Annotated in this window: 99 protein-coding genes, 1 tRNA gene and 1 pseudogene (1 of these 101 running past the window's edge); 69 read left to right on the plus strand and 32 right to left on the minus strand. The window is 70.1% G+C overall.

What is annotated here, in order from left to right:
• Positions 1 to 135: 135 nt before the first annotated feature.
• Positions 136 to 513: a cupin domain-containing protein gene (locus tag ABZU76_RS37415; protein ID WP_354878548.1), complete on the minus strand. Its 378-nt coding sequence runs from the start codon at positions 511 to 513 to the stop codon at positions 136 to 138.
• 816 nt (positions 514 to 1,329) lie between these two features.
• On the opposite strand from ABZU76_RS37415, the gene ABZU76_RS37420 reads away from it, so the two are divergent.
• The 7 genes from ABZU76_RS37420 (at position 1,330) to ABZU76_RS37450 (ending at position 8,364) form a co-directional block, all read left to right on the plus strand.
• A tRNA-Ala gene (locus tag ABZU76_RS37420) sits at positions 1,330 to 1,402 on the plus strand.
• A gap of 393 nt (positions 1,403 to 1,795) precedes the next feature.
• Positions 1,796 to 4,039, plus strand: a complete 2,244-nt coding sequence (locus ABZU76_RS37425; RefSeq protein WP_354878551.1) for an RICIN domain-containing protein — start codon at positions 1,796 to 1,798, stop codon at positions 4,037 to 4,039.
• 316 nt (positions 4,040 to 4,355) lie between these two features.
• Entirely contained in the window at positions 4,356 to 5,072 is a 717-nt protein-coding gene (locus ABZU76_RS37430; protein WP_354878554.1) for an ABC transporter substrate-binding protein, read from the plus strand.
• Between the two features lie 98 nt (positions 5,073 to 5,170).
• A complete protein-coding gene (locus tag ABZU76_RS37435; RefSeq protein WP_354878557.1) occupies positions 5,171 to 5,587 on the plus strand; it encodes an ABC transporter substrate-binding protein in 417 nt (138 codons plus the stop codon).
• Position 5,588: 1 nt separating this feature from the next.
• On the plus strand, positions 5,589 to 6,524 hold the full coding sequence (locus ABZU76_RS37440; RefSeq protein ID WP_255638718.1) for an ABC transporter permease subunit: 936 nt from the start codon (positions 5,589 to 5,591) through the stop codon (positions 6,522 to 6,524).
• On the plus strand, positions 6,521 to 7,291 hold the full coding sequence (locus tag ABZU76_RS37445) for an ABC transporter permease subunit (RefSeq protein ID WP_354878561.1): 771 nt from the start codon (positions 6,521 to 6,523) through the stop codon (positions 7,289 to 7,291). Before ABZU76_RS37440 ends, ABZU76_RS37445 begins: the two co-directional genes overlap by 4 nt.
• Positions 7,288 to 8,364, plus strand: coding sequence for an ABC transporter ATP-binding protein (locus ABZU76_RS37450; protein ID WP_354878564.1), 1,077 nt, complete (start codon positions 7,288 to 7,290; stop codon positions 8,362 to 8,364). The genes ABZU76_RS37445 and ABZU76_RS37450 overlap by 4 nt, the downstream gene beginning before the upstream one ends.
• 49 nt (positions 8,365 to 8,413) lie before the next feature.
• On the opposite strand, the gene ABZU76_RS37455 is transcribed toward ABZU76_RS37450, so the two are convergent.
• Entirely contained in the window at positions 8,414 to 8,809 is a 396-nt protein-coding gene (locus ABZU76_RS37455; protein WP_354878567.1) for an ester cyclase, read from the minus strand.
• 78 nt (positions 8,810 to 8,887) lie between these two features.
• Between ABZU76_RS37455 and ABZU76_RS37460 the strand changes: the two genes are divergently transcribed.
• The 9 genes from ABZU76_RS37460 to ABZU76_RS37500 all read left to right on the plus strand — a co-directional run bounded on the left by ABZU76_RS37460 (position 8,888) and on the right by ABZU76_RS37500 (position 19,870).
• Positions 8,888 to 9,769: a sigma factor gene (locus tag ABZU76_RS37460; RefSeq protein ID WP_354878570.1), complete on the plus strand. Its 882-nt coding sequence runs from the start codon at positions 8,888 to 8,890 to the stop codon at positions 9,767 to 9,769.
• Positions 9,770 to 10,066: 297 nt separating this feature from the next.
• Entirely contained in the window at positions 10,067 to 11,719 is a 1,653-nt protein-coding gene (locus ABZU76_RS37465) for an FAD-dependent oxidoreductase (RefSeq protein WP_354878573.1), read from the plus strand.
• Entirely contained in the window at positions 11,716 to 13,143 is a 1,428-nt protein-coding gene (locus tag ABZU76_RS37470; protein ID WP_354878576.1) for an ATP-binding protein, read from the plus strand. Before ABZU76_RS37465 ends, ABZU76_RS37470 begins: the two co-directional genes overlap by 4 nt.
• Positions 13,144 to 13,375: 232 nt before the next feature.
• Positions 13,376 to 14,470, plus strand: a complete 1,095-nt coding sequence (locus ABZU76_RS37475; protein WP_354878579.1) for a hypothetical protein — start codon at positions 13,376 to 13,378, stop codon at positions 14,468 to 14,470.
• The gene (locus tag ABZU76_RS37480; protein WP_354878582.1) at positions 14,470 to 15,621 is read left to right on the plus strand and encodes a toxic anion resistance protein; all 1,152 of its coding nucleotides are present in this window, start codon (positions 14,470 to 14,472) and stop codon (positions 15,619 to 15,621) included. Before ABZU76_RS37475 ends, ABZU76_RS37480 begins: the two co-directional genes overlap by 1 nt.
• Positions 15,618 to 17,240: a substrate-binding domain-containing protein gene (locus ABZU76_RS37485; RefSeq protein WP_354878585.1), complete on the plus strand. Its 1,623-nt coding sequence runs from the start codon at positions 15,618 to 15,620 to the stop codon at positions 17,238 to 17,240. Before ABZU76_RS37480 ends, ABZU76_RS37485 begins: the two co-directional genes overlap by 4 nt.
• Positions 17,237 to 17,824: a hypothetical protein gene (locus tag ABZU76_RS37490; protein WP_354878587.1), complete on the plus strand. Its 588-nt coding sequence runs from the start codon at positions 17,237 to 17,239 to the stop codon at positions 17,822 to 17,824. Before ABZU76_RS37485 ends, ABZU76_RS37490 begins: the two co-directional genes overlap by 4 nt.
• Before the next feature lie 91 nt (positions 17,825 to 17,915).
• Entirely contained in the window at positions 17,916 to 18,596 is a 681-nt protein-coding gene (locus ABZU76_RS37495) for a TetR/AcrR family transcriptional regulator (protein ID WP_354878590.1), read from the plus strand.
• Positions 18,596 to 19,870 (plus strand): cytochrome P450, encoded by a 1,275-nt coding sequence (locus tag ABZU76_RS37500; protein ID WP_354878593.1) that lies wholly within the window; start codon positions 18,596 to 18,598, stop codon positions 19,868 to 19,870. Before ABZU76_RS37495 ends, ABZU76_RS37500 begins: the two co-directional genes overlap by 1 nt.
• Here the strand turns inward: ABZU76_RS37500 and ABZU76_RS37505 are convergent.
• Positions 19,842 to 20,636 carry a hypothetical protein gene (locus ABZU76_RS37505; RefSeq protein ID WP_354878596.1) on the minus strand — a complete coding sequence of 265 codons (795 nt, stop codon included), beginning with the start codon at positions 20,634 to 20,636 and terminating at the stop codon, positions 19,842 to 19,844. The genes ABZU76_RS37500 and ABZU76_RS37505 overlap by 29 nt on opposite strands.
• 106 nt (positions 20,637 to 20,742) lie before the next feature.
• Positions 20,743 to 21,036 carry a hypothetical protein gene (locus ABZU76_RS37510; protein WP_354878599.1) on the minus strand — a complete coding sequence of 98 codons (294 nt, stop codon included), beginning with the start codon at positions 21,034 to 21,036 and terminating at the stop codon, positions 20,743 to 20,745.
• A gap of 252 nt (positions 21,037 to 21,288) precedes the next feature.
• On the opposite strand from ABZU76_RS37510, the gene ABZU76_RS37515 reads away from it, so the two are divergent.
• From ABZU76_RS37515 to ABZU76_RS37530, 4 genes are all read left to right on the plus strand, one after another.
• Complete coding sequence (locus ABZU76_RS37515) at positions 21,289 to 21,702, plus strand: hypothetical protein (RefSeq protein ID WP_354878602.1); 414 nt, start codon at positions 21,289 to 21,291, stop codon at positions 21,700 to 21,702.
• A gap of 143 nt (positions 21,703 to 21,845) precedes the next feature.
• On the plus strand, positions 21,846 to 22,454 hold the full coding sequence (locus tag ABZU76_RS37520) for a pentapeptide repeat-containing protein (protein WP_354878604.1): 609 nt from the start codon (positions 21,846 to 21,848) through the stop codon (positions 22,452 to 22,454).
• A 40-nt stretch (positions 22,455 to 22,494) separates the two neighbouring features.
• Positions 22,495 to 23,094, plus strand: a complete 600-nt coding sequence (locus tag ABZU76_RS37525) for a sulfite oxidase-like oxidoreductase (RefSeq protein ID WP_354878606.1) — start codon at positions 22,495 to 22,497, stop codon at positions 23,092 to 23,094.
• Positions 23,064 to 23,807, plus strand: coding sequence for a ferredoxin reductase (locus ABZU76_RS37530; protein ID WP_354878609.1), 744 nt, complete (start codon positions 23,064 to 23,066; stop codon positions 23,805 to 23,807). The genes ABZU76_RS37525 and ABZU76_RS37530 overlap by 31 nt, the downstream gene beginning before the upstream one ends.
• Before the next feature lie 101 nt (positions 23,808 to 23,908).
• Here the strand turns inward: ABZU76_RS37530 and ABZU76_RS37535 are convergent, their stop codons facing one another.
• Together ABZU76_RS37535 and ABZU76_RS37540 are read right to left on the minus strand one after the other, a co-directional pair.
• Entirely contained in the window at positions 23,909 to 26,464 is a 2,556-nt protein-coding gene (locus ABZU76_RS37535) for a helix-turn-helix transcriptional regulator (RefSeq protein ID WP_354878612.1), read from the minus strand.
• The gene (locus ABZU76_RS37540) at positions 26,461 to 27,603 is read right to left on the minus strand and encodes a molecular chaperone DnaK (protein WP_354878615.1); all 1,143 of its coding nucleotides are present in this window, start codon (positions 27,601 to 27,603) and stop codon (positions 26,461 to 26,463) included. Before ABZU76_RS37540 ends, ABZU76_RS37535 begins: the two co-directional genes overlap by 4 nt.
• Before the next feature lie 522 nt (positions 27,604 to 28,125).
• Between ABZU76_RS37540 and ABZU76_RS37545 the strand changes: the two genes are divergently transcribed.
• The 5 genes from ABZU76_RS37545 (at position 28,126) to ABZU76_RS37565 (ending at position 34,410) form a co-directional block, all read left to right on the plus strand.
• Positions 28,126 to 29,154 carry an IniB N-terminal domain-containing protein gene (locus tag ABZU76_RS37545; protein WP_354878618.1) on the plus strand — a complete coding sequence of 343 codons (1,029 nt, stop codon included), beginning with the start codon at positions 28,126 to 28,128 and terminating at the stop codon, positions 29,152 to 29,154.
• A gap of 99 nt (positions 29,155 to 29,253) precedes the next feature.
• Positions 29,254 to 31,026, plus strand: a complete 1,773-nt coding sequence (locus ABZU76_RS37550) for an isoniazid inducible protein IniA (protein WP_354878621.1) — start codon at positions 29,254 to 29,256, stop codon at positions 31,024 to 31,026.
• Positions 31,023 to 32,216: a GTPase gene (locus ABZU76_RS37555; protein WP_220246808.1), complete on the plus strand. Its 1,194-nt coding sequence runs from the start codon at positions 31,023 to 31,025 to the stop codon at positions 32,214 to 32,216. Before ABZU76_RS37550 ends, ABZU76_RS37555 begins: the two co-directional genes overlap by 4 nt.
• 95 nt (positions 32,217 to 32,311) lie before the next feature.
• Positions 32,312 to 33,871 carry a long-chain-fatty-acid--CoA ligase gene (locus tag ABZU76_RS37560; RefSeq protein WP_354878624.1) on the plus strand — a complete coding sequence of 520 codons (1,560 nt, stop codon included), beginning with the start codon at positions 32,312 to 32,314 and terminating at the stop codon, positions 33,869 to 33,871.
• Positions 33,871 to 34,410 (plus strand): TetR/AcrR family transcriptional regulator, encoded by a 540-nt coding sequence (locus ABZU76_RS37565; RefSeq protein WP_354878627.1) that lies wholly within the window; start codon positions 33,871 to 33,873, stop codon positions 34,408 to 34,410. Before ABZU76_RS37560 ends, ABZU76_RS37565 begins: the two co-directional genes overlap by 1 nt.
• Here the strand turns inward: ABZU76_RS37565 and ABZU76_RS37570 are convergent.
• Entirely contained in the window at positions 34,407 to 34,808 is a 402-nt protein-coding gene (locus ABZU76_RS37570) for a pyridoxamine 5'-phosphate oxidase family protein (protein WP_354878869.1), read from the minus strand. The genes ABZU76_RS37565 and ABZU76_RS37570 overlap by 4 nt on opposite strands.
• A 131-nt stretch (positions 34,809 to 34,939) precedes the next feature.
• Here ABZU76_RS37570 and ABZU76_RS37575 point away from each other — a divergent pair, with 131 nt between their 5' ends.
• Entirely contained in the window at positions 34,940 to 35,263 is a 324-nt protein-coding gene (locus ABZU76_RS37575; protein ID WP_354878629.1) for a hypothetical protein, read from the plus strand.
• A gap of 477 nt (positions 35,264 to 35,740) precedes the next feature.
• The gene (locus ABZU76_RS37580; protein ID WP_354878631.1) at positions 35,741 to 36,322 is read left to right on the plus strand and encodes an NADAR family protein; all 582 of its coding nucleotides are present in this window, start codon (positions 35,741 to 35,743) and stop codon (positions 36,320 to 36,322) included.
• On the opposite strand, the gene ABZU76_RS37585 is transcribed toward ABZU76_RS37580, so the two are convergent.
• On the minus strand, positions 36,280 to 37,260 hold the full coding sequence (locus ABZU76_RS37585) for a Gfo/Idh/MocA family oxidoreductase (RefSeq protein ID WP_354878634.1): 981 nt from the start codon (positions 37,258 to 37,260) through the stop codon (positions 36,280 to 36,282). The two genes, ABZU76_RS37580 and ABZU76_RS37585, sit on opposite strands and share 43 nt — an antisense overlap.
• 98 nt (positions 37,261 to 37,358) lie before the next feature.
• On the opposite strand from ABZU76_RS37585, the gene ABZU76_RS37590 reads away from it, so the two are divergent.
• The 4 genes from ABZU76_RS37590 to ABZU76_RS37605 are packed head-to-tail and all read left to right on the plus strand — an operon-like array spanning position 37,359 to position 41,751.
• A complete protein-coding gene (locus ABZU76_RS37590) occupies positions 37,359 to 38,321 on the plus strand; it encodes an ABC transporter substrate-binding protein (protein WP_354878637.1) in 963 nt (320 codons plus the stop codon).
• Positions 38,308 to 39,201, plus strand: a complete 894-nt coding sequence (locus ABZU76_RS37595; protein ID WP_354878640.1) for an amino acid ABC transporter permease — start codon at positions 38,308 to 38,310, stop codon at positions 39,199 to 39,201. Before ABZU76_RS37590 ends, ABZU76_RS37595 begins: the two co-directional genes overlap by 14 nt.
• Positions 39,194 to 40,030, plus strand: a complete 837-nt coding sequence (locus ABZU76_RS37600) for an amino acid ABC transporter ATP-binding protein (protein ID WP_354878643.1) — start codon at positions 39,194 to 39,196, stop codon at positions 40,028 to 40,030. The genes ABZU76_RS37595 and ABZU76_RS37600 overlap by 8 nt, the downstream gene beginning before the upstream one ends.
• Entirely contained in the window at positions 40,027 to 41,751 is a 1,725-nt protein-coding gene (locus tag ABZU76_RS37605; RefSeq protein ID WP_354878646.1) for an aminotransferase class V-fold PLP-dependent enzyme, read from the plus strand. The genes ABZU76_RS37600 and ABZU76_RS37605 overlap by 4 nt, the downstream gene beginning before the upstream one ends.
• A 32-nt stretch (positions 41,752 to 41,783) precedes the next feature.
• On the opposite strand, the gene ABZU76_RS37610 is transcribed toward ABZU76_RS37605, so the two are convergent.
• On the minus strand, positions 41,784 to 42,953 hold the full coding sequence (locus tag ABZU76_RS37610) for a macrolide family glycosyltransferase (RefSeq protein ID WP_354878649.1): 1,170 nt from the start codon (positions 42,951 to 42,953) through the stop codon (positions 41,784 to 41,786).
• Between the two features lie 282 nt (positions 42,954 to 43,235).
• Here ABZU76_RS37610 and ABZU76_RS37615 point away from each other — a divergent pair, with 282 nt between their 5' ends.
• The 6 genes from ABZU76_RS37615 to ABZU76_RS37640 all read left to right on the plus strand — a co-directional run bounded on the left by ABZU76_RS37615 (position 43,236) and on the right by ABZU76_RS37640 (position 48,986).
• Positions 43,236 to 44,804, plus strand: a complete 1,569-nt coding sequence (locus ABZU76_RS37615) for an alpha/beta hydrolase (protein ID WP_354878652.1) — start codon at positions 43,236 to 43,238, stop codon at positions 44,802 to 44,804.
• A gap of 184 nt (positions 44,805 to 44,988) precedes the next feature.
• On the plus strand, positions 44,989 to 45,903 hold the full coding sequence (locus tag ABZU76_RS37620) for an ABC transporter ATP-binding protein (RefSeq protein WP_354878655.1): 915 nt from the start codon (positions 44,989 to 44,991) through the stop codon (positions 45,901 to 45,903).
• Positions 45,900 to 46,634, plus strand: a complete 735-nt coding sequence (locus ABZU76_RS37625; protein WP_354878658.1) for an ABC transporter permease — start codon at positions 45,900 to 45,902, stop codon at positions 46,632 to 46,634. Before ABZU76_RS37620 ends, ABZU76_RS37625 begins: the two co-directional genes overlap by 4 nt.
• An 81-nt stretch (positions 46,635 to 46,715) precedes the next feature.
• Positions 46,716 to 47,348, plus strand: coding sequence for a hypothetical protein (locus ABZU76_RS37630; protein WP_354878872.1), 633 nt, complete (start codon positions 46,716 to 46,718; stop codon positions 47,346 to 47,348).
• Entirely contained in the window at positions 47,345 to 47,662 is a 318-nt protein-coding gene (locus ABZU76_RS37635; RefSeq protein ID WP_220246822.1) for a transcriptional regulator, read from the plus strand. The genes ABZU76_RS37630 and ABZU76_RS37635 overlap by 4 nt, the downstream gene beginning before the upstream one ends.
• A gap of 1 nt (position 47,663) precedes the next feature.
• On the plus strand, positions 47,664 to 48,986 hold the full coding sequence (locus ABZU76_RS37640; RefSeq protein ID WP_354878661.1) for a DNA polymerase IV: 1,323 nt from the start codon (positions 47,664 to 47,666) through the stop codon (positions 48,984 to 48,986).
• 93 nt (positions 48,987 to 49,079) lie between these two features.
• On the opposite strand, the gene ABZU76_RS37645 is transcribed toward ABZU76_RS37640, so the two are convergent.
• The 5 genes from ABZU76_RS37645 to ABZU76_RS37665 form a co-directional block, all read right to left on the minus strand.
• Positions 49,080 to 50,171 carry a glycoside hydrolase family 88 protein gene (locus tag ABZU76_RS37645; RefSeq protein WP_354878664.1) on the minus strand — a complete coding sequence of 364 codons (1,092 nt, stop codon included), beginning with the start codon at positions 50,169 to 50,171 and terminating at the stop codon, positions 49,080 to 49,082.
• Between the two features lie 90 nt (positions 50,172 to 50,261).
• Positions 50,262 to 50,951, minus strand: coding sequence for an FCD domain-containing protein (locus ABZU76_RS37650; RefSeq protein WP_354878667.1), 690 nt, complete (start codon positions 50,949 to 50,951; stop codon positions 50,262 to 50,264).
• Between the two features lies 1 nt (position 50,952).
• Positions 50,953 to 51,996, minus strand: coding sequence for an ABC transporter permease (locus tag ABZU76_RS37655; protein WP_255638722.1), 1,044 nt, complete (start codon positions 51,994 to 51,996; stop codon positions 50,953 to 50,955).
• Positions 51,993 to 53,528 carry a sugar ABC transporter ATP-binding protein gene (locus ABZU76_RS37660; RefSeq protein ID WP_354878671.1) on the minus strand — a complete coding sequence of 512 codons (1,536 nt, stop codon included), beginning with the start codon at positions 53,526 to 53,528 and terminating at the stop codon, positions 51,993 to 51,995. Before ABZU76_RS37660 ends, ABZU76_RS37655 begins: the two co-directional genes overlap by 4 nt.
• A 75-nt stretch (positions 53,529 to 53,603) precedes the next feature.
• Complete coding sequence (locus tag ABZU76_RS37665; protein WP_354878674.1) at positions 53,604 to 54,563, minus strand: substrate-binding domain-containing protein; 960 nt, start codon at positions 54,561 to 54,563, stop codon at positions 53,604 to 53,606.
• Between the two features lie 411 nt (positions 54,564 to 54,974).
• Between ABZU76_RS37665 and ABZU76_RS37670 the strand changes: the two genes are divergently transcribed.
• On the plus strand, positions 54,975 to 56,102 hold the full coding sequence (locus ABZU76_RS37670; protein ID WP_354878677.1) for a CapA family protein: 1,128 nt from the start codon (positions 54,975 to 54,977) through the stop codon (positions 56,100 to 56,102).
• Positions 56,103 to 56,237: 135 nt separating this feature from the next.
• Here ABZU76_RS37670 and ABZU76_RS37675 read toward each other — a convergent pair whose 3' ends face one another.
• The 4 genes from ABZU76_RS37675 to ABZU76_RS37690 form a co-directional block, all read right to left on the minus strand.
• Complete coding sequence (locus ABZU76_RS37675) at positions 56,238 to 56,576, minus strand: SDR family NAD(P)-dependent oxidoreductase (protein ID WP_354878875.1); 339 nt, start codon at positions 56,574 to 56,576, stop codon at positions 56,238 to 56,240.
• Between the two features lie 92 nt (positions 56,577 to 56,668).
• Entirely contained in the window at positions 56,669 to 57,691 is a 1,023-nt protein-coding gene (locus tag ABZU76_RS37680) for a family 2 encapsulin nanocompartment cargo protein polyprenyl transferase (RefSeq protein WP_354878680.1), read from the minus strand.
• A 22-nt stretch (positions 57,692 to 57,713) separates the two neighbouring features.
• Complete coding sequence (locus ABZU76_RS37685) at positions 57,714 to 59,093, minus strand: family 2B encapsulin nanocompartment shell protein (RefSeq protein ID WP_354878683.1); 1,380 nt, start codon at positions 59,091 to 59,093, stop codon at positions 57,714 to 57,716.
• Between the two features lie 181 nt (positions 59,094 to 59,274).
• Positions 59,275 to 60,687 (minus strand): family 2B encapsulin nanocompartment shell protein, encoded by a 1,413-nt coding sequence (locus ABZU76_RS37690; protein WP_354878686.1) that lies wholly within the window; start codon positions 60,685 to 60,687, stop codon positions 59,275 to 59,277.
• Between the two features lie 516 nt (positions 60,688 to 61,203).
• On the opposite strand from ABZU76_RS37690, the gene ABZU76_RS37695 reads away from it, so the two are divergent.
• From ABZU76_RS37695 to ABZU76_RS37705, 3 genes are all read left to right on the plus strand, one after another.
• A complete protein-coding gene (locus ABZU76_RS37695) occupies positions 61,204 to 61,965 on the plus strand; it encodes a DUF4239 domain-containing protein (protein ID WP_220246834.1) in 762 nt (253 codons plus the stop codon).
• Between the two features lie 5 nt (positions 61,966 to 61,970).
• Positions 61,971 to 63,188, plus strand: a complete 1,218-nt coding sequence (locus tag ABZU76_RS37700; protein WP_354878689.1) for a hypothetical protein — start codon at positions 61,971 to 61,973, stop codon at positions 63,186 to 63,188.
• A gap of 91 nt (positions 63,189 to 63,279) precedes the next feature.
• Positions 63,280 to 64,896: an esterase-like activity of phytase family protein gene (locus ABZU76_RS37705; protein WP_354878692.1), complete on the plus strand. Its 1,617-nt coding sequence runs from the start codon at positions 63,280 to 63,282 to the stop codon at positions 64,894 to 64,896.
• 93 nt (positions 64,897 to 64,989) lie between these two features.
• Here the strand turns inward: ABZU76_RS37705 and ABZU76_RS37710 are convergent, their stop codons facing one another.
• Complete coding sequence (locus ABZU76_RS37710; protein WP_354878695.1) at positions 64,990 to 66,015, minus strand: autoinducer 2 ABC transporter substrate-binding protein; 1,026 nt, start codon at positions 66,013 to 66,015, stop codon at positions 64,990 to 64,992.
• A gap of 173 nt (positions 66,016 to 66,188) precedes the next feature.
• On the opposite strand from ABZU76_RS37710, the gene ABZU76_RS37715 reads away from it, so the two are divergent.
• The 4 genes from ABZU76_RS37715 (at position 66,189) to ABZU76_RS37730 (ending at position 69,312) form a co-directional block, all read left to right on the plus strand.
• The gene (locus ABZU76_RS37715; protein WP_354878698.1) at positions 66,189 to 66,644 is read left to right on the plus strand and encodes a hypothetical protein; all 456 of its coding nucleotides are present in this window, start codon (positions 66,189 to 66,191) and stop codon (positions 66,642 to 66,644) included.
• Between the two features lie 59 nt (positions 66,645 to 66,703).
• Complete coding sequence (locus ABZU76_RS37720) at positions 66,704 to 67,243, plus strand: DUF305 domain-containing protein (protein WP_354878701.1); 540 nt, start codon at positions 66,704 to 66,706, stop codon at positions 67,241 to 67,243.
• 56 nt (positions 67,244 to 67,299) lie between these two features.
• Entirely contained in the window at positions 67,300 to 67,758 is a 459-nt protein-coding gene (locus ABZU76_RS37725) for a DUF4396 domain-containing protein (protein WP_354878704.1), read from the plus strand.
• Positions 67,759 to 68,061: 303 nt separating this feature from the next.
• Positions 68,062 to 69,312, plus strand: coding sequence for a glycoside hydrolase family 88 protein (locus ABZU76_RS37730; protein WP_354878707.1), 1,251 nt, complete (start codon positions 68,062 to 68,064; stop codon positions 69,310 to 69,312).
• Between the two features lie 72 nt (positions 69,313 to 69,384).
• Here ABZU76_RS37730 and ABZU76_RS37735 read toward each other — a convergent pair whose 3' ends face one another.
• The 3 genes from ABZU76_RS37735 to ABZU76_RS37745 form a co-directional block, all read right to left on the minus strand.
• Positions 69,385 to 70,788, minus strand: coding sequence for an FAD-binding oxidoreductase (locus tag ABZU76_RS37735; protein ID WP_354878710.1), 1,404 nt, complete (start codon positions 70,786 to 70,788; stop codon positions 69,385 to 69,387).
• A gap of 54 nt (positions 70,789 to 70,842) precedes the next feature.
• Positions 70,843 to 72,039 (minus strand): hypothetical protein, encoded by a 1,197-nt coding sequence (locus ABZU76_RS37740; RefSeq protein ID WP_354878713.1) that lies wholly within the window; start codon positions 72,037 to 72,039, stop codon positions 70,843 to 70,845.
• Between the two features lie 91 nt (positions 72,040 to 72,130).
• The gene (locus ABZU76_RS37745; protein ID WP_354878716.1) at positions 72,131 to 75,133 is read right to left on the minus strand and encodes a BTAD domain-containing putative transcriptional regulator; all 3,003 of its coding nucleotides are present in this window, start codon (positions 75,131 to 75,133) and stop codon (positions 72,131 to 72,133) included.
• Positions 75,134 to 75,235: 102 nt separating this feature from the next.
• Between ABZU76_RS37745 and ABZU76_RS37750 the strand changes: the two genes are divergently transcribed.
• From ABZU76_RS37750 to ABZU76_RS37790, 9 genes are all read left to right on the plus strand, one after another.
• Positions 75,236 to 75,889: a hypothetical protein gene (locus ABZU76_RS37750; protein ID WP_354878718.1), complete on the plus strand. Its 654-nt coding sequence runs from the start codon at positions 75,236 to 75,238 to the stop codon at positions 75,887 to 75,889.
• 31 nt (positions 75,890 to 75,920) lie between these two features.
• On the plus strand, positions 75,921 to 77,474 hold the full coding sequence (locus ABZU76_RS37755) for an alkaline phosphatase D family protein (protein ID WP_354878721.1): 1,554 nt from the start codon (positions 75,921 to 75,923) through the stop codon (positions 77,472 to 77,474).
• A 277-nt stretch (positions 77,475 to 77,751) separates the two neighbouring features.
• A complete protein-coding gene (locus ABZU76_RS37760; protein ID WP_354878724.1) occupies positions 77,752 to 79,731 on the plus strand; it encodes a S53 family peptidase in 1,980 nt (659 codons plus the stop codon).
• 308 nt (positions 79,732 to 80,039) lie between these two features.
• Positions 80,040 to 81,047, plus strand: a complete 1,008-nt coding sequence (locus tag ABZU76_RS37765; RefSeq protein ID WP_354878727.1) for a sigma-70 family RNA polymerase sigma factor — start codon at positions 80,040 to 80,042, stop codon at positions 81,045 to 81,047.
• Positions 81,044 to 81,631 carry a TIGR03086 family metal-binding protein gene (locus ABZU76_RS37770; RefSeq protein ID WP_354878730.1) on the plus strand — a complete coding sequence of 196 codons (588 nt, stop codon included), beginning with the start codon at positions 81,044 to 81,046 and terminating at the stop codon, positions 81,629 to 81,631. Before ABZU76_RS37765 ends, ABZU76_RS37770 begins: the two co-directional genes overlap by 4 nt.
• Complete coding sequence (locus ABZU76_RS37775; RefSeq protein WP_354878733.1) at positions 81,628 to 82,434, plus strand: SDR family NAD(P)-dependent oxidoreductase; 807 nt, start codon at positions 81,628 to 81,630, stop codon at positions 82,432 to 82,434. Before ABZU76_RS37770 ends, ABZU76_RS37775 begins: the two co-directional genes overlap by 4 nt.
• Before the next feature lie 37 nt (positions 82,435 to 82,471).
• Positions 82,472 to 83,254 (plus strand): SDR family oxidoreductase, encoded by a 783-nt coding sequence (locus tag ABZU76_RS37780; protein WP_354878736.1) that lies wholly within the window; start codon positions 82,472 to 82,474, stop codon positions 83,252 to 83,254.
• A 51-nt stretch (positions 83,255 to 83,305) separates the two neighbouring features.
• Positions 83,306 to 84,067 (plus strand): isocitrate lyase/phosphoenolpyruvate mutase family protein, encoded by a 762-nt coding sequence (locus ABZU76_RS37785; protein ID WP_354878738.1) that lies wholly within the window; start codon positions 83,306 to 83,308, stop codon positions 84,065 to 84,067.
• A 2-nt stretch (positions 84,068 to 84,069) separates the two neighbouring features.
• On the plus strand, positions 84,070 to 84,861 hold the full coding sequence (locus tag ABZU76_RS37790; RefSeq protein ID WP_354878741.1) for an SDR family oxidoreductase: 792 nt from the start codon (positions 84,070 to 84,072) through the stop codon (positions 84,859 to 84,861).
• A 38-nt stretch (positions 84,862 to 84,899) separates the two neighbouring features.
• Here ABZU76_RS37790 and ABZU76_RS37795 read toward each other — a convergent pair whose 3' ends face one another.
• Complete coding sequence (locus ABZU76_RS37795) at positions 84,900 to 86,126, minus strand: MFS transporter (protein WP_354878744.1); 1,227 nt, start codon at positions 86,124 to 86,126, stop codon at positions 84,900 to 84,902.
• A 312-nt stretch (positions 86,127 to 86,438) separates the two neighbouring features.
• Here ABZU76_RS37795 and ABZU76_RS37800 point away from each other — a divergent pair, with 312 nt between their 5' ends.
• The 7 genes from ABZU76_RS37800 (at position 86,439) to ABZU76_RS37830 (ending at position 93,500) form a co-directional block, all read left to right on the plus strand.
• The gene (locus ABZU76_RS37800; protein WP_354878747.1) at positions 86,439 to 87,812 is read left to right on the plus strand and encodes a cytosine permease; all 1,374 of its coding nucleotides are present in this window, start codon (positions 86,439 to 86,441) and stop codon (positions 87,810 to 87,812) included.
• 43 nt (positions 87,813 to 87,855) lie between these two features.
• Positions 87,856 to 88,536, plus strand: coding sequence for an SDR family NAD(P)-dependent oxidoreductase (locus ABZU76_RS37805; protein WP_354878750.1), 681 nt, complete (start codon positions 87,856 to 87,858; stop codon positions 88,534 to 88,536).
• Positions 88,533 to 89,570 carry an S-adenosylmethionine:tRNA ribosyltransferase-isomerase gene (locus ABZU76_RS37810; protein ID WP_354878753.1) on the plus strand — a complete coding sequence of 346 codons (1,038 nt, stop codon included), beginning with the start codon at positions 88,533 to 88,535 and terminating at the stop codon, positions 89,568 to 89,570. The genes ABZU76_RS37805 and ABZU76_RS37810 overlap by 4 nt, the downstream gene beginning before the upstream one ends.
• 115 nt (positions 89,571 to 89,685) lie before the next feature.
• The gene (locus ABZU76_RS37815; protein WP_354878756.1) at positions 89,686 to 90,744 is read left to right on the plus strand and encodes an ABC transporter substrate-binding protein; all 1,059 of its coding nucleotides are present in this window, start codon (positions 89,686 to 89,688) and stop codon (positions 90,742 to 90,744) included.
• 49 nt (positions 90,745 to 90,793) lie between these two features.
• Entirely contained in the window at positions 90,794 to 91,585 is a 792-nt protein-coding gene (locus ABZU76_RS37820) for an ABC transporter ATP-binding protein (protein WP_354878759.1), read from the plus strand.
• On the plus strand, positions 91,572 to 92,453 hold the full coding sequence (locus ABZU76_RS37825) for an ABC transporter permease (protein WP_220246860.1): 882 nt from the start codon (positions 91,572 to 91,574) through the stop codon (positions 92,451 to 92,453). Before ABZU76_RS37820 ends, ABZU76_RS37825 begins: the two co-directional genes overlap by 14 nt.
• Positions 92,454 to 92,501: 48 nt before the next feature.
• Positions 92,502 to 93,500, plus strand: a complete 999-nt coding sequence (locus tag ABZU76_RS37830) for a YdcF family protein (RefSeq protein ID WP_354878762.1) — start codon at positions 92,502 to 92,504, stop codon at positions 93,498 to 93,500.
• Positions 93,501 to 93,645: 145 nt separating this feature from the next.
• On the opposite strand, the gene ABZU76_RS37835 is transcribed toward ABZU76_RS37830, so the two are convergent.
• Positions 93,646 to 95,409, minus strand: a complete 1,764-nt coding sequence (locus tag ABZU76_RS37835) for a DEAD/DEAH box helicase (RefSeq protein ID WP_354878765.1) — start codon at positions 95,407 to 95,409, stop codon at positions 93,646 to 93,648.
• 234 nt (positions 95,410 to 95,643) lie between these two features.
• Here ABZU76_RS37835 and ABZU76_RS37840 point away from each other — a divergent pair, with 234 nt between their 5' ends.
• The 4 genes from ABZU76_RS37840 to ABZU76_RS37855 all read left to right on the plus strand — a co-directional run bounded on the left by ABZU76_RS37840 (position 95,644) and on the right by ABZU76_RS37855 (position 100,037).
• Positions 95,644 to 97,356: an acyl-CoA dehydrogenase gene (locus tag ABZU76_RS37840; protein WP_354878768.1), complete on the plus strand. Its 1,713-nt coding sequence runs from the start codon at positions 95,644 to 95,646 to the stop codon at positions 97,354 to 97,356.
• Positions 97,357 to 97,514: 158 nt separating this feature from the next.
• Positions 97,515 to 98,231: an alpha/beta hydrolase gene (locus ABZU76_RS37845; protein WP_354878771.1), complete on the plus strand. Its 717-nt coding sequence runs from the start codon at positions 97,515 to 97,517 to the stop codon at positions 98,229 to 98,231.
• 26 nt (positions 98,232 to 98,257) lie between these two features.
• A complete protein-coding gene (locus tag ABZU76_RS37850; RefSeq protein WP_354878774.1) occupies positions 98,258 to 99,463 on the plus strand; it encodes a helix-turn-helix domain-containing protein in 1,206 nt (401 codons plus the stop codon).
• 67 nt (positions 99,464 to 99,530) lie between these two features.
• Entirely contained in the window at positions 99,531 to 100,037 is a 507-nt protein-coding gene (locus ABZU76_RS37855) for a GNAT family N-acetyltransferase (RefSeq protein ID WP_354878777.1), read from the plus strand.
• 7 nt (positions 100,038 to 100,044) lie between these two features.
• Here the strand turns inward: ABZU76_RS37855 and ABZU76_RS37860 are convergent, their stop codons facing one another.
• Entirely contained in the window at positions 100,045 to 102,480 is a 2,436-nt protein-coding gene (locus ABZU76_RS37860; RefSeq protein ID WP_354878780.1) for a Tex family protein, read from the minus strand.
• 244 nt (positions 102,481 to 102,724) lie between these two features.
• On the opposite strand from ABZU76_RS37860, the gene ABZU76_RS37865 reads away from it, so the two are divergent.
• Positions 102,725 to 104,158 carry a glycosyl hydrolase family 18 protein gene (locus tag ABZU76_RS37865; RefSeq protein ID WP_354878783.1) on the plus strand — a complete coding sequence of 478 codons (1,434 nt, stop codon included), beginning with the start codon at positions 102,725 to 102,727 and terminating at the stop codon, positions 104,156 to 104,158.
• A gap of 177 nt (positions 104,159 to 104,335) precedes the next feature.
• Here ABZU76_RS37865 and ABZU76_RS37870 read toward each other — a convergent pair.
• The 3 genes and pseudogenes from ABZU76_RS37870 to ABZU76_RS37880 form a co-directional block, all read right to left on the minus strand.
• Positions 104,336 to 106,047: pseudogene (locus ABZU76_RS37870) on the minus strand (GMC family oxidoreductase).
• A 2-nt stretch (positions 106,048 to 106,049) separates the two neighbouring features.
• Complete coding sequence (locus ABZU76_RS37875) at positions 106,050 to 107,507, minus strand: NAD(P)/FAD-dependent oxidoreductase (protein ID WP_354878786.1); 1,458 nt, start codon at positions 107,505 to 107,507, stop codon at positions 106,050 to 106,052.
• 80 nt (positions 107,508 to 107,587) lie between these two features.
• Entirely contained in the window at positions 107,588 to 108,676 is a 1,089-nt protein-coding gene (locus tag ABZU76_RS37880; protein WP_354878789.1) for a winged helix DNA-binding domain-containing protein, read from the minus strand.
• A gap of 81 nt (positions 108,677 to 108,757) precedes the next feature.
• Here ABZU76_RS37880 and ABZU76_RS37885 point away from each other — a divergent pair, with 81 nt between their 5' ends.
• Positions 108,758 to 109,807: an AraC family transcriptional regulator gene (locus tag ABZU76_RS37885; protein ID WP_354878792.1), complete on the plus strand. Its 1,050-nt coding sequence runs from the start codon at positions 108,758 to 108,760 to the stop codon at positions 109,805 to 109,807.
• Here the strand turns inward: ABZU76_RS37885 and ABZU76_RS37890 are convergent.
• Positions 109,734 to 110,399, minus strand: a complete 666-nt coding sequence (locus tag ABZU76_RS37890; RefSeq protein ID WP_220246871.1) for a TetR/AcrR family transcriptional regulator — start codon at positions 110,397 to 110,399, stop codon at positions 109,734 to 109,736. The two genes, ABZU76_RS37885 and ABZU76_RS37890, sit on opposite strands and share 74 nt — an antisense overlap.
• 197 nt (positions 110,400 to 110,596) lie before the next feature.
• Here ABZU76_RS37890 and ABZU76_RS37895 point away from each other — a divergent pair, with 197 nt between their 5' ends.
• On the plus strand, positions 110,597 to 110,902 hold the full coding sequence (locus tag ABZU76_RS37895) for a hypothetical protein (protein WP_354878796.1): 306 nt from the start codon (positions 110,597 to 110,599) through the stop codon (positions 110,900 to 110,902).
• Between the two features lie 56 nt (positions 110,903 to 110,958).
• Here the strand turns inward: ABZU76_RS37895 and ABZU76_RS37900 are convergent, their stop codons facing one another.
• The 3 genes from ABZU76_RS37900 to paaI are packed head-to-tail and all read right to left on the minus strand — an operon-like array spanning position 110,959 to position 113,224.
• On the minus strand, positions 110,959 to 111,552 hold the full coding sequence (locus ABZU76_RS37900) for a TetR/AcrR family transcriptional regulator (RefSeq protein ID WP_354878799.1): 594 nt from the start codon (positions 111,550 to 111,552) through the stop codon (positions 110,959 to 110,961).
• Positions 111,549 to 112,832: a phenylacetate--CoA ligase PaaK gene (gene paaK, locus ABZU76_RS37905; protein WP_354878802.1), complete on the minus strand. Its 1,284-nt coding sequence runs from the start codon at positions 112,830 to 112,832 to the stop codon at positions 111,549 to 111,551. The genes ABZU76_RS37900 and paaK overlap by 4 nt, the downstream gene beginning before the upstream one ends.
• A complete protein-coding gene (paaI, locus tag ABZU76_RS37910; protein ID WP_220247428.1) occupies positions 112,829 to 113,224 on the minus strand; it encodes a hydroxyphenylacetyl-CoA thioesterase PaaI in 396 nt (131 codons plus the stop codon). Before paaI ends, paaK begins: the two co-directional genes overlap by 4 nt.
• A gap of 228 nt (positions 113,225 to 113,452) precedes the next feature.
• Here paaI and paaZ point away from each other — a divergent pair, with 228 nt between their 5' ends.
• Positions 113,453 to 115,343, plus strand: the 5' portion of a protein-coding gene (gene paaZ / locus ABZU76_RS37915) for a phenylacetic acid degradation bifunctional protein PaaZ (RefSeq protein ID WP_354878805.1). The gene runs 137 nt beyond the window's last position; the window shows 1,891 of its 2,028 coding nt (coding positions 1-1,891); it begins with the start codon at positions 113,453 to 113,455; the stop codon falls past the right edge of the window.

Raw genomic sequence — 115,343 nt, forward strand, 5'->3', positions numbered from 1 at the left:
ATCAACGCCCACTGCTCATCCGAAAGCAACTGAAACCGCGACACACCCAGCAGCATCCCAGCCACCAGCCGCAACCTTTGTCAGACACGCCCTAGGGGCACACCAACATGACCCTCCGGCATCCGCAGCCCTCGGTCACCGGTAGCCACAGCCAGGATCCGGCGCGGCTTCGGTGAACGGTGCGCCGTGTGGCAGAACCGCGAGTCCGACGACGACGGTGGGTGTGGAGCCGAGGTTGCGTCCGATGTGGACCTCGTCAGCGTGGTCGACGAAGGGCTCGCCCTGGCGGATCACCTCGGTGTGGCAGCCGGTCAGACCGTGGGTGAGGGCGCCGCTGTGGACGACCGAATAGATGGCGCCCGGGTGGGTGTGCCAGCCGGTGCTGGCCCCGGGTGCCAGCGTCATCACGTTGAAGATGTAGTCGACGCCGTCGATGGTCCTCTTCGAGATGGCCTCGTCGGTGATCCCCGAATCGGGCGCCGGGTGCGGGGCCGGGGGAACGGAATCGGACATGGGTACTGCCTTTCCTCAGGTTCGGGCCGCCCGCCCCGACACCAGGCAGGTGGCAGTGACGCGGCCGTCGAGCCACGGCTTTCGCCGGCTCGATGTCCTCTTCGTTCAGCGGGGCTCCAAGACCTCGGAGCCGGGCGCGCGGTCCTCGGCGCAACCGCGGGCGCTCCTTTACGTACCTCCTATGGCTTCGGCTCATGATTGCAGTGCCGCCTCCCGGAGACCACTGTGCGTTGGGGCACAACGGGTTCTCCTGACAGGACATCATAGTCACTTTCACTGACTGTCAGTAACAGTTTTCACCTTACCTGGTCCGATTGGCGTGGATTACCTGAGGAAGAATGGGTCTGTGCTGATCTCCGTTGTGGAATGTGCCGAGTATGCGTCGATCGTTGAGATGGCTCGCTACTTTTGGACTCGGGATGCTGAGCGGTTTCGGTCGAGTCTCTGGCGTGTGAAGGTCTAGCGCTCCGGCGACGGGGTGCCTCGGTAGCGGGGACGCGCGGACTTGGCGGAGCGGCGCTGGTGCCCGAGTTTGCCTCGCCGGCAGTTGGGCGCCGGGTGGCTATGGTGTCACATACCGTGGCGATCCGGTGAGGTGTCGTGACGCAGTTGGTTGTGTCGTGCCGGAGTCGAGGGCTGGAGCCGGGGCCGCTTCCTCGCCGGCCTTCGTCAGCCGGGTGGATCTGCGGCGGGTCGCGATGGGCGGTCTGACCTGGGGTTTTGGGGGCTTCGGGCCTTGGCGGACCCCCCGGTTAAGGAGCGCCATGGCGGGGTGTAGTCTTTATTCACACGAGATGCGGAGTTCACCTTCGCTTCGGGGCTATGGCGCAGCTGGTAGCGCACCTCACTGGCAGTGAGGGGGTCAGGGGTTCGAATCCCCTTAGCTCCACTCTCTCCCAAAGAACCCCTTCGATTTCAGCTTCGCGGCTGATCGGAGGGGTTTTCTGCATCGGTGGGTCGATGCACCACCTGCGCCGGCCCTGGTTCGACGGAATCAGCTGCTCATCATCACCTGTGCGGAGATCATCGCGGAGGGGCCCGCGCTGTCGTTGGCGCAAGAGCTGCCTGATGGAGTCCAGGACCCCGCCCCGAGGACGCCCAGCTCAAGAACCTCTTCATGACTTATTTTTAGCTCTGTATTGACTCCCCGTGTGGGCGCCGTTACATTTTCACCCGGTTGTGACGCCGAGGTCCCCGCCCGCTACGCCGCGTCTTCATGTCTGGGCATGAGCCTTGCCGTTTCCTGCTCGTCGAACGCCGCGGTGCGGTGGAGGAGGTTCCGATGGGATTGCGGAGAGTGGGCACGGTGGTGCTGTCCGCGTTAGCGCTGGTGAGTGGGTATGCGGGGGTGTCGCAGGCGGAGCCGGCAGCCCAAGCCCAGCCCCAAGCCCAGGCCCAAAGCCAGGCCCAAGCCCAAGCCATCGCCCCCGATCAGTGGTTCACGGTGCAGTCCGTGAACAGCGGCAAGTGCGTGGACGCCAAATCCGCCGCCAGCGCCAACGGCACCGTGGTCCAGCAGTACAGCTGCAACCAAACCGCCTCCCAAGCCTGGCAGTTCCAGCCCACCACCGACGGCTACGTACGCGTGAACACGCAGCTCAACGCGGCCCAGTCCTGGGACATCACGGACGTTTCGAAGGCCGACGGTGGACTGGTGCAGCTCTGGTCCTACTCGAACGGCGTCAACCAGCAGTGGCAGCCGGTGCAGGAAGCGAGTGGTGCGTACCACTTCGTGAACCGCAACAGTGGCAAGTGCCTCGACGTGCCGAGCGCCTCTATCGCAGACAGCGTTCAGCTTCAGCAGTACACCTGTAATAACACCAGTGCGCAATCGTTCACAATGACTCCCGTGGGTGGCACTACGACTCCTCCGAGCGAGGACCCGGACCTCGGCCCGAACGTTGTGATCTTCGATCCGTCGATGTCCGCCGCGAGCATCCAGAGCAGGCTGAACAGCATCTTCAGCCAGCAGGAGAAGAACCAGTTCGGCAGCCAGCGCTACGCCGTGATGTTCAAGCCGGGCACGTACTCCAACGACGTGAACGTCGGCTTCTACACGCAGGTCCTCGGCCTCGGGCTCAGCCCCGACGCCGTGACGATCAACGGCGCCGTGCACGTGGAAGCCGACTGGTTCCCGCCGCAGAACGCGACGCAGAACTTCTGGCGCGGCGCCGAGAACCTGTCGGTGAACCCGACCGGCGGGGCCGATCGGTGGGCGGTAAGCCAGGCGGCGCCCTACCGGCGCATGCACGTGCGCGGCGATCTGCAGCTCGACGACGGCGGCTGGGCCAGCGGCGGCTGGATCTCCGACACCAAGATCGACGGGCAGGTCCGCTCGGGCTCGCAACAGCAGTGGATCTCGCGCGACTCGCAGTTCGGCAGCTGGAACGGCTCCAACTGGAACATGGTCTTCGTCGGCGTGAACGGCGCGCCGCAGAACACCTTCCCGAGCCCGCCCTACACCACGGTCGGCCAGGCGCCGGTGGTCCGCGAGAAGCCGTTCCTCTACATCGACAGCGCCGGCAAGTACCAGGTCTTCGTGCCGGCCCTGCGCACCAACACCTCCGGCACCAGCTGGGCGAACGGCACCGCGCCGGGCTCCTCGCTGCCGATCGACCAGTTCTACATCGCCAAGCCGGGCGCCTCGGCGGCCGACATGAACGCCGCGCTCGCGGCGGGCAAGAACCTGCTGATCACGCCGGGCGTCTACCACCTCAACCAGACCCTGCACGTGACCCGCCCCGACACCGTGGTCCTCGGCCTCGGCATCGCGACCCTGGTGCCCGACAACGGTGTCACCGCGATGAACGTGGACGACGTCAACGGCGTGAAGGTCGCCGGCCTGCTCATCGACGCCGGCACGACGAACTCGAACACGCTCATGCAGGTCGGCGCGCCCGGCTCGACCGCCGACCACTCGGCTGACCCGACCTCGCTGCACGACGTGTTCTTCCGCATCGGCGGCCCGGCCGTCGGCAAGGCGACCAACAGCCTGGTGGTGAACAGCAACAACGTGATCGGCGACCACATGTGGATCTGGCGCGCCGACCACGCGGCGAACAACAGCTTCGTCGGCTGGAACACCAACACCGCCGACAACGGGCTGACCGTCAACGGCAACAACGTGACGATGTACGGCCTGTTCGTCGAGCACTACCAGAAAACGCAGGTCGTCTGGAACGGCAACGGCGGGCGCACGTACTTCTTGCAGAACGAGATGCCCTACGACGTGCCCAACCAGGCATCGTGGATGAACGGTTCCTCGCAGGGCTATTCCGCTTACAAGGTGGGCCCGAACGTCACCAGTCACGAAGCGTGGGGCCTGGGCAGCTACTGCTTCTTCAACACCAACCCGTCGGTGGCCAGCGCCCACGCGTACGAGGCGCCGAACACCCCGGGCGTGCGGTTCCACGACATGGTCACCGTGTCGCTGAACCACGCGGGCACGATCACCCATGTCATCAACACGACGGGCGCGACCACGCCCGACGGGACGAAGCCCGTGAACCTGGTGAGCTACCCGTAGCCCAGGCGCTCCAGACAACCGGTGCGCGCCGTGGTGGCGGCCTCGGCGCGCACCGGTTCCCAGTCCACATGAGAACGCGCAAACGATCGACAAGAGTCGCCCGGTTCCCGGAACTTCCGGAAACCGGGCGACTTTTTCGTGACCACAACGTGCTCAAAGATCACCAACCGCAGCGGCGCCGTCGCCCTGCGCCGAAGCAAGATCAGCGTGCATGAGCAGGGCACTGGCCATTCACGTCCGGTTCACGACCCGTCTGTGTCCTTCGTGGACTGTTCGCTCGGCATTCCCACACCCCGGGTATCAAAGGACTGGACAAGTGAAAAGACGTTTCGCCGCCCTGGCCGCGGTCGCAGCCGCCGGCACGCTCCTGCTCACCGCCTGCGGGGGTGGCGCGTCGGGCTCGGAGCAGAGCTCGGGTGCCGCCACCGCCAAGTCCGCCGCCGACCTCGGTGGTATGGACAAGCTCGTCGAGGCGGCCAAGAAGGAGGGCGAGCTCAACGTGATCGCCCTGCCGCACGACTGGGCCAACTACGGCGAGATCCTCGACGCCTTCAAGAAGAAGTACGGCCTGAAGGTCACCGAGGCCAACCCCGAGGGCTCGAGCCAGGACGAGATCAACGCCGTCAAGCAGCTCAAGGGCCAGGACCGCGCGCCCGACGTGGTCGATCTCGGCAGCGCGTTCGCCCTCTCGGCCGCGTCCGACGGCCTGCTGGCGCCCTACAAGGTCACCACGTTCGACGACATCCCGGCGGGCCAGAAGGCCGACGACGGCTCCTGGTTCTTCGACTACGGCGGCTTCATCTCCATCGGCTACGACGCCTCGAAGGTCACCGACCCGCCGAAGACGCTGGCCGACCTCAAGAAGCCCGAGTACAAGGGCAAGGTCGCGCTGAACGGCGACCCGACGAAGGCGGGCGCGGCGTTCGCCGGCGTCTACGCCGCGGCCCTGGCCAACGGCGGTTCGTTCGCCGACATCAAGCCGGGCGTGCAGTTCTTCGCCGACCTCAAGAAGTCCGGCCAGTTGTCAATCTGACCAAAAGCAGGCGGGAACCCAGCTGGACGTCAAAACGATGGGCAACTGTTCCCGCCGTGACTGTGGTCGGATTGACAACAGACAAACACAGTATCCCGGTGCAGTCGAGTGCGGCCACCATCGAGAGCGGCCAGACGCCGATCACGCTCGACTGGGACTACCTGCAGGCCGGTTACGCCGCGAAGCTCAAGGGCAAGGTCGACTGGAAGGTCACCGTCCCGAGCGACGGCATCTACTCCAACTTCTACGCCCAGGGCGTCAGCAAGACCGCCCCGCACCCGGCCGCCGCGCGGCTGTGGGAGGAGTTCCTCTACTCCGACGAGGGCCAGAACCTGTTCCTGAAGGGCCTTTCGCGCCCGGCGCGCCTGCCGAAGATGGAAGCGGCCGGCACCGCCGACAAGACCGCACTGGCCGCCCTGCCGAAGGTGGAGGGCGACGTCAAGTTCCCCACCGACGCGCAGGTCAACGACGCCAAGAAGATCCTGGCCGACGAGTGGGCCAAGGCGCTCGGCTGACGTGACCGCCGAAACCGTCACCGCGGCGGCGGGAGTGGCCCCGGCCGCTCCCGCCGCCGCGCCCGTGCGCCCCGGGTCCGCGCGGCGCGTGCTCTCGTGGGTGGCGGGCCACCTCGGCCTGCTGCCGTTCCTGCTCTACACCGGTGTGTTCCTCGGCGCGCCGGTGGTGATGGTGGCCGTCGGAGCGTTCCAGGACAACGACGGCGCCTTCACCACCGACAACCTCACCGCGGCGTTCGCCGACCAGTTCGGGCGCTCGTTCGCCACGAGCATCGAGCTCTCGGCGCTCACGGCCGCGGCCGGGGCGATCCTCGGCGCGATCCTGGCCAACGCCGTGCTCGGCTCGAAGCCCGACGGTCTGCTGCGCAAGGTCGTCTCCAGCGCCGCCGGCGTGCTCGCCAACTTCGGCGGCGTGCCACTGGCGTTCGCGTTCATCGCGACGCTCGGCAGCATCGGCATCGTCACGAAGGCGCTGGCGGGCCTCGGCTTCGACATCTACGCCGGCGGCTTCAACCTCTTCACGTTCACGGGCCTCGCGATCGTCTACGTGTACTTCCAGATCCCGCTGATGGTGATCGTCTTCACTCCGGCGCTGGAAGGCATGCGTGAGCAGTGGCGTGAAGCCGCGGCGAACCTCGGGGCCACGCGGGCGCAGTACTTCCGGCTGATCGCGGTGCCGGTGCTGCTGCCGCCGTTCCTCGCCTCGACGCTGCTGCTGTTCGCCAACGCGTTTTCCGCCTACGCCACGGCCTACGCGCTGACCACCGGCGTCGTTCCGCTCGTGCCGATCCAGATCGGCTCGCTGGTGAGCGGCAACGTCGTGGCCGACCAGCAGAACCTCGGCAAGGCGCTGGGGCTCGGCATGGTCGTGGTGGTCGCGCTGGTGATGGCGATCTACGCGTACCTGCAGAAGCGCGCTTCGAGGTGGCTGTCGTGAAGAACAAAGCCTTGCGCTGGACGGTGCTCACGCTGTTCGGCCTGTACTTCCTCGTGCCGATGGGCGCGTCGGTGGAGTTCAGCCTCCGCGACGTGAACAACACGCACAGCTTCGCCTCGTGGGGCAAGATCCTCGACGAGCCGGATCTGCTGCCCACGCTCGGCACGTCGCTGTGGGTCGCGGCCGGCACGGTGGCGCTCACGCTGCTGCTGATGGTGCCGACCGTGAGCTGGGTGCACCTGCGCAAGCCGAAGCTGCGCCGCCTCATCGAGGGTGTGAGCCTGCTGCCGCTGGTGATCCCGCCGATCGTGCTGGTCAACGGCGTGCTCGTGGTGTTCCGCGACGCGCCGGAGGTGATCAACGGGACGCCCGTGATCCTCGTGCTGGAGTACGTGATCCTCGCGCTGCCCTTCACCTACCGCACGCTCGACGCGGGCCTGGCGGCGATCTCCCTGCCGACGCTGGTGGAGGCCGCGCGCAGCCTCGGCGCGTCGTGGCCGACGGTGCTGCTGCGCGTGATCGTGCCCAACATCCGCTCGGCCGTGTTCGGCGCCGCGTTCCTCAACCTGGCGCTGGTGCTGGGCGAGTACACGCTGGCGAGCATTCTGCTGATGGACACTTTTCCCGTGTGGACGGTCAGCACCGGGCAGTCGGAGGCGGGCGTGTCCGTCGCCGTTTCCCTGATGTCACTGCTGGTCGCGTTCCTGCTCCTGTTCGTCCTGTCCCTTGTGGCCGGTCGCCGCAAGGCTTCGCGAGGTGTGGCGTGAAAACTGTGCTGGAGACTCCGCAGACGAAGACCGGTGCGTCGGTCGAGTTCCGCGGCCTGCGCCGCGAGTTCGGCGAGGTCCGGGCGCTCGACGGGCTGGACCTGACGATCTCGCCGGGCGAGCTCGTCGCGCTGCTCGGCCCTTCGGGCTGCGGCAAGACGACGGCGTTGCGCGTGCTCGCGGGCCTGGAGGCGGTGGACGCCGGCGAGGTGCTGGTGGACGGCACCGACGTGGTCGGCGTGCCGGCCAACAAACGCGACATGGGCATGGTGTTCCAGGCCTACAGCCTGTTCCCGAACCTCACGGTGCGCGACAACGTGGCGTTCGGCCTGCGGCTGCGCGGTGTCGCCACCGCGGCGCGGCAGAAGCGGGCGCAGGAGCTGCTGGAGCTCGTGGGGCTGTCGGCGCAGGAGAAGCGTTACCCACACCAGTTGTCGGGTGGCCAGCAGCAGCGCGTGGCGCTGGCCCGCGCGCTGGCGATCGAGCCGCGCGTGCTGCTGCTCGACGAACCCCTGTCGGCGCTGGACGCACTCGTGCGCACGCAGCTGCGCGACGAGATCCGCCGGCTGCAGCTGCGCGTGGGCATCACGACGCTGTTCGTGACGCACGACCAGGAGGAGGCGCTGTCGATCGCCGACCGCGTCGGCGTGATGCGGTCGGGGCGCCTCGAACAGTGCGACAGCCCGGCCGAGCTCTACGCAAGGCCCGCGACGGCGTTCGTCGCGGAGTTCGTGGGCACGATGAACCGCCTCCCGGGCGTGGTCGCGGTCGGCGGCGCGTCCGTCGACGTGGTGGGGGAGCGGCTCGTGCTGGCCGAACCGGGCCGGCGCACCGACGGCGACGCCGTGACGGTGCTGGTGCGCCCGGAGGCGGTCACGCTCGTGGCCGCTTCGGACGGGCGTGCGGTGGTGACGGACCACAGCTTCCGCGGCGCGGTCACCCGCGTCACCGCGCTGCTGTCCGACGGCACGTCGGTGCTGGCCGACCTCCCGAGCGTTTCGGCGGCGGAACTGCTGCCGGGCACCGGGGTCTCGGTGTCGTTCGGGACGCAACCGGTCCTGCTGGCGAGCTGACGCCGTTCCCGCCGCCGGAGGGTGTTCGCCTCCGGCGGCGGGAACGACGTCAGGCGGCGACCTGCTGCAGCAGGCCGTGGAAGTCGAGCATCGGCCACAGCTCGGCGATGCGGCCCTCGCGCAGGCCGAACACGACGGTGGCGCGCATGCGGATCGCCTTGCCAGTGGACGGGTTGCCGAGGAAATCGCCGTCGTGGGTGCCGGTCATCGTCCAGCGGACGGCGGCTTTGTCGCCGTCGACCAGGATGTCGTCCACGTGCAGCACGGCGTCGGAGAACGACCCTTGCACGATCTTGCCGGCACCGACCACGGCCTCACGGGCTGACTCGTCGGTGGGGCCGTGGTTCACGGCGTCGGGCGTGAGCAGTTCGTCGATCAGGTCGAAGTTGCGGCCGTTGAACAGTTCGGCGTAGAACCGTTCGACGGTCTCTCGGGTGGTGGCCACTGTGGTCCCCTCTCTACTGTGGTGGTGGTTGCGGTCTTCGTGCGGTGGCGCAGTGAGGACTGAACAGGGGAGCGCCTTGTGACAACCGACTTCTTCACCGACGAACGCGGCCGGCTTTTCGGCCTGGCCTACCGCCTGCTCGGCTCGGCCGACGACGCCGAGGACGCGGTGCAGGACGCCTACCTGCGCTGGCGCCGTGTTGACCCTGGCGAGCTCACCGCGCCCGGAGCTTGGCTCACGAAGGCCGTGACGAACCTTTGCCTCACCCGGCTCACGTCCGCGCCCGCTCGCCGTGAGTCGACGGCGGGCGACGCGCTGCCGGAGCCCGTCCTCACCGGCGGCGGTGCCTTGGGCCCGCTGGAGACCGTGGAGCGGCGCGAGTCGGTGTCGTTCGCGATGCTCGTGCTGATGCGGTCGCTGACACCGGTGGAGCGCGCGGTCTTCGTTCTGCGCTCGGCATTCGACTACCCGTACCCGGAGCTCGCCGCGCTGCTGGAGCTCACCGAGGCCAACGCCCGCCAGCTCTACAGCCGCGCCCGCCGCCGCGTCGACACCGGCGAGACCCGCTTCCCGACGTCCGACGACGGCTCGATGCGGCTCACCGAGAGCTTCATGACGGCCGTGCGCTCGGGCCGGCTGGAACTGCTCGAGGACCTGCTCGTCGCCGACATCGCCACCTGGATGGACCTCGGCGACGGCGAACGCGTGCACGTCCGCGGCCGCGCCGCCGTCCGCCGCAACGCCGCCGCCACCCTCGCCCGCTTCGCCACGGTGTCCGACTTCCTGCTCACGGAGGTCAACGGCGCCCCGGGCATCCTCTTCCTCCAGGACGGCGAGGTCGTGGGCCTCACCGTGGTGGAAACGCGGGACGGGCGGATCTCGGCTCTGCGCACGGTCGCGGATCCGGATCGGCTGGGGTATTTGCGGGCGCAGTTCGCGGCACTGCTCTCCGCTGAGTGACCGGGGGAGCGCGGAAATCGGCCGTGGCCTCGGGTGGTGGCGCCTACGCTCGGTGGGATGAACGAGTCCTTCTTCCGGCATCTGGTCATCGCCGTCGGGGACCTGGCGCAGCCGGCCGCGGCGCAGATCGCGTTGCTGGGCCGCCAGGCTTGAGCTGCCCGGCTGCGCCCCGGTGGCACGAACGGACCGTTCGCGCGGGCACTTGCGGCACCGATCCCCAGGTCCAGGCCCGGCTTGAGCAAGTCCAGCCCGCTCGAGCGTTCTCCCCGCCCGAGGCCACGCCGTAGGCTGTCGGGTGTGAGCCAGCCGATCCTGATGACCGTCGACGACGACCCCGCTGTTTCGCGGTCGGTCGCGCGTGACCTGCGTCGCCGCTACGGCAAGGACTACCGCGTGATCCGTGCGGACTCCGGGGCCGACGCCCTCGACGCCCTGCGCGAGATCAAGCTGCGCGGCGACGCCGTCGCGGCGATCCTCGCCGACTACCGCATGCCCCACATGGACGGGATCGCCTTCCTCGAGAAGGCGATGGACCTGTTCCCCAACGCCCGCCGCGCGCTGCTGACGGCCTACGCCGACACGGACGCGGCCATTCAGGCGATCAACGTGGTCGACGTCGACCACTACCTGCTCAAGCCGTGGGACCCGCCGGAGGAGAAGCTGTACCCGGTCATCGACTCCCTCGTGGAGACGTGGCTCGCGGTCGGCGACAAGTCCGTCGAGGAGACCAAGCTGGTCGGCCACCGGTACTCGGCGCCCTCGTTCAAGGTCCGCGACTTCCTCGCCCGCAACGCCGTGCCGTACCGCTGGTACTCGGTGGACGAGGACGAAGGCGGGCGCATCCTGCAGGCCGCCGGCGCCGCGGAGACCGACATCCCGGTGGTCGTGACGCCCGACGGCACCGTGCTGAAGCAGCCCACTGGCGGCGAGATCGCCGTCGCGGTGGGCCTGTCCACGCGGCCGGCGCAGGAGTTCTACGACCTCGTGGTGATCGGCGGCGGCCCGGCCGGCCTCGGCGCGGCCGTGTACGGCGCGTCGGAAGGCCTGCGCACAGTGCTCGTCGAGCGCAAAGCCACGGGCGGCCAGGCGGGCACGAGCTCGCGCATCGAGAACTACCTAGGATTCCCCGACGGCGTCTCCGGCGCGCAGCTCACCGACCGCGCCCGGCGCCAGGCGCAGAAGTTCGGCGCCGAGGTGCTCACCGCGCGCGACGTGGTCGGGCTGGAGGTGCGCGGGTCGAGCCGCGTGGTCACCTTCGGCGACGGCTCCGAGATCGCCGCCCACGCCGTGATCCTCGCCAGCGGCGTCACCTACCGTGCGCACGAGGCCGACGGCATCCGCAAGCTCACCGGCAGCGGCGTCTACTACGGCTCCGCCGCCACGGAAGCGCCCGAGTGCAAGGGCCAGCACGTCTACATCGTCGGCGGCGCGAACTCCGCGGGCCAGGCGGCGGTGTTCTTCGCACAGCACGCGAGCGAGGTGTCCCTGCTGGTGCGCGGCGACTCGCTGGAGAAGTCGATGTCGCACTACCTCATCGAGCAGATCGCGGGCATCGACAACATCACCGTCCGCACGGGCACCACCATCGTCCAGGCCCACGGCGCCGACCACCTCGAGGCCGTGACCCTGTGCCACGGCGACACGACGGAGAAGGTCGAGACCGGGCACCTGTTCATCTTCATCGGCGCGGCGCCGCGCACCGACTGGCTGGGCGAGGTGATCCAGCGCGACCACCACGGGTTCGTCCAGACGGGGCCCGACCTGGTCGCCGAGGGCCGCAAGCCGGCCGGCTGGCCGCTCGACCGCGACCCGTACCACCTGGAGTCGTCCGTGCCCGGCGTGTTCGTGGCCGGCGACGTCCGGGCGCAGTCGGTGAAACGCGTGGCCTCCGCCGTCGGCGAGGGCGCCATGGCCGTCACCCTGGTCCACCGCTACCTGGAGGAACAGTGAAGGAGCCCGCACTGCCGCGCGAAGAACTCCGCGGCCTCTTCCTGTTCGAGCACCTCTCCGACGAGCAGCTCGACTGGATCGAACAGCACGCCGTGCTGGAGCACTACGAGGGCGACACCACGGTGCACCGCGAGGGCGATCCGGCCACCTGCTTCTACATCGTGCTCTCGGGCGCGCTGCGGATGTCGCGGCTGGTGAGCGGCGCCGACGTCGAGGTGAAGCGCTCCGACCAGCGGGGCTCCTACTTCGGCGCCACGCAGTTTTTCGTGCACCAGGACACCGAGCACACCTACGGCGCCACCGTGCGGGCGATCGGGGACCTGACGCTGCTCGCGCTGCCTTCGGCGGAGTTCGCGGTGGAGTTCCGCAAGTGGTTCCCGATGGCGGCGCACTTGCTGGAGGGCATGTACCTCGGCTGGCGCAACTCCGACACCGTGATCTCGTCCCGGCGCCGGCTGCTCGCGCTCGGCGAGCTGTCGGCCGGGCTCACCCACGAGCTCAACAACCCGGCCGCGGCCGCGGTGCGCGCCACTGCGTCGCTGCGCGAGCGCGTGGCCGGGATGCGCCACAAGCTCGCGCTGCTGGCGAAGAAGGACATCGACCCAGACCTGCTGGAGCAGCTGCTCGACGTGCAGGAACAGCTGGTCAAGACGGTTGCCGACGCGCCGCGGCTCTCGGCGATGCAGCAGTCCGACCGCGAGGACGAGATCAGCGACTGGTTCGACGACCACGACATCGACCAGGGCTGGGACCTCGCCGCGATCTTCGTCGCGGCCGGGCTCAAGACCGAGAACCTCGACGGCGTCCTGGAATCCGTCGGCGACGGCCTGCTCGACGGTGCCCTGCGCTGGCTCGCGTACGCGCTCGAGACCGAGATCCTCATGGGCGAGATCGAGGACTCGACCACGCGCATCTCGGTGCTCGTGGGCGCGGCGAAGCAGTACTCGCAGATGGACCGCGCGCCGCACCAGTGGATCGATGTCCACGAAGGACTCGACTCCACGCTGGTGATGCTGTCGGGCAAGATCGGCGACAAGATCCAGGTCGTCAAGGACTACGACCGCGGCATCGACCACATCCCGGCCTACGCGGCCGAGCTGAACCAGGTGTGGACCAACATCATCGACAACGCCGTGCAGGCCATGGGCGGCGAGGGCACGCTGACGCTGCGCACGTGGCAGGAGAGCAAGCAGGTTCGCGTCGAGATCGGCGACTCCGGCCCCGGCATCCCGGAAGAGGTGCGCCAGCGCATCTTCGAGCCGTTCTTCACCACCAAGGGCGTCGGCGAGGGCACGGGCCTCGGCCTCGACATCTCGTGGCGCATCATCGTGGAACGGCACTCGGGCGACATCAAGGTGACGTCCGTGCCGGGCGACACGCGGTTCGAGATCTGCCTGCCGGTGGAGGAACAAGCCTCGCTCTGAGTCGTCTGCGCTGACCGCCCGCGCGCCGCTGCCGTGATCAACCGGCTGCGGCGCGCGGGCGGTTCGTCATTTCCCTTCCTTCACAAGGAAAAGCCGGGACTTCACCGGATCCCGATCGACCCCGTCCGTTCATTGATCGTTCACTTCGAACTCCTCGTGCCGCGCGTCAAACGAGTTGCGGGGGCTGAAGGATCCGAAGTGACGCGTCGCGGGACGTGCGGAAGGTGGGTTCGTGAAACGCCGGTTGTCCATCGGGCTGGCTGTGGTTCTGGTGCTCGCCGTCGTGGCCGTGATCGTGTGGGGGCGGTCCGGGAGCGACGAAGCGTCGTCGGGAGGGGGTGACCTCACCGTCGTGCGCGGGGTGATCGGCTCGGAGAAACAGGCCTTCTTCACCGACCAGCGCGTGGTCGACGCCTTCGCCAAGCACGGCCTGAAGGTGGAGGTCGACACCGCCGGCTCGCGCCAGATCGCGACCACGGTCGACCTCGCCAAGTACGAGTTCGCGTTCCCCTCCTCGTCGCCGGCGGCGCAGAAGATCCAGCGCGACCGCAAGGTGACCACGGTGTACACGCCGTTCCAGTCGCCGATGGCGATCGCGACGTTCGAGCCGATCGTCTCGCTGCTGAGCGCCGCGGGCGCCGTGCACAAGGGCGCGGGCGACTACCAGGTGCTCGACATCGCGAAGTACCTGCAGCTCACACAGGCCGGCACGCGCTGGGACCAGCTGCCGGGCAACACCGCGTACCCCGTGCGCAAGAACATCCTCGTCACGACCACCGACCCGCGGGAGTCGAACTCCGCGGCGATGTACCTGTCGATCGTGTCGTTCGTGGCCAACGGCAACAACGTCGTCTCGACGCCGGACCAGGAAGCCAAGGTGCTGCCCCAGGTGTCGAAGCTGTTCCTCGACCAGGGGTACACGCAGAACAGCACCGAGGGGCCGTTCGAGGACTACCTCTCGGCCGGCATGGGCAAGACGCCGCTCGCGCTGATCTACGAGTCGCAGTACGTGGATCGCCTGGTGCGCCACGACGGGTCGATCCAGCCCGACATGCGGATGCTCTACACGGCGCCCACGGTCTACTCGAAGCACACGCTGGTTCCGTTCTCTCCCAACGGGGACAAGGTCGGCCAGCTGCTCTCGACCGATCCGGAGCTGGGCAAGATCGCCGCCACGTTCGGCTTCCGCACCACGAACCCGCAGCAGTTCCGCGACGTCGTGGCCGCGGCCAAGGCCCCGGTGCCGGCCGATCTCGTGGACACGGTCGAGCCGCCGTCGTTCGAGACGCTGGAACGGATGCTCGACGCGATCCAGAAGCAGTACTGATGGACGATTTCACCCTTACCCCGCCGGAGCCGGTGGCGGCGGTCCCCGTGGAGCGCGCCGCCGGCCTGATCGCGCTCGGTGACGACACCCGGGCCGACATCGCCCGTCGCGCCGGTGAGTTCGCGACGCGCCTGGAAGCGCTCGACGTCAAGTCGCCCGAGTTCACCACGCTGCTCGACGAGCTCCTCGCCGTCGGCGAAGCGGACATGCGCGCGGCGGCCACGGTCGCGGGCACGATGCTCGACCGTTCGACGAAGGCGCTGGAATCCGCGCGCGGCTCTGTCGGCTCGCCGCAGCAGCAGGTGACCACAAGCTTGGTCGAGCTGCGCCGCACGGTCGCGGAGCTCGACCCGGCCAAGCTGCCGATCACCGGCCGCAAGCTGCTGGGCATCTTCCCGGCCGCCGCGAGTGCCAAGCGCGCCCTCGACCGCTACCGCGCGGCCAACGAGCCCGTGAACGCCCTGGTCCGCGAGTTGCGTATCCGCCAGGACGTGCTGCGGCGCGACAACGCGGCGCTCAAGGGCGAGCGCGAACGGCTGTGGACCACGCTCGGCCGGCTCGCCGAGGCCGCGGCGTTCGCGGAGGCCGTGGACGGGGCGATCGACCGGCAGGCCGGGGTCTTCGACCTCACGGATCCCTCGCACGCCAACGCGTTGCGCGCCGACATCCTGTACCCGATCCGCCAGCGCCACCAGGACGTGCTGACGCAGCTGGCCGTGAGCGCGCAGGGCTACCTCGCGCTGGACCTGGTGCGCCGCACCAACGACGAGCTGATCCGCGGCGTCGAGCGGGCGGTGTCCACCACCGTCTCCGCGCTGCGCGTGGCCCTGCTGGTGAGCGCTGCGCTGGCCAACCAGCGCGACGTGCTCGACGAGGTCGCGGCCCTGCAGTCGACCACCGACGGCCTGCTGCGCGCGAACGCCGCGCTGCTGGAGTCGCAGAGCGCGGAGATCCGCAAGGCGTCGAGCGACCCGGCCGTGGCCGTCGACACGCTGCGCGACTCGTTCGACCGGATCTACTCGGCCCTCGACGCGATCGACGGGTTCAAGGCCGAGGCCGTGATGCACATGGCGTCCACAGTGGAGTCGTTGTCCGGTGAGCTGCGGCGCGCCGAGGACCGGCTGCGCCGTTCGCACGAGGGGGAGCTGTGAAGAAACTCGCGGTACTGGCGCTCGCCGCCGCCCTGCTGGTGACGGGGTGTTCGTCGTCGGATCCGAGCTCCGGCACCGACGCCGGGCCACCCGAAGCCGGCACGTTGCGCATCCTCGCGGGCAGCGAGCTCGCCGACATGCAACCGGTGCTCGACGAGGCCGCGAAGGCGACGGGCGTGAAGGTCAAGTTCACGTTCACCGGCACGCTGGAGGGCGCCGAGTCGCTCGCCAACGGCAGCCTCGACGGCAAGTACGACGCCGTCTGGTTCTCCTCGAACCGTTACCCCGCGGGCATTCCCGAGGCGGCCAAGCGCCTGGGCAACCAGGTGAAGATCATGAGCTCGCCGGTGGTACTGGGCCTGTCGCAGCCGGTCGCGCAGCGGCTCGGGTGGGACAAGAAGGCGCCGACGTGGGGCGACATCGCCGCGGCGGCGGGCAAGAAGGAGTTCACCTACGGGATGACCGACCCGTCGGCGTCCAACTCCGGCTTCTCGGCGCTGGTGGGCGTCGCGTCCGCGCTGGCCCACTCCGGCACGGCGATCGACGCGCAGCAGATCACCGCCGTCACGCCGCAGCTCACGCAGTTCTTCAGCGCGCAGGTGATGTCGGCCGGTTCCTCGGGCTGGCTCTCCGACGCGTTCCAGCGCCGCGCGACCGGGCAGGACCCGGGGGCGAAGGTCGACGGCCTGGTCAACTACGAGTCCGTGCTGCTGTCGATGAACTCCTCCGGCAGGCTGCCGCAGCCGCTGAAACTCATCTACCCCAGCGACGGCGTCGTCACCGCCGACTACCCGCTCACGTTGCTGACCAGCGCGAGCAACGACGCCCGCGACGCGCACCGGAAGCTGTCCGACTACCTGCGCACGCCCGACGTGCAGCGGCGGATCATGCAGGTCACGCAGCGGCGCCCCGTGGTGCCAGGCGTGCAGCTCGGCACGCAGTTCGTGCCCCACGATCTGGTCGAGCTGCCGTTCCCGGCGACGCAGCAGGCCGTGGACGCGCTGCTTTCGGCCTATTTCAGCAAGATCCGCCGTCCGTCGCGCACGCTGTACGTGCTCGACACGTCGGGCTCGATGCAGGGCGACCGCATCGAGGCGCTGCGCTCGGCGCTGGCCGGCCTCACGGGCGCGGACAACTCCCTCGTGGGCCGCTACCGGCAGTTCCGCAGCCGCGAGGAGGTGACGATGCTGCCGTTCAACACCGCGCCGGGCAATCCCGTCACGTTCACCGTGCCCGAGCAGAACCCGCAGGGCGAGCTGGCGAAGATCAAGAGCTTCGCCGAAGGACTGCAGGCCGACGGCGGCACCGCGATCTACGACAGTCTCGACCGCGCGTACCAGGTGATGGAACCGCTGGTGGCACAGGACCCGGACCGGTTCAACTCGATCGTGCTGATGACCGACGGCCAGAACGAGAGCGGCTCGAACCTCGACGGCTTCAAGTCCTCCTTCGCCTCGCTGCCCGCGGCGATGAAGCAGATCCCGGTGTTCACGGTGCTGTTCGGCGAGGGCAGCGGCGACGAGCTCACGCAGGTCGCCACGCTGACCGGCGGCAAGGTCTTCGACGCTCGCAACACCCAGCTGTCCAGTGTCTTCCAGGAGATTCGCGGGTACCAATGAGGCGTTGGTTCGGCTCCACCAAGAACATCGCCGGCTGCATCGGCGGCCTGATCGGCCTCGTGCTGTACGCGGTCGGGGTGATCGGGCCGCTGTGGCTGATGTTCGTGGTCATGGCCGTGCTCTACACGGCGGGCGCGCTCGTCGCTCCGCCGGACAAGGTGCGGCTCGTCGTCGACCCGACCGTGGAGGCGGCCCAGGTGCGCTCGTCGCTGGAGGCGTTGGTGCAGACGGTGGCCGGCCACTCCGGGCGCCTGCCGCCGTCCGCTGTGGACGGTGTGCGCCACGTCGCCGAGGTGCTGTCCGACCTGCTGAAGGACCCGCTGCGGCTCGCCTCGACGCCGGACATGCAGTACCGCGTGCTGCTGCTCGCGCGCACGGACCTGCCGATGTCGGTCGAGACGTACCTGAACCTGCCGCGCTGGTTCGCCTCCCGGCGTGACGCGGACGGCACCAGCGCGCAGGACGAGCTCGCGAAGCAGCTGGACCTCCTGCGGGCCAAGGCGGAGAAGCTCGCCGCGGAGTACTACTCCGCGGACGTGAACCGCCAGGAGGACCACACGCGCTACCTCGGCGAAGAGTCTTGACGCCGGATCGGTGATTTCCGACCGGATGGTTGTCAGACGCGTGTCTTAGTACTAGCTTCGTAAGAAGATCGTCTTACGAGGGAGTGCGCTGGTGGCAGGCACATCGGTAACGGGCACATCCGACCCGGGCTCGCGCCGGGAACAGGCCGAGGCGACTCGCGAGCTGCTTCTCAGAACGGCAGAACGCCTGTTCGCCGAACGCGGGCTCGCGCAGGTGTCCAACCGCCAGATCGTGGAGGCCGCCGGACAGGCCAACAACTCCGCGCTGGCCTACCACGTCGGCACGCGCGAAGACCTGATCCGCGCCATCACGCGCTCGCACGTCGAGCCGATCGCCGCGCGGGCGAAGGAACGCGTGGCGGCCGCCCGGCGGTCGAAGCGGCCGCGCGACCACGTGGCGAGCCTCGTGCTGCCCTACACCGAGCACCTCGCGAGCCTCGGCAACCCCAGCTGGTGCGCCCGGTTCCTGGCGCAGGTCGTGACCGATCCGGCGCTGCTCGACGTCGAGGGCGTCGAGCCGGTTCTGGCCGTCGAGTTCGTCGAGGGCACGGCCGCGGTGTGGGCGCACGTGACGCCGTTGCCGGCCGCCGAATCGGCTCTGCGGAGCCAAACCGCGCGCGTCGCGGTGATTCACACGTGCGCCGAGCAGGAACGGCTCGCCGCGGCCACCGGCGTGCCGGCCGACTGGGCGCTGGTCGGCGAGGCCCTGACCGACGCCCTCACCGGTTTGCTGACCGCCCCGCGTGTTCCCACCATCCGGAAGGATCGTTGATGACCGCCGCGAAACCGCCCACGATGCGCCGCCCGGTCCCGCCGGAGATGCTGAAGCGCGGCAAGTGCCCGTTCGACCCGCCCGCCGTGCTCGCGGAAAAGGCGCCGGTGTCGCGGATCGAGCTGGTCAACGGCGCGCACGCCTGGGTGATCACCGGCTACGAGCAGGCCCGCGCGGTGCTGGCCGACACGAGGTTCAGCTCCGACAACGTGCGCAACCGCAGCGCGATGGACCTGCGCCCCGGCGAAGTCGGCGAGGCGCGCTGCCCCGTGGACGTGGCCCAGCGCGAGGACGGCCGGTTCCTGTTCATGGACCCGCCCGAGCACACGCGGCTGCGCCGGCTGCTCACCGGCCAGTTCACCGTGCGGCGCATGCAGTTGCTGGAAGAGCGGATCCGCGAGATCTCGATCGAGCACCTCGACGCGATGCGCGCGGCCGGGAACGAGGGCGACATCGTGCCCGCGTTCGCGCTGCCGTTGCCCTCGCTGGTGATCTGCGAGCTGCTGGGCGTGGACTACGCGGACCGCGCGGAATTCCAGGAGCACACCGGCATCGCGCTCAACCTGACCAAGAGCGACGAGGAGCGCGCGAAGGCCTCGGAGTCGATCTACGCGTTCATGCGCAAGCTGGTGGCGCACAAGCGCGAGCACCCGGCCGACGACCTCGTGTCCGGCCTGATCCACGGCGACGCCGACCCGGCGCTGACCGAACAGGAACTGGTCGACATCGCGACCGTGCTGCTCGGCGCGGGCCACGAGACGACGGCGAACATGCTGGCGCTGGGCACTTTCGCGTTGCTCGAACACCCGGACCAGCTGGCTCTGGTGCGCGAGGACCCGTCCGTGCTGGACAACGGCGTCGACGAGCTGCTGCGCTACCTCTCGATCATCCACATCGGACCGAACCGCGTCGCGACGGAGGACCTCGAGGGCGGCGGCGTCACGATCCCGGCGGGTGACACCGTGCTGATCTCGGTGCCGCAGGCCAACCGCGCGGCCGAGCACTGGCCGGAGCCGGCACGGCTGGACCTCAAGCGTCCGCGCACGCCGCACCTGGCGTTCGGACATGGGGTGCACCAGTGCCTGGGGCAGCAGCTTGCCCGAGCTGAGCTGCGGGTCGGGCTGGCGGAGCTGGTGGCTCGCCTGCCGGAGCTGCGCCTGGCGATTCCCGCCGAGGAAGTGCCGCTGCGCACGGACATGCTCGTCTACGGCGTGCATTCCCTGTCGGTGGCGTGGTCGGCGAGCGCTAGCGGAACCGGGGCAGCGTCAGCGTGAGTGCGGCCGTCGTGAGCCAGGCCAGCAGGTCGGGCAGCGGGACGCGGGAAAGGCGTTCGGGCCACTCGTCGGCGACGGTGTGGAGCACGAGCTCGTCGTCGGCCGGCCGCACGCCGGTGAGCCGCAGCCCCTTCGGCAGCTCGGGCAGTGGCAGCACGACGGGCCGGATCCGTTTCGGGGCGCGGAACTCCCGCTGTCCGATGTGGAGGGTCGCCGGGGTCAGCACCACGGCGTCCGAAGCGACGGCGGGCGTGAGCGTGAGCCGGCCCCAGCCGGGGCGCTTGGCCCAGCGCACCTGAAAGCCGTCCTCGTGCGGGGTCGCGACGAGATCCGGCCGGGCGTCGGCCACGCGTTCCCGCACGACGCTGCCGGGCACGGTGATGTCCAGCTCGACCTCACCCGGGACCACGGTGGGAGTCGGGAGGCTGCGCAGGCGGACGTCCTTGGCCAGCAGGACAACGCGGCGCAGCGGGATGGTGCTCGTGGCGGACGTCGGCCACTCGACGTCCTCGGCGACCAGACGCACGTCGCCGAGGCGGCCGGTGGCCAGGCGCAGGGAATCGGCGGGGTAGTCGAGTTCGGTCAGGACGAAGCGGGCTTCGCCGCCGTTGGCCTTCGCGGTGAGCCGGCGGCCGACGAGCTGTTCGGTGACCGTGCGCGCGAGGGCGGCCGGCGTGGCGGGCACGTTCGGCAGCAGGGAACGACCCGCCGCGGCGGCGAGGCCCGCGATTTCGGGCCAGCCCTCGAACCATCTGCCTTCGCTCACCCGGACATCGTATGGGGCGCGGTAACCGGTCGCTTCCGGCTGTGGCGTTCGCCGGGCGTTTCGCCCAGTGTTGGCGTGAAACACGTTTGGCCGGCAGAAAAACGGGTCAGCGGGCGACGAGTCGCGCGATGATCCCGCTCACGACCAGCCAGAACACCGCGGCGAGGCCGTAGTCGAGGATGACCGCGAGGTCAGGGTTGCTCACCGGGAACAGACCCGGGAAGAACAGCGCGAGCGGGTCGGCCAATGACCGGATGAAGATGAAGAAGCCGTTCGCGGCGTTGGCGCCGGCAAGCAGCATCACCAGGTAAAGCACCTCGATGAACGCGAACAACGCGCCGATTCCGGTGATCACTCGGGCTGCCGTGTTAGTTCTGGTGGAACTTCGCCATCTGGACATGCTGGTTAATTCCCACTTCCGAGTGAGGGTGAAACGCGTCACCGGTCAAATTGCGCCGGTTGGTCGACGGGGCGCCCGGCTCGGGACCGCACAGCGACGACTGGTGCCTCGTCAAGCAACGTTGATCAGGTAGTCGGGTTGTCGGATGGGTTGCGCCGGCGGACATGACCGGCGACGGCTGTGGTCTGCGCGGCGTGAGTTCGGACGAGAATGCCGTCCGCGTTGCGCCAAGCGGGAACTAGATTCGCGCGAGTGCGCAGGTTGATCGTCGTGGTGGTGTTGCTCGGGCTGGTGTCGGCGGGGTGCACCCGGTCGGTGGTGCCCGACCAGGGGCCGATGGTGGCCCCGGCGGGGTACTCGCTGCCCAAGGGGGCCGAACAGGAGGTCAGTCCGGGGATGGATCCGGACCTCACGGTCGAGCTGTCGGTGGGCGGTCTGGTCAAGCTGGACTACAACACCGCCCAGCGCGCCCTTGACGGTCGGATCTGGTCGGTGCTCCGGCTGGCCCAGGTGGACGGCGAGACCTCGATCTACCAGGCGGTCGCGCCGGGCAAAGTGGGCTTGGTGATCACCCCGCACGGTTACTCGTGTCCGCCGCGCGCGGTGGACTGCGACGTGGACACCAAAGGGCCGTTGAAGCTCCTGGTGGTCGTGACCCCGACTTGATCGGCGACTCGGAGGGTCGCGCCCGGTGATCACGCAGATCAGCGTTCGCGTGGTGTCATCGATCGTCCGCGATCAGGATGGACACTCGACTCGAAGATCAATTACCGCACCAGCCACCATTGACGAGGCACTAGCCTGACCGCGTGCCCGACACCGCTGAGCCTGCCGAGATCGAGCTGACCTTCCGCCGCGAAGACTGGTACGCCGAGGAGTTCACCGGGCGGCGCTTCGAGCGGTGCGAGTTCCACGACGTCGACCTCACCGAGGCCGTCACTCGCGGTGTCTCGTTCGTCGACTGCGTGTTCGGCAACGTGCGCTTCAACGCCTCGAAGCACGTGGACACGGCGTTCACCGGCTGCAGGTTTACGCGCTGCAACCTGTTCGACGTGGAGTTCAGCGGGTGCAAGCTCGTGGGGAGCCGGTTCACCGAGTGCTCACTGCGGCCGATGAAGGTGCTCGGGGGCGACTGGTCGTTCGCGGGACTCGCGGGCGCGGACCTGCGCGGCGCGACGTTCCAGGGCGTGCGGATGCGCGAGGCCGACCTCACGCGCGCGGACTGCACGGGGGCGACGTTCGCCGACGTCGACCTGTCGGGTGCCGAGCTGCTGGAGGTGAAATTCGGTGGCGCCGAGCTGCGGGGGAGTGACCTTTCGGCGCTCGACCCGGTGCACGCCGAGCTCGGCGGGGCGATCGTGTCGCCTGAACAAGCGACGGTGCTGGTGACATCGCTCGGATTGCACGTTCGCGGGTAGGCTGCGCTGGGCGTTGGAGGGTCGGCGAAAGGAGTCCGCGATGGGTGTCATCACACCGGGGTTCACCGGTCGCGCCCGCGGCGGCAACCCGCGGCTGCCGCCGGGCCAGTACCTCACGGAGGACTTCCCCGTGCTGTCCGCGGGCCCGACGCAGCGCGTGCACCTGGACAAGTGGGAGTTCGCGGTCACCACGGAGAAGGGTGAGAAGCGCTCGTGGTCATTCCGCGAGCTGACCGCCCTGCCGAGCGAGAAGTTCACCGTGGACATCCACTGCGTCACGCAGTGGTCCAAGCTCGACACGCGCTGGCGCGGCGTGCCCGTGGAAACGCTGATCGGCGACCTCGACACCGAGGCCGACTACGTGCTGGCGCATTCCTACGGCGGCTACACCACCAACCTGCCGCTCGCCGACCTGCTCGGCGGGCAGGCGTGGATCGCGTACGAGTACAACGGCAAGCCGCTCACCCCGGAACACGGCGGGCCGGCGCGGCTGCTGGTGCCGCACCTGTACCTGTGGAAGTCGGCGAAGTGGGTGCGCGGGCTGGAACTTGCCACGAAGGACGAGCCGGGCTTCTGGGAGTCCTCCGGCTACCACGACTACGGAGACCCATGGCGCGAACAGCGGTATCAGGGCGACTAGCTTGGCGCGTCGCGTACCTCGCGGAGATCCGCCAGGAGACGCCGACGGCCCGCACCCTCGTGCTCGACGTCCCCGGCTGGCCCGGGCACCTCGCGGGCCAGCACATCGACGTCCGTCTCACCGCCGCCGACGGCTACACCGCCCAGCGCAGCTACTCCCTCGCCGCGCCCTCCGACGGTGACCGCCTCGAGCTGACGGTGCAGCGCGTCGCCGGCGGCGAGGTCTCGGAACACCTCACGGGCCCCTACGCGGTCGGCGACCCCGTCGAGATCCGCGGCCCGATCGGCGGCTGGTTCGTCTGGCGCCCCACCGACCCCGCCCCCGTCCTGCTCGTCGCGGGCGGCTCCGGCGTCGTGCCGCTGATGGCGATGATCCGCGCCCGCCGCGCCGCCGGGAGCCGCGCGTTGTTCCGCCTGGTGTACTCCGTGCGGACCCCCGCGGACCTCTACTACGCCGCCGAGCTGCGCAAGCCGTACGCCGGCCTGGACGTCACGTACGTCTACACCCGCGAACTCCCCGACGGCGCCCCGGGAATTCCGCGGCGCATCAGCGTCGCCACCCTCAACACGGCCAGCTGGCCGACAGACTTCGGGCCCACCACGTTCGTCTGCGGGCCCACCGCCTTTGTGGAAACGGTGGCCGACGCGCTGTTGGCTTTGGGCCACTCGCCGCACTCGATCCGCACGGAGCGCTTCGGTCCCAGCCGCGACTGACACCAGGCCGGTGACTCCACCCCAATGCGGCGTTGGTTGCGCTCAACGCACCGAACGCCGCATTGGGTGCGCTGGACGCACCGAACGCCGCATTGGGGGAGTCAGGAGAAGTCGGGTTTGGCGAGCAGCTCCCGAAGCGTCGCGAGCAGCTCACGCCGGTCCGCCGCACCCAGCTTGGCCCGGATCCGCGCCATGTGGTGTTCGACGGTTTTGCCGGAGATGAACAGCTTGCTGCCGGCCTGTTTGTACGTCAGGCCGTCGACGACGAGGCGGGCGACTTCGAGCTCGCGTTCGCTCAGGGTGCTGAGGCCGGGGGCGGCGCCGGGTTCCGGGGTGGCGGATTCGCGGCGGCCGGTGCCGGCCTGGAACTGGCGGGCGGCTTCGAGGAGCTGGACCATGGCTTTGCGGTCGGACGTGCGGATGGCGGCCTGGCCGGCCAGCCGGGCGGCGTCCCAGCAGAGGTCGAGTTCGTGGAGTTCCGCGGCGGCCGCGGAGACCTCGTCGTGGTCGAAGGCGCCGCCGAGGACCGCGAGCCAGCACGTGGCGGCGCGGGCCAGCGCCGCGGGGTAACGGCCGTGGCCGGCGAAGCTCGTCAGGGCGGCCAGCTGGTGGGAAGCGGTGTCCAGGTCTTCCACGGTGATGGCGGCGTGGAGCTCGTGCCAGCACAGGGAGACAGTCCACAGTGGAGGGTTGCCGAGCTCGCCGAGCATGGCGTGGGCGTGGCGCAGCTGCCGCGTGAGCTTCGCGTGCGCGCCGGTGCGGGCGGCGGCGATGGCCAGCTCGCCCAGCGGCAGCAGGGTGAACAGGTCGGTCTGCTGCCGCATCGACGCCTGGTACGCGCGGTCCCACGACTGCTGCAGCCCCACCAGGTCGCTCGCGCGCCGGGCGAGGCCGAGTTCGAGCGTCGCGAAGAAGAGCTCGTCGCGGGCTTCGAGGCGGGTGCCCGCCACGGCGTCGCGGTGTTCGGCGGCGGCGGTGAGGTGTCCGCTGGTCATCGCGACCCAGCCGAGCAACAGCCGGTGCCGCGCGGTGAGCAGGTCGCCGCCGACGTCGCTGGCCAGCGCGCGGTCCAGCACCGATTCGGCCAGCCCCAGCTCGCCCGAGTGCAGCCCGACGAGCGCGGCCAGCGCGGCCGGGCTGTCCGGCAGCGGCGCGCCCGTGGCGGCCGGCTCGAGCATCGCGGCCGCCCCGACGAGCGCCGAGAGCGTGTCCGCGCCCTGCCCGCTCACCGAATCGACGACGCCGCCGGCCGTCCGCGCGACGGCGCCGGCGAACAACGTCGGCGCCACCCCGGGCACGGGCGCGTCCACCAAGGTCCGCGCCGCGTCCAGCTGGCCGGACCCGACGAGCGCGATCGCGGCGAACGCGTTCGCGGCCCCGCGCCCGGCCCACCGGTACACCTCGGGCCCGCGGGCGTTGTTCCACGAAGGCGCCCAAGCCTCGCCGGGCACGGGTGCGTTGTGGCCGGGCATCGGTCGGGGTGCGCCCCAAGTCGACGCCGTCAGATCCGGCCCGTCACCGTCCCCAGGCGCACAAGCGTCCGCCGCGGCGGCCCACCGATAGAGCTCCGCACTCCGCGCCAGCTCACCCCGGTGCGCCAGCACCGTCGCGGCGATCTCCGCCCCGGCGGCCCGCGCCTCGGGATCGTCGCCGCTCAACATCCCGTCACCCAGCCGTAGCGCTGTGTCGAGGTCACCCGACAACGCCGCCGCCCGGGCCCACCCCGTGGTCACGGCCGTGTCGCGCGCCCCCGCCTCGGCGGCGGCTTCGAACAGCCGCGCCGCCAGCTTCGTGTCCCCGGGCAACGCCTCACCCGCGGCCGCCGCGAAGGCAGCCGCCGCGCTCGCGCCCGAACTTCCCGTGTCCAGCAACGACTTCGCCAGCTCCAGCACGGGCAACCCGCCCCGCAGCTGGATCTCCACGAGCTGCTGCAACACCGTCAGCCGACGAGCCGGCGGCCCGTACGTCCGCACGGCCTCCGCGGCGACCGGCAACAATTCGTCGTTCGCGTCGAGCAGCCCCGTCGCGCGGGCACCGTCGACGACCTCGGGCAACCGATCCGGCGCCAGCTCCAGCAAGGCGCACAGCAGGTCGAGATTGCGGCCGGCGCCGGCCTCCGCGGCGATCAAGTACCGCAGCACGTCGTCGTCGAGCTCCGCCAGTTCGGCCCGGAACTCGCCGAGCTGCCCGGTCACCGCCCGCTCCACCAGCCGTGGCACCCCGCCGGTGCGGGAGTGCAACGCGGCGGCGGCCGTCCCGTCGACGAGCCGGCCCGTGAGCTGCCGCGCGAGCGCCCCGACCTCCTCGGCGTCCAGCGGCGGCAGCGCCACCTGCCGGGCGAAGGGTTCCGCCAACGCGCGCAAAGCTTCCGAACGCGGGTTCGGCCGGTGCGCCAGCACGACCGGTCCCGCCAGCGCCGTCAATCTCGCCACGTCCTCCTCGCCGAGCTGGTCGGCGTCGTCGACGAGCGTCGCGTCGACGCCGGCCTCGCGGCAGCCCGATTCGAGCGCGCCGAGCAGCGTGGTCTTGCCGTAGCCACCGGGCGCGACGACCACGAGCCGCGCGGGCGTCGCGGTCACAGCCGCCAGCTCGGCGAGGAGCAGGCGCGCAACGGGGTGGACGGCGTCGGTGCCGGTTTTCGCCAGCAGTGCGTTCAACAGTGACCTTCACCGGTGGGGGCCGCGCCCGGGCGGGCGCATGACGTGAGGGACGCGGGGTGGGCCGGGGCGGTTCCCTTGTCCGCCGTGGCTTCGTGGGAGGAGAGAGCGGCGATCAGGACCGAGGAACCGATCGCGAGCACTGCGGCGGCCGCGGCGAGCGGACGCCAGCGGCGCAGCAGTTTCGCGGCGCCTTCGGGCGGGGGCAGTTCGAACGGCGTGATGTCCACCGGCGGCGGGGAGGGCCGCTCGGCGAGCTCGGGTACCGAGTCGACCTTGGGGATCAGGGTCGTCTCCGCGACGGGCTGCTCCCGCCGGGCGGGCGGGCTCATCCGTTGAGCGGCGAGGCTACTGGCTCCGAACGCGGCCGTGAGCGGGGGCTGGGGTGAGGCGAACACGGGGCACGGCAACCGGCCCGGCAGCGCGCCCGGCCCGGGTTCGCCGGAGAACACGATGCCCGCCAACGCGTCGGGCAGCACCGAAATCCCGTGGGCGAGCGCGAAAGCCGTGCTCACGGCAGCCGCGGGCGCCACGCCCTCGGTGCTCGTGCGCGCCACCCAGCCGCCCGCGCCGGACGCCGTCGCGAGCGTGACGGTGACGCCGTCGGGCCCGAACTCGCACACCGCGGCCGTCTGATCGCCGGGTCCGGGATCGGGCAGATGGGCATAAAGGGCGCCAAGGGAACTGGGCACCAAAGTCACGGCGGCGAAGCCGGATTCACCCAGCGCTCGTCGCAGAAGGTCACTCCGGTAGTCGCCCCAATCACCGGGGTGGGTGACGACGAGGTGGCGGGGTGCTCCTCCCAGTTGAGCGCCCGCGTGCTCCGCGATGCCCTCGACGAGGACTGCGGTGAGTGACTCCGGCGAGAACCGCTCGCCCCCGACGAACACGGGGACGTCGTCGCCGATGCGGCGGTGGAACCCCGTCAGCAATCGAGACGGAACGCTCGTTCCGGCGCGCGCCGCGGCGTCGCCGGTGAGCAAGTAACCCTCATCGTCCAGGAATAACGCGGTGGCCGCGGCCGGCGAGCTCTCGCCGAGCCACAGCGGTTCGGGGGCGCCCCAGCCGTCGGCAAGTTTCCGACGGGTGGCGGCGTGGGTCCGGGCGTGGGCGACATCGATACCGAGCACATAGGGCAACGCCGCTTCCTCCCTTCGTCGCACCGGGACGGGCCAAGGAGAGCAATCCGCCCCCTAGGGGTACGCCATCCTCACCCGTTCGGGTCATCCGGGCAAGCTCGGGTGGGATTTACCCAACCGAGCCCCCGAACGGATGAGCCCGTAACTCCCTAACGATCTCATATCGACCCCCTAACGGCTGAGCGAGCTGCGACTGTTAGTGAACGCCGATGTGAACGGGGGTGCGGAGCCGGTTTCGAGGGGCCGTCCCGGAGGGGTGCGCGGCCGAATCCCCGGGCCCCCGGCGATCCTCACGCGATCGGGTCACCAACGACACGCGAATGTCGGTTTTAACCCCACTGGCGGGCCGATGAGTCACCCGCGCTCCCTAACGGGGAGCCGCCGACCCCCTAACGGCGCAACGCGCGACAACTGGGAGTGAACCCCGATGTGGACCGGGAGCCCCGTCTCTACCTTCATCGGCAACCTGGCCGGGGACGGCCGGGCCAATCCCCCGCAGTCAACACCTCTGGAGATCCCCACATGGACCCGGTGCAGACCCTGCACGATTTCACGCTCACCCTGCTCAGCGACCCGATGTCGCTGGCCGCCTTCGCCCAGGACCCGCAGGCCGCCCTGCAGGCCGCCGGCCTCGGCGACATCAGCGCCGCCGACGTGCACGAGGTCATGCCGCTGGTGCTCGACTACATCCCGGTCGACGACCTGGGCTCGCTCGGCAACCTCCCGCAGGCGGGCGACCTCACCGGCGTCCTCGCCGACGGCCCCGCGGGCGCCATCGAGCAGCTGCAGGCGCTCACCTCGTCGCTGGGCCTGCCCGGCGTCGACGGCCTCTCGGTCCCGGCGCTGCCGGCCGTCCCGGGTCTGCCGGCGTTGCCGGCCGTCGGCGAGCTGCCCGCCGTGGGCGACCTCCCGGTCGTGGGCGAGCTGCCCGCCGTCGGCACGCTGTCCGGCGTGACCGACCTGCAGAACACCGCCGCGGGCGTCACCGCCCTCGCGCAGGACCCGACCAGCGCCTTCGGCCTGGTCAACGACCTCTCGGGCGGCCTCGACGCCGGTGCCGTCAGCGGCGCCGTCGCGCAGGTCCAGGACGTTGCCGGCCAGGTCACCGGTGCCGTCGACGGCGGTTCGGCGCTCCACGCGAGTGACCTGCCGGTCGCCGGTGGCGCCATGGCCCCCGTGGGTGGCCTGACGAGCAACCTCGCCCAGGCCGCCGGCGGCGTCGAGGGCCACGTCAGCGACCTCGCGGGCTCCGTCACCGACCAGGTCGGCAACCTCACCAACGGCCTCGGTGCCGGCGGCCTGGACCACGCCGTGGGCGGCGTGACCAACGAGGTTCAGGGCCTCACGCACTCGGTCGTTCCGGACCTGGGCGGCGCGAGTGCCGACGCCCACACCGGCACCGACGCGCACACGGGCACCGACGCCGGCCTCGGCGCGGTGCACGACACCGTCTCGACCGTCACGGACCTGGGCCAGCACACGCTGGGCATCGACCTCCAGGCCGGCGCCGAGACCAGCCACGGCGGCGGCGGGCTCGACCTGCACCTGTGATCCACAGGCATTGACGGGAGTGGCTCCGCGGTCTGGGTGCGACCGCGGAGCCACCACCCGGTTCGCTTACTCCTCGTGCACGGGGGACACTCCTTCGACGTGACCGCTTCCGCTTGGCTCGAAGTGCTCGACGAGACCTTGGACGCCTGCCGGTCCCACGGCCGCGAAGACCTGGTGCAGCGCCTGCGCCGGCGCCGCGACCGGCCGCCAGGCGCGACCCGAGTCGCCGTGCTGGGTTTTCCCAAGCAGGGCAAGGGCTACCTGGTCAACGCCGTGCTCAACGCACCCGTCTGCGCCGTCGGCGACGCCGCGACGCCGGCCGTGCCGGTCGAGATCGGCTACTCCGCCGAACCCGCCGCCACGCTCGTGGGCCGCGGCAATGAACGCGTGCCCGTGCCGGTCGAAAAGCTGACCGGCGAACTCGGCGCACGCCCCCCGGGCTCGCTGCGCCGCGTGGAGGTCGGCGTGCCGCGCGAACTGCTTTCGGCGGGCCTCGTGCTCGTCGACACCCCCGCGATCGGCGACCCGCGCTCGCCGCGCACCGCCGCCGCCCTCGACGTGCTGGCTGACGCCGACGCCGTCGTGATCGTCTCCGACGCCACCACCCCGCTCAGCGAGGCGGAGGTCGCGCTCGCCCACCACGTCCGCACGTGGTGCCCCCACGTCGTGGTCGCCCTGACGAAGATCGACGTCTGCCCGAGCTGGCGCGCCGTCGCCGAACGCGACCGCGCGCTGCTGGCGGGCGCCGGCATCGACTCGCCCGTGCTGCCCGTGTCGGCCACCGTGCGAATGGCCGCGGCGAAGGCGGGGGACCAGGACCTCAACTCGCGCTCCGGTTTCCCCCCGCTGCTCACGTGGATCGCCGAGCAGGCCGCGCGGCCACCCGAGCACACGAGTGCCGTGCTGGCGGCCCTGAGCGTGCGTGCGGCGACCGCTGAGCTCGTGGAGACGCTGCGGGCCCGTGCGGAGCTCGCCGGGCAGGACGCGGGCGTGGACCAGACGACCCTGCTGCACCGCGCGCAGCGCAAGGCCGACGAACTGCGCAAGCGCAACACCCGCTGGCAGAACCTGCTCGCCGACGAGATCGGCGACCTGCAGTCCGACGCCGAGTACGACCTGCGCGAGCGCACCCGCAAGATCGTCGAGACCATCGACGAGACCTTCGACAAGGGCGACCCGGTGAAGGTGTGGGACGAGTTCGGGCCGTGGCTCGACAAGACGCTCGCCGAGGCCGTGGAGACGAACTACAACTTCACCGCCGACCGCGCGGAGTGGATCGCGCAGGCTGTCGCCGCGGCGTTCGGGGCGCAGTACGACCTTCACGACCTGCGGCTCGGGGAGTCGGGCGCCGAGCTGATCGCCGATGTCCGACAGCCGCGTATCGAGGGGTTCAAGATCGGGCAGAAGCTGTTCACGGGTCTGCGTGGTTCCTACGGCGGTGTGCTCATGTTCGGCCTCGTCACGAGCCTCGCCGGGCTGCCGCTGATCAACCCCGTCTCGCTCGGCGCGGGCGCGGCGTTCGCGGCGAAGACGATCAGCGACGAAGGCGGCATGCGGCTGCAGCGCCGCCAGGCGGTGGCGAAGATGACCGCGCAGCGCCACGTCGACGACGTCTTCCTGCGCTTCTCCAAGGAGTGCCGCGACGCCATCCGCAGCGTGCAGCGGAAACTGCGGGATCACTTCACGGGGCTGGCCGAGGAGCTGGCCGACCAGCTCGCGCGGGAGCGCGAGACGATCATCGCCGGCTCGGCCGAGCGGGAACGGCGGATGGTGAAGCTGCGCCGCGAGATCGAGCGTCTGGCCGGTCTGCACCAGCGCGCCGGCGAGCTGGGTGTGCTCGCGGGCCGCGCGCCGAGGGAGCTGCCGGCGTGACCGAGGACGTCCGCGGCCTGCTGGCCGAAGCCGGTGGGCTCTACCGCGACAGCCCGCGCGCGGCCGCGTCGCTGCACGAAGCCTTCAACCACCTGGACGAACCGCTGCGCGTCGGCATCACCGGTGCGCCGGGCACGGGCAAGTCGACGCTCGCGGCGGCGCTCGGCGAAACGCGGTCGTTGCGTGATCTGACGTTGGTCGACGACCCGTCCGCCTCGGTGCTGACCGACGCGACCGTGCGGCTGCTGCGCCACCTCGAGCCCGACGAGCTGGCGAGCACGCACCCGGCCGCGCGCTCGGCGTTCGCGCGGCAGACGGCCGTGGACACGGTCCTGGTCCTCGCGCGCGCCGACGAAACGGGCGCGGGCCGCATCGACGCGCTGCTCACGGCCAAGCAGCTGGCGCGCCGGGCGTGGCGCGAGGATCCGTTGTGCAGCGGGGCGCAGGGCGTGATCGCCGTGGCCGCGCAGCTCGCATACGGCGCCCGCGCGTTCACCGACGACGAGTTCGAGCTGCTGGCCGCGTTCGCCGCCGTGCCGCGCGAGGAGCTGGAGCGCTACCTGCTGTCGGTGGACGCGTTCACCGATCCCGCGTTCCCGGGGCCGGTTTCGGTGGACACGCGGCGTTCGCTGGTTTCGCGGTTCGGGTTGTTCGGGGTGAAGCTGGCGCTGACGTTGATCCGCACGGGCAGCGACAGCCGCGTGAAGCTGTCCACGGAGCTCGTGCGGCGCAGCGGCCTGGGGGAGCTGCGCGACACCGTCGCGGGGTGCTTCGCGGCGCGCGCTGAGGCGCTGAAGGCGCGCACGGCCGTGGTGCGGCTGGAGACCGTGCTGCAGAACGAACCGCGGCCGGGCAGTGACCGGCTGGAGGCGCGGGTGGAGCGCTTCGCGGCGACCGCCCACGACTTCACGGAGCTGCGCCTGATCGCCGACATCCGCGGCGGCCGGACCGCGCTGTCCGGCGAGCCCGCGGACGAGGCCGTGCGGCTGCTGGGTGCGCAAGGGACGACGCCGGAGGAACGCCTGGGCCTCGACTTCGAGACGGACCCGCGGGAGGTCTACGCCGCCGGCGCGGACGCCGTGCTGCGGTGGCGGCACGAGGCCGAGCGGCAGGACCGCCCGCCGGCCGAGCGCGCGGCCGCGCACGTGGTGGTGCGCAGCGCCGAAGGGGTGCTGGCGCTCTTCGCGTGAGCGAGTTTCCCCTGGCCGGGGTGTTGACGGCGGGGGTTTCGGCGTCGCACCATAGAGCACTCTATGGCGCTGGTGCCTGCGAAGGGAGCCGCAGCATGGCTGTCGACGAACGTCCCGACTTCCGTCTGCTGGGAGACGTGCTCGAACACTGGGCGCGCGAGCGGGGCGACGAGCCGGCGGTGACCTTCGGCGGCGTCACGCGGACGTGGGCGCAGTTCGACGACCGCGTGCGGCGGCTGTCCGCGGCGCTGGCAGCCGACGGCGTCGGCCGCGGCGACCGGGTGGCGTTCGTGGACAAGAACCACCCGGCGTGCCTTGAGGTGTCCTTCGCGGTGGCGGCGCTGGGGGCGGCCAACGCGATCGTGAACTGGCGGCTTTCGCCCGACGAACTGGCGTACATTCTCGCGGACTCCGGTGCGGAGATCGTGTTCGTCGGCGCGGAATTGGTGCCGGTTCTGGAGGGGATCCGGGATCGGCTTCCTGCTGTGCGGCAGTTCGTTGTCGTGGGCGGGGACTCCGACGCTTTCGAGGCTCTTGTTTCGGCGGGTGATCCGTCCTCTATGGACTTTCCTTCGGTTGCCGAGGATGACGGTGTGCTCGTGATGTACACCAGCGGTACCACGGGATTCCCGAAGGGTGCCGTGCTCACTCACCGCAGTGTGCTGACGCACGGCACCGCGGTGGGCACGGCCTTCCCGATGGTCGACGGCGACAAGAACCTCGTGGCGATGCCGCTGTTCCACGTCGGCGGAACCTGTTACGCCATCGTGGGTTTCCTCACCGGCCTGCCGACGATCATGACCCGCGAACCGGACGCCCCGTCGCTGTTCGGCGCCCTGGCCGCGGGGGCGACGCACGCCTTTCTCGTGCCGGCGGTGGTCGGCGCGATCGTGCAGGCGGGGGAACAGGCGATCGCCGGCTTCTCCCGGCTGAAGTACCTCGGTTACGGCGCTTCGCCGATGCCGCTCCCGCTGCTGCGCACGGCGCTGGCCGCGTGGCCGGACATGGAGTTCGTGCAGGTGTACGGCATGACTGAGCTGTCCGGCGCCGTGACCACTCTCGACGGCGTCGCGCACCGCGACGCGTCTCGCCCCGAGCGTCTGGCTTCGGCCGGCACGCCGGTGCCCGGGGTCGAGGTGCGGATCGTCGACCCGGCGACGTTGGAGGACACCGAGTCGGGCGAGGTGTGGATCCGCACGGACCAGCGGATGTCGGGCTATCTGGGCAAACCCGAGGCCTCCGCCGAGACGATCGTCGACGGCTGGGTGCGCACGGGCGACATCGGCCGCGTCGACGACGGTGGGTTTGTATTTCTCGAAGACCGCGTGAAGGACATGATCATCACCGGCGGCGAGAACGTCTATTCGCCCGAGGTGGAACGCGTGGTGGCCGAGTTCCCCGGCGTCGCGGAGGTCGCCGTGATCGGCGTACCGGACGAACGGTGGGGTGAGCAGGTGAAGGCCGTGATCGCGCCGATGCCGGGCGAGGTGGTCGACGTGGACAAACTGCTGGAATTCTGCCGGGAGCGCTTGGCGCACTTCAAGTGCCCGGGCAGCGTTGACGTGCTTGAGGCATTGCCGCGCAACGCGACGGGGAAGATCCTGAAGCGCTCGCTGCGGGAGCCCTATTGGCGGGATCGGGACCGCAACGTCTGATGGCCGCGGTGACCCGGGAACAGTATTTCGAGGCGGCGCTCGGCGTGCTCGCCGGTGATGGTTTCGCCGGCTTGAACGTCGGCCGTTTGTGCCGCGATCTGGGTGTGACGAGCGGGTCCTTTTATCACCATTTCGGCGGCTGGTCGGCGTTCGTCGAGGATCTACTGGTCTTTTGGGAGAACCGGCAGGTTTTGATCCTGGCCTCGGGTTCATTCGGCCGCGCCGGCCCTGCCGCCGATTTCGCGGCGCTGATGGAACTGACACTCGGCCTGCACCACAAGGCCGAGGCGGCGATCCGTGCCTGGGCGGCCAACGACGAGGCCGTGCGCGCGGCCCAGAAGCGGGTGGACGACGCCCGGCTGAAGACCGTGGGGCGGGCAGTCAAGGGTCTGGTGGGTGATGCCGCCCTCGCTCGCACCCTCACCGCCCTCGGCCTGGCGATGCTCGTGGGACACCAGCAACTCGCGGCCGCCGGTGAGGACACGGATCTCGCCGCCTTGATCGCGGAGTACACCTGGCTGGTGCACGCCCGCGCCTAGGCGTTGCCGATGACCTTCCTGACGCGGATCTCCAACACCACCCGCTTGGGATTCGGCTTCGGCTGACGGTACCTCGCGGCATACCGATTCTCGGCGTCCTTGACGGCTTCCGGGTCGTCGCGGAGGACCATGAGTCCTTCCAGTGTCGACCAGACGGGCCCTTCGAGCTGGCAGACCGCCGCCGCTACGCCACCCTCGCCCGCGGCCTTGGCGAGGCGCGCTTTGTGGGAGTCGGAGAACGTGATCACCCTCGCGATACCGGCCTCGAAGTCGACGGTGACCCCCACCGCCACGACGTGCGGCGTGCCGTCCGGCCGGACCGTGGTCAGGGAAGCGAGCCTCCGCTCGGTCCAGAAGGCCCGGAACTCGTCGCTGCGCGCGGTCAGATCGATCTCCATGCCGGCCACGCTAGCTGGCTGGGTGGCCAGTACCGGGCGGGGGCCGGGCTCGCGTGACCTGGTTAATGCTCGTCGCCGCGATATCCTTCGGCTCGACCGCAGCGACCCGAGAGGTGATCACCTTGGTAACGATGGAGACGTCCACCGGCGTCAACGTGCAGAACCCCACCGAGAACAACATCGCTGCTGTCATGGAGTCCCTGCCGCGTGGCGGCCATCTGATTCTCGATGGTGGCGTCGAGAACACTTACTGGCAGGTTTGGTATACCCCTAATGGGACGTACCAGCTTGAGTACCGCGACGGTGCCCCTTCTCGTCATCACCAGACGTTGACTATTTCCCGGGACAAGATCACTGCCGCAGCTGCTGGATGGCTTGCTGGTGACGAGTCTTGGAAGTTGGCGTTCGCCTGGAAGAACATCGGCGACTGGTTTGAGGGTGCGGCCGAAGACTGACCGGTTGCCGGGCATTTCGGGGCCATCTGGTTGGTTGCGCGGATGTCGTTGCATTGACACCCCCCACCCATGCTGGAACGAAAACTCCTTTAACATCCTTTCCCCCGCCGGCCCCCCGATTCTTTACCTTCTCTACGGTGCTCGCTTTGTGTCAAGGTACGCTTTCCAGCCTTGCCAGGGTGGGTCGCCCAGCGTTGCCGAGGCGAGCCGCCCAGCATCGCCTCGGAGGGTCAACTCGCGTTGCCACCGTGATCCGGACCCCTCGAATCCCACAGCGAATCAACCACCCCCACCAACCACCCTCACCCTGCCTCGCACCACCAAACCCCCCCCAACAACAACCCCACCCCATATCCCACTCGGCGACAAACCCCCATCCCCCATCCAGCCGCCCTCGTTCCCCCAAACCCCAGCCTCCACCCCGTCAACCTGCGAAAACTTCGGGCGAAACTCCCTGAAGTCGTTCACACTGTCGGTATGGGACCACAGCCGCGGACGTTCGATGAGCTCTGTCGTGCCTTAGACCGGGGGCGGAGGTTCAAGTACCTGCCGTTCTGGGGGCACCGGCCGGAGCCGGGTGGGCGGATCGGGGCCGGGTGTCTGAGCCAGTGGTGGCCGGCGGGGTTCGAGGTGGACGGGCGCCTGTTCGCGACCGCGGAGCACTACATGATGTGGCGGAAGGCGAGGCTGTTCGGGGACGAGGGCGCGGCGCAGCGGATTCGGGTGGCGCCGCATCCGGGCGCGGCGAAGGCCCTCGGTCGCGAAGTCAGAGGCTTCGACGCCGAAGTGTGGAACGCCAATCGGTTCGACATCGTCGTCGAAGGGAACGTGGCGAAGTTCGGGCAGAACGCGGGGCTGGCCGAGTTCTTGGCCAACACGGGGGAGCGCGTGCTCGTCGAGGCGAGTCCGGTGGATCGGGTGTGGGGGATCGGGCTGGCGCCGGACGACCAGCGCGTGGGCGAGCCCCGCGCGTGGCGGGGGCTCAACCTGCTGGGGTTCGCGTTGATGAAGGCGCGTCAGGACGTGGGGACGCGAGGGCGCAAGCCGGCGGCCTCGTAGATCGCGTCGACGACGGTCATGGTTTCGATGGCGTCCGAGGGGGGCGTCAGGCTCGGCACCTCGCGCAATACCGCGTCGGCGAAGGCTTCCAGTTGGTAGGCGTACGAGGGCCGGTGGGAAAAGCGTTCCACTGAGCGGGAATCGCCGCGTCGAATGGACAGGCGGTGCCAGAACTGCGGTGAGAGAGGGTTGATCGCCCGCAGCTCGCCGCCGCTGCAGACAACGCGGGCGCTGATGCGCAGGACGTCCGACGACCACAGCGAGGCGCGCACGCGGCCCGACGCGCCGGACGGGAAGCGCAAGGACGCCGTCATGGCGCGGTCGATTTCCGGGGAACGCAGCTTGGCGCGGGCATCCACAACAGACGGGGTCGCGCCGCCCAGAACGCGTGCCATGTGGACGGCGTAGCAGCCCGCGTCCATGGTGGCGCCGCCCGCCAGGGACAGGTTGTAGCGGATGTCCTTGAAGCGCGGCAGCGGGAAACACACCGCGGTCTCGATGTGCTGCACCTCGCCCAGCTCGCCGGACGCCAGCAGTTCCTCCATGCGCCGCGTGAACGGGTGGTAGCGGTAGTGGAAGGCCTCCATCACCACGAGCCCGGCCGCCTCGGCCGCGTCGGCGACGAGGCGGGCCTCGGAAGCGTTGGCGGTGAAGGGTTTCTCGCACAGCACGTGCTTGCCGGCAGCCAGGGCGGCGAGGGTCCAGCGGCCGTGGAGGCCGTTGGGTGTCGGGTTGTACACGGCGTCGATGGACGGGTCGGCGAGCAGCTCTTCGTAGGTTGCGTGCACCTCGGGGATGCGGTGCTTCGTGGCGAACTCGTGGGCGCGCGAGATGTCGCGCGCCGCGACGGCCGCGATGTCGACGTCGGGGTTCTCCCGGGCCGGCTTGAGCAGGGCTTCCGGGACGATTCCCGCGGCTCCGAGCACTCCGATGCGCATGATCGAACCTTAGCGGACCAGCGGACTTCAACTGTCTGTTGACCACTTCAACAACAAGTTGTACCGTTCCGCCCACCACGACGCCCTGGAGGTCCCCGATGCCGTCGCCGTCCCGTACCCGCGCCTGGCAGGCCGCCCTGCTGACCGGTGCGCTCGCCCTTGGCACCGCGGCCTGCGGAGGTGGTCCCGACGGCGCCGGCGGCACGCGACAACCGGCCGGCGGGGGAGCCTCGCCCATCCCGGACAACGCCTCGCTGATCGCCGCGGTGAAGCCGGACGCGCAGCTCACCGCCGCCCTGCCGGCTGCCGTCGCGCAGGCCAAGGCGCTGCACCTCGCGTCGAACATCCAGTCGGCGCCCAACAACTTCTACTCGAGCGACGGCAAGACGCCGATCGGCTACGAGGTGGACCTGGCGAAGGCGATCGGCGCGAAGCTGGGCGTCACGGTGTCGTATCAGGACATGGCGTTCGGCTCGCTGATCACGAGCCTGCAGTCCGGCCGCGTGGACCTGACCATGGCGGCGATGAACGACACCAAGGAGCGCCAGCAGCAGATCGACTTTGTCGACTACTTCTCCTCCGGCATCACGATCATGGTCCGCAAGGGCAACCCCGACGGCATCACGGGCCCGGACACGTTGTGCGGCAAGAACGTCGCCGTGGTGCAGGGCACGAGCCACCAGAAGTTCGCCGCCGCGCAGAGCACCGAGTGCACGCAGGCGGGCAAGCCGGCGATCACCGTCACGGCCACCGACTCCGACACGCAGAACCAGAACCAGCTGCGCACCGGCCGCGTCGCCGCGATCCTCAACGACCTGCCCAGCGCCGTCTACATCTCGCGAACCGCGGGTGACGGCAAGTTCTTCGAGGTCGTGCCGGGCGCGCCGATCGAGGGCGGGCCGTATGGCATCGGCTTCACCAAGACCAACACGAAGCTGCGCGACGCCGTGAAGCAGGCGCTGCAGGAGCTCGTCGCAGACGGCACGTACGGCAAGATCCTGCAGGCCTGGGGCGTGGAGCAGGGCGCGGTCAAGGAGGCGGCCGTCAATGGCGGGAGCTGACCAGCTGCCGATCGTCCGGCTGAAGCACTGGGGCCGCTGGGTTTCGGCGGTGGTCATCGTCGCCCTGCTCGTGCTGCTGGGGTTCGCGCTCGCGCAGGCCCAGATCGAGTGGGACTCGGTGCCCGACTTCGTGTTCTACCGCGTGATGGCCGTCGGGCTGCTCAACACCGTGGTGCTCGCGGTGATCTCGCAGGCCGTGGCCATCGTGCTCGGCATCCTGATCGCCCTGTTGCGCCGCAGCGCCAACCCGGTGGCGAAGTGGTTCGCGGCCGCGTACATCTGGCTCTTCCGCGGGCTTCCGGTGCTGCTGCAGATCCTCATTTGGTACAACCTCGCGCTGATCTTCCCGACGATCTCGATCCCGCTGCCCTTCGGCGGTTACCTCGTCCACGAGCAGACGAACGTGCTGATCAGCGCGTTCACCGCGGCGCTGCTCGGCTTGGCGCTCAACGAGAGTGCCTACATGGCCGAGATCGTGCGCGCGGGTCTGACCAGTGTGGACGTCGGGCAGACCGAGGCCGCGAAGTCCATCGGCATGACGCCGGGTGCGACGCTGCGGCGCGTGGTGCTGCCGCAGGCCATGCGCGTGATCATCCCGCCGACCGGCAACGACTTCATCAACATGCTCAAGGGCACGTCGATGGCGTCGGTGATCGGCGTGACCGAGCTGATCCACGCGGCCAACAACATCTCGTCCAACAACCTGCTGGTCATGGAAACGCTCATCGCGGCCGCGATCTGGTACATGGTCGTGGTGACGGTGGCCGGCGTCGGGCAGCACTACCTGGAACGCTCGTTCGGGGCCGCCGATCGCGGGCCCGCCGCGAGGGTGGGGAAGGCGTTGCGGGGGATGCCGCTGGTGAGGAGTGCCCGTGTCTGAGCCACTGCTGCGTGCTGTGGGGGTGCGCAAAAGCTTCTTCTCGGGGGGTCCAGGGGGGCTTGCCCCCCGGCGGGGGCCTGGGGGTTCGACCCCCAAAGAACACAGTGGGAACACCGAGGTGCTCAAGGGCATCGACCTCGAGGTGCGCCGGGGGCAGGTGGTGTGCTTGCTCGGGCCGTCGGGGGCGGGCAAGAGCACGTTCCTGCGCTGCCTCAACCACCTGGAGACGATCGACGCCGGACAGGTGTGGGTGGACGGCGAGCCGATCGGCTTCCGGCTGCGCGGCGGGAAGCTGTATGAACTGCGCGAAAAGGACGTCGCGCGCCAACGGCGGGACATCGGCATGGTGTTCCAGCGGTTCAACTTGTTCGGGCATCGGACGGCGCTGGAGAACGTGGTCGAGGGACCGGTGCGGGTGCTCGGGATGAACCCGTCGCGGGCCCGCGAGGAGGCCTTGGAGCTGTTGGACCGCGTGGGGCTGGCCCATCGCGCGGACGCGTACCCGGCGCAGCTTTCCGGCGGGCAGCAGCAGCGCGTGGCGATCGCGCGGTCGCTGGCGATGAAGCCGAAGCTGATGTTGTTCGACGAGCCGACGTCGGCGCTCGACCCGGAGCTGGTGGGGGAGGTGCTGGCGGTGATGGGTACGTTGGCGCGGGAGGGGATGACGATGGTGGTCGTGACGCACGAAATGGCCTTCGCCGCCGAGGCGGCCGACGAGGTGGTGTTCCTCGCCGACGGCGCGGTGGTCGAGACGGGCCCGCCCGAGACCGTGCTGAAGAACCCGGTGCAAGAGCGCACCCGCCAGTTCCTCGCGCGGGTCCTCTCGTGACGCGGATCTCGCCTCGGTACCTGCTGCAGTTCGACGAGCCCTCCGGCTACCTCGACTTCGCGCGGTTCGGGCCGCCGTCGCACGCCGTGCTCGACACCACGGCGAGCCTGCTGGAAGCGGCGACGAAGGCCGGACCGTCCACTGTGGACGAGCTGATGCGCCAGGAGACGCGCGCGAAGGCGGCCGCGGCGCGGCTGTGCGGGAGCGACACCGACCACACCGTGCTGCTGCCGCACACGAGCCTGGGGCTGTTCCAAGCGGCGTTCAACTCCCACGGCGAGGTGCTGGTCTCGGCCGGGGAGTTCCCGGCGAACACGTATCCGTGGGCACGTGCTGCCCAGGCCGGGCGGGTGCGGGTTCGCCGCTTGCCCGCCGGGTTTGTCACGCCTTCCCTGGTTGCCGATGCGCTGACGCCGGAGACGACGGTGGTGTCGGTGAGCGCCGTCGACTTCCGCACCGGCTACCGCGCCGACCTCGCCGCGTTGCGCGAGGTGGTGGGTGACCGGCTGCTGGTCGTCGACGGGATCCAGGGCTTCGGCGTGATCGAGGCGCCGTGGGAGGTCGCGGACGTGCTCGTGGTCGGCGGCCAGAAGTGGCTGCGCGCCGGCTGGGGCACGGGCTTCGCGGTGCTGTCCGACCGTGCGCTGGAGCGCATGGACCCGATCCTGTCCGGCTGGACGGGCGCGCGCGACCCCGGCCTGTTCGACGACGAGATCCACCCCGCCGACACGACCGCCGCGGGCTGGTCGATCTCGAACCTGAGTCCCATCACGTCCGGTGCCTTCGCGGCGGCTCTGGAGCTGGTGGAGGAGGCGGGCGTCGGGGCGATCGCCGGCCGGATCGGCGAACGCGTGGACGCCTTGGAGGAAGTGCTGCTGTCGCTGGGCGCTTCGGTCGTGTCCGCCGTGGACCGCCGGGCGGGGATCCTGGCCTTCGAGCTGCCCGGCCACCCGGCGGAACAGGTGGGTGCGGCTTTGTCGGCGGCCGGCATCGCGGCGACGGTCCGGCCGGAACACGTCCGCCTCTCGCCGCACGCGTCAACGCCGGTGTCCGCCACCGAGGTCGTCCGGTCCGCTTTGGACAGTCTCCTGCGCCCGCGTACCTCGGTGACTTTCCCGTCGGCGGTTTCGGGTGGTGCGACGCCCGCGTTGCTCACCGCCCTGATCCCCGCCGTCGACGGCCTGGCCGCCATGTTGGGCCCCGGCAACGAGGTCCTGCTCCACGACCTGTCCCGCCTGCCCGACTCCATCGTCGCCATCGCGGGCGACGTCACCGGCCGCACCGCCGGCGGGCCCATGACGGACCTCCTGCTCGGCCTCGTCCGCCGCGGCACCACGCAGGACCTGACCAACTACCGCACCCACGGCCCGGACGGCCGCGCGATCCGCTCGTCCACCCTCTTCCTCCGCGACGCCGACGGCGTGGCAGTCGGCTGCCTGTGCGTGAACAGCGAAACGTCACCATCCTCGGACGCGGCAGCCTCTCGGCCCGAGACCTTTCCGCCCGACGTCGACAGCTTGCAACGCTTCCTGGTCGACCGCGCCATCGGCAAGGCGGGCATCCCCGTGGACCTCATGAAGAAGCGCCACAAGGCCGCCGTCGTGCGCGAACTGGACGAGGCGGGGTTCTTCCTCATCAAGGACGCGGTGGACCACCTGGCCACCCACCTGGACGTGACCCGGTACACGATCTACAACTACCTGAATGAGATCAGAGCCTGAGTGAGGTGGGGTTCCCGGCGGGAACCCCACCCTCAGTTCAAGAATGCCTCCACCGCATCAGCCGCCGCCGGGATGCCGCCGTGGGCGTGGATTTCCGTGGACAACGACGACAGCCGCGCGGCCACCTCGGCGGAGCCCGCGACCTCGTCGACCGCCGAACGTAAGGAAGCAGCGGTCACCGACGAAGCCGGCAGGTGCCGACCGACGCCGAGCGTCTCCAGTTGCGCCGCGTTGCCGAACTGGTCGGCGGCCTGCGGGATGGCCACGGTGGGGACGCCGTACCACAGTGCTTCCGTGCAGCTGCCCATGCCGGCGTGTGTGATGAAGGCCGAGGATGCCGAAAGCACCGCCAGTTGGGGCACGCGGGAGTGCACCTCGAACGAAGGCGGCAGCGGGCCCAGGTCCGCAGCGGACACGAACGAGCCGATCGACATCACGACATGCCACGGTGAGTCGGCGAAAGCCTCCAGGCAAGCCCGGTAAACGGGTAGCTGGTCGGTGAACGCGGTGCCGAACGAAACCAGCAGCACCGGCTTCCCCGAATCAGGCGGGGTCCACGACTCCGCCAGTCGATCCGGCGACAGGCACGGTCCGACGAACCGGACGTGCGAGCCGACCCGGGAGGCGTGGGGCTGCATCGCCCGCGGAATGAGCGACAGCACCCGCGGTGGGTGGGACAGCCAGGTCCAAGCCTCCTCGGTCGCGCCGTTTTCCCGCAGCCACGCGGTCACCGTGCGGGCGTAGTCCACACCGGACGGTGAGGCCTTGATCGGGTCCATCACCGAACTCATGTCCTCGTCGTAGCCCTCCCATGCGACAAGCGTGGGCGACAGCTGCACGGCGGGCACCCCGTACCGGGTCCCGAGCAGGGGCGCGCCGAGGCCGCCGATGTCGTAGAGGAGCAGGTCGGGGCGATCGTCGTCGAACGTCGACAGCAGTTGCGGGTGCACGGCGATCGCCTCGTCCAGGAAGACGCGCATGGCGTCGGCCGGGTCGTCGGGCCACACGCCGGCCTCGCCGAGGGGCAGGAGGGTCGGGTGGGTCACGACGTGGGCGCCCGTGGGGGCGACCAGTGATTCGAGAGGCGAGCCCACCACGTAGCTCACCCGGTGCCCGCGCCGCACGAGTTCGGCGATGACGCCGAGAGACGGGTAGATGTGGCTCGGCGCGGTGGTACCGACCATCACGATGTGTTCGCGCATGAACGACTCCGTAAAAAGGGGAGGACGCGGCGCGCAAAGAAGACGGCCGCGAACGCGCGGCCGTGAAGAGTCACGCCGGGGCTAGAGCTGCCGGAAGCGCTGGAAGATCGTCATGGCGGCCACCGTAACGGCGACCCGGCGCGGGGACCAACCGAATTTCCGACGTCCATCTTTCGTAGGGACTATCGGGCAGAGCGCCGCGATCAACCGGCCGGGCGCGGCGAAGACGACTAACGTCTGGCGGACCCGACAGACGAGAACCCCGACAGAGAAGGAACTCCCGTGAGACGTGCTGTCTTCGCGGCAGTCGCCGTCGCGACGCTGGCCTCGCTGGTCACCGCGCCCGTCGCGTCAGCGGCGCCGGCCACCGCCCCCGCCGCCTACACCCCGCCGCCCGTGGCGTGGGGGCAGTGCGACAACGCCGGCCTCAAGGCGGCCGGCGCCGAGTGCGGTTTCGTGACCGTGCCCCTGGACTACAGCAAGCCGGGCGGCCAGAAGGCGCAGCTCGCCGTCAGCCGCATCAAGCACAAGACGCCGGACGCGCAGTACCAGGGCGTCATGCTCACCAACCCCGGTGGCCCAGGTGGCTCGGGCCTGACGCTTTCGCGCGTCGGCGCCAACGTGCCCAACCACGCGGGCGACGCGTACGACTGGATCGGCTTCGACCCGCGCGGCGTCGGCTCCAGCAAGCCCGCGCTTTCGTGCGACAACAGCTACACGAGCTTCGACCGGCCCTCCTACGTGCCGCTCACGCCGAGCCTCGAGAAAACGTGGCTCAACCGCGCCAAGGGCTACGCCGAGGACTGCGCCAAGAAGAACCCGAAGGCGCTGCTCGACAACCTGAAGACCACCGACTCGGTGCGCGACATGGACTCCATCCGCGCCGCCCTGGGTGCCGACAAGATCAACTTCTACGGCTACTCCTACGGCACCTACCTCGGCCAGGTCTACGGCACGATGTTCCCGCAGCGCGTCCGCCGCATGGTGCTCGACTCGACGGTGGACCCGCGCGACGTCTGGTACCAGGCGAACCTGAACCAGGATGTGGCGTTCGACCGCAACATCAACATCTGGTTCGGCTGGCTCGCCAAGTACGACAGCACCTACCACCTGGGCAAGACGCAGGCCTCGGTGAAGGCGACCGTCGACCGTGAGCTGGTCAAGCTCTCGCTCAAGCCCGCGGGCGGCCAGATCGGGCCCGACGAGCTGACCGACGTGATCCAGCAGGCCGGCTACTACCAGCTCACCTGGCTGGACGTGGCAGACGCCCTGTCGGCGATCGTCACGAAGAACGACCCGTCGCTGGTCAAGGCGCTGTTCGAGTCCGACAGCGACAACGGTTACGCCGTGTACCTCGGCGTGCAGTGCACCGACGTGCAGTGGCCGACCAACTGGAACCAGTGGCGCCTCGACAACTGGAAGACCTTCCTCAAGGCGCCGTATTTCACCTGGCAGAACGCCTGGTTCAACGCCCCCTGCGTGTACTGGCCCGCGAAGGCGAGCAAGCCTGTGCAGGTCGACGGCAAGGGCGTGCAGAGCGTGCTGATGATCGACGAGACGCTCGACGCGGCCACGCCGTTCGAGGGCAGCCTCGAGGTCCGCAGCCGCTTCCCGGGTGCGTCGCTGATCGCGGAGCCGGGTGGCACGAGCCACGCCATCACGCCGCGCGGCAACGCGTGCGTGGACACCAAGATCGCGGACTACCTGGCGACCGGCGCCCTGCCGGCCCGCAAGCCGGGCCGCACCGCCGACGTCGAGTGCGCGCCGCTGCCGCAGCCGCAACCGGCCCCGTCGGCGTCCGCGCAGGCGAAGGCCAAGGCGGACCCGATTCCGCTGCTGGGTCACCTCTGACCAGCTGAAACGCCAGTCGAAGCGCCGGGTGGGGCACTGTCCCCGCCCGGCGCTTCGTCGTTTCCAGGGCCCTCGAAAGACCTTGATGAACCAAGTTCGCGGCTCGTAGCACTTTTCATCGCAGCGAGGTTTGTGTTACAAAGTTCCCCAACAGGTTTGCAGCGCAAAGTCGATGGGGGACGGGATGAGTGAGGCGTTCAGTCTGAGAGGCCTGACGAAACGGTTCGGGCCGGTGCACGCCGTCGAGGAGCTGACCCTCGAGGTCAGCCGCGGCGAGGTCGTGGCGCTGCTCGGCCCCAACGGGGCCGGCAAGTCGACCACCATCGACATGCTGCTCGGGCTCACCCGGCCCGACGAGGGCGAGGTGCGGGTGTTCGGCGGCGACGCGCGGGCGGCCGTCGACGCCGGGCGCATGGCCGCGATGGTGCAGAACGGCTTCCTGCTGCGCGACACCACGCCGGCCGAGCTCGTCGCGCTGATGCGCTCGATGTACCGCAAGCCCCTGGCGGCCGGGGAGGTCTTCGAACGCGCCGGCATCACGGACTTCGCGAACCGCCGCTGCGGCAAGCTTTCCGGCGGCCAGCTGCAGCGGGTGCGCTACGCGCTGGCCCTGGCCGGCGACCCCGAGCTGCTGGTGCTCGACGAGCCGACCGCCGCCATGGACGTGGACGGCCGGCGCTCGTTCTGGGCCTCGATGCACGAGTTCAGCGCAGTCGGCCGCACGGTGCTGTTCGCCACGCACTACCTCGCCGAGGCCGAGGACTACGCCGACCGCGTGGTGCTCGTGCGCCACGGCCGCGTGGTCGCCGACGGCACGGTCGCCGAGGTCCGCGCCGCCGTCTCCGGACGCGTGCTGCGGGCCGTGGTGCCCGGTGCGAACGAGGCCGAACTGGCCGCACTCGCCGGGGTCACCACCGCGCGCATCCAGGGCGCCCGCGCGGAGCTGGCGTGCGCCGACTCCGACCTCGCGATCCGCGCGCTGCTCACCACGTTCCCGGACGCGAGCGACATCGAGATCACCGCCGTCGGTCTCGAAGAAGCGTTCCTCGCGCTGACCGGCGACCAGCACACCGACGAGCCGGAAGGAGCCCTGCGATGAACCTCGTCTACCTGCGCCTGGAGATCGTGCGCATCGTGCGCAGCCCGCAGTTCGCGCTGTTCACGATCGCCGTGCCGCTGGGCATGTTCCTGCTCTTCGGCGGCCTGTTCGGCGACTACGTCGGCCCGGACGGGGTCCGGGCGAGCACCACGACGATGATCAACATGGGTGCGTACGGCGCCTTGAGCGGCGCGTTGTTCACCGGCACGCGGGTGGCGACCGAACGCACCGACGGCTGGCAGCGCCAGCTGCGCCTCACCCCGATGCGCGCGCCGGACTACGTGTTCGTGAAGATCGCCTCCGCCATGGCGATGGCTTTGCCGGTGCTCCTGGTGATCTTCGTGGCCGGCGCCCTGCGCGGGGTCGAGCTCACGGCCACGCAGTGGGTGCTCACGGCGGTGGCGCTGTGGCTGGGCGCGTTGCCGTTCGCGGTGCTGGGCCTGCTGCTCGGGCTGTTCGGCAAGGGCGACACCGTCGGCGCGATGACCGGCGCGCTGATGCTGCCGCTCGGAGTGTTCGGCGGGTTGTGGATGCCACTGTCGATCATGCCCGGCTGGATGACCACGGTGGCGCACTTCTTCCCGACGTACTGGCTCGGCCGCGTCGGCACGATGCCGGTGGGCGGGGCGAGCGGGCTCGGTCTCGCCGTGGGCGTGCTGGCGGCGTGGCTGGTCGTGCCCGCACTGGTGGTGGTGCGCCGGTTCCGGTTGGACACGGCCAAGGTCAGTTAGTTCACGTGTTAACTTCCGTGCTGCATAGGGGTCAGCACGGTGGGAGGGCGAAACAAGGTGGATGACGACGAAGAGCAGCCGATGTCGGCGGCCGAGTCGCTGAACCTCATCGCCCGGCAGAACGAGCGGACGCGCCGGGAGCTGGGGGCCAGCCCGGCGCGTCTGCTCGGCGTCTGGGCCTTCACGTGGCTGGTCGGCTGGGGACTGGTGTACCTGGCCGACGACAGCCACGCGAGCCCGCTCATGCCCGGGTGGGTCGCGGGGATCGTGGTCGCGGTGCTGTTCGTGGCGGCCATCGCGTACTCGGCCTACTACGGCGGCCGCATCAGCCGCGGGATCCGCGGCCCGTCGCGCCGCACCGGCGCGATGTACGGCTGGAGCTGGATGATCTCGTTCGCCGCGCTGTCGCTGATCAACGTGCGCGTGATGAACCTGGGCGACCTCGACCCGCACACGATCTCGCTGCTGTGGTCGGGCACCTCACTGCTGCTCACGGGTGTGCTCTACCTGGCCGGCGGGATGCTGTGGCAGGACAAGCTGCAGTACGGTTTCGGCGCGTGGATCATCGTCTGCGGCGGCGCGAGCGTGCTCGTGGGCGTGCCCGGCAACTTCCTCGTGCTGTCCCTGGCCGGCGGTGGCGGGTTCCTCGTGGCATCGCTCGTGTACTTCGTCCGGGAACGGCGCTCCGGTCCGACGCGAGTGGCCGACCGGTGACCGAGGCGAGCCTGCCGGAGCTCGACCCGGTGATCCACGCCCAGGCCAGGCTGCGCGTCACCGTCGCGCTCGCCGGGCTGCACCACGGCGACCAGATCACCTTCCCGAGGCTGCAGCAGCTGCTCGACATGACGGCAGGCAACCTCTCCACGCACCTGCGCAAGCTCGAAGACGCCGAGTACGTGGAGATCACCAAGGCCTACGAGCACCGCACGCCCGTCACGCTCGTGAAGCTGACCGCCAAGGGCCGCGCGGCTTTCGAGTCCTACACGACGGCGTTGCACCGGCTGCTGGACGCCACCGGCGGGAGCTGACGTGACCCGCTGGGTCGTCCACCTCGACCTGGACGCCTTCTACGCCTCGGTCGAGCAGCTCACGCGCCCGACGCTGCGGGGCCGCGCGGTCGTCGTCGGCGGCACCGGGCCGCGTGGTGTCGTTGCCGGGGCGAGTTACGAATCCCGCGAGTACGGCGCGCGTTCGGCGATGCCGATGTCGCAGGCGCGGCGGCTGTTGCCGCCGGGTGCGGTCGTCCTGCCGCCGCGATTCCGGTTGTACGAGACCCTGAGCAAGCAGGTCTTCGACATCGTCGCGGACGTGGCGCCGGTGCTGGAGCGGATTTCGCTGGACGAGGCTTTCGCCGAGCCACCTTCGCTGGCCGGTGCGTCGGTGGACGAGGTGACGCGGTTCGCGGAGGACCTGCGGGCGCGGATTCGCGCGGAGACCGGGCTCACGGCGTCGATCGGGGCCGGCACGGGCAAACAGGTCGCGAAGATCGGCTCGGATCGGGCGAAGCCGGACGGGCTGCTCGTGGTGCCGCCGGGCACCGAACGGGAGTTTCTGGCGCCGTTGCCGGTGCGGGCGTTGTGGGGGATCGGTCCGGTCGCGGAGGCGAAGCTGCGCACCATCGGCGTGCTCACGTTGGGGGAGCTGGCGGCGTTGTCGGAGCCCGACGCGGCGGCGACGCTGGGCGGTGTGGTCGGGCGTGAGCTGCGCAAGCTCGCGGGCGGCACCGACGATCGGCCCGTGGCCGAGCGTGGGGAGGCCAAGCAGGTGAGCGCGGAGACGACGTTCGAAGTCGACATCGTGGACCTGGGCCGGCTGCGGGCGGAGGTGCGCAAGATCGCGGCGGGGGCGCATTCGCGGCTGGTGAAGGCGGGCCGGGTCGCGCGCACGGTCGTGGTGAAGCTGCGGCACACGGACATGAGCACGGTGACGCGGTCGGAAACCACGGCCTCGCCCACGGACGACCTCAACCAGCTCGCGGCCACCGCCGAGCGGCTGTTGCTGGATCCGCAGGAGTTCGGTGGCGTACGCCTGGCGGGGGTGGCGTTCAGCGGGCTTTCGGTGCCGCACCAGGACGCGTTGTTCACGCTCGCCGTACCGGCCGGGGCTTCGCCGGAGCCCGTCGTGGCGGTCGTACCGTCGCCCGGTGGGTCGGCGCCGGTGTCGTCGAGCGGCTGGCGCCCGGGCGACGACGTGGTGCACCCGGAGTTCGGCACCGGCTGGGTCCAGGGCGCGGGCCACGGCCGCGTGACCGTGCGCTTCGAGACACGCACGTCCGACCCGGGCGTGGCGCGCACGTTCGAGCAAACCGACCCGACTCTCACCCGAGGCGACCCCCAGGACTGTCTCAAGTAGACCGCCCACCCCAATGTGGCGTTGGTTGCGTTCAGCGCACCCAATGTGGCGTTCGGTGCGTTCAGCGCAACGAACGCCACATTGGGGTGCACATCAGCTGGCGGGCGGCAGAGCGCAACCCGGGGTGAGGTCGGCGACCTGCTGACCGGCCAGGAGGAACGCGCCCACACCGGCGGCCGAAGTGTCCGTGGCCTTGGCCGAACCCGGTCCGTCGGTCTTCGGCTGGACGTAGCCGACGAAGCCGTCGGTGTTCTCGGCCTTGGTGGACAAGGACTTCCACGCCCGATCGACCACCGGCTTGAACCAGCGGCTGTCGAGGACACCCGCGTTGACGCCCCACGCGAGGCCGTAGGTGATCAGCGACGTGCCGCTGCTCTCCGGGCCGCCGAAGGGGTTGAGCAGGTTGGCGTTCCAGAAGCCGTCCGGGCGCTGCAGCACGCTCAGCGTCGTCGCCATCTTCTTGAACACGCGCAGGTACTCCGGCCGCCGCGGGTCGTTCGCGGGCAGCACCTGCAGCACCTTCGTCAGGGCGGCCAGCGCCCAGCCGTTGCCCTGCGACCAGTACGACAGCGAGTGCGCGTCGGTGCGCCACAGGCCGGAGAACTCGTCGAACAGGCTCTTCTCCGTGTGCTGGAACAGCTTCTGCATCGCGGCGAGCGTCGGCTCCGAGGAGTCCATCACGCCGATGCGGGCGAACGAGGGCATCGCCATGTTCAGCGCGCTCACGTGGTCCCAGTAGTCCGTGTGCCCGGCCTGCACGTTCGCGACCTCGTCGGCCAGGCGCGAACGCAGGTCGGCGAGGATCGGCGGGTCGGGGTGGAAGTAGGTGTACAGGTCGAGGTACGCCTCACCCGCGGCCTCGTCCTCGGCCGCGAACGGCCGGCCCGCTGTCGTCGGCAGCAGGTAGTTGTTGGCCTCGCCCCACGGCAGGGTCTGGTGGTTGGACACGCCGGTGGTGCGGACCACGGCGAGGTTGCCCACGTGGAACGTCGCGTTCTGCCAGTCGGCCGGCGCGAGGTTCGTCCCGTGGGCGACCCAGTAGTCGCCGGCCTTCACCATCGCGTCGGCCACGGAGCACTGCGCGGCCGGCGCCGCCGGTGCCGCACTCGCCACGGCCGGCGCCAGCCCGCCGGCCGTCACCGCCGCCGCGAGCACGGCGAAACCGCGGATTCCCGGGAAACGCATGGGTGCGTCCTCCTCAAGCAGCTCATGGCGGCGGAGGCCATCGGTCGGTGGCCGGTCGATCACGGACTATGGTGTGGACCACTGGGCGTGTCAAGGTGCCGGTGAGCGGTACGCCGCAACGGTTTCCAGCAGCCGGCGCGTCGCGTTCTCGGCTCCGTCGGCGTTCTTCGCCAGCACCGTGGTGAGCACGCGCGAGTGCGCCACGAGCGTGCCCGTCGTCGGCTCGGGTGCGGCCCGCAGTGCGGCGACGACCGGCACCTGCAGCTGGGTGAGCAACGCGTTGCCCGCGGCTCGCACGAGGGCGGCGTGGAACAGCGTGTCGGCCTCGGTGAACGCCTCGGCGTCCTCGCGTTCCACGGCGTCGGTCATCAGCCCGTACGCCGCCGCCAGCGCGGAGAGCTCGTCCGGCGCCCGGTGCCGGGCCGCCAGCCGCGCGGCCTGCGGCTCCACGAGGTGGCGCAGCTCCATCAGATCGTGCAGCTGCCGCAGCGAATCCGGGCCGCCGACGCGCCAGCCGATCACGTCGGGGTCGATCGCGTCCCACGCCTCCGGTGGCTGCGGCCAGGTGCCGACGCGCGGTCGTGCGGCCACGAGCCCCTTCGACTCCAGGACCCGCAAGGCCTCCCGGACCACCGTCCGGGAGGCCTTGAAGCGGCGCCCGATGTCCTCGGGCACGATCGGCTGGCCCGTGGGCAGCGCCCCTTCGACGATCAGGCGGCCGAGCGCGTCGACGATGCGGGCGTGCAGGCCGGCCCCGTCAGCCCCGACGACTGAGCCCACGTCAGGCCGGAAGACCGACGCGGCGCTCCCCGCTGCGCAGCTGCTGCAGCACGACGGCGACCACGAGCAGCGCGCCGTGGGCCACGTTCTGCCAGAACTGGTTGATGCCCAGGCCCGACATGCCGTTGTCGAGCACGCCGAGGATGAACACCGCGAGCACCGTGGAGACGATGGATCCCTTGCCGCCCTTGAGCATCGTGCCGCCGAGCGCCGCACCCGTGACGGCCTGTAGCTCGAGGCCCTCGGAGCCGGACGTCGGCTGGCCGGAGCCGGTGCGCGCCGTGATCAGCACGCCCGCGATGGCCGCGACCACGCCGACGAGCGCGTAGACGCCGATGATGTAGCGGTTGATGTTGATGCCGGCCAGGCGCGCGGCCGTGTCGTTGCCGCCGATGGCGAACACGTTGCGGCCGATGTCGGTGTACTTCAGCAGGAAGTGCAGCACCGCCGCGACGATCAGGAACACCCACACCAGCGTCGGCAGCCCGAGCACGCTTCCCTTGGCCAGGAAGATGAACAGGTCGTCGGCGCCCGTGTAGCCCTGCGCCTTGCCGTCGGACACGACCTGCGCGATGCCCTTGTACGTGGCGAGCGTGGCCAGCGTGGCGACGACCGGGTTCACCCGGCCGAAGATGATGATCAGGCCGTTGACCAAACCGCACAGGATGCCGGTGCCGACCGCGGCGAGGATGCCGACGATCGAGCTGCCGGTCGACGTGAAGGCCATCGCCGAGATCACCGACGCGAGCCCGGCCATCGAGCCGACCGAGATGTCGAGCGCGCCGAGGATGATCACCAGCGTCTGCACCAGCGACAGCAGGCCCATGATGGTGATCGCGCTGCCGATGAGCAGCAGGTTGTTGGTGCGGAAGAAGTTGTCGTTCAGCGTCGAGAGCAGCACGACGAGCACCACGAGCGTGATGATCAGGCTGCTGTTCTGCACGCCGATGCCGTTGAGCACCTTGCGCGCGGTGGACACCCGGTGCGGGTCGGGCTGTTCGGTCGGCTGCTCCTGCGCGGGGCTGGGCCGGGTCGGGGTGCTCACGCCCCCACCTCCTGGATGTCTTCGGCGGCCGGCTCCGTCGCCGGGATGGCCAGGGTGAGTACGGCTTCTTCGGTCGCTTCGTCGCGGCTCACCTGGCCCGCGACGTGCCCGGCGCGCATCACGACGACGCGGTCGGCCAGCGCGAGCACCTCGGGCAGGTCGGACGAGATCACGAGCAGGGCGACGCCTTCGGCGGCGAGACCGTCGATGATGCGGTAGATCTCGGCCTTCGCGCCGACGTCGACGCCGCGAGTGGGCTCGTCGAGGATCAGCAGCTGCGGGCGGCGGGCGAGCCAGCGCGCGAGCACGGCCTTCTGCTGGTTGCCGCCGGAGAGCTTGCGCACCTCCTGCTCCATCGACGGCGTGCGCACGCGCAGCTCGCGGATGTACTCCGCCACGAGCTCACGCTCTTTCGCCCGCTTGATCACGCGGAAGCGGCGCAGGCGGTCGAGCACGGCGATGGAGACGTTGTCGCGCACCGAACGCTGCATCAGCAACGCGTCGGTCTTGCGTTCCTCGGGCGCGAACCCGATGCCCGCCTTCACGGCGTCACCGGGCGTGCGAGCCTTGAACGGTTTCCCGTCCAGCTCGAGGGTTCCCGAGCGCACGGGCAGGTCGCCGACGATCGCGCGCGCCAGCTCGGAGCGCCCGGCGCCGACGAGCCCGGCCAGGCACACGACCTCACCGGCGCGTACCTCGAACGAGACGTCGGTGACGTCGTCGGTGGTCACGTGGTTCAGGCGCAGCACGACCTCGCCGGTGTCAGCCGTCTCGCGCCGCTCCAGCGCGGAGAGGTCGCGGCCGATCATCATGCGCACCAGCTGGTTCTCGTCGGACTCCGCGGCCTGCTGCACGCCGACGAGCTTGCCGTCGCGCAGCACGGCCACGCGGTCGGCGAGCTGGAAGATCTCCTTCATGCGGTGCGACACGTAGACCACGGCCACGCCAGAGTCGCGCAGCCGGCGGATGAGCCGGAACAGCGCGTCGACCTCGTGCTCCGAGAGCGACGAGGTGGGCTCGTCGAAGGCGATCACGCGCGGCGGGGTGGCCGCGGTGAGCACCCGCAGGATCTCGACGAGCTGGCGCTGCGCGGCCGAGAGCTTGCTGCCGAGCGTGGCGGGGTCGAGCACGCCTTCGAAGCCGTACTCGACGAGCGCATCGTGCGTGCGCTGGTTGAGCGTGCGGCGGCTGAACACGCGGGCGCGAGAGGGCAGCTCGCCCACGAACACGTTCTCCGCCACCGAGACGTGCGGGATGATCTCCGGTTCCTGGTAGATCACGCGCACGCCCGCGGCCATCGCGGCGCGCGGGTTGTCGAACACCACCGGCTCGCCGTCGACCCGCAGCGTGCCGTCGCTGGGCTCGTGATCGCCCGAAAGCACGCGCAGCAGCGTCGACTTGCCGGCGCCGTTCTCGCCCATGAGCGCGAGCACCTCGCCGGAGTGGAACTCCAGCGTCACGTCGTCGAGCGCGGTGACGCCGGAGAAGCGCTTGCCGATGCCCTCGGCGATGAGCGCCGTGGAACTGGCCATGGTGAGCCTTCCTCAGCATTCCTCACAGGAGAGCCCGGGGGTGTCGCGTGTGGACACCCCCGGGCCGCGGTCGGGTCAGGTGCAGTTGACGCCGGCCGCCTTGAAGTTGTCCTTGTTCACCATCGTGGTCTTGGCGATCGTCTCGAGCGGCAGGTCCTTGCCGTTCTTGACCTTGTCGACGAGGACCTGGATCGCGCTCTTGCCGACCTCGGCGCCCGAGATGTAGAGCGAGGACTTGTTGCCGGTGTCCTTGCCCGCGGCCCAGTCCTTGCAGTCGAGGTAGGCGCCGAGGCCCACGCCGATGATGTCGTTCGCGCCGACACCGGAGTTGGCGAGCGCGGTGACGACACCGGTCTCGTTCTCGTCGTTGCAGCCCCACACGACCCAGTGCTTCACGCCCGGGTTGGAGCTGATCACGGCGCCGGCGCGGTTCTGCGCGTCGACGGGGGAGTTGTCGGTGCCGACGTTGATCACCTGGACCTGGGCGCCGGAGTCCTTGTCGAAGGCGGCCTTGGAGCCGTTGACGCGGTCGGTGCACACGGTGAGGTCCTGCTTGTAGGCGCTGATCACCTTGGTGTCGGCGGCGGACCAGCCGGCGGCCTTGAACAGCTTGGCGGCCTCCTGGCCGACCGAGGTGCCCATCTGCGTGCCGTTGAAGCCGACGAACGCGGCGGCCTTGCCGGTGCCGTCCTTGATCACGTCGTCCGACGCGATGATCGGGATGCCGGCGCTCTTGGCCTTGTCGATGACCTCCGGGCCGATGGCCTGGTCCGGTACCACGATGGCGACGCCGTTGGCGCCCTGTGCGACCGCGGCGTCGAGTTCGGTGATGGCCTTGTTGGCGTCCTGGCCGAGGTTCACGACCTTGAGGTCGACACCCAGCTCCTTCGCCTCCGCCTGGGCGCCCTGCGCCTGCTCCACGAAGTACTGCTGGTCACCCTGCTTCTGCAGGTAGTACAGCGTGATCTTGCCGTTCGTCGGCGCCTGCTGCGCGGGCGCGGCGGTGTCCTTGCCGGAGGAGCATCCGGCCAACACTGCACCGGCAATCAAACAACAACCAACAACGCTCCAGGTGCGTGACCTGTGCGGGTATGTGGACATCGAGTGCTCCCATGGGGGCCGAGGACGACTGTTGCGTGGGCGTGAACTCCGCGTGACTCGTATTACAAGACACTTGATCGGGTGACGTCAACCACGGGATCTGCCGCAGTTAGCGGATGGATACCTACGGAGAGTGATTTTCCGTCTGGTGGTTGGCGGCTAATTATCGTATTTTTTCCCGGCTGACCAGGGTTTGTTGCTCCGCGCTGATCGTGCTGCTGTTTCGGTTGCTGGTGGGTTTTCTTGTTGACTTGGGTTCGATTACGGTCCGTTATGGCAGGCGTTGAGTCTTGTCCGGTCGACATGCGGCAGGATGTGGCCCGCAGCTGGACAAAGGGGGCGAACATGACGCACATCCGCCGCTCGATCGTGGGATGGGCCGGTGCCGTGCTGGTACTGGCGGGATGCAGCGGGGCTCCGCAGGCCGCTTTGCCCGCTTCCGCTCCTTCGGCCCCTGCCGGCTTGCCTTCGGCCACGCCCGCGTCGTTCACGGTCGTGGCCACCGGCGACGTGCTGATCCACCCCGCGCTCACCGACCAGGCGGACGCCGATGGTGGCGGCGAGATCGACTACCGCCAGATCCTCGCGGGCGTGAAGCCGCTCGTGTCGGGCGCCGATCTGGCCATCTGCCACCTCGAGACGCCGCTCGCGCCCAAGGGCGGGCCGTACACGGGATATCCGTCGTTCAGCGCGCCGCCCGAGATCGCCGACGCCATCAAGGACACCGGCTACGACACCTGCTCCACGGCTTCGAACCACACCCTGGACAAGGGCGCGGCCGGCATCACGCGGACGCTGGACAAGCTGGACGAGGTGGGCCTCAAGCACACCGGTTCGGCGCGCTCGGCCGCCGAGGCTGACAAGCCGCTGATCCTCGACGTCCACGGTGTCAAGGTTGCGCAGCTGTCGTTCGCCTTCGGCTTCAACGGCATCAAGGTTCCCGCCGGCAAACCCTGGCTGGCCAACCAGATCGACGCCGACGACATCCTCGCGGCGGCCCACGCCGCCCGCGCGGCCGGCGCGGAGGTCGTGATCGCCAGCCTCCACTGGGGGATCGAGTACCAGCACTCGGTGACGGACGACCAGGCTTCGTTGGCCAAGGAGCTACTGGCTTCCCCGGACATCGACCTGATCGTCGGCCACCACGCCCACGTGGTCCAGCCCTTCGAGAAGGTCGAGGGCAAGTGGGTCGCCTACGGCCTCGGCAACGAAATCGCCCGCCACGACGACCCCCGCGGCTCCACCGAGGAAGGCACGGCCGCGCGCTTCACCTTCACTCAGACGGACGGCCACTGGGCTGTTTCCAAGGCGGAGTACATCCCGACCCTGATCGACCTCGGCCCGCCGATCCGCCTGCGCGACTTGAGCTCTGCGCCGCCGAGCGCTCGGGGCACGGAGGCGCTGTCGAACACCGACGAGGTGATCTTGTCCCGCGGTGCTGCCGACGACGGGCTGACTCGGCCGGGGAAGTGAGCAGCCCGCCTGCGTGACCTGATGGTGTACCCGCGTGCCATGCGCGGCGCCGAGGCGTTGGCGAAAGCGACAAGGCCATGTCGTCCGAAGGTGCCGATCGCGACGGGCTGACTCGGCTGGGTAGGTGAGCGATTCTCAGTCGAGGGGCTGGGAAAGTGTGGCCTTGAGCCGGAGCGCCGCGTCGTCGACCAGGACCTCGGCGCGGTCGTCCAGCAATGCCTGCATGGTCTTGGCCGCGACCTCGGCCGGCCCGATCTTCGGGACGTCCAGCCATGCGGCGCCGTCGGTGTCCACGTAGCCGGCGTGCACGCCCACCACGAGCGTGCCCTGGTCGCGCAGGCCTTCGCGCGGCGCGTCGGTCAGCGACCATTGGGCCGCCTTCGACGCGGAATAGGCGACGGTTCTCGCGTTTCCCTTCCAGGAGGCCACGGAGAGCATGTTGACCAGCGCAGCACCTGGATACAGATTTGCAATTCAGACGTGCTGCAACGGCTCGGCAGCGCACGGGAACGGCGCGCTCGTGTCCTGGGGGAGGGACACGAGCGCGCCAGGTCGGTCACCGCGGCTCAGTGGTCCCGGCGGGTGATGTGGTGGGCGAGCAACGTGAGTTCCGCCGCGGGACGCGGCGCCGGCGTCGTGGCGGCCAGCGAAGCCAACGCCGAAGCCAGCAACCGCGCAGCCTCCGAAGAGCTCCACGAACGCCCACCCGCCGAGTCGACCAAAACGGCCGCCTGGGCCAGCTCCCCAGCCGACAGCGGAGCCTCCTGCCGATACAACTCGGCCAGCTCCCGGCCGGCCGGGGTCTCCGAGGCCAAAGCCGCCACCACCGGCAGCGACTTCTTCCGGTTCTGCAGATCCGAGTAAACCGGCTTCCCCGTCACGGCCGGGTCGCCCCAGATGCCGAGGAGGTCGTCGACGTGCTGGAACGCCAGGCCGAGCGAGCGGCCGAACGCGCCGAGCGCCGAGACGTGCGTGCCGCGGCCGCCGACGACCAGCACGCCCAAGGTGCAGGCGGCACCCAGAAGTGCGCCGGTCTTGCCCTCGGCCATGCGGATGCAGGAGGACCGATCCACGGACGCTCGTCGTTCGAAGGCCAAGTCCTCGTTCTGGCCGTGCAACAGGTCCAGCACCGCCGTGCTCAGGACACGAGCAGCGGCGGGACCGTCCGTGGCCAGGACGTCGAAGGCCAACGTCAGCAACGCATCGCCCGCGAGGATGGCCGGGCTGGTGCCGAACACGGTCCACGCGGTCGCCCGGTGGCGGCGGGTTTCGTCGCCGTCCATGACGTCGTCGTGGAGCAGCGAGAAGTTGTGCACCAGCTCCACCGCCACGGCGGCGGCGATCGCGTCGGCCGGATCGCCGCCGGCCGCCTCGGCGGACAGCAGCACCAACGCCGGCCGCAGGGCCTTGCCGGCCGGCACGGCCGACTCGGCGCCCGACGCGTCCCACCAGCCGAAGTGGTAGCCGGCGATGCGGCGCATCGAATCGGGCAGCCGGTCGACCGCCGCGCGCATCGCCGGTTCCCACAGGTCCCGGCTCCACGCCAGCACCTCCGGCACCGTCCGCGCCCGGGCGTCCACTGTGGTCATACATCGCCTCCGAAAAACAAGCTCAGCGCCCGATCTCGACGTCGTCGAGCACTCCCAGCGCGTCTGGCACCAGCACCGCGGCCGAGTGGTACGCACTGACCAAGTAGGACGTCACGGCCCGGTCGCTGATGCCCATGAACCGCACGTTCAGCCCCGGCTGGTACTCGTCCGGCAACGCCGCCGGGCGCAGCCCGATCACGCCCGCTTCCTCCTCGCCAGTACGCATGACGAGGATCGAGGTGGTGCCCTGCGGCGAGATCGGGATCTTGTCGCACGGCAGCAGCGGCACCCCGCGCCACGTCGTGACCCGGCGTCCGTCGAGCATCGAGTTCGCCGGGTAGAGGCCTCGCGCCGTGCACTCGCGTCCGAACGCGGCGATTGCCTTGGGGTGCGCCAGGAAGAAGCGCGACTTGCGCCGGCGGCACAGCAGCTCGTCGAGGTCGTCGGGCGTTGGCGGGCCGCTGCGCGTGGTCACGCGCTGGCCGAGGTCTGCGTTGTGCAGCAGCCCGAAGTCCGTGCTGTTCACCAGCTCGTGCTCCTGCCGCTCCCGCAACGCCTCCACGGTGAGCCGCAGCTGCTGCTCCAGCTGGTTCATCGGCTGGTTGTAGAGGTCGGTCACGCGGTTGTGCGTGTGCAGGATCGTCTGCGCGACCGCGAGCTCGTACTCCCGCGGCGCCGGGTCGTAGTCGACGTACGTGCCCGGCAGCGCGACCTCGCCGTCGTGCCCGGCGGACAGGTCGATGCTCGCCTCGCCGGCCTTGTTGTGCTCGCGGCCCGGGGTCGCCAGCACGTCACTGATGTGCGAGCGCAGGCTTTCGACGCGACCGTTGAGCCGCGCGAACGCCTCCGCCGGCAGCGCCAGCACGATGCACCGCGTGGCCGCCTTGGCGGTGAAGGTCCAGTTCCCCGCGGAGCCGCCCAGCAGTTCGGCGCCGAAGTGGTCGCCCGCGGTGAGCGTGCCGAGGTGCGCCTCCTCGCCGTAGGAACCGGGCGCGGTGCGCGAAACCTTGCCGAACGCCAGCAGCACCACCGAATCGAGCGGCGAACCCGCCGTCACGATGGTGTCGCCCGGCTCGTACTCGCGCTGCTCGAAGCGCTCGGCCAACGCCGACAAGGCGTCGGCGTCGGCGAACCCGCGCAGCAGCGGCAGTTCCGCCAGCTCCGCGGGGACCACCTGCACCCGCGCGCCGTTGTTGAAGAAGCTCACCCGGCCGTCGCCGACGGTGTAGGTCAGCCGGCGGTTCACGCGGTACGAACCGGCAGGCACCTCCACCCACGGCAGCTGCGACAGCAGCCAGCGCGGGGTGATGCCGCGCATCTGCGGCAGCGACTTGGTGGTGGTCGCCAGGGTCCGGGCCGCGCGCGTGGAAAGGGAAAGCGGCGGCTCTTCGGTCACGGTCATGTGGTTCCTCGCTTGGTGGGCTCAGCTTCTCCAGGGCGCTGGGACGCGGGTCTCGGCACGATCCGCAGCGCGCTCGTGCCCAGGCCCGTCGGCCCGAACGCCGACGGGGGCAGCGGCGCCGGCCCGGGCCGCACGGGGGCGGCCTCGGGCGGGCGCGGCGGGGTGGCGGGCGCGGCCATGCTCAGTCACCGCGCCCGATCTCGGCGTTCTCCAGCACGGCCAGCGCGTCGGGCACCAGCACGGCGGCGGAGTAGTAGGCGCTGACCAGGTACGACATGATCGCCTGCTCGCTGATGCCCATGAATCGCACGTTCAGGCCCGGCTGGTACTCGTCGGGCAGCCCGGTCTGGTGCAGACCGACGACACCCTGCGACTGCTCGCCCGTGCGCAGCAGCAACACGGAGCTGGTGCGCGTCTCGGTGACCGGGATCTTGTTGCACGGCAACACGGGCACGCCGCGCCACGCCGGCACCTGGTGCCCGCCGAGGTCCACCGCGTCGGGGTACACACCGCGGCGGCTGCACTCGCGGCCGAACGCCGCGATCGTCTTCGGGTGCGCCAGAAAGACCGCGGGGTCCTTCCACACGAGGGAAAGCAAGTCGTCGAAGTCGTCCGGCGTGGGCGGGCCGGTGCGGGTGGACACGCGCTGGGAGTAGTCCGCGTTGTGCAGCAGGCCGAAGTCGCGGTTGTTGACCAGCTCGTGTTCCTGTCGTTCGCGCAGGGCCTCGACCGTGAGCCGCAGCTGCTGCTCGATCTGGTTCATCGGCTGGTTGTAGAGGTCGGCGACGCGGCTGTGCACGCGCAGCACGGTCTGCGCCACGCTCAGCTCGTACTCGCGCGGCGAGCTGTCGTAGTCCACGAACGTGCCAGGCAGCTGCGGTTCGCCGTCGTGACCGGACGCGACGTCGATCACCGCCTCGCCGTGGTCGTTGGCCGGGCCGGCCGAACCGGCGGCGACGGCGTCGAGGTGCTCGCGCAGCGCGTCGGAGCGGTCGAGCACGCCCTGGAACTCGCTGCGGGACAAGGAAAGAACGGTGCACGCGGTCACGGCTTTGGCCGTGTACTCCCAGATCCCGTCGGCGTTGGTGAGCACGGTGTCGCCGAAGTAGTCGCCGTCGGCGAGTGTGCCGAGCACCGTCTGGTCGCCGTACGCGCCGGTGCCGACCTTGCTGATCTTGCCGTGCGCCACGAGGAAGACCTGGTCGGCCTGGTGGCCGAACTCCACGAGCGCGTCGCCGGGGGAGAACTCGTGCTGCACGAACCGGCCGGCCAGTTCGATGAGCACCTCTTCGTCGTCGAAACCGCGCAGCGCCGGCAGTTCACCCAGCTCCGGCGGGATCACGCGGACCTCGGCGCCGGTGGTGGTGAACGTGACGCGGCCGTCGCCCACCGCGTAGCTCAGCCGGCGGTTCACGCGGTACGCGCCGCCCGAGACCTCCACCCACGGCAGCACTTTGAGCAGCCACCGCGTGGTGATGCCCTGCATCTGCGGAACAGACTTGGTCGTCGTCGCGAGCGTGCGGGCCGCGGCCCGGCCCAGGCTCAGTTGCGGTTGTTCCTGATTCGCGGAGTCCACGGGGTCCGTGACGGTCACAGCGAAAACCACCTATCGTCGGATTTCGGGCGTGTGAGAAAGTTTCCAGCACGAATTGGAGTTCGTTATCCTGCTGCAATTCATTCGGGTCGGCACCGCGGAATCAACATAGCAAGCCGGCCTCACTCGACAATCCCACGATCGGGTAACCGGGTCGGTTCACCTGTTTGCCAGAACGGGTAATCGGACATTCCAGTTGCTGTTGTCGGCGCGCCAGTTTTAGACGATCTTCGTCGGCGCCGCGTTCGTCACACTCGGTCGACAGGACTCACCCGGACGGGAAGTTCGACCGAAGATCGCCGGTGTACCCCAGGTGAACGGGCGTATCCAGAGCAGGTGTTCCAACATTCAACTGCTCCGTTCCAGTGATCATCGGGGGCTTCGCAGGGCCACTCGAATGAACCGAACTGCCGCTTCTTGTCGCTCGGGAATCAGATGACTAACTTGAGCGGGCCCACTTCCGGGAATTCGTCGAACAATGGCGGATCCAGTGGTCTGCGAGTTGAAAGGGGCCGGATGAACGTCTACCTGACCGGGATCTTCTGGGTGGTCGGAGCGGCCGTGGTCGGCGGCGGTATCGGCTATCTGGTGAGGCGGTTCGGCTGGGATGAAGGTCGTCGTGACAACAACGATGCGGCCGGTCAGGTGTTCACCATTGTCGGCGGTCTCCACGCGGTGCTCGTGGCGTTCGTGCTGATCTCGCTCTTCGACGCGGTGGGGACCGCGCGCGACGGCTCCTACACCGAGGCAGACAGCCTTGTCTCCATGACCTGGGCCGCCGAAGCGCTGCCGGGCGACACCGGCCAACGCGTGCAGCAGCTCGCCACCGCGTACGCCAGTACTGTGCAGCACCAGGAATGGCCGCGCCTGGCCGACGGCGGCACGGTCCCCGACACCGGTTGGACGCAGCTCGACCAGCTGCGCCGCACCATCGCCGGCGCGCAGGCGAGCAGCGACTGGGAGAACGACCGCAAGACCGAGGCCGCCAACGACCTGTGGCAGGTCTACCAGGCCAGACAGGCGCGTCTCACCGACGCCGCCTCGAGCGGTGTCGGTTCCGTGGTGTGGTTCGCGTTGATTTTCGGCAGCCTGATTTCCGTGCTGCTGCCCAACCTCTTCGGCGGCACGCGCATGGCGGCGCACCTCGTGATCGTGTCGACGCTGGCCGGCACGATCGCACTGCTGCTCTACGCGATCTTCCAGCTGCAGAACCCGTTCGCCGGCGGCGCGAGCATCCAACCCGACGCGTTCAGCTCGGCACTGGCGCGACTGGGCTGAGGGCCGTGCGCATTCCCCGTTTCCTCCCGGTGGCGGCCGCCGTGGCGGCCGTGTCGGCGCTGCTCGTGGCGTCGGGGTGGCTCGAATCACCCGGCCGGACGCACCCGGCCGCGCCGGCGACCTGCCCGGTTCTCCAGGTGGAGAGCCAGAACTCGCACTCGTCGTCATTCGTCCGGCTCACATTGCCGACGGGGCAGCGGCAGTCGCTCGGCAACCCCGGCTACACGATCAACGCGATGGCCTACTCCGCCTCGCAAGGTGTGGTCTACGGCGTGGCCGACGGCCCGGCCTCGGGTCACTTCCACGACGGCGCCCACGCGGTGCGGATCGACGGCTCGGGTCACGTCACCGACCTCGGCGGCGTGTTCCGCGCCGGCGCGGAACACGGCATCTGGAGCTGGGCGACCGGTTCCACGGGTGGCGCGATGGCCGGCAACTCGTGGTACCTGCTGCACGCCAACAGTCTGTACACAGTGGACGTCGACCCGGCCAGTCCCCACTACCTCGACGTGGTCGCGCACCTGCAGCTGCGGCCGATCGTCCTGTCCGCCGGCGTCGACGACTTCGCCTACAGCCCGTCGGACGGCTTGCTCTACGGCGTCTCGGTCACGGCCGCGGGTCACGGCTCGGTGGTCACGATCAACCCGCGCGACGGCCGCGTCGCCACCGTGCCGGGCTTGAAGTTCCCCCTCGCCACGGCGTACGGCTCGGTCGTGTTCGGTCCGGACGGTGCCCTCTACGCGACGGCGAACCGCATCGGCCACCGCAGCGTGACCTATCGCCTGCCGCGCGACGGCTCCGGAGGGGCGCAAGAGATCAGCACCGGGCCCGAGCTCTACACCTCCGACGCGGCCGGGTGTCTCGCCGGGGCAACGGCACCGCCCCCGCCGCCCCCACCTCCACCGCCTCCGCCGTCCCCGCGACTGGATCCCCCACCGTCGTCGAACTCGGTGAAACCTTCGCAGACGGCGGAAGACCCACCGCCGCCCGTGCCGGCGGAGCAGCCACCGGCGGTGCCCCAGCCGCCGAACGCGACTTCGCCCGCCCCGATCGTTGCCTCGACTTCGGTCGCGCCACCGACGAAATTCCGTCCCGTCGCGACACCGCAGCCGGTGGCCGACGCCGGCCACCGCGTGGAGAAACAACGCAGGTGGAGCGTCGCCGTGCTGGTTCTCGTGATCGGTGGTGGCGCGGCGGCGGCGCATGTGAGACGAGGCCGTTAACGCGGGCGTCGCCTCGAAGACGGCGGTTGTCCAACTCCGTTAACCAGACTCCTCCTCCGGTGTCGTGTGACGCCGGAAGAGGAGAAAACGGATGAAGCGCGTGAGAATCGGGGTCGCCGCGGGGATCCTCGCCGTGGGGCTGCTGGCCACCGGCACGGCGTCGGCGCACGGAGGCGACGGGCACGCCGCGTTCGCCGCCCGCGACGACCACTACGGGACGCGAGCCGGCCGGGCACTGCAGGTGCACGGCGACGGGGTGCTCGGCAACGACAGCAGTGGTGACGCGAGCGGCGCCATCGTGCGCCACACCGCGCCGGCGCACGGGTCGCTGACGCTGGACCCCAGTGGGTCGTTCAGCTACACGCCCGCGCCGGGCTTCCACGGCCGCGACACCTTCACGTACTCCGTGTCGGACGCGGTGCAGCTCTACCCGACGTCTCTGCCGCCGCTCGCGACCATCGGCGGCGTGAAGCTCACCGGTGGTGCCTACGGCTCCGCGCTCACGCCGGTGCCGGGGTCACGCGACGAGTTCTACGGCCTCACCGACCGCGGCCCGAACGTCGACGCGTCGGACGGGTCCAAGGTGGAGCCGCTGCCCGCGTTCGACCCGGCCATCGGCAAGTTCCGCCTCAAGGACGGCAAGGCCGTGCTCGAGAAGCGGATTCCGTTGCGCGCCAAGGACGGTTCGCCGTACAACGGGCAGGTCAGCACGGCGGCCGACACCGGCGAGACGATCGTGGGCCTCGACGGAAAGCCGTTGCCGGCCACTCCCAACGGGTACGACTCAGAGGGCCTCGTCGCCGAACGCGACGGCACGTTCTGGGTGTCCGATGAGTACGGTCCCTTCATCACCCACTTCCGCGCCGACGGCCGCGCGATCGAGCGGCTCTCGCCGTTCGACGGCTCGCTGCCGAAGGAGCTGAAGTACCGCGTGCCCAACAAGGGCATGGAAGGCCTCGCGCTCACGCCGGACGGCAAGACGCTCGTGGGCATCATGCAGTCGGCCCTGCAGCAGCCGGACCTCACGAAGAAGCCCGGCAACGTGACCACGCTGCGGATCGTCACGGTCGACCTGCGCACGCACGCGACGCACGAGTACCTGTACCTGCTGCAGGACCCGGACGACACGGGCACGGCCGTCAGCGAGATCACCGCGCTCTCGTCGACGAAGTTCCTCGTGGACGAGCGCGACGGCAACTTCGAGCCCGGTGCGTTCAAGAAGATCTACGAGATCGACCTGAGCGGCGCGACCGACGTCGGGCCGAAGGCGAAGGTGGCCGGTGCCGCCTACGACTCCGCCAAGGGCGGGCTGCTCGTGGGTGACGCGCAGTCGAGCATCGACGCCTACGTCGGCAAGGACACCACCGAAGAGGCCACCGCGGACCTCGCCGAGGTGGGCATCACGCCGGTGGCGAAGAAGCTCTATGTCGACCTCGGCGCGCTGGTGACCGGGTTCGACCCGACCGGCGGCTTCTTCGGCCACGACAAGGTGGAAGGCGTCGCGACCACCGACGGCGGCCGCACCCTCGTGGTCAGCAACGACAATGACTTCGGCATCGACGGCCTCTCGAACACCGCGCCGCCGTACGCGCTCCACGCCAAGACGCTGCCCAACGGTCAGCAGGACGACGGGGAGTACCTGAAGATCGACACGACGAAGCTGCCCGCCCGCGTCACCACGGCGACGGTCACCATCGACGTGCGCTGAGTTTCTGTTTCACAGCAAGGCACTGTTTTGTTATAAGGCACTGGTTTGTAAGCGAGGACTGCGGCCGGGGCTCCGTCAACGGGGCTCCGGCCGTCAGTATTTGAACTGGTCCACGTTGTCCTGGGTGATCAGCAGCGGGTCGCCGAGCAGCATGGTCTTCGAGCGCGCGTCGTACTTCACCGCGGGCAGTTCGAGGCTCACGTTGTTGCTGGGGCCGAAAGAGCGACCCTCCACCAGCTGTTCCGCCGCCCAGGCGGTGAGGTAGCCCAGCGATTCGACGTTCCACAGCACGGACATCGAGCAGGAACCGTCGAGCAGGTACGGCTTCATCGTCTGCGGCGTGCCCGTGCCGACGGTGTAGACGCGGCCGATCTTCTGCTGATCCCGCACCGCTTGCGCGACGCCGGGAGCCGACGTGGTGCACTCGCCGATCAGGCCCGTGAGGTCGGGGTGGCGGTCTAGGACCTGCTTCGCGAGCTCGGTCGCCGTGGTCGTGTCCTCGCCGGCGTAGACGGTCTCCACGAGCTGCGCCTTCGGGTAGCGCTGGGCCACGTAGGCCCGCTCGACGGAGATCCACGCGTTGAGGTTCGCGGCGGTCCGCCCGCACGAGACGATGGCGAACTTGCCGCTGCCGCCCGTTTTCGCCATCAGCGCGTCGACGAGCGCGGTGCCGACGCCTTCGGGGGAAGCCTGGTTCACGAACACCTCGCGCTGCGTTTCCGGCGCGTCGGTGTCGGTGGTGAGCACGTGGACGCCCTTGGCGCGGGCGTCGGCGATCGCGGGCGCGAGCGCGCGGGGATCGTTGGGCGCCACGGCGATCACGTCGACGTGCTGGGCGACGAGGTCGTGCAGGATGGCGGTCTGGGCCGCCGGGTCGACCGTCGCGGGGCCGCGCGTGATCCACTGCGCGCCGAGCTGCTTCGCTGCTTCCAGGCCGCCCGCGTTCATGGCGTCGAAGTACGCGATGCCCGCGACCTTCGGCACGAAGGCGATCCGGACCGGGGCTTCGTCGCCGTCGGCCGTCGGCGTCCGGAGCGCGGAGGAACAGCTGCCGAGCCCCACCACCGCGCTGAGCAGCAGCGCGACGCCCAGGAAGAGCGTCTTGGACGGCCCTCGCATCCCCACCATTCCTTCTGTTCACGGTCTGCGCACCGTCGGCGACCTGGAGTGAACGTAAGGGAGCGTGCTCACAGGGGTCAACCGGTCGTGTGCAAAGGGTTACGGAAGTGAGTTCAACGGTGATCTTGGAAGCACCTGGTACCCGTTTGGGGTATGTGGCTACCCTGGGGGCGATGACTCGACCGCCCCGTGGGTTCCTGCTTCCGGCCCCGGCGCGCTGGCTGTTGCTCGGCGCGCTGGTCTTCGGCGTGCTCGCGATGCACCACATTCCGGCGCCGCACGGTGTTGGGATGGGCGGTGGTGAGATGAGCGGGATGCCGTCGGTGTCCGTTGCGCACTCGGCGATGGACGCGCCCGCGGTGGCGATGGTTCCGGTGCCCGTGGCTTCGACGTCGGCGGATCCGGTTGCCGCGCCGCCCGCGAGCGATGGCGGCCACGTGATGCTGCACCTGTGCCTCGCCGTGCTGCTGGCCGCGGCGGGGTTGTTGCTCGCACTGGCCTTGCTGTGCCGGCGTCGCGAGGGTGCGGTGTCGGGGCCGGTCGAACGCAGGTCCGCCGGGTTTGCCCGGGCGCCGCCTTCACGAACGGGTCGAGAACGCCTCACCGCCTCCTGCGTACTGCGGATCTGATCGGGCACGAGCTCCAGCGTGTCCGAACCCCGTCGTATCCAGTGAGGAAAGAAAACGTCATGAATCGCAAGTTCCTGGCGGGCATCGCGGCGCCCGCGATCGCCGCCGTGCTCGTCGGCTGCTCGTCGCAGACCGCCGCCCCGCCCGCTGATCACAACGCCGCGGACGTCACGTTCGCGCAGGACATGGTCCCGCACCACCGTCAGGCCGTGGAGATGTCCGGGCCCGTGCCGCAGCACACCGGCGACCAGCGTGTGATCACGCTGGCAAAGCAGATCCAGCAGGCTCAGCAGCCCGAGATCGACCAGCTCACGGCGTGGTTGAAGGCCTGGGGCGCACCGACGCCTACACCGATGGGCGGCATGGATCACGGTCAGATGCCCGGCATGGTCGACACCGCCGGCCTCGACCAGCTGCGCGACGCGGCCTACGACCGCAAGTGGCTCGAGTTGATGATCCAGCACCACAGCGGTGCCGTCGCGATGGCGCGCACCGAGCTGGCCCAGGGGAGCAGTGCGGACGCGAAGGCCATGGCCCAGCGGATCGTCGACACCCAGGAGGCCGAGATCACCACGATGAAGTCGCTCCTCGGCGGCTGACCGTGACAGTGACATTCCCCAGCGTTGAGATACCCTAAGGGGGTATAGTGGGCGACATGACTGACCACCAGCATGGCGCGTCCTGGTCCACCGCGATCCAGGCGACGCTGCACTGCCTCACCGGCTGTGCCATCGGTGAGGTGCTCGGCATGGTTCTCGGCACCGCGTTCGGGCTGCCCAACGCGGCCACCGTGGTGCTCTCGATCGTGCTCGCGTTCGTCTTCGGCTACGGCCTGACCATGCGCGGTGTCCTGAAGTCGGGCTTGAGCCTCTCCGCGGCGTTCAAGGTCGCGCTGGCCGCCGACACCGTGTCGATCGCGGTGATGGAGATCGTCGACAACCTCGTGATCGTCGTGGTCCCGGGCGCGATGGACGCGGGCCTGGCGTCGGCGCTGTTCTGGCTCTCGCTGTTGTTCTCGCTCATCGTCGCCTTCGTGATCACGGTGCCGGTGAACAAGTGGATGATCGGCCGAGGCAAGGGGCACGCCGTGGTTCACGCGCACCACCACCACTGAGTGGTCCGGACCGGAGTGAGCACGTGGTTCACTCCGGTCCGGAGCGTGGAATAGCGAGTTCACATCCATGAACAATTCACAACCGTGAAAGCACGCTTTGGTGGGTGTACAAGCACATGACGGTCGTGTACGGTGCCGATTATTACTAATCCGACCACAGTCACGGCCGAATGGCTTCGTGGCAACAGTTGCGTGCCGTGTGGGGGGCGGCCTACTTTTGGCCGGATTAGTAAACTGCAGGCGGCCTTCTCGTGAGGCATTTCCCCATTGGCGTTTTCCACGACTGTGAAATGGCGGGCAATCGTGAGCGTTTCCCGGCGTACCCTGCTGACCACCGCGGCCGGTGCCGCCGTGGCGGCGACCGCGACCAGCACCGTTCCGGCAGCGGCTTCCGAGCGAGGGGCTTCGGAGCAGGGAGTGTCCGACATCGCGAGCAAGGAGAAGGTGTTCCGCTCAGCGGCAGACTATGCGGTGAAGAAGCTGCGCGCCGTCGCGCCGGGTGTCACCTCGTTTCCCACCGGGACCAAGTTCGAGAAATGGGCCTTTTCGCAGAATGGTGACTGGGTCGGCGGATTCTGGCCCGGCACACTCTGGATGGCATACCTGCACACCGGTGACGAACAATTCCGCACGCTCGCACTCGCGTCGGCCGACAAACTGGCGCCGCGCCAGAACGACACCAGCACGCACGACCTCGGATTCCTGTTCTACCCGTCGTGGGTCACCGCGTGGCGCGTCACCGGCGACGACAAGTGGCGCGCCGGCGCGATCCAGGCGGCCTCGTCGCTGATCAAGCGCTACAACGCCAAGGGCCACTTCATCCGGGCCTGGGGTTCGCTGACCGACCCGAAGGACGCGGGCCGGATCATCATGGACACGATCATGAACCTCGACCTGCTGGACTTCGCGACCAAGCAGACCGGCGACAGCCAGTACCTCGACATCGCCATCGAGCACGCGAAGACGGCACAGCGCGTGTTCCTGCGCCCCGACGGCTCCACGCCCCACGTGTTCGACTTCGACCCGGCCACCGGCGCGGAGATCGGGCCGAACACCGTGCAGGGCTACAGCCCGGCGTCGTGCTGGTCGCGCGGGCAGTCGTGGGGCATCTACGGATTCACCACGATGTACCGCCGCACCGGCGACCGCTCGTTCCTCACCACCGCGCGACGGCTCGCCGACTTCGCGCTGAAGGCCCTCACCCCGGACAACGTGCCGGTGTGGGACTACACCGCCCCGCAGGCGCCCAACGACATCAAGGACGCCTCCGCCGGCGTCGTGATGGCGTGCGGCCTCATCGACCTCGCCTCGGCCGCGGGCCGCCCGGAGTACCGCGCCGCCGGTCTGCGCCTGCTGGAGGCGACTTCCCGCACGTGCCTCACGACGAAGTCGACCCGCGCCGACGCGGTGGTGGCCCGCTGCACGCGCAACCGCCCGGCCGAGGACGGGATCGAGATCTCGTTGCCGTACGCGGACTACTACCTGCTCGAAGGCATCCTGCGCGTGCTGAAGCCCCGTGAGCTCGACAAGGCGATCGACCTGTCCGGGCACTGAGTTCCCGGCCAAAGTGGGTGCCGGCCGCCGTGTCCCTGGGCAGCCGGCACCTTGGTTCGGTCCGACGACGTGTCAGACGGCCACCGCGGGCCGGATGTTGGCGCCCAGGTGGAAGACGTTGCCGGGGTCGTACTTGGCCTTGATCAGCGCCAGCCGGTCGTACTTCTCGGCGCCGTACGCCGCGCGCACGCGGTTCTCGTCGTACTCCGTCATGAAGTTCACGTAGCCGCTGGCGCTGGAGGCGAACGGCGTGAGCGCCGTCCAGAACGCGCGCACCCACTCGCGGTCCGCCTCGAACTCCTGCGGATCGGCGGTGGTCGCGGCGAGGTTCACGGCGACCTTGGGCGTGCGCGTGCCGCCGAACGCCGTCGCGTCCTCGGCCACGCTGCAGTAGGCCCCGCGCATCACGAACATCGGCGTGATCGACAGCGGCGACGACTTGCGCGGCAGGTACTCGGCGATCACGTTGAGCACCTCGTCGCTCAGCTCGTCCACGTACAGCCCCTTCTCGTACGCCAGCAGCCCGCGCGGAGCCGCTTCGTCGAGCATCTGCTGCAGACCGACGTACGGGATCGGTGTCACCAGCTCGAACGCCGCCGGCAGCCCGCGCCGGACCTGCGCGACCACCTCGGCGTGCTCCTCCGGGCCCTCGAACCCGGCGATGACCAGCGCGTACCCGGGCGCGAAGTGCGCTTCGGGCGGCACGAAGTCGGCCGGCGGCGCGTTGAGTCCCACCAGCATCGCGCCCATCGTCGGCGGCAGCGTCGCGACCGTGTCGCGGATGAACCGCAGTGCCTCGGGACCCTGCGCGAGCGGCCAGAAGAACAGGCCCAGCTCGATCATCGGGCCGACCGGGTGCGCGCGGAACTCGAACTCCGTCACCACACCGAAGTTGCCGGCCCCGCCGCGCAGGGCCCAGAACAGGTCGGCGTTCTCGTCCGCCGACGCGTGCAGCGGCACACCATCGGCCGTGACGACGTCGGCCGAGAGCAGGTTGTCGACGCTGAGGCCGTGGCGCGCGGTCAGCCAGCCGACGCCCCCGCCGAGCGTCAGACCGCCGATGCCGGTGTCGCTGATCGTGCCGCCCGGGACCGCCAACCCCTCCTGCTGGCCCGCCGCGTCGAGCTCGGCCCACGTGGTGCCGCCGCCGCAGCGGATGGTGCGCGTGTGCGTGTCCACGGTGATCGCGCGCAATGCGCTCAGGTCGATCACCACGCCGTCGTCGCACATCGAGAACCCGCCGAAGCTGTGCCCACCGCCGCGCACGCTCACCGGCAGCCCGTGCTCGCGGGCGAACGCCAGCGCCGTCGCGACGTCCGCGGTGCCGGCGACCTGGGCGATCACGGCCGGGTGCCGGTCGATCTGGCCGTTCCAGATCTTCCGCGCGTCGGCGTAACCGTCGTCGGCCGAGGTGAAGACGGTCCCCGCGAACCCCCGCCGCAACGGAGTCACGTCTTTCGTGTCGAGTGTGGTCATGCTGCCCCCTCAGGCTTGGCGAATTGTCCAGTATTGGTCGCCTGTCATCGCAGCTCAAGGGCATATCGGCACGACGGGACCGGTGGTGCCGGTTTTCACGTACGTGTCCGAGACGTAGAGGTCCGGACCGATGCGGTCCCAGATCGCGCTGGTGCCGAGGGCGCCGCTCACGGACTCACCGGGCACCGAGCACTCGATCGGCACGCGTGCGTAGGGCGCGGCGACGCCCTTTGTCGCCGCTGACGTGCTGGGGCTCTCGCGCAGGTTGAGCGGCGCACCGGCGGTGGTGATCACCCCGGCGGGGCCGCCGGTGCCGGTCCAGAGGTAAGTCACGTCGACCCACGAGCTGCCGGTGAGGCCGAGGCCGTCCCAGAAGACGCCGTCGGCGAGATCGATCCCGGCCGGGTTTTTCACCGCACGTCCGCGGGAGTCCTTGCCACCGTTGAAGCCGTCCTCGAACGCGGCCTGCGCTTCGGGCGTGCCCTGCGGCAGCGTGGGGAAGGTGGCGCGCTCCTGCGCCGGGTTCCAGTAGTCGTCGTGGGTGTTCCAGGGGCCGACCTCCCACACGGGCGCGAACTCGCAGCGGGTGCCGTCGGTGCGGCAGACCTTCGCCGTGTACGAGCCGGTTCCCTTGGGGGACACCGATTTCGTGGAGGGGAACGACACGAAGTGGTCGCTGCTGGCGATCACGTGACCGTTGGACGTCTTGCCGCCGACGAGGCCTTCGCGCGTCGCGTAGATCCGGTAGGTCAACGGCTCGGTGACGACCGCGTCCCGCGCCGAGCCGCCCGACGCGGTGAGCGCCACCGAGCGCACGGCCGGTCGCACGCCGTACGCCGTGCCGGACAGGGAGATCCGGGCCTGCACCACCTCGACGGCGAACGGGAGCTCCTGGCCCGCCGGTGTCCACTCGGTCCAGTCGCCGGCCGTGTCGCGGCCCCGGACGTCGACCTCCACGGCGGTGCCGGCCGGGACGGCGTCCGCCACCTGTGCGGTCACCCGGCCCACCGAGGAGGCGAGGCGACGGGTTGCCGTGACGAGAACGCCTGAACTCCGTGCGGTCACCGGGTTCCACGCCGAGTCGGCCAACGTCAGGAAACCCGAAACCGAGGACACGTTCACGTCGTCACCGTCCACCGTGGACAGATCCACCCGCCATGACCCGGCCGCGGCGGCCGGCGTCACGGGTACCACCGTGAGCACCGCCGCCAGCACCACGAGCACCCGCCGAACCAGACCTCTTCGGACCATTCCCGCTCCTCCACGACAAAGGGGTCCTGTCGAGACGCAATCGTCGTCTCGACAGGACCCCTTGCCGCGCAAGCGAGCCCGCGCGTACGGGTCAGGCGGACACGATCCGCGGCCCCTCACCCGGAGTGGACTCCAGCCGTGTTTCCAGCGCCGACTGCTGCGGCCGCGCCGAAAGCTCCCGCCAGATCGCCAGCGCCCGCTCGGAGTACGTGCGCGAGCGTTCTGGCTGGCTGAGCGCGGAATGCAGCTCACCGAGCAGCTGCGACACCTCGGCCTCCGAGCGCCGGTCGCCGTTGCGGCGGTGCACGCTCAGCGAGTTGACCAGCAGCAGCTGCGCGTGGGCGAAATCGCCGCTGTGCAGGCACAGCTCACCGAGGTTCTGGTTGGCGTAACCCACGCAGTGGTCGTCGCCCAGATCGGTGAACACGGCGATCGCGCGCGTCACGAACTCGCGCGCGGGCCCGAGGTTGCCCTCGTGCTGGTGCAGCAGCCCGAGCCGTTGCAGGGCGTGGGCCTCGCGGTGCCGGTCGCCGATCGCGGCGGCCAGCTCGAGCGCGTCGGTGAACCACCGCTTGGCCGGCGCGTAGCACTTCTGCGCCATCCAGACGGCACCCACGGCGATGCGGATCACCGCCTCGCCGTGCCGGTCGCCGGCTTCGGCGAACAGCTTCGACGCTTCGTGGCAGCGTTCCAGCGCGAGGTCGTTGTCGCCCTGGATGCGCAGGATCGTGCCGAGCCCGGCGAGCGCGATGCCGGTGCCCTGTGCGTCGCCGACGCGTTCGTAGAGTTCCCGCGCCGCGTCGAACGCCACGAACGCTTCGGCGTAGCTGTCCTGGTACAGGTGGATCTGCCCCAGGTTGCGCTGCACGATCGCCTCGCCGTGCACGGCCCCCGCGCGCCGGGCCGCCGCCAGCGCCACCTCGTGGGTGGCGTGCCAGTCGTCCTGGTGCCCGCGCAGGTCGAAGTACGGCGTGAACGCGGCCGTGAGCTGCCACGCCAGGTCGTCGAACCCGAGCTGCGCGGCCAGCGTCACCGCGGCGACGCCGGAATGGCGCTCCGCAGCGAACCACGCGGCCGGGTCGGCCAGGAGCTGCTCCGACCCGTCCGGCAGGTCCGGGTACGGCACGGCCTGGTCGCGGTACTGGCCGAAGAAGTGGATCGGCATCCGCTCCGCCGCCGCGACGGCCAGCGCGAGGTAACCCTCGAGCACCCGTCGCGCCGCGCGTCGCGTCTTCTCCGGCGCGTCCCGCCCGGCCAGCTCCGCCGCGTACACGCGGAGCAGGTCGTGCAGGCGATACCGCGGCTGGCCCGTGGCGTCGGATGCCACGAGCTCCACCAGGTGGGCGTCGACGAGCACGTCAAGCACGTCGTCGGCCGACGAGCGGCCCAGCGCGGCCGCGACCACCCAGGCGGGGAACTGGATCGGCCCCAGCGCACCCAGCCAGCGGAACGCCGCGGCCGCCGACATCGGCAGCAGGTCGTAGCTCAGCGTCACGCTGGCGCGCACGGCGAGGTCGCCGACGCGCAGCTCGTCGAGCCGGCGCCGCTCGTCGTGCAGCCGGTCGGCGAGGATCCGCAGCGACCAGCTGGGCCGGTTGGTGAGCTTCGCCCCGGCCACGCGGATCGCGAGCGGCAGGTGCCCGCACTGGCGCAGGATCGCGGCGGCGTTGTCGGGTTCGGCCGCCACGCGCTCGGCCCCGACGATGCCCTCCAGCAGCCGCGCGGCCTCCGGTTCGGGCAGGAGGTCGACGTCGACCGCGACCGCGCCGTCGAGGTCGGGCAGCCGCACCCGGCTCGTCACGAGCACCGCGCAGGCGCCCGTGCCCGGCAGCAGCGGCCGCACCTGGGCGGCGCTGCCCGCGTCGTCGAGGACCACGCACATGCGTTTGCCGGCCAGGCGCGAGCGCAGCAGGGCTGACCGTTCCGGCAGATCGCGCGGCAGGCCCGCGTCGGGAATGCCGAGCGCGCGCAACAACTCCGCGAGCACACCCATCGGCGCCCTTGGCGACGACGATGTGCCGGCGAGGTCCACGTGGAGCTGCCCGTCCCCGAACGCGTCGCGCACCGCGTGGGCCACCCGGACCGCGATGGCGGACTTGCCGACGCCGGGCGCGCCCGAGAGCACCACCACCGTCGGCCGGCCCGTCTCGCCGTGCTCCCGCAGGCGCGTGACCAGCCGGCCGACCACGTCTTCGCGGCCCGTGAAGTCCGGCAGGTCGAGCGGGAGCTGGCAGATCGGCAGCTCCGGTTGAGCTCGCGGCCGCGGCACCGCGAGTTCGGCCGGCAGCCCGGGCACCGCGGCGGGCGCCACGAGCGTGGCCCGCAACTCCCGCAGCCGGGGCCCGGGCTTCGCCCCGAGCTCTTCTTCCAGCGTGTGCTCGGCCAGCTCGTAGGCCTCCACGGCCTCGGCGATCCGGCCGCCGTCGCGCAGCGCCGTCACGAGCTGCTGCCACAGCTGTTCGCGCAACGGGTGTTCGGTGACGAGGCCGCGCAGCTCGGCGATCGCCTCGCCGTGGCGCCCCAGCGCGAGGCGGGCCCGCAGCCGCTGCTCCTGCACCGACAGCCGCAGCTCGGCCAGCCGCGCGATCGCCGCGCCCCAGCCGTGGTCGTGGGGCAGGCCTTCGAGTACTTCGCCGCGCCAAAGCGCGTCGGCTTTGTCGAGCAACGCGAGCGCCACTTCCGCGTCACCGCGTTCGAACGCTTTCCGCGCTTCGGCAGCGTGGTTGGCGAACAGAACATGATCGAGTTCTTCGTCTGCGGCCGAGAGCAGATATCCCGACGCCCGGCTGCTGATGCGGTCACCCAGCTCGGGTGCCGTTTCCGCGAGCCGCCTGCGGAGGGAATGGACGTAGGTGCGGATGTTGGCTGCCGCGGAGCGAGGTGCGGTACCCGGCCAGAGGATTTCGACCAGCACTTCGGTGGACACCACGACATTCGGCTGCAAAGCCAGCGCGGCCAGCAGCAACCTCGGCTTCGGCCCGCCCAATGGAACGGTCCGGCCTTCAGCAATGACCTCCAACGGTCCGAGAATTCGGAACGCCAGCGAAGTCAACAATTTACCCGCCTGAGCGGCAAGGTCCCCATGACCGGGCATGCTAGGAGCGTTTGCGCAGGTTAGCTAGATCCATTCGGCGGTTCACGTCCCCTATATCGCGATTTGTACGGGTCGTGTACAAGGCTTCGACACGCTATGGCCATGAAGCGTTCGAAGCTCCGGCGCCTCGCCGGATTCGGGGTTGTCCTGGCCGCGATCGGCGGGTTCGGGCTTTCCGCGGCGGTGCCCGCGTTTGCCACGGTGCCCGGCAAGGTCCAGACCGCGGGTGACCCGCTCAACGTCCGCCGCGCACCCAATGCCGCCGCCACCGCCGTGAAGACGGTGGCCAACGGCGCGACCATCGCCATCGAGTGCCAGACCACCGGGAGTTCTGTGGCCGGCCCGCTCGGCACCACCACGATCTGGGACTACGTGCCCGCGCTCGGCGGCTACGTGTCCGACGGCTACGTGCAGACCGGCTCCGACGGCCGCGTCGCACCCGACTGCGGCACCGGTACCGGCAGCGCCCAGTGCGCCGCGTCCTGCGCCGCCGAAGGCGTGTTCCGCTCGTCCGACGCGCACTTCGTCGCCTACGACACCAACGCCGACGGCAGCTCCGGCGTCGTGCAGTACTGGCTCGCCGACGGCTCGGGCCCGTACTACGTCTGGGCTTCCGGCGGAGACGGCACATCGGTGGACAAAGCCGCGCCCGTCGCGAAGGGCAAGTGGGTCTTCTACAAGGTCTGCACGGGCCACAACACCTCGCCGCCGACGTTCGCCGGCTGCAGCGCCGGCCTGACCGACTTCGCGGCCTGACAACCCCTACTCCCCGAAAGGATCCCCTGACATGGGCCAGGTGAACCGGCGCTCGGTGCTGCTGGGCGGACTCGCCGCCGTGACTGCGGCCGCGGCCACGACCGCACTGCCGTCGTGGGCCAACGCGCGCACCGCCGTCGCCGCCCCGGCGATCCACGACCCGTTCCAGCTCGGCATCGCCTCGGGCGACCCGTTGCCGGACAGCGTGGTGCTGTGGACGCGGCTCGCGCCCGCGCCGCTCAACGCCGACGGCTTCGGCGGCATGCCCGACGCGACGTACGCGGTGGACTGGGAAATCGCGAACGACGAGGCGTTTTCCTCGATCGTGCAAAGCGGTTCGGTGAACGCGGTGCGCGCGTCGGCGCACAGCGTGCACATCGAGCCGACGGGTCTCGAGCCGGCGCGCGAGTACTTCTACCGCTTCAAGACCGCCGGCTACATTTCGCCGGTCGGGCGCACGCGCACGGCGCCCGCCGCGGGTGCGGCCGTGAACCAGCTGAAGTACTGCTTCACGTCGTGTCAGCACTGGGAGGAAGGCTGGTACCACTCGTACAAGGGCGTGGTGCGCGACGATCCGGACCTCGTGCTGTTCCTCGGCGACTACATCTACGAAAAGCCTTCCGGGCGCAAAAAGGCGGAACTCAACCCGCGGCGGCTCGCGGTGCCTTCGGACACCACCACGTTGGCGCTGTACCGGGCTCGGCACGGCCAGCACAAGACCGATGTGGACCTTCAGGCCGCGCACGCGCTGGCGCCGTGGCTGGTCGTGTTCGACGACCACGAGGTGATGAACAACTGGAACTCCACCACGAGCCCGGCTTCGGCCGCCCGCAAGGGTTACGGGTTCCAGGCGTTCTACGAGCACATGCCGATCCGGTCCACGGCCAAGCCCAACGGCTCGTCGATCCAGCTGTACCGCCAGTTCCTCTGGGGCAACCTCGCGCGCTTCCACATGATGGACACCCGCCAGTTCCGCAGCGCGCAGGTCACCGGCACGGCGTGCGGTCCGTACCGCGACACCTCGCGCACGATCACCGGCACGGCGCAGGAACAGTGGCTGCTCAAGGCGTTCGAGACGCATCCGGCGACGTGGGACTTCCTGGGCCAGCAGGTGTTCTTCGCCCAGCGCGACGGCGACGGCAATTCGACCACGTGCGAGAGCCCGGACTCGTGGGACGGCTACCAGGCTTCGCGCGATCGCATCACGCAAGGCTGGATCGACCGCGGGGTGCCGAACCCGGTGGTGCTCACCGGCGACGTCCACCGGCACTGGGCGGCCGACCTGCGCAAGGACTACTTCGACCACAGCGACCCGATCGTCGGCTCGGAGCTGGTGACCACCTCGGTCACGTCCAACAGCGACGACGCCGCGCCGCCGTCGGCCGCGTGGCTCGCGAACAACCCGCACATCAAGTACTGCAAGGGAGAACGCGGCTACGTGCGCGTCACCGCGACGCCGGCGCAGATGCTGGCCGATTTCGTGGTGGTGTCGGACACGAGCGTGAACGACCCGGCGAAGCTGGTGATCAAGACGGACAAGAGTTTCGTGGTCGGTGCGGGTTCGAAGGGGCTGCAGGCGGTGTGAGCAACCGACGGAAGTAGGTGGTGCTTCCCCGCCCGGCGTGCTCCGTGATACCGCGATGCGGAACTTTGGAATCGGACTTTTGTTCCATTAGACGACATTCCACTCGGGACAGCGCGGACGAACCGGACTTCTTCCTTGTGTGCCAACGAAGATCGAGTGCGGCTTCGAGATAACGGTTCCGCACCGGTGGGCGGGACGCTTCCCCGGCGGCCGGTGCGGACCTAGTCTCGGGCCGGACGTCTGCGGCCTGGCGCCGCGATTCACGAGGGAGTTGCCTGTGCGAAGAAGTCTCACCGTGTTCCTTTCGCTGGCGATGGCGGGTGGCCTCGCGGCCGCCACGCCGGGGCTGGCGTCTGCGGCGTCGGCCCCGGGCCGGGCCGACATCCCCGCGTCGCACCCGCTCTGGGCGAACCCCGGGGCCAAGGTCGCGAACACCGCGCCGGCGTCGAAGCTGGACTTCCGCGTGTACCTGAACCTGCGTGACGAGGCCAGTGCCGAAGCCGTGGCGGCGGGCGTGTCCGACCCGCAGTCCAAGAGCTACCGGCAGTACCTGTCGCCGGAGCAGGTGAGCGACCGCTTCACCGCTTCGGACCAGACCGTGTCCGCGGTGAAGACGTGGCTGTCGGGCGCCGGGTTCCAGATCGGCGACGTGCCGTCGAACCGCGCGTACGTGGAGGCCGTCGGTACGGCGGACCAGGTACAGAAGGCGTTCGACGTCACGCTCGGCAAGTACGCCGTGAAGGGCCAGACGCTGCGGGCGGCGGACAAGAACCTGTCCGTGCCGGCAACGCTTGCTTCCTCCGTGCTGGGTGTTGTGGGCGTCGACCAGGCGACGAGCCTGCTGAAGCCGGACCACACCTCGGGTGCCGACACCGCTTCCGCGAAGTCTTCCGGTCCGGCGACCGCGCCTCCCGGCGCAGGTTTCCGCAACTCGGGCCCGTGCAGCGACTACTACGGCCAGAAGACCGACACGACCGACCCGGCGTACAACGGCAAGCAGCTGCCGTACGCGCCGTGCGGCTACAAGCCGGCGCAGCTGCGTTCGGCGTACGGCCTCGACCAGGCCGCCAAGCTCGGCGCCGACGGCCGCGGCACCACGATCGCGATCGTGGACGCCTTCGCGTCGCCGACCATCTACGCCGACGCGTCGGAGTACGCCAAGCGCAACGACCCGGCGCACCCGCTGACGAAGGCGCAGTTCAGCCAGCACGTCTTCCCGGTCAACCCGGCCGACGAGGGCCCGGACCAGTGCGACGCCTCGGGCTGGTACGGCGAGGAGACCCTCGACGTCGAAGCCGCCCACGGCCTCGCGCCGGGTGCGAACATCCTCTACGTCGGCGGTTCCGACTGCGAGGACCTCTCGCTCGACACCGCGCTGAACTACATCATCGCCGGCCACAAGGCCGACATCGTGTCGAACTCCTACGGCGACACCGGCGAGGACCTGCCGGCCGACGAGATCAAGGCGTTCAACCAGATCGCCGTGCAGGCCGCGCTCGAGGGCATCGGCGTGTACTTCTCCTCCGGCGACAACGGTGACGAGGTCGCACGCCTCGGCACGCCTTCGCCGGACTTCGCGGCTTCCTCGCCGTGGGTCACCGCCGTCGGCGGCACCTCGCTGGCGGTCGACGCGTCCGGCAAGCGGACCTTCGAGACCGGCTGGGAGACGGGCAAGTCCACGCTCACCGCGGGCGCCTACGCCCCGTCCTTCCCGGGCGCCTTCAACGGCGGCGCGGGCGGCGGCACCAGCCGCGTGTTCCCGCAGCCGGCGTACCAGAAGGGCATCGTGCCGGACGCGCTGTCCACGAAGAACCAGAAGGGCAAGGCCAAGGGCCGCGTCGTCCCGGACATCTCCGCGGTCGCCGACCCCAACACCGGCATGCTCGTGGGCCAGACCCAGCGCTTCCCCGACGGCGACTACTACGACCAGTACCGCATCGGCGGCACCAGCCTGGCGTCCCCGGTCTTCGCGGGCGTGATGGCCGTGGCCGACAGCCTGGACCACTTCCACCACGGCTTCATCAACCCGGCGCTCTACCAGCTCACGTCACGCACCGGCACGATCTACGACGTGAAACACGTGGACGCCGCCGTGCAGCGCGTGGACTTCGCCAACAGCGTCGACGCGTCGGACGGCCTGCTGACCTCCGCCCGCACGCTCGACTACCCCAACCTGACGATCCACACCACCAAGGGCTACGACGACGTCACCGGCCTGGGCTCGCCGAACGGCTTGCCGTTCTTGTTGCTCGTGTGATCCGCTACTGAGGGTCGGTGCAGGCCCCCACTTTGCCGCGTTTCGGCAGGGTGGGGGCCTGCGTCGTTTCCGAGGTCGGGTTCGACGACGTCGGCGGCCCAGCCCCGGCCGGACCACTTCTCCGACCCGGACCGGCGCTACGTCCGAGATTCACCCTCGCTTCAGCGATGAGTTTGCGGGCGCCCGATTGTCTCTACCAGGACGCCGGACCACCGGCCGACGGGACGGAGGACCGCTATGACGACGCCTGACCTCACCGACGCGAAAGAACCGGCCACCGGGGCCGGTCGCGGCCGGGTGGCTCGGCGATGACGGCCGCCGGCGAGGCGGAGTTCGCAGAGCTCGCCGACCGTCATCGTCCGGAGCTGCTCGCGCACTGCTACCGGATGCTCGGTTCGCTGCAGGAATCGGAAGATCTCGTGCAGGAAACGTACTTGCGCGCCTGGCGCTACTACGACCGATTCGAGGGCCGCTCCTCGGTGCGGTTGTGGCTGTACAAGATCGCGACCACGACGTGCCTGACCGCGCTCAAGAACCGCCGGCGCCGACCGCTGCCGTCGGGCCTCAGCGCGCCGTCGGACGACGCCGAGGTGGCGCTCGGCGGGCCGGAAGCGGACATCCCCTGGCTGCAGCCGGCGCCCGACAGCCTGTTGCACGCCTCCACCGCCGACCCCGCGACGGTCGTGTCCGGCCGCGCCGGGGTGCGGCTGGCGTTCGTCGCGGCCCTGCAGCAGCTGTCCGCGCGGCAGCGCGCGGTCCTTATCCTGCGCGACGTCCTCGGCTGGCACGCCAGAGAGGTCGCCGAGATGCTCGACACCTCCGTCGCCGCGGTCACCAGCGCGTTGCAACGCGCCCGGGCCCAGCTGGCTCAGGCCGGTCCGATTGCGGACGACCTCGCCGAACCGTCGGAACCCGAGCTGCGGAACCTTCTCGACCGCTACGTCGCGGCCTTCGAATACGCGGACGTCGCCGCGCTGGCGAACCTGCTGCGGGCCGACGTCGAGCTGGAGATGCCTCCGATTCCCACGTGGTTCACCGGCGCCGACGTGGTGTGCGCGTTTTTGGCCAGGGAGGTCCTGAGCACGCCGGGTCAGTGGCGCCTGATCGCCACGCGCGCCAACGGCGCCCCCGCCTTCGCCGTGTACCAGCGCGGCGGCGATGGCGCTTTCCACGCCTACGGCGTGCAGGTTCTTTCGCTGATCGGCGCGCACGTCGCCCGCATCAACGCCTTTCTCGATCCCGGCCTGATCGCCGCCTTCGACCTGCCTGCGGTGGTACCGGCACCACCTGCCACTCCGCGCGCTGCCCGGACGTGAGCGGGCCGCTCGCGCGTCCCGGCGGCGAGGAGCGGTCCGTCCTCGGCGGCGCCGCCCGGTACCTGTTGCGCAGCGTCCTGTTGTCGCGCGACGCCGATCTGTCGACACGGACTCCGTGCCCGGATTGGACCCTGGGTGACCTGCTCCGCCACGTCCGAGCGTCGCTGGAAGATCTCACCGGAGTGCTGACCGCGAGCGAGCCACCGTACGCCGGCGGCCCGGAGCCCGACGCGGATCCGGTCGCCGCGATCCGCGCCCGCCTCGTCGACCTCGTGGTCGCGTGGGCTCTTGTCCTGCCGGGCGACCGCTGGTGCGAGGTCGGGGATCGGCGGGTTCCGGCGGAGATCGTGGTGTACACCGCGGCCACCGAAATGGTCGTGCACGGCTGGGACATTTCGCAGAGCTGCGGAGCACAACACCTCATTCCCGCCGAACTGGCGCGGAGTCTGCTCGCTGTGTCGCGGCCCCTGGTCGAGGCCGGTGCCGAAGTTCGGGCGTTCGCCACCTCCCTGGGTTCCCCGGCGACGGCGACACCGGGCGAACGACTGCTCGCTCTCTTCGGCCGGAGCCCGGATTCCCGATGAGTTCACGCAAGCCCGGTTGTCTCTATTCGGGTGGTGGTCCGAAACCGCCACCCGAGACAGAGGAGATCGTCATCATCACGAGCATCGCAGGCAAAACCGTTCTCATCACCGGAAGCAACCGTGGCATCGGACAGGCGCTCGTCGAGGAAGCCCTGAAGCGAAACGCGAAGCGGGTCTACGCCGGGATGCGGCACCCCTCGGCCCACGCTGACCGGAGGGTCACCGCGCTCGCCCTGGACGTGACCGACGCGGCACAGATCCGCGAAGCCGCGGCCGAGGTCGAAGCTCTCGACGTCCTCGTCAACAACGCGGGTATCGCGCTTTACGACGACCTGAGTGATCGCTCGGTGCTCCAGCAGCACCTCGCCGTGAACCTCTTCGGTACCCACAGCGTGACCCAGGCCTTCCTGCCCTTGCTGATGCGGTCCGCCGGCGCCGTCGTCAACAACCTGTCGGTCAACGCGTTCGCCCCGTTCCCGCTCATCCCGGCCTACTCGATCTCGAAAGCCGCCGCGTTCTCCCTCACACAATCATTGCGCGCGCTGGTCGCCGAACACCAAGTCAGCGTTCACGCTGTCCTCACCGGCATCGTGGACACCGACATGTCGCGAGGCGTCGACATTCCGAAGGCCTCCCCGGAGTCCGTCGCGCGCGGGATCTTCGACGGGGTGGAAAAGGGCGAAGAGGATATCTTTCCGGATCCCATGGCCCAGTCCCAAGCCGAAAGCTGGCGCACTGGGGCGGCGAAGGAGCTGGAGCGCCAGTACGCGGCGATCGCGGCGGCGAGCGCCCAGCGTGTCTGATCCCGGAATCGACCACAGCGAAAAAGGGGAGCGGACCATGCTGCTCGAAGGCAAGAACGCGATCGTCTACGGTGCCGCCGGCGCGGCCGGCAGCGCCGTGGCCCGAACTTTCGCCAGTGAAGGGGCGCGGGTCTTTCTGACTGGCCGGGACCTCGCCAAGCTCGACGCACTGGCCAAGGAGATCGGCGGAGCGGCGGAGACAGCGGTGGTCGACGCACTCGACGAAACGGCCGTGGAGAGCCATTGCGACGCGGTGGTGCAGGCGGCGGGAAGGATCGACATCTCCTTCAACGCGGTCGGGATTCCGCAGCAAGGCCTGCAAGGAATCCCGCTGACCGACCTGCCGGTGGCGAGTTTCCTGGTGCCGATCACCACCTACACCCGGGCGCACTTCGTCACCGCCAGGGCCGCTGCGCGCCGCATGACGGTTCAGCGGTCCGGCGTGATCCTGATGCACACACCGGAACCAGGGCGGGTGGGTGTCCCGATGCTCGGCGGAATGGGCCCTGCCTGGGCCGCGCTCGAAGCCCTCAACCGGGAACTCTCGGTGGAATACGCGCGGTTCGGGGTCCGGGCCGTCTGCCTGCGCACCACGGGCATGGAGGAGACCTCGACGATCGATGTCGTCTTCGGGTTGCACGCCGACGCGCTCGGCATCACGAAGGAACAGTTCGCGACCGTTGTCGCCGAAACGACCCACCGCAAGCGTGCGACCACGCTGGCGGAGTTCGCCGAGGTGGCCGCTTTCGTCGCCTCTGAGAAGGCGGCCGCGATGACCGGCACGGTCGCCAACCTGACCGGCGGGGTCGTTGTCGACTGAGTTCCGGCCCGCAAGGCGCGGGCCGAGAAGATCTGATGCGGAGGACGCCCCATGACCACTGACGTGACGGATGTGAAGGTTCGTGCCGAACGGCTGCGCGAGCTCCACAGTGGAGAGATGCTCGTGCTGCCCAACGTGTGGGACGCGGCGAGCGCGGCGATCGTGGCCGAAGCGGGGTTTCCCGCGGTCGCCACCGCGAGCGCCGCCATTTCGGCGATGCTCGGCCATCCCGACGGTGAGGGTGCGCCGTGGGAGGAGATGTTCGCCGCGGCCGGACGCGTCGTCCGCGCGGTTTCGGTTCCGGTCACCGTGGACGCCGAAGCGGGATACGGCATGCGGCCGCGTGAACTGGTCGACCGCTTGCTGGACATCGGCGCGGCCGGCTGCAACCTGGAGGACAGCGACCACCGCAACGGCGGGCTGGTCGAGGCCGGTGCGCAGGCCGACCGGCTCGCGGCCGTCCGCGCCGCCGCCGAGGGCGCCGGCGTCCCGATCGTGATCAACGCCCGTGTCGACACCTTCCTGCCCACCAGCGGAATCCCGGAACCGGACCGGCTCGCGGAAGCGATCCGCCGGGGTCGGCTCTACCGAGCCGCGGGCGCCGACTGCGTCTACCCGATCGGCGTACGCGACCGGCGTGACCTCGCCACGCTCGTCGCCGAGCTGCCCGGCCCGGTCAACGGCAACACGGGCGAGCAGTTGGAGCTGTCCGCACTGCGGGAGCTCGGCGTGGCCCGAGTGTCCTACGGCCCCCGCTTCTACCGCTCGGCCCTGGCCGACCTGAAGACCGCCGTCGAGAAGATCAGGAGCTGAAAGTGCTGCTGGACAAGAAGAACGCGATCGTTTACGGAGCGGGCGGCGCGATCGGAAGCGCCGTCGCGCTGGCCTTCGCCGCCGAGGGAGCCCGGGTCTTCCTCGCCGGGCGCACCCGCGCCGGTCTGGAGGTGGTCGCCGAGAAGATCCGGGCCGAGGGCGGTGTCGCCGACGTCGCCACGGTGGACGTGTTGGAGGTCGACGCCGTCGAAGCGCACGCCGACGCGGTGGTGAGAGAGGCGGGATCGTTCGACGTTTCGTTCAACGCGACCAGCCTCCCGCAGACGGGTATTCAGGGCACCCGGCTCGTCGACCTGTCTCCCGAGGCCTTCGCTCTGCCTATGACCACCTACCCCATGGCCACCTTCGTCACCGCCCGGGCCGCGGGACGGCGCATGATCGAGCAGGGATCGGGGGTGATCCTCACGATCACCGCATCTCCGTCGCGAACAGCCACTCCGCGAATGGGCGGGATGGCGCCGGCGTGGTCGGCGGTCGAATCGCTGTCACGGGGCCTGGCGGCCGAGCTCGGACCACACGGTGTCCGCGTCGTGTGCCTGAACGCGGCGGGAATGCCGGAGACGACGCAGCTCGCCGAGGTCTACGGCTTGCACGCCGACGCGTACGGCATCAGCCGCGACGCGTTCCAGGACCGCATGGAGGCGTTGACGCTGCGGAAGAAGCTGCCCACGGTCGCCGAGATCGCCAACGTGGCCGCGTTCGTCGCTTCAGACCGCTCCAGCGCGATGACCGGCGCGATCGCCAACGTGACCGGCGGCCTGGTCGTCGACTGAGGGGAGCCCGGTGGCGGCGGCTCGCCTGGCACTTCAACCTAGCCGCCGCCACCCGCCGACGAACCGGCCTCCGCCGGTGTGTGGCGCATCTTCCGCACCACCGGCGACAACAACGGCACCGACGCCGCCACCGCCAGCACCACCCCACCGGCCGTGGCCACCGGCCCGGCGCCGAACGCCGAAGCCAACGGTCCCGCCGACAGCTGACCGATCGGAATCCCCACATAAGACCCGAAGTCGTCATAAGCGGCCATCCGCGAGAGCAAATGGTCGGGGATGTTCTCCTGAACCGTCGTATCCCACGCGACGTTCGCGACCCCACCGCCGAGCCCCGCCACCAGCGCCGCGGCAGCAAGCGCGACGAAACCGGGCGAAGTCCCCAGCACGATCAGCGGCGTGGCCGACAAAGCGGCGCACACCTGCCCCAAGCTCAGCAGCCGGCGAGCCGCCACCCGGTACATGACCACACCCGTGATCAGCACCCCCGCGGCCCGCACGCTCAGCACCGCACCCCACGACGCCTCGCCGATGGTGGCGCGCGCGATGGTCGGCCCGAGGACCTGCCAGACGCCGGTCTGCGCGATGTTGACGACCGTGAACGCCGCCACGATCTGCCACAGCCACGTGATCCGCCGGAACGCGTGCCAGCCCTCGCGGATGCCACGCAGGACGCCCGCCCGCGACGAGCCGACGACCGGAGGCAGGCGGAGAAAGCTGAACGCCAGGCCGGCCACCACGAACGATAAGCCGTCCGCCGCGATGGCCCAGCCGCCTCCGACGGTGGCCACGAGGACGCCCGCGACGGAAGGCCCCGCCACCTTCGAGATGTTGCGCGCCGAGGACAGCATCGAGTTCGCCTGACGCAACAACCCCCGGTCGACCAGTTGCGGCACGATCCCGCGCAGGGCCGGCGTCGTGAACGCCGTGAGCACCCCGTTGGCGAACTCCGTGCACACCAGGAACGGCAGCGAGTAGTTCCCCGTCAGCAGCACCCCCGCCGCCACGAGCTGGGTCGCGCCGCTGCCCAGATTGGCGACGCGCAGCACCAGGTCACGCGGGAAACGGTCGGCCACCGCGCCGCCGACCAGCAGCAACGCGAGCATCGGCACCATGTTCGACGCCAGCACGATGCCGAGGTCCCCGGAATCCGGGCTGGCGTCGAGCACCGCGAACGCGAGCGCCACCGGCGTCATCGAACTGCCGAGCAACGACACCATCCGCGCGCCGAAGAACACGGCAAAGCGCCGCGACGCCAGAACCCCCATTCGATCATCGTGCCAGCGGGGCCGTGGGCCGTCGAAGGAGTTTCGGCCTGAACCCGCCGCGTGAACATCCGACGGCCACGACGATCTCGCGGGAAACCTCCGCTGGGCGGTGGCGTTGTGGTCGAACCCGTTCGAGCGGATCGTGGTTTCCGGGACGGTGGTCGAGGTCGCCAACAACCTGGGAAACTCGGTCTCCTTCGATCTCCTCGACCCGAACTTCTCCTGGCAGGGGAGACGTTCGTCGCGGAAGCTTCCCCCAACCCCGGCCAGCGGCAATCATGACACCCGGCAAAACGGGAGAAGGGCCAGTACATGAGCGGGATCGACGCGGAAGTCTTCGGGGGACGCATGCCGTCCGGCGCGGGCGACTTCGCCATCGAGACGCACGGCATCAGGCCCGTGCCCGAGGCGAACCGGTTCGGCCGGCCGTGGCGGCTCGCGAGCGTGTGGTTCGCGCCCAACCTCACCATGACCGCCGTCTTCACCGGCACGCTCGGTTCGACGCTGGGGCTGGGCTTCACGACCGGGTTCATCGTCGCGCTCGTCGGCACGATCCTCGGCTCGCTGCCGCCCGCGTACCTGTCGACCTGGGGCCCGCGAACGGGCGCGGGCCAGCTGCCGCTCGCGCGCCTGCCGTTCGGCCGCACGGTGGTGCTGCCGGGGCTCGTGCAGTGGCTCGGCAGCATCGCGTGGGACGCGCTGGTGGGACTGTTCGGCGGCGAAGCGCTGGCGGAGCTCACCGGGCTGCCGTTCTGGCTCGCCGTGGTGCTCGTGCTGGCCCTGCAATGCCTGCTCGGCGTGTTCGGCTACGCCGTGATCCACCGCGTGCAGGCCGTGATGAGCGCGGTGCTCGTGGTCGCGTTCGTGGCGCTCGCGGTCAAGGTCGTCCTCGACCACCCGATCACCTTCACCGACACCGCGACCGGCGGCGACTACGCGGGCGCCATCGTGCTGTTTTCCACGATCACGCTCAGCCTCGCCATCTCGTGGGCGCCCTACGCCGCCGACTTCAGCCGCTACCTGCCCGCCGACACGAAGCCGGCCGGGGTCTTCTGGTTCACGCTGCTCGGGCTCGTCGCGTCGTACGCGCTGGGTGAGGGCATCGGCCTCGCGCTCGGCTCGGCGCTGGGCGACCAGACTGCCGCCGGCGTCTCGCAGCTGGTCGGCGGCGGTCTGGTCGGCGGCCTGGCGCTGCTGGTGATCGCGCTGGCCGCCGTGTCGTCCAACGCCATGAACGACTACAGCGGCTCGCTCGCCCTCCAAACCGTGGGCGTGCGGCTGCGCCGCCCGGTGTCCGCGGTCGTGGTGACCGTGCTGGCGTTCGTGCTCATCCTCTGGATGCACAGCGGCGACCTGTCGGCGAAGTTCGAGAACGTGCTGCTGTTCGTGAGCTACTGGATCCCGCCGTTCCTGGGCGTCGTGGTGCCTGACTGGCTGCGTCGCACGAAGCACGGCCGGCGCTTCGACATCGACGCTGAGCTGCGGAAACCCACCCGGTCGTGGGCCGCGCTCGTGGCGTTCTTGGTCGGCTTCGCGGCGGCGGTGCCGTTCATGAACACCACCGTCTACACCGGACCTGTCGCCGCCGCCCTGCACGGTGCGGATCTTGCGTACTACGCGGGGTTCGTGGTTTCGCTGGTGGCGTATTTGATCCTGCGCGGCGGAAAGAAGGTTGACCTCCAGTAAAGTAGAGGTCGCACGCTGGTTGGTACCTACTTCAGGAGGAACCATGCCAGTCGCCGTCATCACCGGCGCGTCAGCCGGTCTGGGGCGGGCCCTCGCCGGGGCCCTCGTCCGTCGCGAGTGGACAGTGCTGGGCACCGCGCGGGGTGAAGAAGCCTTGCGGGCCACGGCCGACGAGCTCGGCTTCACCGCCGTGCCCGGCGACGTCACGGACCCTCCGCACCGCGCCGCTCTCGCCGAGGCCGCCGGGCCGCGGCTCGACCTGCTCGTGAACAACGCCAGCAGCCTCGGCGTCAGCCCGCTGCCGCCGCTGGCCGACTACCCGCTCGAAGCCCTGGAATCCGTCTACCGCACCAACGTCTTCGCGCCCCTCGCACTCACTCGAACGCTGCTGCCCGCGCTGAAAACCGCGAACGGCACTCTCGTCGACATCAGCTCCGACGCCGCCGTCGAACCCTACGAGGGCTGGGGTGCCTACGGCTCCGCGAAAGCCGCGCTCGACCACGCCACCGCCGTGCTCGGTGTCGAGAACCCGGAGCTCGCCGTCTACGCCGTCGACCCCGGTGACCTGCGCACGGCCATGCACCAGCTCGCCTTCCCCGGCGAGGACATCTCCGACCGCCCGCTGCCCGAGACGGCCGTGCCCGCGTTCCTCAGGCTGCTCGACGAACGCCCGCCCAGTGGCCGCTACCGCGCCGCCGACCTCGCCACGGCGGTGCGCTCGTGACCACTCCGCACACGCGCTTCACGCTGTCGGACGACCTGCTCGCCGTCGCACCACCCGAAGCACGGGGCCTCGCCCGTGACGAGGTCCGGTTGCTCACCGCGGGCCCGGACGGGGTCCACCACGCCACGTTCCGCGAGGTCGGCGACCACCTGCGGCCCGGTGACCTGCTCGTCGTCAACACCTCGGGCACGCTCCCCGCCGCCGTCGACGCCGTGCGCGGCGACCACGTCGTCGGCGTCCACTTCTCCACCGAGCTCGACGCCGTGGAGTTCGACGAGGGCACCTGGGTCGTCGAACTCCGCGCCCCCGGTGGCCCGCTGCTCGACGGCCGCGAAGGCGAGCACCTCGCCCTGCCCGCCGGCGCCGGCCTCACCCTGCTCGAGCCGCACATCGCCGGCCGGCGACGGCTCTGGCGCGCCCGCGTCGACGTCGAAGGCGGCGTCGGGAAGTACCTGGCGCTCGTCGGCCGCCCCATCCGCTACGGCTACGTCCCGCGTACGTGGCCGCTCACCGACTACCAGACCGTGTTCGCCCGCGACCCCGGCTCGGCCGAAATGCCCAGCGCCGCCCGCCCCTTCACCGCGGAACTCGTGACGCAGCTGGCCTCCCGCGGTGTGCTCTTCGCGCCGATCCTGCTGCACACCGGCGTCTCGTCGCCTGAAGCGGGGGAGCCGCCGTACGCGGAGCGCTACCGCGTCCCCGCCACCACCGCCGCGCTGGTCAACTGGGTGCGCACGCAGGGTGGCCGCGTCGTCGCCGTGGGGACCACCGCGGTCCGCGCGCTGGAGTCGGCCGTGGTGGACGGCGCCGTCACCGCCGCGTCGGGCTGGACGTCGCTGGTGCTGGGCCCGGACCACCCGGCGCAGGTCGTCGACGGGCTCGTCACCGGCCTGCACACGCCTGAGGCCTCGCATCTGCTCCTGCTCGAGGCCGTCGTCGGCCCCGCCCTGGTGCAGCGCGCCTACGACGCGGCCGTCGAACGGAGGTACCTCTGGCACGAGTTCGGCGACGTCTCGCTGCTGCTGAGCAAGTAACGGCACCCCTGTCAAGGGCCTCCGACCGGTTTTCCCGCGATGCGGATGTCGATGCGCCCGGGTGAGTGACCGTGCGAACCTCGCCGGGACCCGTCACCGCTGGAAGGGCCCACCCGTGCGCAAGCTTCCGAGAACCCGTTTGTTCGCCGCCGCGCTCGTCGCGCTGACCGCAGTGGGCGCACTCGTGGGCTGTTCGCGCGCGGAGCGGCCCCAGGCCGCGGCCACGGACGAAGGCGCGGCGACGGAGGTGCGCCTCGGCTACTTCCCGAACGTCACCCACGCGCCGGCGCTGATCGGCGTCGACAAGGGCTTCTTCACCCAGCAGCTGGGCAAGACGAAGCTGACCACGCAGACGTTCAACGCCGGCCCCGACGAGGTCAACGCGCTGCTCGGCAAGTCGCTCGACATGGCGTTCATCGGCTCGGGCCCGGCCATCACGGCCTTCAGCAAGTCCGCAGGCGCCATCCAGCTGGTCTCCGGCGCGGTCTCGGGCGGCGCCCAGCTCGTGGTGAAGCCGGACATCACCAGTGTCGACCAGCTCAAGGGCAAGACCCTGACGACGCCGCAGCTGGGCAACACGCAGGACGTGGCGCTCAAGAAGTTCCTCGCCGGCAAGCAGCTCACCGGCCAGGTCACCGTGACCACGATGGACAACCCGAAGACGCTCGACGCCTTCCGCAAGGGCGACGTCGACGGCGGCTGGCTGCCCGAGCCGTGGTCCTCGCGGCTGGTGCTCGACGCCGGCGCGAAGGTGCTCGTCGACGAGAAGTCGCTGTGGCCCGACGGCCGGTTCCCGACCACCGTGGTGATCGTGCGCAGCGAGTTCCTGCAGCAGCACCCCGACACCGTGCGCGCGGTCCTGAAGGGCGAGCTGGCGGCCATCGACTGGGCCAAGGCCAATCCGGCGGACGCGAAGACGGTCGTCAACGCAGCGCTCAAGAAACTCGCCGGCAGCTCGCTGAGCCCGGCCGTGCTCGACCGCGCGTTCTCCGGCATCGAGCTGACCACGGACCCGATCCCCGAGCAGTTCCCGCAGCTGGCGCAGGACTCCGTCACCGCGGGCGTCGCGAAGTCCGCCGTGGCGCTCAAGGGGTTCGCCGACTTCGGTCCGCTCAACGAGGTCCTGAAGGAAGCGAAGCAACCAGCCGTCGAAGCCCCCGCCCTGGCCAAGTGACTGCGTCCCGGTGATTCAGGCCCTGGTGATTCAAGAGAGGCAGCGAGCGATGACGATCACCCTCCCCAGTGGACGGACCGAGTTCACCGGCACGGCCGCGGTGCGGCTTTCCGGCGTCGGCAAGGCGTTCGGCCCGGCCGGGCGTGCGGTGGTCGCGCTCGACGGCGTGGACCTGACGGTGGCGCCGGGCGAGTTCGTGTGCCTGCTCGGTGCGTCCGGCTGCGGCAAGAGCACGCTGCTGAATCTCGTGGCCGGCCTCGACGCGCCGTCGGCGGGGGAGATCACGCTCAACACTTCGCGCCCGGCGGTCATGTTCCAGGAGGCCGCGCTGATGCCGTGGCTCACGGCCGCGCGCAACGTCGAGCTGCCGCTGCGCCTGGCCGGGTTCGGCCGCGCCGAGCGCCGCCACAAGGCCGCCGAGCTGCTGGACCTGGTGCGCCTGAGCGGCGTGGGCGGGAAGCGTCCGCACGAGCTGTCCGGCGGCATGCGTCAGCGGGTGGCGCTGGCCCGTGCGCTCGCGGCGACCCACCGCGTCGGCGGCGACGCGGAGCAGGCCCTGCTGCTGATGGACGAACCGTTCGCCGCGCTCGACGCCATCACCCGCGACGTGCTGCAGGGCGAGCTGCTGCGCGTGTGGGGGCGCACGGGCACGTCGGTGCTGTTCGTGACCCACGACGTGCGCGAGGCCGTGCGGCTGGGCCAGCGCGTGGTGCTGCTGTCTTCGCGCCCGGGCCGCGTGGTGCGCGAGTGGACCGACGTGCCGCTGGCCGACACCGAGGAGCTGACCGAGGAAATCACCGGCCACCTGCGAAAGGTGATCAGCACCCATGCCGCAGCCTGACGGACCCGTCGACGAGCTGGACGCCGTCGGTTCCGGCCTCGACGCGCTCGACGCCCCGGTAGGGGAGCGCCGCCCGTCGTTCTGGCGCCGGTTCGCGTGGGGTTTCCTGCCGCCGGTCGTCGCGCTCGTGCTGCTCGTGGTCGTGTGGCAGATCCTGTGGGCCGCCGCGTTCTGGCCGGAGGCGCAGCTGCCCGCGCCGCTGGCCGTGTGGAACGAGTTCTGGGACCGCCTCACCGACGGCGAGGTGTTCGGCTTCATCTGGACGTCGCTGCACCGCGCCGCGCTCGGCTTCGCCGCGGGCGTGGTGATCGGGACGCCGTTGGGGCTGCTCGTCGCCAAGGTCCGCGTGGTGCGCGCGGCGATCGGGCCGCTGCTCACGGGGCTGCAGAGCCTGCCGTCGGTGGCCTGGGTGCCGGCCGCGATCCTGTGGTTCGGCATCAACGACGCGGCGATCTACTTCGTCGTGCTGCTCGGGTCCGTGCCCTCGATCGCTAACGGCCTCGTCTCCGGTATCGACCAGATCCCGCCGATCCTGCCGCGTGTCGGGCAGGTCATGGGCGCGCGCCGGCTTGCCGCGGCCCGCCACATCCTGCTGCCCGCCGCGTTGCCCGGCTTCCTCGCCGGGCTGAAGCAGGGCTGGGCGTTCTCGTGGCGTTCGCTGATGGCGGCCGAGCTCATCGCGCTGTCGCCGCAGCTCGGCATCGGCCTGGGCGCGTACTTGAACCAGGGCTCGTCGCTCAACGCGATCGAGAAGGTGATCGCGGCGATCTTCCTGATCCTGCTCGTCGGGATCGGGATCGAGCTGCTGGTGTTCCGGCCGCTGGAGCGCGCCGTGCTGCGGGCGCGCGGCCTCACGTCCTCGCTCTGACGGGGCTCACCCGACGCGGTTTCGCGGCACCCACCACAATGTTCGATCATGGCCCCCGCGATCCTGGCGCTGCTCGCCGATCTGATCTTCTTCGTGCGGTTCCTGCGCGAGCCACGGCGGTTCGGCAACGCCGTGTGGTTCGCGATCGCGTTGGTGTTGACGGCGTTGTGGCTCTTCAGCCTCACGGCGGGGCTGGTGTGGCTGCAGGCCGTGGTGCTGATCTTCGTCGCGGTGGTGGCGGTGGTCGCCGCGCTGGTGCTGCCGTGGGCGCTGGTCGCCAACGGCGCGGTGATGTGGCGCCGCGAGGGGCATCGGCCGGCGAACCTGCTGTCGCTGCTCGCGGGGCTGGCGATCCTGGCGGTCTACGTCTTCACCGTGGGCGCGGTCGCTTTCACGCGCGCGGCGCCGTGGCTGATCGTGGTGGCGCTCTCGGCGCTGCTGCTCTCGGCGTATCTCGGGTTCGTGTTCACGGCGCTGCTCATGTACTCCGTGCTCTACAGCCGGTTGAACCGCCGCGCCCGCGCCGCCGCGATCATCGTGCTGGGTTCCGGTTTGCTGGGTGACCGCGTGCCGCCGCTGCTGGCCAGCCGCTTGGACCGCGGGGTCCAGTGTTACCAGCGCTCGCCCGAGGCCTTCGTGGTCGTGTCCGGTGGCCAGGGGAGTGACGAGCTCACCTCGGAAGCCGTCGCGATGGCTGCGTATCTGGAGAACGCCGGAGTGTCTCGGGAGTCGGTGCTGCTGGAGGACAAGGCCACGACGACCGACGAGAACCTGCGCTTCAGCGTGGAACTGCTGCGCGCGCGGGGGATTTCCGGCCGGATCCTCGCCGTGACGAACAACTACCACGTCTTCCGCACCGCCATCCTCGCTCGCCGCCTGCGGCTGCGCCTGGACGTGATCGGCGCGAAGACCGCTTCGTACTTCGTGCCGAGCGCTTTTCTGCGCGAGTTCGTGGCTTTGCTGGTGCAGTACAAGAAGACGAACATCGCCGCGTTCGTGGTGCTGGGCGGTTTCCCGCCCGCGTTCGCCTTGCTCGGCCAGCTCTGACGCGCCTGCGGCACAACGCGCCCCAATGCGGCGTTCGGTGCGTTGAGCGCAACCAACGCCGCATTGGGGTGGGTCGGTCCGGGTGGTGCTGAAACGCAGACCGGCCCGCAGGCGAGGAGCCTGCGGGCCGGTCTGAAGTGGACGGTCAGCGCCCGGTGCGGCGAGATCCCGCGCGGGTGCCGGACGAGAACGCCGCGGCGCCACGGCTGGAGCCGGAGGCCGAGCCGGCGCGGCTGGGCTGCTGCGAGCGCGTCGCCGACTGGCCGGAACCACCGCGGCGCGGTTCGCCCTGAGTGCGGGCGGCGGCTGCGCCACCGCGACCGCCACCGGTGCGCCCGGCTGCGGCGCCACCGCGGCCGGCGTTCGCGCGCCCGGCGCCGCTGCGGCCTCCGGCTGAACGACCGGCGTCACCACGACCGCGGCCGGCACCGTCGCCGACGGCTTCCCGTGAAGCGCCGCCGCGACCACGGCCGCCGCCTTCGCCGAATGATTCGCGAGCAGCGCCGCCGCGACCGCGGCCTTCGCCGAACGAGTCCCGCCCGGCGCCACCACGGCTGCCGCGGCTGGAGCCGCCGCGTCCGGCCGACTCGCCCCGGCGCGACTGGGCGTTGGCGCGAGCGCCCTGCCCACCGCGGTTCTCCGGAGCCGGCCCACCACGACGGCCGCCGCGGGCGGAAGCGTCGCCGCCGGAAGCGGTGACCTTCTTGGGGCGGTCGTCGACGATCGGGCGGCGCGGCGAGGCGTCGAAGGTGCGCTCGCCGGGGGCGAGCTCGGCCAGCAGCGGGTGGCCCGGGCCGATCTGCGTGGTCGTGGGCTTGATGCCGGCCTTGCGGGTGAGGTCGCGGACGTCGGCGATCTGGTCGTCGGTCATCAGCGTCACCACGGTGCCCGACGCGCCCGCACGCGCGGTGCGGCCGGAGCGGTGCAGGTAGGCCTTGTGCTCCACGGGCGGGTCGGCGTGGATGACGAGGGTGACGTCGTCCACGTGGATGCCGCGGGCCGCGATGTCGGTGGCGACCAGCGTCTTGGCCGCGCCGGAGGAGAAGGCCTCCAGGTTGCGCGTGCGCGCGTTCTGGCCGAGGTTGCCGTGCAGCTCGACGGCCGGCACACCGCTGGCCACCAGCTTGCGCGTGAGGCTCTTGGCGCGGTGCTTGGTGCGCGTGAACACGAGCGTGCGGCCGGGCGCGGCCGTGAGGTCGACGAGCACCGGCAGGCGGTGGGTCTCCTCGAGGTGCAGCACGTGGTGCGTCATGGTCGAGACCGGCGACTGGGCCGAGTCGACACTGTGCGTGACCGGGTCGTGCATGAAGCGCTTGACCAGCACGTCGACGCCGCCGTCGAGGGTCGCGGAGAAGAGCAGCCGCTGCCCGCGCTCGGGCGTCTGGTCCATGATGCGCCGCACCTCGGGCAGGAAGCCCAGGTCGGCCATGTGGTCGGCCTCATCGAGCACGGTGATCTCGATCTGGTCGAGCTTCACCTCGCCGGAGCGCATGTGGTCGGCCAGGCGGCCGGGGCAGGCGACGACGATGTCCACGCCGTCGCGCAGGCGCGTGATCTGCGGAGACGCGCTCACGCCGCCGAAGATCGTGGTCGTCTTCAGGCCCAGCACCTTGCCCAGCGGCGCGATGGTGGCCTCGATCTGGGTGGCGAGCTCACGCGTCGGCGCGAGGATCAGCGCGCGCGGGCGGCCGGGGCGCCGGCGCGTGGGGCCGGCGGAGAGGCGGGCCAGCACGGGCAGCGCGAAGCCGTAGGTCTTGCCGGAGCCAGTGCGGCCGCGGCCGAGCACGTCGCGGCCCGCGAGCGTGTGCGGCAGTGTGGCTTCCTGGATCGGAAACGGCGAGGTGACGCCCTGGGCCGCCAGCGCGTCCACGAGGGACTTGGGCAGGCCGAGTTCAGTAAATGTGGTCATAAGTGCGTACGGGCGCTCGAAACGCCCCGGTTCTCCATACGTGAGAAGGGTTGTCCTGCCCGGCGCAGACCTCGGGGGGCCGCGGCGCGTGGTAGTCGACAACAACACGCGATCCGAGGCAGAACTGAGCGGACCGCAAGATCAGTATAGCCGAACGTGCGCGCGGGGCCGAGTGAGTTTGCCCGCATCCCGGCCCCTTGCTAAGTTACCCGTCGGTAATCACGGAGGAGAGCCATGCCGCTGCTCAACCCGCGGGCCTACGACCCGCAGTCGTTCGACCCGGAGACCCGGCGCCTGCTGCTGGCCACGATCGAGTGGTTCGAGTCACGCGGCAAGCGCAAGCTCACCGAGGACTACCACAACCGCACCTTCTACGCGGACTTCCTCGAGTTCGCCGGCAAGGAAGGCCTCTTCGCCACCTTCCTCACGCCCGCCGCGGCCGCCGACGGCGCGCCGGACAAGCGCTGGGACACCGGCCGCGTGGCCGCGCTATCGGAGCTGCTCGGCTTCTACGGCCTCAACTACTGGTACCCGTGGCAGGTCACCATCCTCGGGCTCGGCCCGGTGTGGCAGAGCGGCAACGAGGTCGCGCGCAAGCGTGCGGCCGACGCGCTGGACGCGGGCGGCGTCGGCGCGTTCGGACTGTCCGAAAAGGATCACGGCGCCGACATCTACTCGTCCGACCTCGTCCTCACGCCCGACGGCGCGGGCGGCTATCGCGCCAACGGCTCCAAGTATTACATCGGCAACGGCAACGTCGCCCGCACGATCTCGGTCTTCGGCCGCGTCGACGGCGTCGAAGGCCCGGACCAGTACGTGTTCTTCTACGCCGACTCGACGCACCCGAACTACCACGTGGTGAAGAACGTCGTGCCCTCGCAGATGTTCGTCGCGGAATTCCGCCTCGAGGACTACCCGGTGCACGCCGAGGACCTCCTGCACGTCGGCGCGGAGGCGTTCAGCGCCGCGCTCAACACCGTGAACATCGGCAAGTTCAACCTGTGTTTCGGCGGCATCGGCATGGCCACGCACTCGCTGTACGAGGCCATCACGCACGCCCACAACCGGATCCTCTACGGCAAGCCCGTCACCGACTTCCCGCACGTGCGCCGCGAGTTCGTGGAGGCCTACGCGCGGCTGGTCGGCATGAAGCTGTTCTCCGACCGCGCCGTGGACTACTTCCGCTCCGCCGGCCCGGACGACCGCCGCTACCTGCTGTTCAACCCCATCACCAAGATGAAGGTGACCACGCAGGCGCAGAAGGTGATCGGCCTGGTCGCCGACGTCGTCGCGGCCAAGGGCTTCGAGGCCGACACCTACCTCGCCATGGCCAAGAACGACATCGACGGCCTGCCCAAGCTGGAGGGCACGGTGGCGGTGAACCTCGCGCTGATCGCGAAGTTCATGCCCGCCTACCTTTTCGCGCCCCAGGACTACGCCCCCGTGCCGACCCGCGACGACGCCGCGGACGACGAGTTCCTCTTCCGCCAGGGCCCCGCGCGCGGCCTGTCGAAGGTCCGTTTCCACGACTGGAAAACGGCCTACGGCAAGGCTTCGCACATCCCGAACGTGGCGCTCTTCCGCGAGCAGGCCGACCACCTCGTGCGCCTGCTCACCGAAGCCGCGCCGGACGAGGCCCAGCAGGCCGACCTGGACTTCGGGCTGGCGCTGACGGAGCTGTTCACCCTCGTCGTCTACGGCCAGCTGATCCTGGAGCAGGCCGAGCTCACCGGCGAGCCCGACGACGTCGTGGACCAGCTCTTCGCCGTGCTGGTGCAGGACTTCAGCGCGGCTGCGGTGGACCTCAACGGCAAGGCGAGCTCCACGGCCAAGCAGCAGGAGCTGGCGCTGGCGGCCCTGCGCAAGCCCGTCGTGGACGCCGACCGCTTCGCTCGCGTGTGGACAGTGGTGCGGGACCTGTCCGGCACCTACGAGATGAACGCCTAGGCGCACCGGGTCCGCGGGCGCACCCGCGCGCGGGCCCGTTGTCCTGACGGACAACAAACGGCCTCGTTCAGGTTGATCGGGAACATCGCGTTCGCGTGTGCCCTGCTGCACGGTGAGCAGGCAACCCCTTTCACCCCACAACAGGAACGAGGCTCGTCATGGCCGCTCCCGGACTACCCACCGTCGTACTGGTCCACGGCGCCTTCGCCGACGCGTCAGGCTGGCAGGGGGTGGCCGCCGGTCTGCGTGAACGCGGCTATCCGGTGCTCGCTCCGGCCAACCCGCTGTGCGGGGTCGCCGCCGATGCCGGCTACATCAGGGACTTCGTGTCGACGATCCAGGGCGACGTCGTGCTCGTGGGCCACTCGTACGGCGGTTGCGTGATCACCAACGCGAGCACGGGCATCCCGAACGTGCGGGCGTTGGTCTACATCGCCGCTTTCGCACCGGACGAGGGAGAGACGTTGCTCGAGTCCTTCGCGCTCGGCGGCGGGACGTCCGAACTCGGTGAGCGCCTGGTTCGGCGCCCGTACCCGGGTGCGCCCGAGGGCGACGCCGACGGGTACATCGACCTGGAATTCTTCCACCAGCTGTTCTGCGCCGACCTGGACACCGATCTCGCCGCTTTCATGGCCGTCGCCCAGCGCGGGTTCGCGCTGTCCTGCCTGTCCGCCCCTTCCGGAGTGCCCGGCTGGCGGACCATCCCGAGCTGGTACCTCGTGGCTGCCGACGACGTCACGATCCCGCCGGAGGCCGAGCGGTTCATGGCGAAGCGCGCCGGAGCGCAGACGGTGGAGGTCGCCAGTTCGCACGTCGCGATGATCAGCAAGCCGGCCGAGACGATCGACCTGATCGTCGCCGCTTGCGGTGCCTGACACAGGACAAGCTCTAGGCTGACCTGGTGACGCGACGCGAGGCCACGAGCGGGCCCGATCCGGAGCTCGTGGCACTCGCCGGACGGCTGCTGGGCGCCATCGACGAGTTCGCGGACGAGATCGCGTCCGCGATCGAGGCCCGCGTCGAGTTCTACTCCCTGACTACCGTCGTGTCGGCCGACGACCTGCGGCGATCCGTGCGAGGCAACCTCGAGTACGTCCTGCGGTCCTTGCAGGAGGACCGGTTCGCCGACGTCGCGGCAGCCCGGACGACCGGTGCTCTGCGAGCCGAGCAAGGGGTGCCGCTGTCGGTGGTCATGGCGGCGTTCCGCGTTCTGTTCAGCCAGATCTGGCACAGCCTCGTGCGGCACGCCCGCACGCGGGCACAGGTCTCGGACCAGGCGCTGGTGGACGCGGCCTCCGACCTGTGGTCCGCACACGACACCTTCGCCGAGGAAATGGCCGCCGCGCACCGCGAGGCGACGATGGCACTGGTGCTGCGGAACGAGGGCGAGCGGTCGGCTCTGGTCGGCGCACTCCTGGAGGGACGGCCGCTGCACGAGACGTCGGTCTGGGAGGTAGCGGACGTGCTTCGCCTGCCCAAACGGGGGCCCTTCGTCGTGGTCGCGGCCGAAGCGGTGCAACTGGCCCAGGAGGCGCTGCCCGGCATCGAGAACCGCTTGCGGGCCCGACGTATCGGGTCGGCCTGGCGGCTGATGCCCGATGCGCAGATCGGGATCGTGCGGTTCGAGAACGACGCCGACCTGCGCCCGCTCGCGTCGACCCTGACGGCGTCGGCGCACAGCCGGATCGGCGTCAGCCCGCCGTATCGGGCACTGACGGAGACGGCGGCCGCGCTGCGTTTCGCGCGCATCGCGCTGGCGAGCACCGTCGCCGGCACGCCGCACGTCACGATGTTCGACGACTTTCCCCTTGCCGTCGCGGCGGTCAGCGCGCCCGACGCGATGCAGCGAGTCCGGCAGGCCGTACTCGGGCCGATCCTCGACCTGCCGCCCGAGCAAGGCAAGGTCCTCCTCGACACCCTGGCCGCGTGGCGGGACAACGGAGGGTCGGCGTCGGGCGCCGCGGCAGTTCTGTTCTGTCACCCCAACACGGTCCGCCACCGGCTGCGCCGGGTCGAGGCCGCCACCGGTCGCTCCCTCAGCGACCCGAAAGCAACCGCGGAGATCCTGATCGCGCTCGAGGCCGCGTTGCTGGGAATTGCACGGTGATGACCTCATGGGCTCACCGGTCCGCGAACCCGGGCCGGGCCCGGCCGCTCGGCTACGCCGGTGCACCGTGACCGCACCCCGCCTCGAAGCCCGGGCCATCACCACCGCGCGGCTGGACCTGCTGCCGCTGCTCGTCGAGCACGCCGAGGAGATGGCGCGGGTGCTGTCCGACCCGGCGCTGCACACCTTCATCGGCGGCACCCCGGACACTCCGGAAGCCCTGCGCACGCGCTACCAGCGCATGACCGCCGGCTCACCCGACCCGGCCGTGACCTGGCTGAACTGGGTGATCCGGCTTCGCGGCGAGGGCGGTCTGACGGGCACCGTCCAGGCCACCGTGAGTGCCGCCGGCGCGGAGATCGCCTGGGTGGTGGGGACGCCGTGGCAAGGCCGCGGCATCGCCACCGAAGCCACCCAGGCGCTCGTTGCCTGGCTCGAACGGCAGCCCGTGGCCGCCGTTCTCGCCCACATCCATCCCGGGCACCGGGCTTCCGCCGCCGTGGCCACCGCCGCTGGGCTCACGCCCACCGACGAGTGGCACGACGGCGAAATCCGCTGGCTCCGGGCCCGCTGACCCGGTCCTACTTGCCGAATCCGGCCCGCCGCAGCGCGTCGGCCATCGAGCCGTTGCCGCCGGAGTTGCCCCCGCGGTCACGACCGCCGCCGCCACCGCCGCGGTTGCCCTGCTGGCCACGCCGCTGACCGCCGCCGCCGCCCTGGCCGCCGCCGCCCTGGCCGCCACCGCCCTGGCCGCCACCGCCACCGCCCTGACCGCGGTCACGACCGCCGCCGCCACCACTACGACGGTCCTGCGACGAAGCACCCGGCTCGTCGTCCAGGCGCAGCGTCAGCGAGATCCGCTTGCGCGGCACGTCGACGTCGAGCACCTTCACCTTCACGATGTCGCCGGGCTTCACGACGTCGCGTGGGTCCTTCACGAAGTTCTTCGACAGCGCCGACACGTGGGCGAGGCCGTCCTGGTGCACGCCGACGTCGATGAACGCGCCGAACGCCGCCACGTTCGTGACCACACCCTCCAGCCGCATCCCGGGCTTGAGGTCACCGATCTTGTCCACGCCCTCGGCGAACGTCGCAGTCTTGAACGCCGGACGCGGGTCGCGGCCGGGCTTCTCCAGCTCGGTCAGGATGTCCGTGACGGTCGGGAGCCCGAAGGTCTCGTCCACGAACTCCGTCGGCTTGAGCGCCTGCAGCGTGCGGGCGTTGCCGATCAGCTCGCGGATGCCCGAGCCGGTGCGGTCGAGGATCCGCCGCACCACCGGGTACGCCTCGGGGTGCACCGAAGACGCGTCGAGCGGGTCGTCGCCGTCCGGGATGCGCAGGAAGCCGGCGCACTGCTCGAACGCCTTGGGCCCGAGCCGCGCGACCTCCTTCAGTGCTGTGCGCGACTTGAACGGACCGTTGGTGTCGCGGTGGGACACGATGTTCTCGGCCAGCCCCGTGGTGATGCCCGAAACCCGCGTGAGCAGCGGAGCGGACGCGGTGTTCACGTCCACGCCGACCGCGTTCACGCAGTCCTCCACCACCGCGTCGAGCGAGCGCGACAGCGACACCTCGGACAGGTCGTGCTGGTACTGCCCGACGCCGATCGACTTCGGGTCGATCTTGACCAGCTCGGCCAGCGGGTCCTGCAGCCGGCGCGCGATCGAGACCGCGCCGCGCAGCGACACGTCCATGCCCGGCAGCTCCTGCGACGCGAACGCCGACGCCGAGTACACCGACGCGCCCGCCTCGCTGACGACGGCCTTCGTGAGGCTCAGCTCGGGGTGCTTCTTGATGAGCTCCTGCGCGAGCTTGTCCGTCTCGCGCGACGCGGTGCCGTTGCCGATCGAGATCAGGTCCACGTGGTGCTTCGCCGACAGCACGGCGAGCTCGGCGATCGACTGGTCCCACTTGTTCGCCGGCTGGTGCGGGTAGATCACGTGCGTGTCCACGACCTTGCCGGTCGCGTCGACCACGGCCACCTTCACGCCGGTGCGGAAGCCCGGGTCGAGGCCCATCGTCGCGCGCGTGCCGGCTGGCGCGGCCAGCAGCAGGTCGCGCAGGTTCGCCGCGAACACGCGCACGGCGTCGTCCTCGGCCGACTGGCGCAGCCGCATCCGCAGGTCGATGCCCAGGTGCAGGAGGATCTTGGTGCGCCAGGCCCAGCGCACGGTGTCGCCGAGCCACTTGTCGGCGGGCCGGCCTTGCTGGGTGACGCCGAACTTGTGCGCGATCCGCATCTCGTACTCGGTCGGACCGACGCGCGGCTCGGCGTCCTCGGCCCGGGGTTCCTCGGCCTCCATCGACAGGTCGAGGATTTCCTCCTTCTCGCCGCGCAGCATCGCGAGGATGCGGTGCGAGGGGAGCTTCGCGTACGGCTCGGAGAAGGTGAAGTAGTCGGCGAACTTCGCGCCTTCCTCTTCCTTGCCCGCGCGGACCTTCGACGCGATGTGCCCCTCGGTCCACATCTTCTCGCGCAGCTCGCCGATCAGGTCGGCGTCTTCGGCGAAGCGCTCCACGAGGATCGAGCGGGCGCCGTCGAGCGCGGCTTGCGCGTCGGCGACACCCTTGTCGGCGTCGACGAACACCGCGGCCGCGGCCTGCGGGTCGGTGTTCGGGTCGTTCATGAGGCCGTCGGCCAGCGGCTCGAGGCCGGCCTCACGGGCGATCTGCGCCTTCGTCCGCCGCTTCGGCTTGTACGGCAGGTAGATGTCTTCCAGGCGCGACTTCGTGTCCGCGGCCATGATCTGGGCCTCGAGCGCCTCGTCGAGCTTGCCCTGCGTGCGGATCGACTCCAGCACGGAGACGCGCCGCTCGTCGAGTTCCCGCAGGTAGCGCAGCCGTTCCTCGAGCGTGCGCAGCTGCGCGTCGTCGAGCATCCCGGTGACTTCCTTGCGGTACCGGGCGATGAACGGCACGGTCGACCCCCCGTCGAGGAGGTCGACCGCGGCCTTGACCTGACCTTCGCGCACCCCCAGCTCTTCGGCGATCCGTTCCTCGACCGACTGCACGCTCACAACCAGGCTCCTGCTCCGTCTCGGTGTCCCGTGCCGAGCATTCTGCCGTCCGGTTCGGTGCGACTTTCGTATGGCCCCGTCGAAGCGACGCCCGAACGGTTCCTTGACACCGAGATTGGTCTAGTCCACTTTGTGGTGACCTGCCTCACTCTTTCGTGGAGGTCTCGCTGTGTTCTCCAAACGGTCCCCACAACCTCGCCCTTCCCGCCGACCCAAACTGGCGATCAGCGCACTGATCGCCACCGTGGCCGCGTGCCTCGGTGTCACCTTCGTCATCGGTGGCAGCGCCTCGGCCGCCAACATCCTCGCCAACCCCGGCTTCGAAAGCGGCAGCCTTTCGGGCTGGACCTGCAGTGGTTCCGCCTCCGTGGTGTCCAATGGCGCCCACGGCGGGACCAAGGCGCTCAGCGCCGCGCCCTCGTCGTCCGACACCGCCCAGTGCTCGCAGCAGGTGACGGTGAAGGCGAACACCGCCTACAAGCTGTCGGCCTGGGTGCAGGGCAGCTACGTCTACCTGGGCGTCTCCGGCACCGGCGGCGCCGACACCAGCACCTGGACGCCGGGCACGAGCGGCTGGAGCCAGCTCTCGGTCGACTTCACCACCGGTGCGTCCACCAGCATCACCGTGTACCTGCACGGCTGGTACGGGCAGCCGGCCTACCTGGCCGACGACGTCAACCTCGACGGCCCGGGCACCCCGCCGCCCACGACCCCGACCACGCCGACGACACCCACCACCCCGCCGACGACCCCGACCACGCCCACCACGTCCCAGCCGCCGACGACCGGTGACCTGGCCAAACACGTGCTCACGGGCTACTGGCAGAACTTCTACAACGGAGCCAAGGCCCTCAAGCTCGCCGACGTGCCCACGCGCTACAACATCATCGCCGTGGCCTTCGCCGACGCCACGGGCACACCGGGCGCCGTGAACTTCACGCTCGACTCAGGCCTGTCGTCGCAGCTCGGCGGCTACACCGACGCGCAGTTCCGCGCCGACATCAAGACCGTGCAGGCGCGGGGCCAGAAGGTGATCATCTCCGTCGGCGGCCAGAACGGCACGATCAACGTCAGCGACTCGTCGTCGGCGAACAACTTCGCCAACTCCGTGAAGTCGCTGATCTCGACCTACGGCTTCGACGGCGTGGACATCGACCTCGAGAACGGCATCAACGCCACCTACATGGGCCAGGCGCTGCGCAGCATCCACAACGGCGGCGGCTCGGTCATCACCATGGCGCCGCAGACGATCGACATGCAGTCCACCCAGGGCGGCTACTTCCAGCTCGCGCTGGGGATCAAGGACATCCTCACGGTCGTCAACATGCAGTACTACAACTCGGGCACCATGCTCGGCTGCAACGGCCAGGTCTACGCGCAGGCCACCGTCGACTTCCTGACGGCGCTGGCGTGCATCCAGCTGCAAGGCGGTTTGCGGGCCGACCAGGTGGCCCTCGGCCTGCCGGCTTCCGGCTCGGCGGGCGGCGGCTACCAGGCTCCGTCGAACGTCGTCTCGGCGCTCAACTGCCTCGCTCGCGGCACCAGCTGCGCCGGCTTCAAACCCTCGGCCACGTACCCGGCGATCCGCGGTGCCATGACCTGGTCGATCAACTGGGACGCGTCCGCCGGGTACGCGTTCGCGAACACCGTTGGCGGCGCGCTCGCGAATCTGCCTTAGGGGCGCTCCGGACAAGACCTTGGAAGGACTCCCGCGACGGCAGGGAGGGCGTCGTCGCGGGAGCTCCTTTCAAGACACCCCCAGTGCACGTGCTCAGAGGGGGGTGAGCGCGTGCGACGCCGCAAGCGTGCCTGGTGGTGGTTGGTGGATGTGTTGAGGGATTGTTGAATCTGCTGGTCAGCGACCGATCCGGAGGTCGACGATCGGCAGTCGCAACGCTCCCGGAGCCGTCGTCGGAACGGTCGGCTTCACCGGCGCCACCGGGGTGATCCGGCGATAAGCCGAGCCCAGCGCCGGGCGCGGATCGGCCTCGCCCTTGTTCGGCCACAACGCCATGGCACGTTCGGCCTGGGCGGTGATCGTCAGCGACGGGTTCACGCCCAGGTTGGCCGAGATCGTCGAGCCGTCCACGATGTGGAGGCCGGGGTGGCCGTAGACGCGCTGGTAGGGGTCGACGACGCCGGTGTCGGGGGAGTCGCCGATGGTGCAGCCGCCGATGAAGTGGCCGGTGATCGGGGTGTTGGCGAGGTCGGTCCAGGCGCCCTGCGGAAGGCCGCCGATCTTCGCGGCGACGCGGCGGGTCACGTCGTGGCCGGCGGGGATCCAGTCGGGGCTCGGTTCGCCGCTGCCTTGACGAGTGGTCATGCGGCGGCCGAGCAGGCCCCGTTTCGTGTACGTGGTCACGGAGTTGTCGAGCGTCTGCATCACGAGCAGGCCGATCATGCGTTCCGACCAGTGCCGCGGGTTGTGCAGGCGCGGCAGCTGGCGCCAGCGCCGCGCCAGTTCGCGAAGCCCCAGCGCCCACCGGCGTTTGCCGGGTTCGGCGTCCACGAGGACGGTGGCCATGAGGCCCATGACGTTGCTGCCCTTGCCGTAGCGCACGGGCTCGACGTGGGTGACGGCGTCCGGATGGATCGACGACGTGATGGCGACGCCGCGCGTGTAGTCGGTGTCCTTGCGCAGCGAACGCGCGGCGAGCACGGCCTCGGAGTTGGTGCGCGCCAACAGGCCGAGGCGCGGTGACAAGCCCGGGAGCGTGCCGTCGTCGCGGAGCTGGTGCAGGAGCCGTTGCGTGCCCAGGGCAGCGGCCGAGAAGACGACCTCGCGCGCGGTGAAGGTGCGCCGGCCGCGCCGGACCCAGCGGCCGGTGCGTTCGGTGTCCACCGCGTAGCCGCCGTCGACCGGGCGCACGGAGACCACCGTCGTCAACGGGTGCACCTCGGCGCCGGCCTGTTCGGCGAGGTAGAGGTAGTTCTTCACCGTGGTGTTCTTCGCGCCGACGCGGCAGCCGGTCATGCACTCGCCGCAGTGGGTGCAGCCGCGCCGCGCCGGGCCGGCGCCGCCGAAGAACGGGTCCGGGGTCTCTTCGCCCGGGTGCGAGCCGAGTACACGCCGACCGGCGTGCGGCGGTAGGTGTGGCCGATCCCCATGTCGTCGGCGACCTCGCGCAGCACCTCGTCGGCCGGCGTCGTGAGCGGGTTCTCGACGACGCCCAGCATGCGTTTGGCCTGGTCGTAGTAGGGCGCCAGCTCATCCTTCCAGTCTGTGATGTGCGCCCACTGCTTGTCCTGGTAGAACGCGTCCGGCGGCTCGTACAGCGTGTTCGCGTAGACGAGCGAACCACCTCCGACGCCGGTGCCGCTCATCACGAAGGTGTTCTTCAGCAGAGTCAGCCGCTGGATGCCGTACAGGCCGAATTTCGGCGCCCACAGGTACTTCCGCAGGCGCCACGACGTCTTGGCGAACTCGTCGTCGGCGAAGCGGCGCCCGGCCTCCAGCACGCCGACGCGGTAACCCTTTTCCGTGAGCCGCAACGCCGTGACGCTGCCGCCGAAGCCCGAGCCGATCACGAGCACGTCGTAGTCGGTGTTCGAGACCGTGCTGTTCAAGATCAGGCCACCATCCTGAAGTCGGCCGGGTCGAGCACCCGGGTCCTGCGGTCGTACTCGGTCACCAGACCGGGCCAGTTGGTGCTCACGCGCCCGTCGGCCTGGCGGTACCAGCTCGTGCACGCGCTCCACACGCTGTGCCCCAGCCGCTGCTGCACCTCGCGGTCGTAGCGCTCCTCCACCTCGGGCCGCACGTCCACATAGGACACCCCGGGCCGCGCGAGCTGTTCCACGGCCTGGCGGATGTAGCGCGCCTGCCGTTCGATCATGTAGATGATGGAGCCCGCGCCGAGGTTGGTGTTGGGGCCGTAGACGCAGAACAGGTTGGGGAACCCCGGCACCGTCATCCCCAGGTACGCGCGGGCGCCGCCGCGCCACGCGTCGTCGAGACTGCGCCCGTCGAGTCCCAGTACCTTCATCGAGCCGAGGAAGTCGGTGGCGTTGAAGCCGGTGCCGTACACGATCACGTCGGCTTCGTGCTCCACGCCGTCTTCGGTGCGCACGCCGCGCGGCGTGATCTCGCGGATCCGGCCGGTCTCGACCTCGACGTTCGGCTGCGCGAGCGCCGGCAGGTAGTCGTTGGTGAACAGGATCCGCTTGCAGCCCAACGGGTACTTCGGCGTCAGCTTCCGCCGCAGCGCGCGATCCTTGATGTACTTGTGCCGCAGCTGCGCCGTCCGCAGCTCGAACGCCTTCGCCAGCGCGGGGTGGCGCGTCATCGCGTAGGTCGCGTACTCGGCGAGCAGGAAGATCCGCAGGCGGCCGAGCAGCTGCGTCGCCGGGAGGCGTTCGAACAGGCGCTTCTGCCAGCGCGCGTACCGGGTGTCGTTCTTGGCCATGATGTAGGGCGCAGTGCGCTGGAAGATCGTCACCCGGGCGGCGCGTTTCTGCAGCTCGGGCACGAACTGGATCGCGCTCGCCCCGGTGCCGATCACGGCGACGCGCTTGCCCTCGAGCTCCGCCTCGTGGTTCCACAACGCGGAGTGGAACGCCACGCCCTCGAAGCTGTCGCGCCCCGCGATGTCGGGCAGCACCGGCCGCGACAGCTGCCCGACCGCGGGCACGAACACATCAGCCTCGAACGTCTCGCCACCGGCCGTCTCGACGCGCCAGCGGCCCTCGTCGAACGTCGCGGCCGTCACCTCCTGGCCGTAGCGGATGTGGGGGCCGAGGTCGTAGTCGGCCACCACGCGCTTGAGGTACGCGTGGATGTCCGGCTGCATCGAGAACCGCTTGGGCCAGTGGGGGTTGGGCGCGTAGGAGAACGAGTACAGCGGCGACGGGATGTCGCACGCCGCGCCGGGGTAGGTGTTCTCGCGCCACACCCCGCCGGGCTCGTTCGCGCGCTCGAGGATCGTGAAGTCGTGGAAGCCGGCGCGCTTGAGCTCGATCGCCGTGCCGACCCCGCCGAACCCGGTGCCCACGATCAGCACCGAGGGCGTCCTTGCCGTGTCACCCATCCTGAGCAAGGTACCGACGCGTCCGCCGAGGTGGAAGGACACGAACGGTCAGATAATCGAGAATTCCGGCCAGTGCCGGATTACGCGGCAAGCACCTGGATGTCGTGACGCAGCCCGGGTTCGGCCCAGGTCAGCAGACGCTTGCCGGAGCTTTCCAACGCGGCCGTGTCGCGCTTCGGCAGCCGTTCGTACGGCGTGAGCACGAGCGTGGCCGTGTCGCGGGTGGTCTTGAGGTCCCAGGCGCCCTTCACGAAGCCGCCGACGAGCAATGTGCCCTTGACCAGACCGTTCTGGCTGATCACGCGCTTGCGGTGCTCGTCGCGGATCACGCGGGTGCGGTCGGCGTAGGAGAGCAGAGGCTGGTCGAACGGCGCAAGCAACCGCGGCGGCGCGGGCACATCCTCGCCGGGCAGCGTAGCGCCGGGCAGGTCGTAGAGCGTGCGGCCGGCGTAGTCGACGTACGTGCGCAAGTCCATCCCGTCGACCACTTCACCGAGCTTCGTGAGACCCGACCACGCCTGCGCGTCGGCCACCGTCGCCGGGCCGAACGCCGCGAGGTAGCGCCGCACGAGCTGTTCGGCCGAGGACACCGCTTCGGTGCCGGCCAGCCAGCGGTCCGCGAGCTGGTAGGTCGGCTGGCCGGCCTGGCCCCACACACCGCGCGGCGGGATCTGCACCAGCGGCAGGAGGCAGCGCGCCAGGTGCATCAACGCGTCGCTCTCGCGCTCGGGCCACTTCTCGGCGAGCGCGGCGCCCAGCTGCGCGCTCGTGTGCGGGCGGTCCGCGAGCAGTTCGCGCGTCACGGCGGCCACCTCGCCGTGGTCGAGGCCGGCCACGCGGGCCGCGTGCAGCGTGTTCGTGCGGAGGTCGCGGTCCATGATCGGCTGCACGAGCGGGCGCCACGCCAGCGCGTCGGCCGCCGTCACGAGGTGCACGGTGCCGCGCATCAGCACGATCCGCGCGACGCTGCGGTCCAGGAGCAGCTTCGCTAGGTCGTCTGGCTTGAAGCCGTGCAGCCGCGCCCACAGCGCGTAGTACGGCGGGAACGGCGCCTGCGCCTGCAATCCGGCGAGGTGCTCGACGGCCGCCAGCGCCGGCATCGACGCCCGGCGCAACAGCAGCTGCCGATCCATCGTCGCGCGGTTGAGGGCTCGCAGACTCAGCTTCATGCGCCCGAGCGTAATGGGCATTGCGGACAGAATACGTCCTCAACGAGCACAGCCGAACTGACCTGATCCATAATTCCGGCCATGGCAGAGCTGGCAGCCCCCGCGGTCCGCGACTGGGACTTCCCCCGCGGCACCGCCAGCGTCCTGCTCATGCTCGGGTTCGCCGAGGACCACGGCGTGCCCGCCGAAAAGCTGATGCCGGGCACCCCGCGTGAGGCGCTGACCGGCCCCGATCGGCAGGTCGACGCGCGGCAGGAGCTGGCCGTGGTGCGCGCCGTCGCCATGCACACCGGCGGTGGCGACGACGTCGCCCTCGAACTCGGCCGCCGCTACCGCGTGACGACGTTCGGCATCTTCGGCTTCGCGTGCATCAGCAGCCCGACGATGCGCGACGCGATGCTGTTCGCGTTGCGCTACCTGGACTTGAGCTTCACGTTCTGCATCCCCCATGTGGAGCTGGACGCGGAGGGGATCAGCCTCGTGCTCGACGATTCGCGCGTACCCGCCGACGTCTCGCGTTTCCTCGTGCTGAGGGATCTCGCCGCGATCCACACCGTGATGCGCGACCTGCTGCCGGGGATTTCCCCACGGAGCCTGGAGTTCCGGCATTCGGCACCGTCGTCGACGAAGTCCTATGTGGACACCTTCGGCGTCGAGCCGGTATTCGGTGCCGAGCGCCACCGCGCCGGCTTCGACCCCGCGTTCCTCACCATGCCGTTGCCGCAGGCCAACGAACAGACCGTGGCCCTGTGCGCCGCCCAGTGCGACGCCCTCGTGGCCCGTCGCCGCGAACGGTCCGGCATCTCCCAGCTCGTGCGCGAACGCCTGGTGCGCCTGGGCGGCGTCGACGCCGGGATGGACGAGGTCGCGCGCCAGCTCACCGTCAGCCCGCGCACACTGCGCCGCCGGCTCACCGACGCCGGCACCGGCTACCGCCAGCTCGTGGACGAGGTCCGCCAGACGCTCGCCGAGGAAATGCTCGACATCGGCGCGTTGTCCGTCGAAGATGTCGCGCTGCGTCTGGGTTATGCCGAGGCGTCGAGCTTCATCTACGCGTTCAAACGGTGGACGGGGACGACTCCGGCGGCCTACGCGCGTCGTTCCGCTCCGCGAGCACGGCCGGGTAGGTGACCTCGATCAGGCCCATGATCGATTCCACGAGGAAGGTCCGCAGCTCGGCGCGGTTCAGCGTGCCGCGGATCAGCCATTCGCGAGACGCCGCGCGCAACATCCCGCCGTACGAACGGATCATCGCGCGCAGCTCTTCCCGGCCCTCGGTCACGTCGGTCATCAAGGCCCCGGCCAGCACGCGGTCGGCCGCGACGTCGTCGGCCTCCAGCATGATCCGCTCGATCTCGGGGTCACGGCCGGCGGACTCCGGGCCGATCGCGGTGAGCCACGCGTCGCGGTTGCGGTCGACCACGTCGATCCAGCGCTCGATGCCGACCTCCAGCCGGCGCCGAACGGGGCCTTCGGGCAGCGACTCGACCACAGGCGCGGGCACGATCATCATCTGCCGCACGACCTCGAGGTAGAGCTCGCGCTTGCCGCCGAAGTAGTGGTTGATCAGGGGCCTCGCCACCCCCGCGGCCGCCGCGATGTCCGAAGTGGACACTGACGCGTAGCTCCCGGCCCCGAACAGGCGCCGTGCCACCGCGAGGATCTCGGCCCTGCGCTCGGCCGGTTCCAGCCGGCGCCGCGTGGGCCGGGTTCCGGTGCTCATCGTGCCAGCTTTCTCGTCCTCCGTCCTGCTGTCAACAAGTTGTTGACCGCACGTAAAGAATGTGTCCTGCTGTTGTGTGTGACGGTATTTGTACGGTCGACCTGGGCCGTTACTGAACCGGAACAACCGGCCGGTAACTTCGCTGCCCGCTGGGACGACGGATCGAACGGGGGCTGGGCGCGGTGGGGTAGGAGCAGATGAGCGATGCCGAGGGTGGCACGACTCGCCCTGCGGGGCGCTGGGTTAGCGTGCGCTTGCAGCACCGCCAGGTGCGAGTGGACGAACCCTGCTGCACGGGCGAGTGCCGCGGCGAGTGCTCGGCGGACCTGTCCTACGACGGCATCGTCATCAGCAACTACGACGAGGGCGCGCTCGTCAGCGAGCGCTGGATCCCGCTCGGTGCCGAACCGAGCGAAGAAGACGACGAGGTCCTGATCGAGCAGCTGCGCGCCGCCATGCTCTGGCAGGCGCGCCGGCCGCCGAAGACCACGACGGGGGACTGAATCGCCGCCGGGCGGGACTTTCCGGCGGCGAGTGTCACCTCGGCAGGCGCTGCGGCTCAGGCGCGCAGGCCGTCGAACGCCATCTTGCACACCGCGTCCGCCAGCTCCTCACCCGACGAGCCGCGGCGCGGCCGGTACCACTCGATCAGCGAGTTCACCGTGCCGAACAGCAGCCGCGCGGCGACGGCGGGGTCGATGTCCGGCCGCACGTCACCCTCGGCCTCGGCCTGCTTGACCAGATCAGTCACCAGGCGGTCGAATTCGCGCCGGCGGGCCAGCGCCGAACGCTCCACCTTCGTGTTGCCGCGCACGCGAAGCAGCAGCGTGACGAACGGCAGCCGGTCGGCGAGCACCAGCACACTGCCGCGCACGAGGTGCTCCAGTCGGTCGATCGCGCGCCCGTCGAGCTGCTCGGTGGACGCCGCGATCTCGAACAGTCCGTCGAGCGCCCGGTCGACCGACAGCCGCAGCAGTTCGTCCTTGCTGCGCACGTGGTGGTAGATCGCCGACTTCGTGATGCCCAGCTTGCGCGACAGGTCTTCCATGCTGGTGCCGTCGTAGCCGCGCTCGTTGAACAGCTTCACCGCGACCTGCAGCAAAGACTCCAGGTCGTACCCGGGTCGTCCCCGCCGGGCCGGAGGGGTCGTCACGTCTTGTCTCGTTCGTCGATCACGCGCCGCATTTTGCCAACCGACCGCTCCAGCGTGTCCGGCTCCACCACGTCGACACCCACCGTCACGCCGACGCCGTCCTTCACACCCGCGATCAACGCCGCCGCCGCAGCCGCTCGCGCGTCCGCCGACGCGTCGTGACGCGCCTCCACCCGCACGGTCAGGTGGTCCAGCCGGCCCCGCGTCGAACGCACCAGCTGGAAGTGCGGGCTCAACGCGTCGGTCCGCAGCACGATCTCCTCGATCTGCGTCGGGAAGACGTTGACGCCACGCAGGATGATGAGGTCGTCGCTGCGCCCGGTCACCTTCTCCATGCGCCGGAACGCGGGCCGCGCCGTGCCCGGCATCAGCCGCGTGAGGTCGCGCGTGCGGTAGCGGATGATCGGCAGCGCCTGCTTCGTCAGCGACGTGAACAGCAGCTCGCCCTGCGCGCCCGACGGCAGCACCTGTTCGCTGAACGGGTCGATCACCTCGGGGAAGAAGTGGTCCTCCCAGATGTGCAGGCCGTCCTTGGTCTCCACGCACTCCTGCGCGACACCCGGCCCCATCACCTCGGACAGGCCGTAGATGTCCACGGCGTCGAGCGCGAAGCGTTCCTCGATCTCCGCGCGCATCTGCTCGGTCCACGGCTCGGCGCCGAAGATGCCGACCTTCAGTGAACTCGCCCGCGGGTCCACGCCCTGGCGCTCGAACTCGTCGAGCAACGTGAGCATGTACGACGGCGTGACCATGATGATCTCGGGCTTGAAGTCGGTGATCAGCTGCACTTGGCGCGCGGTCATGCCACCCGACGCCGGGATCACGGTGCAGCCGAGCTTTTCCGCTCCGTAGTGCGCGCCGAGCCCGCCGGTGAACAGGCCGTAGCCGTAGGCCACGTGCACCTTGTGGCCAGGGCGCCCGCCGGCCGCCCGGATCGAGCGCGCCATCACGGTCGCCCACGTGTCGATGTCGTCCTCGGTGTAGCCCACGACGGTCGGCTTGCCCGTGGTGCCGCTGGACGCGTGGATGCGCCGGATGTCCTGCTGCGGCACGGCGAACATGCCGAACGGGTAGTTGTCGCGCAGGTCCGCCTTGGTGGTGAACGGGAACTTCGCGAGGTCGGCAAGTTCCTTGCAGTCGTCCGGGTGCACGCCCGTCTCGTCGAACTTCTTGGCGTAGAAGGGCACGTTGGCGTACGCGTGCCGCAGTGTCCACTGGAGACGCATCAGCTGGAGGGCGGTGAGCTCGTCCAGTGAAAGCTTTTCGGCGTTGTCCTTCATCGGGTTTCCCGGCTCTTCTCGATGACGCGGCTGCGGCCGCGGAACTCGGCGACGACTTCGGGCCCTTCGGGGGTGTCCCGGTGCACGGTGACGTCGTAGATGCCGTTGCGGCCGTAGCGGGTGCGCTCGATGGCCGTGGCGGTGAGGTGGTCGCCGAGGCGGCCGGCCGCGACGAAGGAGATCTCGGCGCCGGCGGCGACGGTGACCGGTCCGTGGGTGTTGCACGCGAGGGCGAAAGCGGTGTCGGCGAGCAGGAACAGGTAGCCGCCGTGGGCGATGTCGTGGCCGTTGACCATCTGCTCGGTCACCTTCATCGTGGCGACCGCGCGCCCGTCGGCGGCCTCCACGAGCTCGATGCCCAGGCCCTTCGACGCCTCGTCGGTGTCGAACATGGCGTGGGCCGCGTTGCGCGTGGTCACGTTCGGTTGCCTCCGCGTGAGTAACTGACCGAATGGCCGGTAATCCAGGCCCGCCGTTAGTAAAGGCGGGGCGCGGGTTCGCTGTCAAGCACCGGGACTTCCGATCAGAGGCGGGAGCGGCTACGATGGAATTACTGAACGTCCGGTTGGTAATTCCGCGCGGGTGCCTCACCGCGCGACACGGCGAGAGGGTCGGGCCCCATGGTTTTGCTCCGCAGCTACGTCTCCGGCGGCTGGCACACGGCGACGGACGAGGGGACGCCGCTGCACGACGCGGCGACCGGTGAGGAGGTCGCCCGCGTCTCGTCGACCGGCGTCGACTTCGCCGGTGCGCTCGACTACGGCCGCCGCGTGGGCGGTCCCGCCCTGCGTGAGCTCACGTTCCACCAGCGCGCGGCCCTGCTCAAGGCCCTCGCGTCCCACCTGCGCGAGCACCGCGAGGAGCTCTACGCGGTGTCGGCGCGCACCGGCGCCACGCTGGGCGACTCGAAGTTCGACGTCGACGGCGGCATCGGCGTGCTGTTCAGCTACGCCTCGAAGGGCAAGCGCGAGCTGCCCAACGACACCGTCTACCTCGACGGCGCGGTGGAGCCGCTGAGCAAGGGCGGCACCTTCGTCGCGCAGCACGTCGCCGTGCCGCTGCACGGCGTCGCGATCCAGATCAACGCGTTCAACTTCCCGGTGTGGGGGCCGCTGGAGAAGTTCGCGCCCGCGTTCCTCGCCGGCGTACCGAGCCTGGTCAAGCCCGCGAGCCAGACGGCCTACCTCGCCGCGAAGCTGGTCGAGCTGATCATCGAGTCCGGCATCCTGCCCGAGGGTTCGCTGCAGTTCATCGCCGGCAGTGTCGGCGACCTGCTCGACCACGTGACCGCGCAGGACCTGGTGTCGTTCACCGGTTCCGCGTCCACCGCGCAGAAGCTGCGCGCGCACCCGGCGGTCGTGCGCAACTCCGTGCGCTTCAACGCGGAGGCCGATTCGCTGAACTGCTCGATCCTCGCGCCCGACGCGCGGCCGAGCACACCGGAGTTCGACCTGTTCGTGAAGCAGCTGGTCACCGAGATGACCGTGAAGGCGGGCCAGAAGTGCACCGCGATCCGCCGCGCGTTCGTGCCGGAGGAGATGCTCGACGACGTCGCCGAGGCCGCGAGCGCGCGCCTGGCGAAGATCGTGGTCGGTAACCCGACCGCCGAGGGCGTGCGGATGGGTGCGCTGGCCAGCCTGGAGCAGCGCGAAGAGGTCCGCCGTTCGCTCAAGGCCCTGCTCGACGCCGGCAGCGTCGTCTACGGCGACCTGGAGCACGTCGACGTGGTCGGCGCCGACGAGTCGACCGGCGCGTTCATGTCGCCGGTGCTGCTGAAGGCCGACCCGCAGCGTTCGGAGCCGCACGAGGTCGAGGCATTCGGGCCGGTGTCCACGCTGATGCCCTACACGTCGATCGCGCAGGTTATCGAGTTCGCCGCGCGCGGCGGCGGCAGCCTCGCCGGGTCGATCGTGACCGGCGACCCGGAGTTCGCGCGGACGATCGTGCTGGGCGTCGCGCCGTACCACGGCCGGCTGCTGGTGCTCGACGCTGACGACGCGAAGGAGTCGACGGGCCACGGCTCGCCGATGCCGCAGCTCGTGCACGGTGGTCCCGGTCGTGCCGGCGGTGGCGAGGAGATGGGCGGCATCCGCGGCGTGCTGCACCACATGCAGCGCACGGCCGTGCAGGCCAGCCCGAAGGTGCTCAGCACCGTCACCGGCCGGTGGGTCGAGGGCGCGCCGCGCGTCGAGGGCGACCACCCGTTCCGCAAGTCACTGGCCGAGCTGCGCGTCGGCGACTCCGTGGTGGCCGGCCCGCGCACGGTGACCCGCGCCGACATCGACCACTTCGCCGAGTTCACCGGCGACACCTTCTACGCCCACACCGACGAGGCCGCCGCGGCCGCGAACCCGCTGTTCGGCGGGATCGTCGCCCACGGCTACCTGGTGGTGTCGTTCGCCGCCGGACTGTTCGTCTCGCCGGAGCCGGGCCCGGTGCTCGCCAACTACGGCCTGGAGAACCTGCGGTTCCTCACGCCGGTCAAGGAAGGCGACGCGCTCACCGTGACGC

The organism is Amycolatopsis sp. NPDC005232 (assembly GCF_040607795.1).
GTDB lineage: Bacteria > Actinomycetota > Actinomycetes > Mycobacteriales > Pseudonocardiaceae > Amycolatopsis.

Coding starts and splice junctions, on each gene's coding strand:
- ABZU76_RS37415 (WP_354878548.1), bottom strand. CDS start 513: ATGTCCGATTCCGTTCCCCCGGCCCCGCACCCGGCGCCCGATTCGGGG.
- ABZU76_RS37425 (WP_354878551.1), top strand. CDS start 1,796: ATGGGATTGCGGAGAGTGGGCACGGTGGTGCTGTCCGCGTTAGCGCTG.
- ABZU76_RS37480 (WP_354878582.1), top strand. CDS start 14,470: ATGGACGATTTCACCCTTACCCCGCCGGAGCCGGTGGCGGCGGTCCCC.
- ABZU76_RS37490 (WP_354878587.1), top strand. CDS start 17,237: ATGAGGCGTTGGTTCGGCTCCACCAAGAACATCGCCGGCTGCATCGGC.
- ABZU76_RS37500 (WP_354878593.1), top strand. CDS start 18,596: ATGACCGCCGCGAAACCGCCCACGATGCGCCGCCCGGTCCCGCCGGAG.
- ABZU76_RS37510 (WP_354878599.1), bottom strand. CDS start 21,036: ATGTCCAGATGGCGAAGTTCCACCAGAACTAACACGGCAGCCCGAGTG.
- ABZU76_RS37525 (WP_354878606.1), top strand. CDS start 22,495: ATGGGTGTCATCACACCGGGGTTCACCGGTCGCGCCCGCGGCGGCAAC.
- ABZU76_RS37530 (WP_354878609.1), top strand. CDS start 23,064: ATGGCGCGAACAGCGGTATCAGGGCGACTAGCTTGGCGCGTCGCGTAC.
- ABZU76_RS37545 (WP_354878618.1), top strand. CDS start 28,126: ATGGACCCGGTGCAGACCCTGCACGATTTCACGCTCACCCTGCTCAGC.
- ABZU76_RS37560 (WP_354878624.1), top strand. CDS start 32,312: ATGGCTGTCGACGAACGTCCCGACTTCCGTCTGCTGGGAGACGTGCTC.
- ABZU76_RS37565 (WP_354878627.1), top strand. CDS start 33,871: ATGGCCGCGGTGACCCGGGAACAGTATTTCGAGGCGGCGCTCGGCGTG.
- ABZU76_RS37570 (WP_354878869.1), bottom strand. CDS start 34,808: ATGGAGATCGATCTGACCGCGCGCAGCGACGAGTTCCGGGCCTTCTGG.
- ABZU76_RS37575 (WP_354878629.1), top strand. CDS start 34,940: ATGGAGACGTCCACCGGCGTCAACGTGCAGAACCCCACCGAGAACAAC.
- ABZU76_RS37580 (WP_354878631.1), top strand. CDS start 35,741: ATGGGACCACAGCCGCGGACGTTCGATGAGCTCTGTCGTGCCTTAGAC.
- ABZU76_RS37585 (WP_354878634.1), bottom strand. CDS start 37,260: ATGCGCATCGGAGTGCTCGGAGCCGCGGGAATCGTCCCGGAAGCCCTG.
- ABZU76_RS37590 (WP_354878637.1), top strand. CDS start 37,359: ATGCCGTCGCCGTCCCGTACCCGCGCCTGGCAGGCCGCCCTGCTGACC.
- ABZU76_RS37595 (WP_354878640.1), top strand. CDS start 38,308: ATGGCGGGAGCTGACCAGCTGCCGATCGTCCGGCTGAAGCACTGGGGC.
- ABZU76_RS37610 (WP_354878649.1), bottom strand. CDS start 42,953: ATGCGCGAACACATCGTGATGGTCGGTACCACCGCGCCGAGCCACATC.
- ABZU76_RS37620 (WP_354878655.1), top strand. CDS start 44,989: ATGAGTGAGGCGTTCAGTCTGAGAGGCCTGACGAAACGGTTCGGGCCG.
- ABZU76_RS37625 (WP_354878658.1), top strand. CDS start 45,900: ATGAACCTCGTCTACCTGCGCCTGGAGATCGTGCGCATCGTGCGCAGC.
- ABZU76_RS37630 (WP_354878872.1), top strand. CDS start 46,716: ATGTCGGCGGCCGAGTCGCTGAACCTCATCGCCCGGCAGAACGAGCGG.
- ABZU76_RS37645 (WP_354878664.1), bottom strand. CDS start 50,171: ATGCGTTTCCCGGGAATCCGCGGTTTCGCCGTGCTCGCGGCGGCGGTG.
- ABZU76_RS37660 (WP_354878671.1), bottom strand. CDS start 53,528: ATGGCCAGTTCCACGGCGCTCATCGCCGAGGGCATCGGCAAGCGCTTC.
- ABZU76_RS37670 (WP_354878677.1), top strand. CDS start 54,975: ATGACGCACATCCGCCGCTCGATCGTGGGATGGGCCGGTGCCGTGCTG.
- ABZU76_RS37680 (WP_354878680.1), bottom strand. CDS start 57,691: ATGACCACAGTGGACGCCCGGGCGCGGACGGTGCCGGAGGTGCTGGCG.
- ABZU76_RS37685 (WP_354878683.1), bottom strand. CDS start 59,093: ATGACCGTGACCGAAGAGCCGCCGCTTTCCCTTTCCACGCGCGCGGCC.
- ABZU76_RS37695 (WP_220246834.1), top strand. CDS start 61,204: ATGAACGTCTACCTGACCGGGATCTTCTGGGTGGTCGGAGCGGCCGTG.
- ABZU76_RS37705 (WP_354878692.1), top strand. CDS start 63,280: ATGAAGCGCGTGAGAATCGGGGTCGCCGCGGGGATCCTCGCCGTGGGG.
- ABZU76_RS37710 (WP_354878695.1), bottom strand. CDS start 66,015: ATGCGAGGGCCGTCCAAGACGCTCTTCCTGGGCGTCGCGCTGCTGCTC.
- ABZU76_RS37715 (WP_354878698.1), top strand. CDS start 66,189: ATGACTCGACCGCCCCGTGGGTTCCTGCTTCCGGCCCCGGCGCGCTGG.
- ABZU76_RS37720 (WP_354878701.1), top strand. CDS start 66,704: ATGAATCGCAAGTTCCTGGCGGGCATCGCGGCGCCCGCGATCGCCGCC.
- ABZU76_RS37725 (WP_354878704.1), top strand. CDS start 67,300: ATGACTGACCACCAGCATGGCGCGTCCTGGTCCACCGCGATCCAGGCG.
- ABZU76_RS37735 (WP_354878710.1), bottom strand. CDS start 70,788: ATGACCACACTCGACACGAAAGACGTGACTCCGTTGCGGCGGGGGTTC.
- ABZU76_RS37740 (WP_354878713.1), bottom strand. CDS start 72,039: ATGGTCCGAAGAGGTCTGGTTCGGCGGGTGCTCGTGGTGCTGGCGGCG.
- ABZU76_RS37745 (WP_354878716.1), bottom strand. CDS start 75,133: ATGCCCGGTCATGGGGACCTTGCCGCTCAGGCGGGTAAATTGTTGACT.
- ABZU76_RS37750 (WP_354878718.1), top strand. CDS start 75,236: ATGAAGCGTTCGAAGCTCCGGCGCCTCGCCGGATTCGGGGTTGTCCTG.
- ABZU76_RS37755 (WP_354878721.1), top strand. CDS start 75,921: ATGGGCCAGGTGAACCGGCGCTCGGTGCTGCTGGGCGGACTCGCCGCC.
- ABZU76_RS37765 (WP_354878727.1), top strand. CDS start 80,040: ATGACGGCCGCCGGCGAGGCGGAGTTCGCAGAGCTCGCCGACCGTCAT.
- ABZU76_RS37775 (WP_354878733.1), top strand. CDS start 81,628: ATGAGTTCACGCAAGCCCGGTTGTCTCTATTCGGGTGGTGGTCCGAAA.
- ABZU76_RS37780 (WP_354878736.1), top strand. CDS start 82,472: ATGCTGCTCGAAGGCAAGAACGCGATCGTCTACGGTGCCGCCGGCGCG.
- ABZU76_RS37785 (WP_354878738.1), top strand. CDS start 83,306: ATGACCACTGACGTGACGGATGTGAAGGTTCGTGCCGAACGGCTGCGC.
- ABZU76_RS37795 (WP_354878744.1), bottom strand. CDS start 86,126: ATGGGGGTTCTGGCGTCGCGGCGCTTTGCCGTGTTCTTCGGCGCGCGG.
- ABZU76_RS37800 (WP_354878747.1), top strand. CDS start 86,439: ATGAGCGGGATCGACGCGGAAGTCTTCGGGGGACGCATGCCGTCCGGC.
- ABZU76_RS37805 (WP_354878750.1), top strand. CDS start 87,856: ATGCCAGTCGCCGTCATCACCGGCGCGTCAGCCGGTCTGGGGCGGGCC.
- ABZU76_RS37820 (WP_354878759.1), top strand. CDS start 90,794: ATGACGATCACCCTCCCCAGTGGACGGACCGAGTTCACCGGCACGGCC.
- ABZU76_RS37825 (WP_220246860.1), top strand. CDS start 91,572: ATGCCGCAGCCTGACGGACCCGTCGACGAGCTGGACGCCGTCGGTTCC.
- ABZU76_RS37830 (WP_354878762.1), top strand. CDS start 92,502: ATGGCCCCCGCGATCCTGGCGCTGCTCGCCGATCTGATCTTCTTCGTG.
- ABZU76_RS37835 (WP_354878765.1), bottom strand. CDS start 95,409: ATGACCACATTTACTGAACTCGGCCTGCCCAAGTCCCTCGTGGACGCG.
- ABZU76_RS37840 (WP_354878768.1), top strand. CDS start 95,644: ATGCCGCTGCTCAACCCGCGGGCCTACGACCCGCAGTCGTTCGACCCG.
- ABZU76_RS37845 (WP_354878771.1), top strand. CDS start 97,515: ATGGCCGCTCCCGGACTACCCACCGTCGTACTGGTCCACGGCGCCTTC.
- ABZU76_RS37875 (WP_354878786.1), bottom strand. CDS start 107,507: ATGGGTGACACGGCAAGGACGCCCTCGGTGCTGATCGTGGGCACCGGG.
- ABZU76_RS37880 (WP_354878789.1), bottom strand. CDS start 108,676: ATGAAGCTGAGTCTGCGAGCCCTCAACCGCGCGACGATGGATCGGCAG.
- ABZU76_RS37885 (WP_354878792.1), top strand. CDS start 108,758: ATGGCAGAGCTGGCAGCCCCCGCGGTCCGCGACTGGGACTTCCCCCGC.
- ABZU76_RS37890 (WP_220246871.1), bottom strand. CDS start 110,399: ATGAGCACCGGAACCCGGCCCACGCGGCGCCGGCTGGAACCGGCCGAG.
- ABZU76_RS37895 (WP_354878796.1), top strand. CDS start 110,597: ATGAGCGATGCCGAGGGTGGCACGACTCGCCCTGCGGGGCGCTGGGTT.
- paaK (WP_354878802.1), bottom strand. CDS start 112,832: ATGAAGGACAACGCCGAAAAGCTTTCACTGGACGAGCTCACCGCCCTC.
- paaI (WP_220247428.1), bottom strand. CDS start 113,224: ATGTTCGACACCGACGAGGCGTCGAAGGGCCTGGGCATCGAGCTCGTG.